The organism is Methylobacterium organophilum (assembly GCF_022179465.1).
In the GTDB taxonomy this organism is placed as follows: Bacteria; Pseudomonadota; Alphaproteobacteria; order Rhizobiales; family Beijerinckiaceae; genus Methylobacterium; species Methylobacterium organophilum.
On record NZ_BPQV01000014.1, the window covers coordinates 1 to 110,065 of the forward strand.

Annotated in this window: 106 protein-coding genes and 1 pseudogene (1 of these 107 cut by a window edge); 63 read left to right on the forward strand and 44 right to left on the reverse strand. The window is 71.0% G+C overall.

Annotated features, from left to right (window positions below):
• Positions 1-504: 504 nt before the first annotated feature.
• Together MFF21_RS20075 and MFF21_RS20080 are read right to left on the reverse strand one after the other, a co-directional pair.
• A complete protein-coding gene (locus MFF21_RS20075; protein WP_444543582.1) occupies positions 505-4,842 on the reverse strand; it encodes a translocation/assembly module TamB domain-containing protein in 4,338 nt (1,445 codons plus the stop codon).
• A gap of 44 nt (positions 4,843-4,886) precedes the next feature.
• Positions 4,887-6,800: an autotransporter assembly complex protein TamA gene (locus MFF21_RS20080; protein ID WP_238313354.1), complete on the reverse strand. Its 1,914-nt coding sequence runs from the start codon at positions 6,798-6,800 to the stop codon at positions 4,887-4,889.
• Between the two features lie 666 nt (positions 6,801-7,466).
• Between MFF21_RS20080 and MFF21_RS20085 the strand changes: the two genes are divergently transcribed.
• The 3 genes from MFF21_RS20085 to MFF21_RS20095 all read left to right on the forward strand — a co-directional run bounded on the left by MFF21_RS20085 (position 7,467) and on the right by MFF21_RS20095 (position 8,610).
• The gene (locus MFF21_RS20085; protein ID WP_238313356.1) at positions 7,467-7,676 is read left to right on the forward strand and encodes a cold-shock protein; all 210 of its coding nucleotides are present in this window, start codon (positions 7,467-7,469) and stop codon (positions 7,674-7,676) included.
• A gap of 212 nt (positions 7,677-7,888) precedes the next feature.
• Entirely contained in the window at positions 7,889-8,269 is a 381-nt protein-coding gene (locus MFF21_RS20090) for a DUF6481 family protein (RefSeq protein ID WP_238313358.1), read from the forward strand.
• A 167-nt stretch (positions 8,270-8,436) separates the two neighbouring features.
• On the forward strand, positions 8,437-8,610 hold the full coding sequence (locus tag MFF21_RS20095; RefSeq protein WP_238313360.1) for a metallothionein: 174 nt from the start codon (positions 8,437-8,439) through the stop codon (positions 8,608-8,610).
• 140 nt (positions 8,611-8,750) lie between these two features.
• Here MFF21_RS20095 and MFF21_RS20100 read toward each other — a convergent pair whose 3' ends face one another.
• Complete coding sequence (locus MFF21_RS20100; RefSeq protein WP_238313361.1) at positions 8,751-10,904, reverse strand: TonB-dependent receptor; 2,154 nt, start codon at positions 10,902-10,904, stop codon at positions 8,751-8,753.
• Positions 10,905-11,169: 265 nt separating this feature from the next.
• On the opposite strand from MFF21_RS20100, the gene MFF21_RS20110 reads away from it, so the two are divergent.
• From MFF21_RS20110 to MFF21_RS20130, 5 genes are all read left to right on the forward strand, one after another.
• Positions 11,170-11,415, forward strand: a complete 246-nt coding sequence (locus MFF21_RS20110) for a ferredoxin (RefSeq protein WP_238313362.1) — start codon at positions 11,170-11,172, stop codon at positions 11,413-11,415.
• Positions 11,402-12,673 carry an NAD(P)/FAD-dependent oxidoreductase gene (locus tag MFF21_RS20115; protein WP_238313363.1) on the forward strand — a complete coding sequence of 424 codons (1,272 nt, stop codon included), beginning with the start codon at positions 11,402-11,404 and terminating at the stop codon, positions 12,671-12,673. Before MFF21_RS20110 ends, MFF21_RS20115 begins: the two co-directional genes overlap by 14 nt.
• A gap of 133 nt (positions 12,674-12,806) precedes the next feature.
• The gene (locus MFF21_RS20120) at positions 12,807-13,187 is read left to right on the forward strand and encodes a hypothetical protein (protein ID WP_238313364.1); all 381 of its coding nucleotides are present in this window, start codon (positions 12,807-12,809) and stop codon (positions 13,185-13,187) included.
• A 202-nt stretch (positions 13,188-13,389) separates the two neighbouring features.
• On the forward strand, positions 13,390-14,787 hold the full coding sequence (locus MFF21_RS20125; protein WP_238313366.1) for a GntP family permease: 1,398 nt from the start codon (positions 13,390-13,392) through the stop codon (positions 14,785-14,787).
• A gap of 47 nt (positions 14,788-14,834) precedes the next feature.
• Positions 14,835-16,076 carry a cytochrome P450 gene (locus tag MFF21_RS20130; RefSeq protein ID WP_238313368.1) on the forward strand — a complete coding sequence of 414 codons (1,242 nt, stop codon included), beginning with the start codon at positions 14,835-14,837 and terminating at the stop codon, positions 16,074-16,076.
• Between the two features lie 129 nt (positions 16,077-16,205).
• Here the strand turns inward: MFF21_RS20130 and MFF21_RS20135 are convergent, their stop codons facing one another.
• A complete protein-coding gene (locus tag MFF21_RS20135) occupies positions 16,206-17,120 on the reverse strand; it encodes a LysR family transcriptional regulator (protein ID WP_283206546.1) in 915 nt (304 codons plus the stop codon).
• 91 nt (positions 17,121-17,211) lie between these two features.
• Between MFF21_RS20135 and MFF21_RS20140 the strand changes: the two genes are divergently transcribed.
• The gene (locus MFF21_RS20140; RefSeq protein ID WP_238313372.1) at positions 17,212-18,150 is read left to right on the forward strand and encodes an NAD(P)H-binding protein; all 939 of its coding nucleotides are present in this window, start codon (positions 17,212-17,214) and stop codon (positions 18,148-18,150) included.
• A gap of 63 nt (positions 18,151-18,213) precedes the next feature.
• Here the strand turns inward: MFF21_RS20140 and MFF21_RS20145 are convergent, their stop codons facing one another.
• Positions 18,214-19,173 carry an alpha/beta fold hydrolase gene (locus tag MFF21_RS20145; protein ID WP_238313374.1) on the reverse strand — a complete coding sequence of 320 codons (960 nt, stop codon included), beginning with the start codon at positions 19,171-19,173 and terminating at the stop codon, positions 18,214-18,216.
• 173 nt (positions 19,174-19,346) lie between these two features.
• On the opposite strand from MFF21_RS20145, the gene gatB reads away from it, so the two are divergent.
• The 3 genes from gatB (at position 19,347) to MFF21_RS20160 (ending at position 23,530) form a co-directional block, all read left to right on the forward strand.
• Positions 19,347-20,819: an Asp-tRNA(Asn)/Glu-tRNA(Gln) amidotransferase subunit GatB gene (gene gatB, locus MFF21_RS20150; protein WP_238313376.1), complete on the forward strand. Its 1,473-nt coding sequence runs from the start codon at positions 19,347-19,349 to the stop codon at positions 20,817-20,819.
• Positions 20,820-21,075: 256 nt separating this feature from the next.
• Positions 21,076-21,894, forward strand: a complete 819-nt coding sequence (locus MFF21_RS20155; RefSeq protein ID WP_238313377.1) for a creatininase family protein — start codon at positions 21,076-21,078, stop codon at positions 21,892-21,894.
• On the forward strand, positions 21,884-23,530 hold the full coding sequence (locus tag MFF21_RS20160) for a CocE/NonD family hydrolase (RefSeq protein WP_238313379.1): 1,647 nt from the start codon (positions 21,884-21,886) through the stop codon (positions 23,528-23,530). The genes MFF21_RS20155 and MFF21_RS20160 overlap by 11 nt, the downstream gene beginning before the upstream one ends.
• Before the next feature lie 103 nt (positions 23,531-23,633).
• On the opposite strand, the gene pucL is transcribed toward MFF21_RS20160, so the two are convergent.
• Complete coding sequence (pucL, locus tag MFF21_RS20165; RefSeq protein ID WP_238313381.1) at positions 23,634-24,473, reverse strand: factor-independent urate hydroxylase; 840 nt, start codon at positions 24,471-24,473, stop codon at positions 23,634-23,636.
• 176 nt (positions 24,474-24,649) lie between these two features.
• On the opposite strand from pucL, the gene uraD reads away from it, so the two are divergent.
• The 4 genes from uraD (at position 24,650) to MFF21_RS20185 (ending at position 27,554) form a co-directional block, all read left to right on the forward strand.
• Positions 24,650-25,534, forward strand: a complete 885-nt coding sequence (gene uraD / locus MFF21_RS20170; protein WP_238313383.1) for a 2-oxo-4-hydroxy-4-carboxy-5-ureidoimidazoline decarboxylase — start codon at positions 24,650-24,652, stop codon at positions 25,532-25,534.
• A 4-nt stretch (positions 25,535-25,538) separates the two neighbouring features.
• Entirely contained in the window at positions 25,539-26,762 is a 1,224-nt protein-coding gene (locus MFF21_RS20175) for an allantoate amidohydrolase (RefSeq protein WP_238313385.1), read from the forward strand.
• Positions 26,763-26,845: 83 nt separating this feature from the next.
• Positions 26,846-27,055, forward strand: coding sequence for a hypothetical protein (locus MFF21_RS20180; RefSeq protein WP_238313387.1), 210 nt, complete (start codon positions 26,846-26,848; stop codon positions 27,053-27,055).
• A gap of 244 nt (positions 27,056-27,299) precedes the next feature.
• Positions 27,300-27,554: a hypothetical protein gene (locus MFF21_RS20185; RefSeq protein WP_238313389.1), complete on the forward strand. Its 255-nt coding sequence runs from the start codon at positions 27,300-27,302 to the stop codon at positions 27,552-27,554.
• Positions 27,555-27,617: 63 nt separating this feature from the next.
• Here the strand turns inward: MFF21_RS20185 and MFF21_RS20190 are convergent, their stop codons facing one another.
• A complete protein-coding gene (locus MFF21_RS20190; protein WP_238313391.1) occupies positions 27,618-28,982 on the reverse strand; it encodes an 8-oxoguanine deaminase in 1,365 nt (454 codons plus the stop codon).
• 149 nt (positions 28,983-29,131) lie between these two features.
• A complete protein-coding gene (locus MFF21_RS20195; RefSeq protein ID WP_238313393.1) occupies positions 29,132-30,130 on the reverse strand; it encodes a hypothetical protein in 999 nt (332 codons plus the stop codon).
• A gap of 425 nt (positions 30,131-30,555) precedes the next feature.
• On the opposite strand from MFF21_RS20195, the gene MFF21_RS20200 reads away from it, so the two are divergent.
• The 5 genes from MFF21_RS20200 to hpxZ all read left to right on the forward strand — a co-directional run bounded on the left by MFF21_RS20200 (position 30,556) and on the right by hpxZ (position 34,240).
• Positions 30,556-31,305, forward strand: a complete 750-nt coding sequence (locus MFF21_RS20200) for a GntR family transcriptional regulator (protein ID WP_238313394.1) — start codon at positions 30,556-30,558, stop codon at positions 31,303-31,305.
• Between the two features lie 170 nt (positions 31,306-31,475).
• Positions 31,476-32,150 (forward strand): cysteine hydrolase family protein, encoded by a 675-nt coding sequence (locus MFF21_RS20205; RefSeq protein ID WP_238313396.1) that lies wholly within the window; start codon positions 31,476-31,478, stop codon positions 32,148-32,150.
• Between the two features lie 83 nt (positions 32,151-32,233).
• Positions 32,234-32,431 carry a DUF4089 domain-containing protein gene (locus MFF21_RS20210; protein WP_238313398.1) on the forward strand — a complete coding sequence of 66 codons (198 nt, stop codon included), beginning with the start codon at positions 32,234-32,236 and terminating at the stop codon, positions 32,429-32,431.
• Positions 32,432-32,435: 4 nt separating this feature from the next.
• Entirely contained in the window at positions 32,436-33,836 is a 1,401-nt protein-coding gene (locus tag MFF21_RS20215) for an AtzE family amidohydrolase (protein WP_238313400.1), read from the forward strand.
• A gap of 11 nt (positions 33,837-33,847) precedes the next feature.
• Entirely contained in the window at positions 33,848-34,240 is a 393-nt protein-coding gene (gene hpxZ / locus MFF21_RS20220) for an oxalurate catabolism protein HpxZ (protein ID WP_238313646.1), read from the forward strand.
• A 47-nt stretch (positions 34,241-34,287) separates the two neighbouring features.
• Here hpxZ and MFF21_RS20225 read toward each other — a convergent pair whose 3' ends face one another.
• The 5 genes from MFF21_RS20225 to MFF21_RS20245 form a co-directional block, all read right to left on the reverse strand.
• Positions 34,288-34,494 (reverse strand): hypothetical protein, encoded by a 207-nt coding sequence (locus MFF21_RS20225; RefSeq protein WP_238313402.1) that lies wholly within the window; start codon positions 34,492-34,494, stop codon positions 34,288-34,290.
• Between the two features lie 191 nt (positions 34,495-34,685).
• Positions 34,686-35,900: an extracellular catalytic domain type 1 short-chain-length polyhydroxyalkanoate depolymerase gene (locus tag MFF21_RS20230; RefSeq protein ID WP_238313404.1), complete on the reverse strand. Its 1,215-nt coding sequence runs from the start codon at positions 35,898-35,900 to the stop codon at positions 34,686-34,688.
• Between the two features lie 40 nt (positions 35,901-35,940).
• On the reverse strand, positions 35,941-36,360 hold the full coding sequence (locus tag MFF21_RS20235; protein ID WP_238313405.1) for a ribbon-helix-helix domain-containing protein: 420 nt from the start codon (positions 36,358-36,360) through the stop codon (positions 35,941-35,943).
• Positions 36,361-36,489: 129 nt separating this feature from the next.
• A complete protein-coding gene (locus MFF21_RS20240) occupies positions 36,490-36,813 on the reverse strand; it encodes a YnfA family protein (RefSeq protein WP_238313407.1) in 324 nt (107 codons plus the stop codon).
• Positions 36,810-37,322 carry a DinB family protein gene (locus MFF21_RS20245; RefSeq protein WP_238313409.1) on the reverse strand — a complete coding sequence of 171 codons (513 nt, stop codon included), beginning with the start codon at positions 37,320-37,322 and terminating at the stop codon, positions 36,810-36,812. The genes MFF21_RS20240 and MFF21_RS20245 overlap by 4 nt, the downstream gene beginning before the upstream one ends.
• A 342-nt stretch (positions 37,323-37,664) precedes the next feature.
• Between MFF21_RS20245 and MFF21_RS20250 the strand changes: the two genes are divergently transcribed.
• From MFF21_RS20250 to MFF21_RS20270, 5 genes are all read left to right on the forward strand, one after another.
• On the forward strand, positions 37,665-38,015 hold the full coding sequence (locus MFF21_RS20250) for a hypothetical protein (RefSeq protein ID WP_238313411.1): 351 nt from the start codon (positions 37,665-37,667) through the stop codon (positions 38,013-38,015).
• Positions 38,012-39,478 carry a methyl-accepting chemotaxis protein gene (locus MFF21_RS20255; RefSeq protein WP_238313413.1) on the forward strand — a complete coding sequence of 489 codons (1,467 nt, stop codon included), beginning with the start codon at positions 38,012-38,014 and terminating at the stop codon, positions 39,476-39,478. The genes MFF21_RS20250 and MFF21_RS20255 overlap by 4 nt, the downstream gene beginning before the upstream one ends.
• A gap of 145 nt (positions 39,479-39,623) precedes the next feature.
• Complete coding sequence (locus MFF21_RS20260) at positions 39,624-40,229, forward strand: helix-turn-helix domain-containing protein (protein WP_238313415.1); 606 nt, start codon at positions 39,624-39,626, stop codon at positions 40,227-40,229.
• A 108-nt stretch (positions 40,230-40,337) separates the two neighbouring features.
• Positions 40,338-41,435 carry a Rieske 2Fe-2S domain-containing protein gene (locus MFF21_RS20265; protein WP_238313417.1) on the forward strand — a complete coding sequence of 366 codons (1,098 nt, stop codon included), beginning with the start codon at positions 40,338-40,340 and terminating at the stop codon, positions 41,433-41,435.
• Positions 41,436-41,487: 52 nt separating this feature from the next.
• The gene (locus MFF21_RS20270) at positions 41,488-42,549 is read left to right on the forward strand and encodes an MBL fold metallo-hydrolase (RefSeq protein WP_238313418.1); all 1,062 of its coding nucleotides are present in this window, start codon (positions 41,488-41,490) and stop codon (positions 42,547-42,549) included.
• 31 nt (positions 42,550-42,580) lie between these two features.
• Here MFF21_RS20270 and MFF21_RS20275 read toward each other — a convergent pair whose 3' ends face one another.
• The 7 genes from MFF21_RS20275 to MFF21_RS20305 all read right to left on the reverse strand — a co-directional run bounded on the left by MFF21_RS20275 (position 42,581) and on the right by MFF21_RS20305 (position 48,939).
• Positions 42,581-42,931: a HepT-like ribonuclease domain-containing protein gene (locus MFF21_RS20275; RefSeq protein WP_238313420.1), complete on the reverse strand. Its 351-nt coding sequence runs from the start codon at positions 42,929-42,931 to the stop codon at positions 42,581-42,583.
• On the reverse strand, positions 42,931-43,227 hold the full coding sequence (locus MFF21_RS20280) for a nucleotidyltransferase family protein (protein ID WP_238313422.1): 297 nt from the start codon (positions 43,225-43,227) through the stop codon (positions 42,931-42,933). The genes MFF21_RS20275 and MFF21_RS20280 overlap by 1 nt, the downstream gene beginning before the upstream one ends.
• A gap of 31 nt (positions 43,228-43,258) precedes the next feature.
• Positions 43,259-44,071 (reverse strand): EamA family transporter, encoded by an 813-nt coding sequence (locus MFF21_RS20285; protein ID WP_238313648.1) that lies wholly within the window; start codon positions 44,069-44,071, stop codon positions 43,259-43,261.
• A gap of 66 nt (positions 44,072-44,137) precedes the next feature.
• Positions 44,138-45,451: an ATP-dependent protease ATPase subunit HslU gene (gene hslU / locus MFF21_RS20290; RefSeq protein WP_238313424.1), complete on the reverse strand. Its 1,314-nt coding sequence runs from the start codon at positions 45,449-45,451 to the stop codon at positions 44,138-44,140.
• Positions 45,452-45,562: 111 nt separating this feature from the next.
• Positions 45,563-46,489 (reverse strand): DUF6925 family protein, encoded by a 927-nt coding sequence (locus tag MFF21_RS20295; protein WP_238313426.1) that lies wholly within the window; start codon positions 46,487-46,489, stop codon positions 45,563-45,565.
• 30 nt (positions 46,490-46,519) lie between these two features.
• Entirely contained in the window at positions 46,520-48,010 is a 1,491-nt protein-coding gene (locus MFF21_RS20300) for an aspartate ammonia-lyase (RefSeq protein ID WP_238313428.1), read from the reverse strand.
• A gap of 98 nt (positions 48,011-48,108) precedes the next feature.
• Positions 48,109-48,939 carry a hypothetical protein gene (locus MFF21_RS20305; protein WP_238313430.1) on the reverse strand — a complete coding sequence of 277 codons (831 nt, stop codon included), beginning with the start codon at positions 48,937-48,939 and terminating at the stop codon, positions 48,109-48,111.
• A gap of 160 nt (positions 48,940-49,099) precedes the next feature.
• On the opposite strand from MFF21_RS20305, the gene cysC reads away from it, so the two are divergent.
• From cysC to MFF21_RS20340, 7 genes are all read left to right on the forward strand, one after another.
• Positions 49,100-49,729: an adenylyl-sulfate kinase gene (gene cysC / locus MFF21_RS20310; protein WP_238313432.1), complete on the forward strand. Its 630-nt coding sequence runs from the start codon at positions 49,100-49,102 to the stop codon at positions 49,727-49,729.
• 129 nt (positions 49,730-49,858) lie between these two features.
• Positions 49,859-50,776, forward strand: a complete 918-nt coding sequence (locus MFF21_RS20315; RefSeq protein WP_238313433.1) for a branched-chain amino acid ABC transporter permease — start codon at positions 49,859-49,861, stop codon at positions 50,774-50,776.
• A 4-nt stretch (positions 50,777-50,780) separates the two neighbouring features.
• Positions 50,781-52,166 (forward strand): high-affinity branched-chain amino acid ABC transporter permease LivM, encoded by a 1,386-nt coding sequence (livM, locus tag MFF21_RS20320; protein WP_238313435.1) that lies wholly within the window; start codon positions 50,781-50,783, stop codon positions 52,164-52,166.
• A complete protein-coding gene (locus tag MFF21_RS20325; protein ID WP_238313438.1) occupies positions 52,166-53,035 on the forward strand; it encodes an ABC transporter ATP-binding protein in 870 nt (289 codons plus the stop codon). The genes livM and MFF21_RS20325 overlap by 1 nt, the downstream gene beginning before the upstream one ends.
• Positions 53,032-53,829 carry an ABC transporter ATP-binding protein gene (locus tag MFF21_RS20330; RefSeq protein ID WP_238313440.1) on the forward strand — a complete coding sequence of 266 codons (798 nt, stop codon included), beginning with the start codon at positions 53,032-53,034 and terminating at the stop codon, positions 53,827-53,829. Before MFF21_RS20325 ends, MFF21_RS20330 begins: the two co-directional genes overlap by 4 nt.
• A 4-nt stretch (positions 53,830-53,833) precedes the next feature.
• Positions 53,834-54,196 (forward strand): DUF6867 family protein, encoded by a 363-nt coding sequence (locus MFF21_RS20335; RefSeq protein ID WP_238313442.1) that lies wholly within the window; start codon positions 53,834-53,836, stop codon positions 54,194-54,196.
• Between the two features lie 56 nt (positions 54,197-54,252).
• Positions 54,253-55,374 carry a branched-chain amino acid ABC transporter substrate-binding protein gene (locus MFF21_RS20340; RefSeq protein WP_238313444.1) on the forward strand — a complete coding sequence of 374 codons (1,122 nt, stop codon included), beginning with the start codon at positions 54,253-54,255 and terminating at the stop codon, positions 55,372-55,374.
• Between the two features lie 21 nt (positions 55,375-55,395).
• Here the strand turns inward: MFF21_RS20340 and MFF21_RS20345 are convergent, their stop codons facing one another.
• Positions 55,396-56,922, reverse strand: a complete 1,527-nt coding sequence (locus MFF21_RS20345) for an alginate export family protein (RefSeq protein ID WP_238313446.1) — start codon at positions 56,920-56,922, stop codon at positions 55,396-55,398.
• 422 nt (positions 56,923-57,344) lie between these two features.
• On the opposite strand from MFF21_RS20345, the gene MFF21_RS20350 reads away from it, so the two are divergent.
• From MFF21_RS20350 to MFF21_RS20365, 4 genes are all read left to right on the forward strand, one after another.
• Entirely contained in the window at positions 57,345-58,250 is a 906-nt protein-coding gene (locus MFF21_RS20350; protein ID WP_238313448.1) for an amino acid ABC transporter substrate-binding protein, read from the forward strand.
• A 10-nt stretch (positions 58,251-58,260) separates the two neighbouring features.
• Positions 58,261-58,983 carry an amino acid ABC transporter permease gene (locus tag MFF21_RS20355; RefSeq protein WP_238313450.1) on the forward strand — a complete coding sequence of 241 codons (723 nt, stop codon included), beginning with the start codon at positions 58,261-58,263 and terminating at the stop codon, positions 58,981-58,983.
• Positions 58,983-59,675, forward strand: a complete 693-nt coding sequence (locus MFF21_RS20360) for an amino acid ABC transporter permease (RefSeq protein ID WP_238313451.1) — start codon at positions 58,983-58,985, stop codon at positions 59,673-59,675. The genes MFF21_RS20355 and MFF21_RS20360 overlap by 1 nt, the downstream gene beginning before the upstream one ends.
• Positions 59,676-59,809: 134 nt before the next feature.
• Entirely contained in the window at positions 59,810-60,538 is a 729-nt protein-coding gene (locus MFF21_RS20365) for an amino acid ABC transporter ATP-binding protein (protein ID WP_238313650.1), read from the forward strand.
• A 219-nt stretch (positions 60,539-60,757) separates the two neighbouring features.
• On the opposite strand, the gene MFF21_RS20370 is transcribed toward MFF21_RS20365, so the two are convergent.
• Positions 60,758-61,198, reverse strand: coding sequence for a DUF3828 domain-containing protein (locus tag MFF21_RS20370; protein ID WP_238313452.1), 441 nt, complete (start codon positions 61,196-61,198; stop codon positions 60,758-60,760).
• A gap of 8 nt (positions 61,199-61,206) precedes the next feature.
• On the reverse strand, positions 61,207-62,148 hold the full coding sequence (locus MFF21_RS20375) for a glycine--tRNA ligase subunit alpha (RefSeq protein WP_238313453.1): 942 nt from the start codon (positions 62,146-62,148) through the stop codon (positions 61,207-61,209).
• Between the two features lie 251 nt (positions 62,149-62,399).
• On the opposite strand from MFF21_RS20375, the gene MFF21_RS20380 reads away from it, so the two are divergent.
• Positions 62,400-62,669: a hypothetical protein gene (locus MFF21_RS20380; RefSeq protein ID WP_238313454.1), complete on the forward strand. Its 270-nt coding sequence runs from the start codon at positions 62,400-62,402 to the stop codon at positions 62,667-62,669.
• Between the two features lie 13 nt (positions 62,670-62,682).
• On the opposite strand, the gene MFF21_RS20385 is transcribed toward MFF21_RS20380, so the two are convergent.
• Together MFF21_RS20385 and MFF21_RS20390 are read right to left on the reverse strand one after the other, a co-directional pair.
• Positions 62,683-63,039, reverse strand: a complete 357-nt coding sequence (locus tag MFF21_RS20385) for a hypothetical protein (protein WP_238313455.1) — start codon at positions 63,037-63,039, stop codon at positions 62,683-62,685.
• A gap of 46 nt (positions 63,040-63,085) precedes the next feature.
• Positions 63,086-63,304, reverse strand: a complete 219-nt coding sequence (locus MFF21_RS20390; protein WP_238313457.1) for a hypothetical protein — start codon at positions 63,302-63,304, stop codon at positions 63,086-63,088.
• Between the two features lie 269 nt (positions 63,305-63,573).
• Between MFF21_RS20390 and MFF21_RS20395 the strand changes: the two are divergent.
• From MFF21_RS20395 to MFF21_RS20415, 5 genes and pseudogenes are all read left to right on the forward strand, one after another.
• Positions 63,574-64,449 (forward strand): annotated as a pseudogene (locus MFF21_RS20395) (MBL fold metallo-hydrolase).
• A 234-nt stretch (positions 64,450-64,683) separates the two neighbouring features.
• Positions 64,684-64,911 (forward strand): DUF4170 domain-containing protein, encoded by a 228-nt coding sequence (locus tag MFF21_RS20400; protein WP_238313459.1) that lies wholly within the window; start codon positions 64,684-64,686, stop codon positions 64,909-64,911.
• Positions 64,912-65,083: 172 nt separating this feature from the next.
• Positions 65,084-66,028: a ribose-phosphate pyrophosphokinase gene (locus tag MFF21_RS20405; RefSeq protein WP_238313461.1), complete on the forward strand. Its 945-nt coding sequence runs from the start codon at positions 65,084-65,086 to the stop codon at positions 66,026-66,028.
• A gap of 749 nt (positions 66,029-66,777) precedes the next feature.
• On the forward strand, positions 66,778-66,933 hold the full coding sequence (locus MFF21_RS20410) for a hypothetical protein (RefSeq protein ID WP_238313463.1): 156 nt from the start codon (positions 66,778-66,780) through the stop codon (positions 66,931-66,933).
• Positions 66,934-67,011: 78 nt separating this feature from the next.
• Positions 67,012-67,974: a LysR family transcriptional regulator gene (locus MFF21_RS20415; RefSeq protein WP_238313464.1), complete on the forward strand. Its 963-nt coding sequence runs from the start codon at positions 67,012-67,014 to the stop codon at positions 67,972-67,974.
• Here MFF21_RS20415 and MFF21_RS20420 read toward each other — a convergent pair.
• On the reverse strand, positions 67,958-68,473 hold the full coding sequence (locus MFF21_RS20420) for an ureidoglycolate lyase (RefSeq protein ID WP_238313466.1): 516 nt from the start codon (positions 68,471-68,473) through the stop codon (positions 67,958-67,960). The two genes, MFF21_RS20415 and MFF21_RS20420, sit on opposite strands and share 17 nt — an antisense overlap.
• A complete protein-coding gene (locus tag MFF21_RS20425; protein ID WP_238313468.1) occupies positions 68,460-70,001 on the reverse strand; it encodes an NAD(P)-binding domain-containing protein in 1,542 nt (513 codons plus the stop codon). The genes MFF21_RS20420 and MFF21_RS20425 overlap by 14 nt, the downstream gene beginning before the upstream one ends.
• Before the next feature lie 323 nt (positions 70,002-70,324).
• On the opposite strand from MFF21_RS20425, the gene MFF21_RS20430 reads away from it, so the two are divergent.
• Positions 70,325-70,747 (forward strand): cupin domain-containing protein, encoded by a 423-nt coding sequence (locus tag MFF21_RS20430; protein WP_238313470.1) that lies wholly within the window; start codon positions 70,325-70,327, stop codon positions 70,745-70,747.
• Positions 70,744-71,535, forward strand: a complete 792-nt coding sequence (locus tag MFF21_RS20435) for a cysteine hydrolase family protein (protein WP_238313472.1) — start codon at positions 70,744-70,746, stop codon at positions 71,533-71,535. The genes MFF21_RS20430 and MFF21_RS20435 overlap by 4 nt, the downstream gene beginning before the upstream one ends.
• A 3-nt stretch (positions 71,536-71,538) precedes the next feature.
• On the opposite strand, the gene MFF21_RS20440 is transcribed toward MFF21_RS20435, so the two are convergent.
• Complete coding sequence (locus MFF21_RS20440) at positions 71,539-72,405, reverse strand: S49 family peptidase (RefSeq protein WP_238313652.1); 867 nt, start codon at positions 72,403-72,405, stop codon at positions 71,539-71,541.
• Between the two features lie 246 nt (positions 72,406-72,651).
• Here MFF21_RS20440 and MFF21_RS20445 point away from each other — a divergent pair, with 246 nt between their 5' ends.
• On the forward strand, positions 72,652-73,050 hold the full coding sequence (locus MFF21_RS20445) for a hypothetical protein (RefSeq protein ID WP_238313474.1): 399 nt from the start codon (positions 72,652-72,654) through the stop codon (positions 73,048-73,050).
• Between the two features lie 259 nt (positions 73,051-73,309).
• On the opposite strand, the gene MFF21_RS20450 is transcribed toward MFF21_RS20445, so the two are convergent.
• The 3 genes from MFF21_RS20450 to MFF21_RS20460 all read right to left on the reverse strand — a co-directional run bounded on the left by MFF21_RS20450 (position 73,310) and on the right by MFF21_RS20460 (position 74,922).
• Positions 73,310-73,825, reverse strand: a complete 516-nt coding sequence (locus MFF21_RS20450; RefSeq protein WP_238313476.1) for a DUF1697 domain-containing protein — start codon at positions 73,823-73,825, stop codon at positions 73,310-73,312.
• Between the two features lie 67 nt (positions 73,826-73,892).
• On the reverse strand, positions 73,893-74,687 hold the full coding sequence (locus tag MFF21_RS20455) for a tRNA1(Val) (adenine(37)-N6)-methyltransferase (RefSeq protein WP_238313654.1): 795 nt from the start codon (positions 74,685-74,687) through the stop codon (positions 73,893-73,895).
• Positions 74,677-74,922, reverse strand: a complete 246-nt coding sequence (locus tag MFF21_RS20460; RefSeq protein ID WP_238313478.1) for a putative signal transducing protein — start codon at positions 74,920-74,922, stop codon at positions 74,677-74,679. The genes MFF21_RS20455 and MFF21_RS20460 overlap by 11 nt, the downstream gene beginning before the upstream one ends.
• A gap of 219 nt (positions 74,923-75,141) precedes the next feature.
• On the opposite strand from MFF21_RS20460, the gene MFF21_RS20465 reads away from it, so the two are divergent.
• Complete coding sequence (locus MFF21_RS20465) at positions 75,142-76,164, forward strand: polyprenyl synthetase family protein (protein WP_238313480.1); 1,023 nt, start codon at positions 75,142-75,144, stop codon at positions 76,162-76,164.
• Between the two features lie 75 nt (positions 76,165-76,239).
• Here MFF21_RS20465 and MFF21_RS20470 read toward each other — a convergent pair whose 3' ends face one another.
• A complete protein-coding gene (locus MFF21_RS20470; protein WP_238313482.1) occupies positions 76,240-77,115 on the reverse strand; it encodes a 4-(cytidine 5'-diphospho)-2-C-methyl-D-erythritol kinase in 876 nt (291 codons plus the stop codon).
• Positions 77,116-77,267: 152 nt separating this feature from the next.
• On the opposite strand from MFF21_RS20470, the gene rlmB reads away from it, so the two are divergent.
• On the forward strand, positions 77,268-78,077 hold the full coding sequence (gene rlmB, locus MFF21_RS20475) for a 23S rRNA (guanosine(2251)-2'-O)-methyltransferase RlmB (RefSeq protein ID WP_238313484.1): 810 nt from the start codon (positions 77,268-77,270) through the stop codon (positions 78,075-78,077).
• Between the two features lie 15 nt (positions 78,078-78,092).
• Here rlmB and MFF21_RS20480 read toward each other — a convergent pair whose 3' ends face one another.
• Complete coding sequence (locus MFF21_RS20480) at positions 78,093-79,571, reverse strand: MFS transporter (protein ID WP_238313486.1); 1,479 nt, start codon at positions 79,569-79,571, stop codon at positions 78,093-78,095.
• A 131-nt stretch (positions 79,572-79,702) separates the two neighbouring features.
• Between MFF21_RS20480 and MFF21_RS20485 the strand changes: the two genes are divergently transcribed.
• Positions 79,703-79,999, forward strand: a complete 297-nt coding sequence (locus tag MFF21_RS20485; protein ID WP_238313488.1) for a hypothetical protein — start codon at positions 79,703-79,705, stop codon at positions 79,997-79,999.
• A gap of 4 nt (positions 80,000-80,003) precedes the next feature.
• Here the strand turns inward: MFF21_RS20485 and MFF21_RS20490 are convergent, their stop codons facing one another.
• The 5 genes from MFF21_RS20490 to MFF21_RS20510 form a co-directional block, all read right to left on the reverse strand.
• Positions 80,004-80,603 carry an ABC-type transport auxiliary lipoprotein family protein gene (locus MFF21_RS20490; protein ID WP_238313655.1) on the reverse strand — a complete coding sequence of 200 codons (600 nt, stop codon included), beginning with the start codon at positions 80,601-80,603 and terminating at the stop codon, positions 80,004-80,006.
• A 156-nt stretch (positions 80,604-80,759) separates the two neighbouring features.
• Complete coding sequence (locus MFF21_RS20495) at positions 80,760-81,842, reverse strand: MlaD family protein (RefSeq protein WP_238313490.1); 1,083 nt, start codon at positions 81,840-81,842, stop codon at positions 80,760-80,762.
• Between the two features lie 80 nt (positions 81,843-81,922).
• Positions 81,923-82,678 carry an ABC transporter ATP-binding protein gene (locus MFF21_RS20500; protein WP_308445695.1) on the reverse strand — a complete coding sequence of 252 codons (756 nt, stop codon included), beginning with the start codon at positions 82,676-82,678 and terminating at the stop codon, positions 81,923-81,925.
• A gap of 112 nt (positions 82,679-82,790) precedes the next feature.
• A complete protein-coding gene (locus MFF21_RS20505) occupies positions 82,791-83,945 on the reverse strand; it encodes an ABC transporter permease (RefSeq protein WP_238313494.1) in 1,155 nt (384 codons plus the stop codon).
• Positions 83,946-84,035: 90 nt separating this feature from the next.
• Positions 84,036-85,223, reverse strand: a complete 1,188-nt coding sequence (locus tag MFF21_RS20510; protein ID WP_238313495.1) for an MFS transporter — start codon at positions 85,221-85,223, stop codon at positions 84,036-84,038.
• Between the two features lie 149 nt (positions 85,224-85,372).
• On the opposite strand from MFF21_RS20510, the gene MFF21_RS20515 reads away from it, so the two are divergent.
• Both MFF21_RS20515 and MFF21_RS20520 read left to right on the forward strand, forming a co-directional pair.
• Positions 85,373-86,545 (forward strand): hypothetical protein, encoded by a 1,173-nt coding sequence (locus tag MFF21_RS20515; protein ID WP_238313498.1) that lies wholly within the window; start codon positions 85,373-85,375, stop codon positions 86,543-86,545.
• A gap of 61 nt (positions 86,546-86,606) precedes the next feature.
• A complete protein-coding gene (locus tag MFF21_RS20520) occupies positions 86,607-87,047 on the forward strand; it encodes a DUF1489 family protein (protein ID WP_238313500.1) in 441 nt (146 codons plus the stop codon).
• Between the two features lie 13 nt (positions 87,048-87,060).
• On the opposite strand, the gene MFF21_RS20525 is transcribed toward MFF21_RS20520, so the two are convergent.
• Complete coding sequence (locus MFF21_RS20525; RefSeq protein ID WP_238313502.1) at positions 87,061-87,939, reverse strand: class I SAM-dependent methyltransferase; 879 nt, start codon at positions 87,937-87,939, stop codon at positions 87,061-87,063.
• A 74-nt stretch (positions 87,940-88,013) separates the two neighbouring features.
• Here MFF21_RS20525 and MFF21_RS20530 point away from each other — a divergent pair, with 74 nt between their 5' ends.
• Positions 88,014-88,451 (forward strand): helix-turn-helix domain-containing protein, encoded by a 438-nt coding sequence (locus tag MFF21_RS20530; RefSeq protein WP_238313504.1) that lies wholly within the window; start codon positions 88,014-88,016, stop codon positions 88,449-88,451.
• Positions 88,452-88,559: 108 nt separating this feature from the next.
• On the opposite strand, the gene MFF21_RS20535 is transcribed toward MFF21_RS20530, so the two are convergent.
• Positions 88,560-95,357 carry an apolipoprotein A-IV repeat region-like domain-containing protein gene (locus MFF21_RS20535; protein WP_238313506.1) on the reverse strand — a complete coding sequence of 2,266 codons (6,798 nt, stop codon included), beginning with the start codon at positions 95,355-95,357 and terminating at the stop codon, positions 88,560-88,562.
• 312 nt (positions 95,358-95,669) lie between these two features.
• On the opposite strand from MFF21_RS20535, the gene MFF21_RS20540 reads away from it, so the two are divergent.
• Together MFF21_RS20540 and MFF21_RS20545 are read left to right on the forward strand one after the other, a co-directional pair.
• Positions 95,670-96,008 carry an Hpt domain-containing protein gene (locus MFF21_RS20540; protein ID WP_238313508.1) on the forward strand — a complete coding sequence of 113 codons (339 nt, stop codon included), beginning with the start codon at positions 95,670-95,672 and terminating at the stop codon, positions 96,006-96,008.
• Positions 96,009-96,205: 197 nt separating this feature from the next.
• Entirely contained in the window at positions 96,206-96,526 is a 321-nt protein-coding gene (locus MFF21_RS20545) for a 2Fe-2S iron-sulfur cluster-binding protein (protein WP_238313510.1), read from the forward strand.
• A 9-nt stretch (positions 96,527-96,535) separates the two neighbouring features.
• On the opposite strand, the gene MFF21_RS20550 is transcribed toward MFF21_RS20545, so the two are convergent.
• On the reverse strand, positions 96,536-97,711 hold the full coding sequence (locus MFF21_RS20550) for a vWA domain-containing protein (protein WP_238313512.1): 1,176 nt from the start codon (positions 97,709-97,711) through the stop codon (positions 96,536-96,538).
• 264 nt (positions 97,712-97,975) lie between these two features.
• On the opposite strand from MFF21_RS20550, the gene MFF21_RS20555 reads away from it, so the two are divergent.
• A complete protein-coding gene (locus MFF21_RS20555; protein ID WP_238313514.1) occupies positions 97,976-98,479 on the forward strand; it encodes a hypothetical protein in 504 nt (167 codons plus the stop codon).
• 7 nt (positions 98,480-98,486) lie between these two features.
• Here the strand turns inward: MFF21_RS20555 and MFF21_RS20560 are convergent, their stop codons facing one another.
• On the reverse strand, positions 98,487-100,355 hold the full coding sequence (locus MFF21_RS20560; RefSeq protein ID WP_238313516.1) for a cation:proton antiporter domain-containing protein: 1,869 nt from the start codon (positions 100,353-100,355) through the stop codon (positions 98,487-98,489).
• 333 nt (positions 100,356-100,688) lie between these two features.
• Between MFF21_RS20560 and MFF21_RS20565 the strand changes: the two genes are divergently transcribed.
• The 3 genes from MFF21_RS20565 (at position 100,689) to MFF21_RS20575 (ending at position 103,584) form a co-directional block, all read left to right on the forward strand.
• Positions 100,689-101,906, forward strand: coding sequence for an ATPase (locus MFF21_RS20565; RefSeq protein WP_238313518.1), 1,218 nt, complete (start codon positions 100,689-100,691; stop codon positions 101,904-101,906).
• A 34-nt stretch (positions 101,907-101,940) separates the two neighbouring features.
• Positions 101,941-102,591: a hypothetical protein gene (locus MFF21_RS20570; RefSeq protein ID WP_238313520.1), complete on the forward strand. Its 651-nt coding sequence runs from the start codon at positions 101,941-101,943 to the stop codon at positions 102,589-102,591.
• Positions 102,592-102,732: 141 nt separating this feature from the next.
• Entirely contained in the window at positions 102,733-103,584 is an 852-nt protein-coding gene (locus tag MFF21_RS20575; RefSeq protein WP_238313522.1) for an AAA family ATPase, read from the forward strand.
• A gap of 4 nt (positions 103,585-103,588) precedes the next feature.
• Here the strand turns inward: MFF21_RS20575 and MFF21_RS20580 are convergent, their stop codons facing one another.
• Positions 103,589-104,239 (reverse strand): CatB-related O-acetyltransferase, encoded by a 651-nt coding sequence (locus MFF21_RS20580; protein ID WP_373325070.1) that lies wholly within the window; start codon positions 104,237-104,239, stop codon positions 103,589-103,591.
• A 190-nt stretch (positions 104,240-104,429) separates the two neighbouring features.
• On the opposite strand from MFF21_RS20580, the gene MFF21_RS20585 reads away from it, so the two are divergent.
• The 5 genes from MFF21_RS20585 (at position 104,430) to MFF21_RS20605 (ending at position 109,769) form a co-directional block, all read left to right on the forward strand.
• Positions 104,430-105,410 carry an aldo/keto reductase gene (locus tag MFF21_RS20585; RefSeq protein ID WP_238313524.1) on the forward strand — a complete coding sequence of 327 codons (981 nt, stop codon included), beginning with the start codon at positions 104,430-104,432 and terminating at the stop codon, positions 105,408-105,410.
• A gap of 4 nt (positions 105,411-105,414) precedes the next feature.
• Positions 105,415-105,939: a SixA phosphatase family protein gene (locus tag MFF21_RS20590; RefSeq protein ID WP_238313526.1), complete on the forward strand. Its 525-nt coding sequence runs from the start codon at positions 105,415-105,417 to the stop codon at positions 105,937-105,939.
• 49 nt (positions 105,940-105,988) lie between these two features.
• Positions 105,989-107,185: a hypothetical protein gene (locus tag MFF21_RS20595; protein WP_238313527.1), complete on the forward strand. Its 1,197-nt coding sequence runs from the start codon at positions 105,989-105,991 to the stop codon at positions 107,183-107,185.
• An 86-nt stretch (positions 107,186-107,271) separates the two neighbouring features.
• The gene (locus MFF21_RS20600) at positions 107,272-108,720 is read left to right on the forward strand and encodes a YcjX family GTP-binding protein (RefSeq protein ID WP_238313528.1); all 1,449 of its coding nucleotides are present in this window, start codon (positions 107,272-107,274) and stop codon (positions 108,718-108,720) included.
• 23 nt (positions 108,721-108,743) lie between these two features.
• Complete coding sequence (locus MFF21_RS20605; RefSeq protein ID WP_238313529.1) at positions 108,744-109,769, forward strand: YcjF family protein; 1,026 nt, start codon at positions 108,744-108,746, stop codon at positions 109,767-109,769.
• 4 nt (positions 109,770-109,773) lie between these two features.
• Here MFF21_RS20605 and MFF21_RS20610 read toward each other — a convergent pair whose 3' ends face one another.
• A protein-coding gene (locus MFF21_RS20610) for an RBBP9/YdeN family alpha/beta hydrolase (RefSeq protein WP_238313530.1) crosses the window boundary here: on the reverse strand, positions 109,774-110,065 show its 3' portion. It continues 260 nt past the right edge of the window; 292 of the gene's 552 nt are visible here — the last part of the coding sequence; its start codon lies off the right edge, out of view — the gene reads right to left on this strand; its stop codon occupies positions 109,774-109,776.

Consider the following 110,065-nt stretch of genomic DNA (forward strand, 5'->3'; position numbering starts at 1 on the left):
GAGCGCCTCTCGGCCGAGGTCGCCCACTTCCTGGACACCGTGCGCGCCGCCTGAGGTAGGATATCCTTCCGATGGGTCTCGGGCTCGCCCGAGATCCGAAAGCCGCACAGGGTTTCGATCCGCACACGCCGCCGCCCCCGCGCGGAGCACCGGGAGCATGGCTCGAGAGCGCTCACGAAGGGGGGCGCCGTGGAGCCACGCGACAAGCTTGTGGGAAGCCAGCGGCTCCCCGGCGTCCCGTGGCCCGAGCCTTCCAGCCCAGACCGTCTTTGCGTCCCGCTGTCTCCGGCTTCTCCGACAGGACGCCCGGACATCGTGGGACGACACCCTCGGCTGCCGCCTCGCCGCGCCGACGACCATCCCGGCAAGCGAAGCCGCCCTGGGGCACCGCCCTTTCCGGAATGGGCGCAAGACGGTGACGATGCCGCAGTCGTGCGCTGCATCGCTTCGGCTTCGCCGCGCGAGGACGGAGAAGGATCGGCGGGACACTCGGCGCCTCGACGCCTACCACTCCCACTCGGCGCCGACGCCGACGCTGGTGCGGCCGTCGCTGCCGGCTTCGCCCTTGAGCTTGATCCGGCGGGTCACGTCGAAATCGACGCCGACCGCCGTGTCCGCAGGCTTGGCGCCCGCCTTCACGCCGATGCTGACCCGGTCGTTGATGTAGCGGGAGGCACCGACCGCCGGGCCGCCGCTGGCGCCGGTGGAAACGTCGAGGCTGTCGAGACCGAGGCCCTTGCGGGCGGATTCGAACACGTCCGGTCCGCCGGCCCCGCCGGAGAGCTGCGCCACGGCCTGGGCGAGTTGGAGCGCCTGGAAGGGGGAGAGGCCGCCCGCCGCCTTCTTGAACAGGAGGCGGGAGAGCACTTCGTCTTGCGGCAAGCTCGGATCCGACGTCAGCGCGAAGGCCGGCGCATCCGCCGGGCCGGTCACGGCGACGCGGGCGGTGACGTCGCCCGCCTTGGTCTCGGCGGCGAAATCGAGATCCGGCGTGGTCAGGGCGCCGCCGAAGGTGAGGCGGCCGCGGGTGAAGTCGAGGCGCTGGCCGACGAGGCTCAGGCGCCCGCGCCGCATCTCGAAATCGCCCAGCGCCCGGGGATCGCGGGACGAGCCGGTGAGGTGCAATTCGCCGCCCAACTCCGCATCGATGCCGCGGCCGCGCACGAAGATGCGGTTGGGCGCGCTCACCACGATGTCGAGGGTCGCATCGAAGGGCGCTGCGGCCTTGCCCCGGCGCTTGCCTGCCTCGGTCTGCGCCTTGCGCTCGGCGCGCTGGGCGAGGCGGGCCTTCACCTCCGGGGTCACGTTGACCCGGCGGATGCCGGGCAGGGGCTGCACCGTGGCGGGCAGGCGGTCGGGCACGGAGACGTCGACCGAGACCACGTCGACCCGGCCGGAGATGCGCGGCGTGCGCGCGAGCGGACCGGACAGGGAGAGGTTGAGGCTCGACACCGCGGTCATCAGCGGGCTCGAGACCAGCTCGGCCCGCTCGCCGGCGATGCGCAGGGTACCCGGGAAGCCCGAGGCGGGATCAACGGCGACGCGCCCGTCGACCGCGAGGCGGCCGCCGTTGCGGGTGGCGGCGGTGATCCGCTCGATGGCGAGGGTGTCGCCCCGGCCGGTCACCCGGCCCTGGATCTCGGTGAGGCGGATACCGTTGAGGGGATCGCTGAAGCTGCCGCCCGAGAGCGTGGCGCTGCCCTCCACCCGCGGTGCCGCGATGGTACCGGTGACGCCCCCGTCGAGGGCGAGCCGACCGGTGACCCGCTGGCCGCCGGTGCTGAGCAGGGAATTGGCGAGCGCCGCCTCCAAGCTGCCGCGGGCGCGCAGGGACAGGGGGCCGCCGGGCTCGATCGGCACCGTGCCGGCGATGGTCACGTCGGCCCCGCGGCCGGCGGAGACGCGCCCGTCGAGGCTGGCGGCCCCGTCGCTCAGGGTGCCAGAGGCTTTGGCATCGATCGGCGGCAGCCCGGCCTTGCGGGTTTCCGGAGCCACGAGCCGAGTGATCGAGAGCGCGTAGCGCCCTTCCGGCCGGGTGGCCGACCCGCGCAGGTCGGCCTCGCCGTCGAGGGTGCCGGACAGGGCGAGGCTCGGGCTGGCGATGCGGGCCAGCGAGAGGGGCAGGGCGCGGATGCCGACCTTGAGGTCGAGCTCCCGGCCGGCCCCTCCCTGCAGGCTGACCCGGCCCGAGCCGGCGGCAATGGTGAGCCCGTCGATCCAAGCGGCCCCGTCCTCCAGGGTCACACTGGCCGGGCCGGCGAGCGCCAGCCGGTCGCCGTTGCGGGCGGCGGCGAAGCGCTGCAGCTCGATGCGGATTCGCTCGCCCGGCACGAGGCGAGCGGCACCGTCGAGGGCGAAGCCCCTCGCCTTGGCAGAAAGCGTCACGTCGCTGGCGCTCGGCGTCCCGACCGCGGCGAGGCGAACCGTGTCGAGACTCTGGCCCGCGGCGATCAGGCGGTCGGCCTCCAGCCTTCCGTCGAGGACGGGCCTTCCGCGCAGGTCGTGCCCGGCGAGATCGGCCTCGAGCCGAGTCAGCCCGTAAGCATCGTAGCGCAGCGACGCGCCGGTGGCGCGCAGGGCCGCATCTTGCCGACCGCCCGCCCGGGCGAGGCTGAGGGCGGCGTCGAGGCGGCCGCCCATCGGCGCCAGCGCCAGGGGGCTGAGATCGTCGAGATTGCCGGCCTTCACCGCGAGACGCCCCTCGCTCAGGAGGCTGTCGGCCTCGACCGTGGCCGCGCCGTCCACCGTGACGGAGCCGAGCGCGAAGGCGAGGCGGTCGAGGGACCAATCGCGAGGGGAACGCTTGGCGAGATGGGCCTCGCCGGTCAGGGGCTTGCCGGCCACGTCGCCGGAGAGGCGCAGGCTGCCGTCGAGGGCGCCGGTGAGGTCCGTCAGGACGGTTTCGAGCCTCAGGCCCCGGATCGGGCGGCCATTGGCGCTCACCTCGGGGGCGGTCAGAGTCGCGGTCAGGTCGGGTTTCTCGAGGCTGCCGGTGAGGCGGCCCTCCAGGGCGGCCCGGCCGGCGAGCCGCCCGTCGAGAGCGGCGAGGCTTTTCAGGTCGATCCGGCCGCTCACATCGGCCTGCGTCGTGGTGGCCTGGCCCTGGAGGCTCGCGAGCAGGCCGGCGCCCTCGAAGCGCAGGCGCTCGAAACCGTAGCCGTCATAGACTTGGAAGACGCGACCGGTGAGGCCGGGATTGCGCCCGAGCAGGCGGTCGGCGGCTTCAAGGCCGGTGACGAGGCCGCTCGTGGTCACGGTGAGATCGGCCGCGAGCGCCTTGCGGGCCGGATCGCCGCTGAGGGCGGCCCTAGCATCAAGGCTGCCCGCCAGTGTGAGGCCGGCGAGCCCCGAGAAAGCGGCGAGATCGGGCAGGGACGCGTCGAGCCGACCGGTGAGGAGGTTCTGGCCGACACGCCCGGTATAGGCGGCGCGGGCGGTCTCCGCGTCGAGCTTCAGGGTGGTGACGTCGAGGGTGCCGTCGCTCTGCGTCTCCGCCCGGAAGGCGAAGAGGGCGTGGCGGCCGAGGGCCCGGCGCAGGGCCGGATCGGCCGGGCGCAGGCCGTCGAGATGGCCGTCCGCGGCCAGGGCGAAACGGGGCGCGGCCTTGGGGTCGGTCGCCGGGATCGGCTCGGCGCTCACCGTGGCGTCGATCCGGTCGAGGGCGGAATTCTTCGTGCGCAGGCCGGCGGCCTGGAGAGCGCCGCGCACCCGGGGCGCGGCGAGGGGACCCTTCACGCTGCCGTCGAACAGGAGGCTGCGCAATTCGGCCTCGGCGGCCTTGGTCACCTCGCCCTCGGTGGGCACGGCCCGGGCATGGAGGCTCAGATCGGCGACGCGGTCGGCGGTGATGCCGCCGCCGGCGCTGAGCCTGGCCGTGCGGGAGGTGAGGTCGAGGCGGTCGATCCGAAAGGCGCCGCTATCGGCGAAGCCCATGCCGCCTTCGAGTTTGGTCTCGCCGGAGAACACCGCCGCGGCGGGGCCGGGCATCAGGCCCTCGATGCGCGCGCCGAGATCGAGGGCGAGGCGGCGCTCCTCCCCGATCCGCGAGATCCGGGCGGTGCCCCGCGCCCCGATCTCGGGGCCGGCATCGAAGTCGAGCTTGGCGTTCCAGGCATCCAGGGTGCCGTGGCCGTCGAGATCGAACCGGATCGGCGGCTCGCCGGGGAGGTTGGCCGCCTTCGAGAGCAGGCCGTGCTCGGGCTCGATCAGATTCGCCTTCACCTCCAGCGTCGCGCCCTTGGGCACGAACAGGAGCCTGGCGACGAAGCGCCCCGCCGCGTCGAGGCGCCGGGCATCGACGCTGAGATCGAGGCCCTCGGCCGGGTTGCCGAGCTTGGCCATGCCCTCCGCCGCGAGCCGGGCCGGCTGGCCGGCGATGCTCTCGCCGAGCACCAGCTCGGCGAGCTTGAAGCCCTTGATCTCGACCTTGACCGGCAGCTCCGGCAGCAGGGACCCGTCGGGCTTGGCCTCGGGCGGCGTCGGGCCGGGGATGGGTTTGCGCAGGACCTCCAGTCGGCCGATCTCCAGGCTGTCCACCTGCAGACGGCCGGAGAGCAGGGCGAGGCGGCTCCAGACCAGCCGGGCGCGGTCGAGCTTCAGCCAGACGCCGTCGCGGTCGCTGATGGCGACGTCGCGGATCGTGGCGTCGGAGGAGAGCGCGCCGTCCACGGCGCCGATCGCGACCCGGGAGGAGGGGGTCGAGAGCGCCTTCGACAGCAGGCCGCCGAGCACCGACTTCTCCCCCTCTCCGGCCGCGCGGGGGAGGGCGGGGGCGAACAGCACCACGGCGAGGAGGACGAGGAGCGTCGCGACGACCCGCCCCCCGCGGAGGCGGGAGGGGATGCGCTCCGGCGGCGCGGCGTGGTCCTTCGAAGCCCGGTCGACGATCAAAAGGCCTGGCCCAAGCTGATGTAGAGCACGACGGGGCGCTCGTGGTTCCCCTTCACGTGGTCGAGGGGGAAAGCGAGGTCGACGCGGACGGGGCCGATGCCGGTGTAGTAGCGCAGCCCGATGCCCGCCGCCTTGCGGATTCGTTCCGAGAAATCGGGCACGGGCGAGGCGAAGGCGGTGCCGGCGTCGAAGAAGGGCACCACGCCGATCGTGTCCGTGACCTTGATGCGGGCCTCCAGCGAAGCCTCGAACAGGCTGCGGCCGCCGATCGGCAGGTTGAACGGCCCGCGCGGGCCGAGGGTGCGGAAGGGAAAACCGCGCACCGAACCGCCGCCACCGGCGAAGAAGCGGAAATTGTCCGGGATCTCCGCGAGACCCGCCCCCGAGACCGAGCCGAGGCCGATGCGGCCCGCCAGGATGTAGCGGGATTCGTCGTCCAGCGAGTAGTAGGTCGAGCCCTGGGCCTTGGCGACGACGATGCCCGGATCCGAGCCCATGAAGCCCGGATAGGGCGCGACGGAGGCCATGAGCCGCACGCCCTCGGTGGGATCGAGCAGGCTGTCGGTGGAATCGTAGGTTACGGAGATCGGCACGCCGATCAGCCGGTAATCGACCGTGCCGAGGGCGTCCTTCGAGCGGCCGAACTGGCCGTCGATGCCGATCTGGGCGGAGAAGCTGTCCAAAAAGCGGTGGCGGATCGCCGCCGAGGCCCCGGCCGCATCCACGAAGTAGCTCTGCTGCACCTCGCGCGCGGCGAAGACATTGGCCAGGAAGTCGTTGCGGGTGCCCCAGAGCGCCGGCTTCACGAAGGTCGCCGAGACGCGGCCGCCCAGCCCGTTGGTGCCGATGCCCGCCACCTTGCGCTGCTGCGCGTAGGGGTCGAAGCCGAGGCCCAGATAGTAGAGGTCGGCGTCGATGCGGAAGGTCTCGCCGCCGCCGAACAGATTGCGGTTGGCGTAGTAGGCGCGCACCCCCGGCCCGTCGACGGTGGAGTAGCGGGCCGAGAGGCCGATCAGGTTGCGCTCGCGCTCGCCGAGCTCGACGAAGAGCGGCAGGTTGCCTTGCGCGTCGAGCGCCTCGCCCTCGCGCACCCGGATCGAGCCGAGCCCCTCGACCTTGGCCAGCGTCCGGCGCAGCTCTGCCACCGCCTTGGGCGCGTAGGGATCCCCCGGCTCGGTGTAGATGAAGGAGCGGATGACGGCGGGGTCGATGCCCTCGGCGCCGTGCACGGCCACCTCGCCGATCCCCGCGACGGGGCCCGGCTCGATGGTGAAGCCGACATCCATGACATGGCCGGCATCGTCCACCACGGGATCGCGGGCGATCGCCTTGGCGAACGGATGCCCGAGCGCCCGGAAGCGGTCGACGATCCGCGCCTCGCGGGCGAGCACGGTGGCCGAGCGGGCGGGCACGTCGTCGTCGACCCGGGTGAAGCGCTCGGGCAGCACCTCTTCGGGGAAGGGCCGGCCGCGGGCGTCCCGGGCCTTCACCGAGCGCAGCGTGTAGAGGGGGCCGGGATCGACGGCGATCTTCACCGGCACCAGGGCGCGGTTGCGGGACGCCTCCGCGGCCCGCGCGACCGCGGCGACGGAGGACTCGCCGGTCACGGCCACGCCGTCGATGCGGATCGAGACCGTGCCCTGATAATAGCCGTAGCCGGACAGCGCATCGACGAGGCGGCGCAGATCCGCCTCGGCCCGGCGCACCAGCCCCTCGCCGTCCGGCGGCGCCTCCTGGCGCAGGCGATAGAGGGTCGAAGTGTCCTGGAGCGCCGTGAGGACGTCGGAATCGTCCACCCCGGTGATGCGCACCGTGTAGGGCAGGGCGGTCGCGCTCGGGGTCGGGGGCTCCTCCTCGCCACCGAACAGACCGAACAGGTCGAAGGCTCGGGCCGGGGCCGGCAGAGCCACGGCCAGAGCCGCGGCGAATGCGCAGGCCCAAAGGCCGGCCGAGCGGCCGCGCCTCCCGGAGAACAGCCGACGCACGATCACCCGCGGGCCGCGCCGGTGGGGAACCGGCGCCCGAAGCGGACCATCCGCAGGCCGAATGACGATGTCTGGAAACGCGCCATCGCATGCCCCCGTCAGCGACGATCGACCGAACCGACGCGACGCTCGGGCAAAAGTTCGGTGCACCGGACCAGCCGGCACGCCTCGCAAGCACCACGCGTATGGAGCGCAACGGTAGCCTTAAGCGGGACCGGAGAGCAACCTTTGATAACCTGTCGGCCGGCCGTTCCCCTGTGGGCCGCTGTGGTCATCGGGGATTCGCTCCGTCGGCGATCCCCACAGGGAAAACATCCTCAGATTGCAATTGGTGCGACGCTTCGCCTCTAGGGGATCCAGAATCGCCCTCCGCGGGTTGTCCCGCGGGGACGACCAACCTACCTGTCGAGCAACCGATCTGCCTCTGCCTCCCACCCAGAACGATTGCCGGGAGGTCTTGAGCAGCTGCCGCGCGTGCGGCGGGAACAGGATCGGTCGACCACTCCGCATGGCGAACTGCACGGCTCTGCCGACGTCGGGTTTCGTCGTCAGCGGAGATTGCGTGGCACGGACGATAAGGACACGAGCGCCATGAACCAGGGCACCGTCAAGTGGTTCGACGAGATCAAGGGCTACGGCTTCATCCAGCCCGACAGCGGCGGCAAGGACGTCTTCGTTCACATCTCCGCCGTCCAGCAGGCCGGCCTGCGGGGCCTGGCCGAGGGCCAGAAGGTGTCGTTCGACGTCGAGAACGACCGCCGCAGCGGCAAGCCCTCGGCGGTGAATCTTCGCGCGTCCTGAGCGTTCGCCGTAACTGAAAATTCGACCTTTTCGCGCAACAGGTCGAAAATTATCCCACTTATCGACGCGGATCGGCCGAACCTCTGTTGCTTGTTGCAGCGCAAAGGTGCATCCGGTCCGCCGTTTCAAAGAATCGGGTCCGTCGGACCCTGCGTCGCCGATGCCCGGTCCGAGCCCGGCGATGAACCGACTCACGACATGAGAAAGGTCATATGAGCGCATTCGACTTCAGGAACTTCGAAGACCGCCGGCAGAATTCGCAGAGCGCCAAGGCGGCCCTCCTGGAAAAGTTCAAGGCCCGCCCGGCCCTCGACGACCCCGAAATGATGGCCAAGGCCAAGGCCCGCGCCGAAGTGGCGAAGGCCCGCGAGGAGCGCGCCCGTGAGCGCGAGCGCCTCCGGCTCGAGGCCGAGCGGAAGGCCGCCGAGGAGAAGCGTCTCCGCGAGGAGGCCGAACTCGCCGCCCAGATCGCCCGTGAGGAGGCCGAGGCCGCCGCTCTGGCCGCTCGCAAGGCCGCCGAGGCAGCCGAGCGCAAGGCACAGCGCGATGCCCGCTACGCGGCCCGCAAGGCGAAGGTGAAGGTCAAGCGCTGAGCCGCGCGACCTTCTCCGAACTTCGAACACCCTCGCAAGCCCGCCACACGTGGCGGGCTTTCGTCGTTGGAGGGCATCTGCGCCCTGGCGCGGGGCCCCGATCGTTCTACTCTGGCGGCAGCGGAGGGAAGATTCTCTTCCCAGACCCGCTGTCAGGGAGAACGGACATGGCGAGCGTCGATGTCGATATGGTGAAGTGCGCCTGCCCGGATTGCGTCTGCGTGATCCCGGTGGCCAAGGCGGTGGAGAAGGACGGCAAGGCCTTCTGCTGCGACGAATGCGCGGAGGGGCATCCCGATCACGCCGGCTGCGAGCACGCGGGCTGCGCCTGCCACGGCTGAACGGCATCCCGGCCGGGTGTTGCGGCGCCCGGATGTCGGTGCCTCGTGCCGATCCCGGCTACGTTCCGGGTTCGTCAGGAGCGGGCCGGGCTGCATCGCGTCATGCAGCCCGGACGATGTGATGCGCGCGGCGAGCCCGCTCAGAACCGTGCCGTCAAGAACAACCTCAGGTTTCGTCCCGGCAGCAGGATCTCGTCCTTCTTGAACGAGGCCGAGTTGCGGATCTGGTCGTCCAGGAGGTTGCGGCCCTGCAGGCCCAGGGTGATCTCGCTTGCGCCGTAGACGGCCGGGTCGAGGGGCTTGGTGTAGCTGACCTCGGCCCGCAGATCGTCGAAGCCGGGCGTCGTCGTCTCGAGCGACGCGATCTCGGTATGGGCGAAGGCGTGCAGCAGGAAGACCCGGGCGAACCACCCGTCCGCCCGAAGGAACACGCCGCCGCCGACGCGGTGGGGCGGGATGCGCGGCACGAAGGTGTTGTCGTCGAATTGCGCCCGGACGAAGTCGTATTGCGCATCGATGCCGAAGAAACCGTCGCCCACCGGGATCAGGTCGAGCTGCGCGGCGATCTCGGCGCCGTAGAAGGCGGCGTTGCGCTGGGAATAGACGATCTGCTGCAGCTCGTCGTCGCTGCCGCACGAAGCGAAATCGTCGCCGCAGCGGATGCCCGTGTCCCGCTTGTAGATGAAGCCCGTGTAGCGGGTGTAGTAGCCGGTGGCGTCGAGCCGGAACGGGCCCTCCGCCCGGCGGATGCTCGCCTCGACGGTACGGGCGCGCTCCTTCTTCAGGTCGGCATTGCCGATCTCGAAGGTCTCGGTCGCGTCGTGCGGCCCCCGCGAATAGAGCTCGAAGGCCGTGGGTGCGCGCTCGACATAGGAGCCGTTCAGGCTCGCCACGAAGCCATAGGGCAGGTCCTGCAGCGCGCCGAAGGACAGGCTCTTCGGCGCGAAATGCCGGCGGCGGCCGTAGGAGAGGGGATCCTGCCCGTCGACCGGCAGGAAGTCGCTCGGGAACTGCGTCGCCGTGCCGGTGGAGCGGTCGCCCTCGATGCGCCCGGCGCCCTGCAGGCGCAGCCCCCCGCCGAGATTCAGCTCCTCGAACAGATAGGCCGCGTTGGAGCGGGAATCCGTGGGCGCGAGCAGGGAGCCGGCCTCGCCCGAGGTGCCGATCAGGCGTCGCCCGGTCTGCAGGCCGAGGGCGCCGGTGAGGGTGCCGAAGGGCAGGGTCACCGGCACGTGCTGCAGCTCGACGCGGCCCTCCGCCTCGCGGTTCTTGAAGGTCGCCTGGATGCCGTCGATCCCGTCCTCGCCGATGCCGGTCTCGTTGTGCTTGTAGACCGAGCCGCCGGCCCAGAAGCGGATGACCTCGAACGGGCCTTCCAGCGGTCGGTACTCGCCGCGGGCGAGCACCCGGTCCTGGTTGGGATCGAGCCGGGTGCGGCTCTGGGCGGCTTCGGCGCCGGGGATCTGATAGAGCGCGTCGTAGTGGCTGTAGGAGATGCCGACGAAGCCGCGGTCGCCCACGATGGAGAGGCCGACCGCGCCGCCCTGCGAGCGGTTGGCCGAGTTGGCCTGGATGCCGAGCGGCGTGTCGTAGCTGTCCGCCCCGGTCTTGAAGCCGTCGGCATGGACCGCGACGTTCTCCGCGCCGGCATCGACCGTGCCCGCCACGAGGCGGCCATTGTCCACGCTCGAATAGCCGGTGGTCACTTGGCCGGCATAGCCCTTGGCGGGGATGAAGGTCGGGACCCGGTTGTTCTCCGCCGAGACCACGCCGCCGATCGCCTGGCTGCCGTAGCGCAGGGAGGCGGGGCCGCGGATCACCTCGATGCGGTTGGCCACGAGGGGATTGATCGGGACGCCGTGATCCTCGCCGAGCTCGGACACGTCCTGGATGCCGACGCCGTTCTCCTGGATGCGCACGCGGTTGTTGTCGAGGCCGCGGATGATCGGCCGCGAGGCGGCGCCCGGCGCGTAGGTCGAGGCCGAGATGCCGGGCCGGTCGATCAGGGCGTCGCCCAGGGTGCGCGGCTGGTCGCGGGCGATCTGCTCCTGCGTCACCACCGTGACCGGCGAGAAGGTGTTGGTGACGACGGGCAGCACGCCGGTCGGGACCGAGGCGGGCCGGCCTTCCGTCGTGCCGGCGCCACGGGCCTGGACCGGGCTCGCCGAGGTCACGCTCAGCTCTTCCAGCGTGGTCTCCGTCTGCGGCGCAGCCAGCGCCTGGCCCTGCAGGCCGATGAGCCCGAGGGCCGTCCCCGCCAGAAGCCGCCCCAATTCGGATCGCCCGCGCCGCATCATACCCCGCCAAAAATGTTATAATGTTTCATTGCGGAAGCGTGACACTGTTACAAGGGGGCGGGGCCGCCCCAGCCCTCGGAAACCCGGGGCGTGGCACGGCTGCATCACCCGCGCAGGGGCGCTCTGGCAGCGCTTGGGCTTAGCGGAAATCGGCCGCATCCCGGAAGCCTTCCGCCATCCGCGTCTCGGCCTCGTCGACGCCCTGGTGATGCACCGCTCGCTCTGACGGGAACCGGAGCGGTTGCCCGGGCTTTTGGCCCGCATGTCCGCGATCTCCGCAAAACCCGGCGGCCTGCGCGTCAGCGTCGACCTGAACCGCTGCCAGGGCTACGCCCAATGCTGCTACGCCGCACCCGAGCAATTCGCCCTGCACGGCCACGAGGCCCTGTTCTACGATCCGGCCCCCTCGGCGGAAGCCTGGGGCGCGGTGGAACGGGCCCGCGTCGCCTGCCCGGTCCAGGCGATCCGCCTCGAATGCCCGACGGCGGATCGCGATGCCGAAAGCTGATCGCGCCGTCATCGTCGGCGCCTCGCTCGCGGGCCTGCGCGGGGCCGAGGCCCTGCGCCGGGCCGGCTTCGACGGCGCTTTGACCCTCGTCGGAGCCGAGCGCCACGCCCCCTACGACCGGCCGCCCCTGTCGAAGCAGGTGCTCACCGGGGAACTGCGCCCGGATTCCTCCGCGCTGCCGCAGCCCGCCGGCCTCGACGCGGAATGGCGCCTGGGAACCGCAGCGACTCGGCTCGACCGGTCGGCGCGCACGATCCATCTCGCCGATGGCAGCCGGCTTCCCTACGACCGGCTGCTGATCGCCACCGGCGCCGCGGCCCGGCCTTGGCCGAACCCGGCAGAGGCGCGACTGACCGGCCTCCACACCCTGCGGGACCGGGACGACGCGACGCGCCTGCGCGCCGCCCTCGTCGCCGAGACGGGCCGCGTCGTGGTGATCGGCGGCGGCTTCATCGGCTGCGAGGTCGCCCATGCGGCCCGGGCCCTCGGCCTCGCCGTCACCCTGGTCGAGCCCTCGGAGACGCCCCTGAAACGGGTGCTCGGCGCCCATCTGGGGGCCGTGGTCGCCGCGCGGCTGAAGGCCGTGGGGGTCGATCTGCGCACCGGCACCAGGGTCGAGCGGCTGGAGGGCGACGGGGAGGGCCGCGTCGCCCGGGTCCATCTCTCCGACGGCACCAGCCTCGAGACGGGCACGGTGGTGGCCGCGCTCGGCGCCCTGCGCAACACCGCCTGGCTCGGGGGCTCAGGCCTCGCCTTCGACGAGAAGGGCCTCGATTGCGACGCGGAAGCCCGCGCCCTCGACGAGGCGGGCCGGCCAGATCCGGCGATCTTCGTCGCCGGGGACGTCGCCCGCTTCCCCCATCCCCTCTACGGTCGCCGCGTCGCCCTGGAGCATTGGGAGCATGCGATGGCGCAGGGCGCGTATGCCGGCGCCCGGATGGCCGGCGCCGAAGCGGCGGGTCCCTACGGCACCGTGCCGGCCTTCTGGTCGGCGCAGGGTGACCTCAACATCAAGTCGATCGGCCTCACCGACGGGGCGGATGCACTGGTGATCGCGCAAGGCGACCCGAAGACCGGGCGCTTCCTGGCCCTCTACGGGCGGCAGGGGATCTGCATCGCCGCCGTCTCCTTCGACAGGGCCCGCTGGCTGCCCGCCTACACGGAAGCGATCGCCCGCAAGGCGCCGTTCCCGCCGATCCGCGGGGCGGTAGAGCAGGGCGATCTCGCCCTGCTCGATCCGGGCTTCGACCGGGGCTGATCGCGCGATCGCGGCGGCGGCAAGCATCGCCAGAAACATCGCGCAGAGCGCGCTGCGACATCCGCGCATAGGGCAGGAACATCCGCCAGCAGATCCTGTTCTCCCAGCACTTCCTACGATCAAGGGTAACCCAATGCGCAAGCTTGTACTTGCTTCGACGGCGCTTGTCGGTCTCGGGATGTTCACGGCGGCGCCTTCCGCGGAAGCGCGCCCGTTCGGCTGGCACGGCGGCTATGGCGGATACCATGGTGGTTTCCGCGGCGGCTATCGCGGAGTGGGCTTCAACCGCGGCTGGGGCTATGGCGGATACCGCCGCTACGGCTACGGCTATGGCCGGCGCGGGATCGGCCTCGGCGTGGGCGCCGGCCTCGCGGGCCTGGCGGTCGGCACCGCCATCGGCGCCGGCTATGGCGGCGGCTATTACGGCGACCCCTACGGCTATGGCGGCCCGGTGACGGTCGGCTACGGTGGCTACGGCCCCTATGGCGGCGGCTATTACGGGTACGGCTGGTAAGGCCCTTCGCGCCCCATCGCCCCCCTCTCCCCTCTGCGGGAGAGGGGTTTTTCATGCGCCTCGTCCTGCGAAAAACGACGTCTTGGCCTGCTGCGTCAGCGCATTCGGGCGCCCTCGATTGACTTACCCCCGTGGCAACGCTTGATCCCTTGAGCAAAGCCGGACCGGGACGGACGGATTCGGCAGCGGGGGATGCGCGCCGATGAGCTTCCTGGTCTGCCTCGCGGCGCTCTTCTTTCTGATGGCCATCGCCTATCGGGGCTTCTCGGTCATCCTGTTCGCGCCGGTGGCCGCCATGGGGGCGGTGCTGCTCACCGACCCCGCCGCGGTGCCGGTGGTCTTCTCCGGCCTGTTCATGGAGAAGCTGGTCGGCTTCCTGAAGCTGTACTTCCCGGTCTTCCTGCTCGGGGCCGTGTTCGGCAAGGCCGTCGAGATCTCCGGCTTCGCCCGCTCCATCGTCGGGGCGGTGGTGGGGCTGCTCGGCCAGGGCCGCGCGGTGGTGGCGATCGTGCTGGTGGGCGCCATCCTCACCTATGGCGGCGTCTCGCTCTTCGTGGCGGTGTTCGCGGTCTATCCCTTCGCCGCCGAGCTGTTCCGGCGCAGCGACATCCCGAAGCGCCTCGTGCCCGGCACCATCGCCCTCGGCAGCTTCACCTTCACCATGGACACCCTGCCGGGCACCCCGCAGATCCAGAACATCATCCCGACCACCTTCTTCAGGACCGACGCCTACGCGGCGCCCTGGCTCGGGGTGATCGGCGCGCTCTTCGTGTTCGGGGTCGGGGTGAGCTATCTCGAATGGCGCCGCCGCCAAGCCGCCGCCGCGGGGGAGGGCTACGGCGAAGGCCACGGCAACGAGCCGGCGGCGACCACCGATGCGGTGACGATCCATCCCGCCGTGGCCCTGCTGCCGCTGCTCATCGTCGGCATCGGCAACAAGCTGCTGCTCGGGCTGATCACGAGCGCCTACGGGACGGAGGCGAGCGCTGCGCTCAGCCCCGACATGGCCGCCCATCCGATCACCGTGCCGGTGAAGACGGTGGCGGCGATCTGGGCCGTGGAGGGCGCGCTGCTGCTCGGCATCCTCGCCACGGTGATCCTCGGCTGGCGCAACCTCGCCCCGCGCTTCGCCGAGGGCTCGAAGGCGGCGGTGGCGGGCTCGCTGCTCGCCGGCATGAACACCGCCACCGAATACGGCTTCGGCGGCGTCATCGCGGCCCTGCCGGGCTTCAAGGTGATCTCGGACGCGCTCTCGGCGATCCCCAACCCCCTGGTGAACGAAGCCGTGACGGTGAACGTGCTCGCCGGCGTCACCGGCTCGGCCTCGGGCGGCCTCTCCATCGCGCTCGCCGCCCTGTCCGAACGCTTCGTGCAGGCGGCCCAGGCCAACGGCATCCCGCTCGAGGTGATGCATCGCGTCGCCGCCATGGCGAGCGGCGGCATGGACACACTGCCCCACAACGGCGCCGTCATCACCCTGCTCGCCGTGACGGGGCTGACGCACCGCCAATCCTACGGCGACATCTTCGCCATCACCCTGATCAAGACGGCGGCGGTGTTCGTCGTGATCGGGGTCTACTACCTCACCGGGATCGTCTGAGGAGGCGAAGCGTTGCCGGGAGGATCCCCGGACACGCCCGAGCCTCGATGACCGACCCCACCCTCTTCGCCCAGGTGAAGGACCAGAAGAACCGGGCGAATCCGTACCCGCTCTTCGCCAGGCTCCGGGAGACGCCCGTGGCCGAGCAGGAGGACGGCACCTTCGTCGCCTCCACCCGCGCCGCCATCGCGAGTCTGCTCGGCGATCCGCGGGTGAGCTCCGAAACGCTTCCCCCCGCCGACCGGCCGAGGACGGGCAATCCCTTCACCGACTGGATCGTGAAGCCGATCCGCGACCGCATCACCGACGCGCACCGCCCCTTCATCTTCCGCGACCCGCCGGATCACGACAGCCTGCGGGCCAACGTGATGCACCAGTTCTCGATCCCGCGGGTGCGCGCCATGCGCGCGCGCTCCGATGCCCTGGTGGCCGAGCTGCTCGAAAAGAAGCGGGATGCCCGCGCGATCGACCTCGTCGACGACCTCTCCTATCCGCTGCCCGTCACCATCATCTGCGAGCTGTTCGGCGTGCCCCGGGAGGACGAGCCGAAATTCCACGGCTGGGCGACCCAGCTCGCCACCGCCCTCGAGCCGGACAGCTTCGAGGACGACGAAACCCGCGCGAAGAACCAGACCACCTTCGACGCGATCGCCGGCTACATGGCCGACCTGATCAAGGCGAAGCGCCGGCACCCGCAGGACGACATGCTCTCGGGGCTCGCCACCGAGGCCGCGCCGGAAGCCGAGCGGATGGGCGATTACGACCTGATCGCCACCGCGATCCTGATGCTCGTGGCCGGCCACGAGACCACGGTGAACCTGATCACCAACGGCATGCTGACGCTGCTGCGCCACCCGCAGGAATGGCGGCGCCTCGCCGAGGATCCGAGCCGGGCGCCGCGGCTGATCGAGGAGTTGCTGCGCTACGAGCCGCCGGTCCAGTTCCGCACCCGCACGGCGCTCGCCGACATCGCAATCGCCGGCACCACGATCCCGAAGGGGGCGCCGCTGGTGCTGCTCCTCGCCTCCGGCAACCGCGACCCGGCCTTCTTCCGCGACCCCGAGCGCTTCGATCCCGACCGCAGCGACAACCGCCATCTCGGCTTCGGCGGCAGCCTGCATTACTGCGTCGGCGCCCCGCTCGCCCGGTTCGAGGCGGAAAGCGCCCTGGTCGCCCTGGCGCAGCGCCTGAAGAACCCGCGCCTCATCGAGGACCCGCCGCCCTACCGGCCAGGCGCCGCGCTGCGCGGGCCGAAGCATCTGCGGATCGCGATCGAGGGGGTGGGGTAGGGTCGAAGTTGACCGGCTCGGCGGTTCGAGGCGCTGCCGAGGATGGTTCCGCGGCCATCCGTTCCGGGGCGCCGAACCAGACGAAGCCGATCTCGATCCCTTGCCCGTTCGCAGCCCTGTCCGCTCGCTTCAAGCTGCGCGGTGACCGGCCGGGCGATCCGAGCAGTAAGCCTGGAAGGTCGCGACGAGATGCCTGAAGAGCGCATCGATCCGGGCGCTGCGACGCACGTCCTCGTGCGCCACGATCCAGGTGTCGAGGACATGCACGACACGGTCAGGCAACACGCGCACGAGGTCTCGCGCACCGACCGGCACCTGCACGACGCCGATGCCGAGGCCGGCGCGCACCGCGGCGAGCTGGGCCGGATGGCTGTCGCTGCGCAGGGCGATGCGCAACGGCCCGCCTGCCTCCCGGCTGAGCCTGTCGACGACGGCGAGATAAGCCTGGGCGCGGTCGGGCGCGATCAGGGCATGCCGGGGCAGGTCAGCGATCGTTTCCGGGAGGCCGTTCCGGTCCACGTAAGCCGGTGCGGCGAAGAAGCCGAGCGGGATACTCCCCACATGACGCGCCACGAGCGAGGCTTGGCTCGGCCTCGCCATGCGCACCGCCACATCGGCCTCCTGACCGGGAAGGTCGGTGTTGGCGTTGGTGAGAAGCAGCTCGACCGTCAAGCGCGGATGGCGTTCCCGTAGGGTCGCCAACATCGGCGGCACGACCTCGATGCCGACGAAGTCCGAGACGCTGAGCCGAACCGGACCTGCGATCTCGGAGGCCGCCCCGGCGGCCTCGCGCCGGAACGCTTCGGAGGCATAGGCCATGCGTCGCGCATGCGCAGCCAGCCCACGCGCCTCTGGCGTCGGCGCGAGCCCGTTCACGCTCCGGACGAAGAGCGACTGGCCGATGGCGCGCTCCAGCGCTTCGATCCGATGCCGCACGGTGGGCTGGGTGAGGCCGAGCGCCCGCGCAGCAGCCGAGAAGCTGCCCGTGTCGAGCACGCTCAGAAAGGCACGCTGATCGTCCCAGCTCAGATGATCATTGCTCATCGAATTTCGATAGGCGGATCATCGATGCCGATAAATTTCCTCTGGGCACCCTCCGCGGCATCAAGGCGGTGACAGCGGAAGGGACAGAGCGATGAAGACGATTCTGGTGCTCGGGGCGACGGGCGGCATCGGCGGAGCGGTAACGAGGACGATGCTGGCCCGTGGCTGGCGCGTCACCGCCCTCGTGCGGGACCCGGTGCGGGCGGCGAAAGCGTGGGGCGCATCGGGCGCGCCGGATTGGCGGACCGGAGACGCCATGAACCGGGCGGATGTCGTTCGCGCGGCGGAGGGCGCCTGCGTGATCGTCCATGCGGTGAACCCCGCCGGATATCGTGGCTGGGATCGGCTGGTCCTTCCGATGCTCGACAACACGATCGCGGCAGCGCGGAGCGCCGGTGCCCGGGTGGTGTTGCCGGGGACGATTTACAATTACGATCCGGCCAACACCCCGATCATCCATGAGACCACCCCGCAACGCCCGCGGGGCCGCAAGGGCGCGATCCGCGTCGCGATGGAGACGCGCTTGGCGGAGGCGGCTCCAGAGGTGCGGAGCCTCATCGTTCGGGCGGGCGACTTCTTCGGCCCGGGCGCCGGCCAAAGCTGGTTCGCACAGGCCCTGGCCAAGCGCCCCCTAACACGGATCGTGAACCCCGGTACGCCCGGAATCGGCCACGCCTTCGCGTTCCTGCCCGACCTCGCCGAGGTCATCGCGCGCCTGATCGCATTGCCCTCGGATCACCTGCTGCCATGCGAACGCCTCCAGTTTCCGGGTCACGATCTGTCCGAGACCGGCGAGATGGTCGCCGCGATCCGCCGGGCCTCGGGACGCCCGGACCTGCCCGAGCGCCGCTTTCCCTGGGGCCTGATGCGGGTGCTCGCGCCCTTCGGCGGGTTTCCGCGCGAGGTCATGGAGGTTCGCCCGTTCTGGAAGCACTCCGTGCGCCTCGACGGACGACGATTGACCGAACTCGTCAGCGATCTGCCGTCTACGTCTCTCGATGCGGCCGTCACAGAGGCGCTGAGCTTGTGACCGCTTGCGGGTCGCTGGCTTCTCCGCTGGAACGGCGACATCGGGTCGAGCGCAGCCCCCTCCCTAAGGCGCCCCCACCCGCTGCCGATCCAGGAAATCCCGCGTCAACGCCGCGACCTCGTCGGCCGCCTCGTCGAGGGCGAAGTGGCTCGCGTCCAGCAGATGCAGCTCCGCGCCGGGCACGTCGCGCCGATAGGCCTCGGCGCCTGCCGTCTCGAAGGAGGCGTCGTGGCGGCCCCAGAGCACGAGGAGCGGCGGCTGCCGGTCGCGCAGCCAGGCCTGCCAAGCGGGATAGGAGGCCACGTTGGTGCGGTAATCGTAGAACAGGTCGCTCTGGATCTGCCGCTGCCCGGGCCGGCTCAGGAAGGCGAATTCGTCCGTCCACAGGTCGGGATCGTAGCGCTCGGGATGCGGGCTTTTCCCCACGTGGCGCAGGCGCGCCGCCTCGCGCGACAGCAGGTTCTCCTGCAGCCGCGCCTCGTTGGCCACCCGGTCGGCCCAGTAGGCGCGCCGCGCCGCCCAGAGCGGGCCGAGCCCCTCCTCGTGCGAGACCGCGTTCTGGATCACCAGGGCGCCGACCCGCTCGGGATGGGCCAGCGCTATCCGGAAGCCAACCGGGCCGCCGTAATCCTGCAGGAACAGGGCGTAGCGCGACAGGCCCAGCGCCCGGGTGAAGCCCTCCATCAGCGCGGCCAGGTGATCGAAGGTGTAGGCGAAATCCTTCGGATCCGGCGCGTCGCTGTGGCCGAAGCCGGGATAATCCGGGGCGATCAGGCGATAGCGGTCGGACAGGCGGGACAGGAGCGGCGCGTACATCCGCGAGGAGGAGGGGAAGCCGTGCAGCAGCAGGAGCACCGGCGCCTCCTTCGGCCCCGCCTCCCGGTAGAAGATCGAGACGCCCTCGACGCTCACCCGCGCATAGGTCGTCGGCGGGACCTGCGAGGCCGGCGCCCCCCCGGAGCCCTCCGCCGGTGCGAGCAGGAAGGCCGCCGTCGCGACGGCGAGGGGAGCGAGGATGCGCATGGCCGTCTCCACGGACAGGATGCCGATGCAACTAGGTCGGCGCGCGGCGCCGCCATCCTCCCGGCGAAGCCCTTCGGGCAGTCGCCTCGCTTCTTGACCCCACCGGCACGCCCTCCCTACACACGGGCTCGACGGCGGGTCCTCCGGCCCGCGCCCGAGATCCGCTGACGCTCATGAACGCCCCGGTCACTCCGAAGAAACTCATCAAGGGCGGCCTGCACGACTGGGAGGTCGTGGTGGGCATGGAGATCCACGCCCAAGTCACGAGCCGCTCGAAGCTGTTCTCCGGCGCCTCGACCGCCTTCGGCGGCGAGCCGAACGACCATGTCTCCCTGGTGGACGCGGCCATGCCTGGCATGCTGCCCGTCATCAACGAGGAATGCGTGGCCCAGGCCGTGCGCACCGGCCTCGGGCTGAAGGCCAAGATCAATCTGCGCTCGGTGTTCGACCGCAAGAACTACTTCTACCCGGATCTGCCGCAGGGCTACCAGATCTCGCAGTACAAGGACCCGATCGTCGGCGAGGGCGAGGTGCTGGTCGATCTGCCCGAGGGCGAGTCGATCACGGTGGGCATCGAGCGGCTGCATCTGGAGCAGGATGCCGGCAAGTCCCTGCACGACCAGGACCCGACCAGGAGCTTCGTCGATCTCAACCGCTCGGGCGTGGCGCTGATGGAAATCGTCTCGCGGCCCGACCTGCGCTCCTCCGAGGAGGCCAAGGCCTACGTCACCAAGCTGCGCACGATCCTGCGCTATCTCGGCACCTGCGACGGCGACATGGAGAAGGGCAATCTCCGCGCCGACGTGAACGTCTCCGTGCGCAAGCCCGGCGAGCCCTTCGGCACCCGCTGCGAGATCAAGAACGTCAACTCGATCCGCTTCATCGGCCAGGCGATCGAGGTCGAGGCCCGGCGCCAGATCGCGATCCTGGAGGATGGCGGCACGATCGATCAGGAGACGCGGCTGTTCGACCCGAACAAGGGCGAGACCCGCTCCATGCGCTCCAAGGAAGAGGCGCACGATTACCGCTACTTCCCCGATCCGGACCTGCTGCCGCTCGAATTCGACCAGGCCTTCGTCGATGCTCTGGCCGCCGAACTGCCGGAGCTGCCGGACGCCAAGAAGGCGCGCTTCATCGCCGATTTCGGGCTGTCCGCCTACGATGCGGGCGTGCTCGTGGCCGAGCGCGCCTCCGCCGATTACTTCGAGGCGGTGGCCAAGGGCCGCGACGGCAAGGCCGCGGCCAACTGGGTGATCAACGAGCTGTTCGGCCGTCTCAACAAGGAAGGCCGCACCATCGAGGACACCCCGGTCTCCGCCGAGCAGCTCGGCGCCATCGTCGACCTGATCGGCGAGGGCGTGATCTCGGGCAAGATCGCCAAGGACCTGTTCGAGATCGTCTGGTCCGAGGGCGGCGACCCGCGGGCGATCGTCGAGGCCCGCGGCATGAAGCAGGTCACCGACACGGGCGCGATCGAGAAGGCCATCGACGAGATCATCGCCAAGAACCCGGACAAGGTCGAGCAGGCCAAGGCCAAGCCGACCCTGCTCGGCTGGTTCGTCGGCCAGACCATGAAAGCCACCGGCGGCAAGGCCAACCCGGCCGCGGTCAACGCCCTGCTCAAGGACAAGCTCGGCATCGAGTGAGGCGGCCGAACGCCCCTCATCACGACGAAATCCTCGAAGCCCCGCTCCGGCGGGGCTTTTTGCAAAGGTCCTGCTGCAAGCGTCTTGTTGCAAGCGTCTTGCATACACGCCCCCGCCCAAGCGGCGCGGGACAGGACGACCGGGCGGAAGGCCCGGCGGGAATGGACCGCCCACAACGCGAAAAGGTCCGCATGTTTCCCTCACCGTTTCCGCCCTTCGCCCTCCCGACCGGCCGCCTGCGGGGAGGAGCCTGAGCATGCGCACCTCCTCGCGCTGGTGGTGGGACCTCTCGACGGCGGAGTTCGCCGCCCTCGACTGGTCGGACATGGTGGCGATCCTACCGATCGCGGCGGTGGAGCAGCACGGGCCGCACCTGCCGGTTCGGGTCGATGCGGCGATCAATGCCGGCATCGTCGCCCGCGCCGTCGAGACCATGCCCGACGACCTGCCGGCCCTGGTCCTGCCCATGCTGCCCATCGGCAAGTCCAACGAGCACCTGAACTATCCCGGCACCCTCACGCTGAGCCACGAAACCCTGGCCCGGGTCTGGTACGAGGTCGGCGAGAGCGTGTTCCGCGCCGGCTGCCGCCGGCTGATCCTGCTCAACAGCCATGGCGGCCAGCCGCAGGTGATGGAGATCGTGCTGCGCGAATTGCGCGTGCGCCTCGGCATGCTCGCGGTCGGCTGCGGCTGGAGCGGCATCACGCCCAAGGACGACCTGTTCTCCGCCCATGAGCGGACCCACGGCATCCATGGCGGCGAGATCGAGACGAGCGTGATGCGCCACCTCCACCCGGACCTCGTCGCCATGGAGAAGGCGGACAACTTCGTGCCGCTCTCGGTGCCCCTGGAACGGGCGGGCGGGCTGCTCACCCCGGAGGGTGCCGTCGGCTTCGGCTGGATGGCGCAGGATCTGCACCCGTCCGGGGCCAGCGGCAACGCCGCCGCCGCCGATGCGGAACGCGGCCAAGCTCTGGTCGAGCGCGCCGCCGCCGCCCTGAACCGCCTGGTGCGCGAGGTCTCGGCGTTTCCCCTCGCCAACCTGACCCGGGAGACCGCCTTCGATGGCCGCTGAGACCCCGCTCGCCGTGGCCGGGCCGGAGAGCGTCGAGCTCCGGCTCGCGGACGGCGTCAGCCTCGTCGCCGACATCTACCGCCCCGCCGGCCCGGGCCGGCACCCGGTGATGCTGATGCGCCAGCCCTATGGGCGGGCCATCGCCTCGACCCTGACGCTCGCCCACCCCGCCTGGTACGCCGCCCAGGGCTACGTCGTCGTCGTGCAGGACGTGCGCGGGCGCGGCGGCAGCGGCGGCGATTTCCGCCTGTTCGAGCACGAGGCCGAGGACGGGGCGCAGACACTCGCCTGGGCCGCGGAGCTACCCGGCGCCAACGGGCAGGTCGCCACCTACGGCTTCAGCTACCAGGCGGTGACGCAGTTCCTGGCGCTCGCGGGCGCGCTCAAGGCCGGCACCAAACGGCCCGACGCGATCGTGCCCAGCATGGGCGGCTGGGATATCCGGGACGACTGGGCCTATACGGGGGGCGCCTTCGGGCTCTCCGGCGGCCTCGGCTGGGCCTGCCAGATGGGCGCCGAGGTGGCGCGGCTGAAGGGCGACGCGGAAGCCTACGAGGCGCTCGCCGCCGCCGGCCGAGGCACGCCCTGGATGGGCGCCGTGGCGGCCCGCCCGCCGGTGCTGGAGCGCTTCTCCGCCTATCAGCACCATCAGGACTGGATCGGGGACGATCCCGGCTACTGGGATAGGATTTCTCCGCGCCGGCTCCTCGACGGCCAGGTGCCGGCGGTGCCGGGCCTGTATGTCGGCGGCTGGCAGGATTTCTTCCTCGACGGGACCCTCTCCGCCCATGCCGCCTTCGGCCGGGCCGGCGCGCCGCAGCGCCTCATTGTCGGTCCCTGGACGCACGCCCCCTGGGGCCGGCGGGTCGGCGCCCTCGATCTCGGCCCGGAGGCGGTCACCGACATCGACGTCCGGACGGTCGCCTTCCTCGACCATGTCCTGAAGGGGCGCGACCTCGCCGGGCCGGCGGTGCGGCTGTTCGACGTCGGCACGAAAAGCTGGACGGGCTTCGACGCCTTCCCCGATCCGGAGCCGACCGCCCTCCACCTCGCCTCGGACGGCCGGGCCGCCACCGCCTCGACCGGGCGGCTCGTCGCGGAGCCCGAGGCCTCGGGCGACGACCGCCTCGTGCACGACCCCTGGCGGCCCGCGCCCGCCCAGGGCGGCGCCTGGGGGCCCGTGCTCGGCTTCCAGGATCGGGCCGCCCTCGACGACCGCAGCGACGTGGCGGTCTACGACACGGCGCCGCTGGCCGCGCCCCTGCGCCTCGCCGGCCGGGTCGCGCTGGAGGTCCATGTCGCCACCGCGGCTCCCTCGCACGACCTGCATGCGGTGCTCTCCCGGCTCGAGCCGGACGGGCGGGCGATCACCCTGACGGCGGGCTATCTCCGGGTGACGGACGCGGCCGCGCCGGGGCCGCGGCGGGTGGCGATGCGGGCCCTGTGCTGCACGCTCCAGCCCGGCCAGCGCCTGCGCCTCTCGATCCAGGCCGCCGCCTGGCCGGCCTTCGCGGTCAATCCGGGCACCGGCGCCCGGGCGGAGGAGGCCCGCGGCGACGCGGCCGTGGTCACCACCCTCGCCCTACGCCACGGCGCGGACCACCTGTCCCGGCTGCTGCTGCCGGTGACCGGTTAGCACCGCCGCCGGAGGCGCGGCGCAAGCGATCCGGGACACGCCCTCTCGGAGGAGGGGTGCCCCGGGTTGCTGCGCCTGCGAGGAAAACCGGGCGCGGCCTTCCTCAGCCCCGGCCGATGGTCGCCTCGATCTGCCCGTGCGGCTCGTCGGTGGGCAGGAACACCGTGCCCGGGTTCTCCAGGCCGAAGGGGGAGAGATCGATCGGGATGTAGTGCTTGTTGGGCATGGCGAAGCCGATCTCGGCGATCTCGGGGATCGCCGCGAGCACCGCCTCGCCCATGCGGTACATGCTGTCCTGCACGCCGAGCGAATAGGTCGTCCCGAACACCTCGATCAGGATGGCGAGAACCTGCGCGTTCGCCGCGGTGTAATCGGCCGGCGCGGCCGACCAGGTCCAGGTCGCGTCCATGCTGGTGGCGGCGATGCGGTCGCTGGTGTCGGGCAGGGTCCGGTAGGCGTCGTCCACGAAGTCGGACCAGCCCGATTGCGTGGTCTTCATGAAGGTGAAGCCCCGCAGGCCCGACTGCATCACCGACCCGTCGCGGCTCGCCACGAGCTTCACGTAGCCGAAACCGTTGGCGTCGAGCACGAAGGTGTGGCCGTGCGGCGCGCCCCCGAAGGACTGGCGCAGCCAGCGCGTCTCCTTGGCCTCGACCTCCAGGGTCTCGATCTGCGGATAGGTGTCGAGGAAGACCTTGGCGAGGGCGCCCGCGAAGTCCTCCTTGTCGAGGGAGAGGTTCTTGGCCGCGGTGATGTTGCAGATGTTCTTCACGCTGTCGGTGGCGATGCAGGCGCGGTTGTCGCCCGCGGTCCAGGCGGCGTCGAAGGCGCCCTTCATGAGCACGGTGAGGTTCAGCTCGCGCGGGGTGTGATGGTCGCCGTCGCGGGTGAGGCGCATCACCCGCACCCGGCCCTTGCCGTATTTCGAGGCGGTCAGCGGCATCGTGGAACTCCTGGTGACACGGTCAGCGGGCCGCGGCGGCGAGACCCTCACCGGCAAAGCTTCGCACCGATCATCGGCAAGCGACATGCCAGATGCGGGGACGGGGCGGTGGTGTCGCCCTGGCCCGTTGCCTGCTAGGCCGGAGCGCTTTCCATCCCCTTCGTCCCGTCGTGCCCATGCCCATCAGCCTCGCCGAATTGAACGATGCCGCGCCCGCTGCCTTCGTGGCAGCGCTGGGGGGCGTGTTCGAGCACGCTCCCTGGGTGGCAGAGGCGGCGGCCCGGACCCGGCCCTTCGCGACGGTGCAGGCGCTCGAGGCGGCGATGCGGGCGGCGGTGGAGGCGGTGCCGGACGCGCAGCGCCTCGCCCTGCTCGCCGGCCATCCGGAGCTCGCCGGCCGCGCCGCCCGGGCCGGGGCGATCGCCCCGGATTCCATCGCCGAGCAGGCCGCGGCCGGGCTCGACCGCCTCTCCGAGGCGGAATACGCGCGCTTCGCGGCGCTGAACGCCGCCTATCGTGAAAAATTCGGGCTGCCCTTCATCCTCTGCGTGAAGCGGCACGGACGCGCCTCCCTGCTCAAGCAGTTCGAGGCCCGGCTCGGCTCGACGCCGGAGCAGGAGCGGCGGACCGCCGAGGCGGAGGTCTTCCGCATCGCCGCGATCCGTCTGAACGCCCTGGTCGAGGGGGAGGGCCCCCTGAAGACCACGGGGCGGATCTCCACCCATGTCCTCGACACCTGCCGCGGTCGCCCGGCCGAGGGCGTGGCGCTGGAGCTCTACGAGATCGTGCCCGGCGCCGAGCCGGCCCTGGTCGCCCGCGCGCTCACCAATGCGGACGGGCGCACCGACGCGCCCCTGATCGGCGGCCGGCCGGTGCCGATCGGGACCTACGAGCTGCGCTTCGCCCTGGGCGACCATTACCGCCGCCTCGGCCTCGACCTGCCCGATCCGCCCTTCCTCGACGTGGTGCCCCTGCGCTTCGGCGTGGCGGAGCCGGAAGGGCATTACCACGTGCCCCTGGTCGCCACGCCCTGGAGCTTCCAGACCTATCGCGGGAGCTGATGCCGTGACCGCTCTCGCGACCGCCATCCAGGCCCGGCTCGACGCGCTCGCCGCCATCAGCGCGGAGGAGGGGGCCATCACCCGGGTCTATCTCAGCCCCGAACAGGCCCGGGCCAACGCCCTCGTCATGGGCTGGATGCGCGAAGCGGGCCTGAGCGCCCGCCTCGACGCCGCTGGCAACGTGATCGGGCGCCTGGAAGGGCCCGAGCCCGGCGGGCCGGCCCTGGTGATCGGCTCGCATCTCGACACCGTGCGCGATGCCGGCCGCTACGACGGACCCCTCGGCGTCGTCACCGGCATCGCCTGCCTCGCCGCCCTCGCGGAGGAGGGGATCCGCCTGCCCTTCGCCGTCGAGGTGGTGGGCTTCGCCGACGAGGAGGGCACCCGCTTCAACGCGACGCTGCTCGGCAGCCGCGCCTTCGCCGGCCGCCTCGACCCGACGGTGCTCGCCACGCAGGATGCGGAGGGGATCAGCATCGCCCAGGCCCTGCGGGCCTTCGGGCTCGACCCCGACCGGATCGGGGAGGCGGCGCGGCCCCCGGGCGACCTCCTCGGCTATATCGAATGGCATATCGAGCAGGGGCCGATGCTGGAGCGGGCCGGCCTGCCGGTCGGCGTCGTCACCGGCATCAGCGGCGCGACCCGCCTCGCGGTGACGCTGGAGGGGGAGGCCGGCCATGCCGGCACCGTGGCCATGGAGGGCCGCCGCGACGCCCTCGCCGGCGCGGCCGAATGCGTGCTCGCGGTCGAGGCCCGCTGCCGGGGCGAGGCGGGGCTCGTCGGCACGGTCGGCCGGATCGCCGCCTTCCCGGATGCGGTGAACGTGATCCCTGGCCGCGTGGCCTTCAGCCTCGACCTGCGCGCGCCCGAGGACGGGCAGCGCCGGGCGGCGCTCGCGGAGATCGAGACCCTCTGGCGCGACATCGCCGCCCGGCGGGGTCTCACCCTGTCGATGACGCGCACCCACGAGGCGCCGGCCGTGCCCTGTGACCCGGCCCTGACCGGGCGGATCGCCGAGGCCGTCGCGGCGCGCGGCTGGCCGGTGCTGCGCCTACCGAGCGGGGCGGGGCATGACGGCATGGCGATCGCGCCGATCGCCCCCATCGCGATGCTGTTCGTGCGCTGCCGCGGCGGCATCAGCCACAATCCGGCGGAATACGCCGCGCTCCCCGACATCGAGGCGGGCGCGCAGGTGCTGCTCGACGTGCTGCGCGGCTTCTCCGGCTGAGCGGATTGGCCGCATCGGCGCCGGTACACGCCTTGCGGCCTTCGCCCCGGCCGGCACGTCGCCGGCCTGAGGAGAGCAGGTCGATGGTCAGGTTCGGGATCGTTCTGAAGGCGGGCGCCCTGGCGGCCGTTCTGGTCGCGGGCGGCCTGGCGGCCGGCAGGGCGTCGGCGGCGGCGCCGACCGGATGGATGCAGGGCAGCGTGACCCCGCCCGCGGGCCAGAAGCGCATCACCGCGCCCGGCGGCCGTCGGGGCAAGGCGGCCCGGCACCGTCACCGCATGAAGCATCGCTGAGGCTTTTCGAGAAAGTCGTTCAGACCCCACGAAGAGCATACAACGAAATAAAACATCGCCGCATCTTCCATGGCGCGTCGCTCATGGAAGATGCACGAAGTCTTTCCCTCGTAAAAAACATGGCCGGAATCCGCCTTCCGACGCGCGGGTGCTGGAACTTCTGCGCGGCCCATCAATTTCTCCTGGCGAAACAGGGCCTTGCCCAAATTTCCTCAAGCCAGGAGAGACAATGATGCGATTTCGCATGACGGGTGCGCTCGCCCTTTGCACGCTGATGGGCCTCGGCGGCGCAGCCCTGGCCCAGTCCACGGGTGCCCCGGCCGGGCGCGAGCCGGCAACCGCCGCGGGCGGAACGGAGGGCCTCGCCGGGCCGCGCAACGAGATTCAGGCGATCGAGGACGGCAAGGCGGTTCCCGCACCCCCGGGCGTCGGCGAACCGGTGACCGCAGCCCCCGCCGCCAAGACGGATGTGCGTCCGCCCGCCCCGCCGCAGCCCTGATCGCGGCATGGGCTTCGACGAAACACCCCGCCGGATCGCTCCGGCGGGGTGTTTTGTCTCGCGTCAGACGTCGCTGAAGAGCTGTTTGGCCAGGCGGCTGTGCTCCTCGCGCAGGCGCCCGGTCTCGATGCCGAGGGGCACGCCGTCCAGCACCCGCCAATGGCCCGCCACCATCACCCGGTCGGCCTTGTAGGCGCCGCAGAGCACAAGGGCGGCCAGCGGATCGTGGCTGCCGGAGAAGCGCAGCTCGTCCAGGGTGAAGAGGGCGAGATCCGCCTCGCGCCCCTCCTCGATCCGGCCGATATCGGAGCGGCCGAGGCAGCGGGCCGAGCCCTCCGTCGCCCAGCGCAGGGCGTCGAGATGGGTCACGGCCTCGGCCCCGTAGGTGAGGCGGTTGAGCATGAGGGCGTGACGCACGCCCTCGATCAGGTTCGAGTTGTCGTTGGAGGCGGAGCCGTCGACGCCGAGGCCCACGGGGGAGCCCGCCGCCTCGAGCTCACAGGTGCGGCAGCGGCCGGAAGCCAACGTCATGTTCGAGGTCGGGCAGTGGCAGACGCCGACACCGGCCTTGCCGAGGCGCTTCACCTCGTCGTCGTTGAAGTGGATGCCGTGGGCGAGCCAAGCTCGGTTCGTCATCCAGCCGACCTCCTCCAGGTAATCGACCGGGCGCTGGCCGAAGACGGAGAGGCAATAGGCGTCCTCGTCGAGGGTCTCGCCGAGATGGGTGTGCAGGCGGCAATCGTAGCGGTCGGCCAGGACCGCGCTCTCGCGCATCAGGCGCTTCGTGACGTTGAAGGGCGAGCAGGGGGCGAGCCCGATCTGCACCATCGCGCCCGGCTTCGGGTCGTGGAACAGGCGCAGCACGCGCTCGCTGTCGTCGAGGATGGTGTCGTCGTCTTGGACGAGGGCATCGGGCGGCAGGCCGCCGTCGCGCTCCGACAGGCTCATGGAGCCGCGGGTGACGAAGGCACGGATGCCCAGCGCCCTGGCTTCCTCGACCTGGATGTCGACGGAGGATTCGAGCCCCCTCGGGAACAGGTAATGGTGGTCGCCCGCAGTGGTGCAGCCGGAGAGCAGCAATTCCGTGTAGGCGAGCCGGCTCGCGAGCCGGAAAGCCTCCGGGGTCAACTTGTCCCAGACCGTGTAGAGCGCCTTCAGCCAGGGGAAGAGCGGCTTGTTGATCGCCACCGGGTGGGCGCGGGTCAGCGTCTGGAAGAAGTGATGGTGGGTGTTGACGAGGCCCGGGATGACGACGTGGTTCTTCGCGTCGAAGGTCTCGTCCACCGGCGCCGTGGGCGTCCCGCCCGAGGGCACCCGCTCGACGATGCGGCTTCCCTCGACGACGATGCCGCCCCCGGCATTCTCGGCCAGGATCGCCAGGGGATCGCGGATCCAGAGACGCCGGGAGGGCACTGCGCCGTCGGTCATGCAAGCTTTCCGTCAGAAACGTGGATGCTGGCCCGTCGCCGGGCCGGCCTTAGACGCTTCCGGAGGGCGGGGCCGCCTTCCAGACGTGTCACGCGCTCACAACAAGAGGCATGCCACCGCCCCGTGGGACGGCGGCCGGCCTCGCGCGATCAGAAGATGTGCACCGAGACGCCGGCGAGGAAGCTCTTCTCCTCGGTGCCCTTGAAGGTCGCCGTCTCGACGTTGCCGAACTTGTTCAGCCAGTACTGGAAGCCGATGAAGGCATCGAGACGGTTCGGCTGATCCCACACGAGCTTGCCCACGTCGAGCACCAGGTTGGTACGCGACAGGAATTCCACCCCGCGGGGCGCGTTGAAGGCGAAGGCGGCCGGGTTGATGACGCCGCGGCCCTTGGGCAGCACGATGTTGTTGAAGCCGGCCAGGCTGAGCGGCAGGCCGGTGAAGGTCAGCGGGAAGTTATAGACGATCTCGAACTCCGGCACGACGTCGAAGCTCTGGTCGCGATCCGGCTGGAGATTGAAGCCGTTTCGGTTCCACTCCTTGTAGGCGTGGACCGACAGGTTCAGGAAGCCCGCCGGCACGTCGAAGGAGAAGTTCAGGCCGCCGACGACGCTGCGCTTCTTCGAGCCGAACGGATCGTTCTGCGAATTGGCGTCGACGCCGTAGGACAGGGACACGTCCTTGACGATGCCCGAAAACGTGAAGGCCTTGGTGCCGGTGAGCGCGTTCAGGCTCAGCGTGCCGCGATAGAGGCCGTAGGCTTCGGTGTTGCCGTAATCGTAGGTGAAGGGCGCGCCGATCGAGCCCGGCGGGTTGGTGGTGCCGGCCGGGTACTGCGAGCCCGATTGCAGGATGTCGAGGGACACGAAGTTCGTGCCGTACGCCCAGGCATCCGCGTGCGAGATGTTGAGGATGTTCTTGGGGGCGTCGCGGTTGCGGAACGTGCCGTCCGCCTGAAGGATCTGGCTGCCCGGATTGGCGGCCGGGAACTGGTAGCGATAGCTGATCTGCGTATCGGCAAAGAGGAAGAAGGGAACTTCCTTCTGCTCCTGCGGTTGCGCCTTCTCTTTCGTCGTCAGGTCTGCGGCCCCGGCAAGGCCGATCATCGACACGGAGAGCAGCGCGGCTGCGAACCCCCTTGCGAACATTCTTATTCTCCTCATTCGCAATGAACCCGGGGCGCAGGGCAGCAACCGATATGCCAGCGTGTGTCATACCGATGATACTCTGATAAGTTGTATCAAATATACAACAAGCGGTGGTGCCCGCCGGAGATGCGCGCAGGTGGTGCCGTGGCCGAGGCCCGGCCGAGCCGAGACGGGGAGTGTCTCGCGACACGGATACGGGACCTTGCCTGCCGCGGTCGGCGCCGGCCTGCCCGGGTTCGCGCGGCAGATGCTTCCTGCGTCGCCCCGTTGCCAGCTTGCGCACGGGCCGTTGATGATATGCGCGCATTCGCCTCGCGACGCGTTGCGGAGGACCGTCAAGTCGGCTTACCAGTAGGGCAGACCGCGGCGCACGACCTTCCGCCGCGGGCTTCATCCCGCCGGGCTCTCCAACACGAGCGAGCGCAATGCCCGCAGTCCAGACCCGCGCCGAGAGCCTCTCCGACGCGATCGCCAACGCGATTCTCTCCGGCGAGCTCGCCCCCGGCCTGCATCTCGACGAGCAGGTTCTGGCACGCCGCTTCGGGGTCTCGCGCACGCCGGTGCGCGATGCCCTGCGCCTGCTCAATGGCACGGGTCTCGTCGACATCCGCCCGCGCTTCGGCGCCACGGTGCGCAGCATCACCCCGGACGAGCTCGACATGCTCTTCATCGCCATGGGGGAGATCGAGGCGACCTGTGCCCGGCTCGCCACCCTGAGCATGACCCCGGCCGAGCGCGGCCAGCTCCAGAGGCTGCACGAGCGGATGGGCCGCCTCGCCGAGGCCGACGACCGCGCCGCCTACACCGAGGCCAATCAGGAATTCCACGGCTTGCTCTACGAGGGGGCGCACAACGTCGTCGTCGAGGAGATCGCGCACAACCTGCGCCGCCGCCTCACCCCCTATCGCAAGGCGCAGTTCCGGGCCCCGGGGCGGCTCCTGCGCTCCCATGCGGAGCACGGCCTCGTCGTCCGCGCGGTGCTCTCCCGCGATGCCGCCGCGGCCAATGCGGCCATGCTCGTGCATATGAGCGTGGTCGAGGACGTATTCGAGCGGGTCGACGCGACGGACGCGGTCCAGCGCCAGGCGGCGGCGGAAGGGGCCCAGGCGACACGGCGGGGCAGGCCGCCCGCGCGCCGAACCGCCGGCGAGACCCAGCTCCGCCCGCGCCGCTGAGGCAGGCGCCCCCGGCCGGGCGCAGGCTGCTCAGCCGCTAGCCAGCGCCTGCAACATCTTCGTGCAGCGCGATGCATGGTTTGGGCAGGCAATTTCCGAGTCTTGCATACACGATGACGGCGACGGCGAGTCGGCCTCACTCCGCCTTCGCGTTCCATGGGATTGTGCGCATGGCCCTCGTTCTCGATGCGGATCCCACTCCGCTGACCTTCGATCCTGCGAAGACGGCCCTCGTCGTGATCGACATGCAGCGGGATTTCCTGGAGCCGGGGGGCTTCGGCGAGACGCTGGGCAACGACGTCTCCCTGCTGGCCGCGGCGGTGCCCCCGGCCCAGCGCCTGCTCGCGGCGGCGCGGGCCGCGGGGCTGTTCGTCGTGCATACACGGGAGGGGCACAAGCCCGACCTGTCCGACGCGCCCAGGAACAAGATCGAGCGGGGCGCGCCCAAGCTCCGGATCGGCGACCCGGGCCCGATGGGCCGCATCCTGATCCGGGGCGAGCCGGGCCACGACATCGTCCCGGCGCTCGCGCCCCTGCCCGGCGAGCCGGTGATCGACAAGCCCGGCAAGGGCGCCTTCTACGCCACCGATTTCGCGCAGGTCTTGGAATCGCGCGCCATCGAGACGCTGATCGTCTGCGGCGTGACCACGGAGGTCTGCGTGAACACCACGGTGCGCGAGGCCAACGATCGGGGCTATCGCTGCGTCGTGATCGGCGATGCCTGCGCCTCCTACGTCCCCGCCCTGCACGAGGCCGGCCTGGAGATGATCCGATCCCAGGGCGGCATCTTCGGCTGGGTCTCGGATTCCGAGAAAGCCGTCGCCGCCCTGGCTGGGCGGGACTGACGCTGGCATGCCCGGTGCACCCGCACCGGCGCCAGAGCCTCCGGGGCCGCCGGTGATCGCCCGCGGCCCGCCTCGAGAGTAGCATGACAGACAGAGCCGAACCGTCCTTCGACCCCGAAGCCTTCGCCACCGCCGCGGCCGATGCCCTCGGCATCCCCCTGACCGTCGAACGCATCCCCGCGGTGGTCGCCAATCTGCGGGTCCTGAAGGCGGCCGCCGACCTCGTCTCCGCCTTCGCGCTCCCCGACGAGGCCGAGACGGCCCCGGTCTTCGAGGCCTGAGACGATGACGGATCTCTCCACCGCCACCGCCGCGGAGATCGCCGCCGCGATCCGGGCCGGCTCGGCGAGCGCGCAGGGCGTCGTCTCCGCCGCGCTGGCGCGGATCGCGCGCATCGACCCGCAGGTGAACAGCTTCACGGACGTCCGGGCCGAGCGGGCCCTCGCCCGGGCGCAGGCGATCGACGCGGCCCTGGCCCGGGGCGAGACGCCCGGGCCGCTCGCCGGGGTGCCCTTCGCGGTCAAGAACCTGTTCGACATCGCCGGCCTGCCGACCCGGGCCGGGTCGAAGATCAATCGCGAGCGCGCCCCCGCCGCCCGCGACGCCGCCCTGATCGAGCGGCTGGAAGCCGCCGGGGCCATCCTCGTCGGCGGCCTCAACATGGGCGAGTACGCCTACGACTTCACCGGCGAGAACGTGCATGACGGGAACACCCGCAACCCGCACGCCCTCGGGCACATGGCGGGCGGCTCGTCCGGCGGCTCGGGGGGCGCCGTCGGCGCAGGCCTGGTTCCGCTGGCCCTGGGCTCCGACACCAACGGCTCGATCCGCGTGCCCTCCGCCTTCTGCGGCTGCTTCGGCCTGAAGCCGACCTATGGCCGGCTCACCCGGGCGGGCAGCTTCCCCTTCGTGGGCAGCCTCGACCATCTCGGGCCGATGGCCCGCAGCGTCACCGACCTGGCGCTGGCCTACGACGCGATGCAGGGGCCGGACCCGGCCGATCCGGTCGCCACCAAGCGCCCCGCGGAGGCCGTCGCGCCGCGGATCGAGGCGGGCCTCGGCGATCTGCGCATCGCCACCGCCGGGGGCTATTTCGCCCGCAGCGGCGAGCCCGAGGCCTTCGCCGCCGTGGCGAAGGTCGCGCAGGCCCTCGCGGTCACCCGCGTGGTCGAGATTCCGGAAGCTGCCCGCGCCCGGGCCGCGGCCTATCTCATCACCGCCGCCGAGGGCGCGGCCCTGCATCTCGACCGCCTGCGGGCGCGGCCCGACGATTTCGACCCGGCCGTGCGCGACCGGCTCGCCGCCGGCGCGATGATCCCGGCCCCCTGGGTCGAGCGGGCGCAGCGCTTCCGGCGCTGGTACCGCGACGCCGTGCTTCGCCTCTTCGAGGAGGTCGACGTGATCCTGGCCCCCTCCGTGCCCTGCCGGGCACCCAGGAGCGGGCAGGCCACCTTCGTGCTCGACGGGGTGGAATTGCCGGTGCGGGCCAATATCGGCCTCTACACGCAGCCGATCTCCTTCATCGGCCTGCCGGTCGCCGCCGTGCCGGTCCGGCTCGACGACGGTCTGCCGCTCGGCGTGCAGGTCATCGCCGCGCCCTGGCGCGAGGACTTGGCCCTGCGGGTCGCGCGGCACCTGGAACGCCTGGGCACCTGCACGGCGCCGGTCGCCTCCCTCGAAGCGTGACGCATCCCATGATCGAGATCGACGACCCGGCGGTGAAGGCCGAGGTGGAGGCGGTGTTCGCCGCCTACGAGACGGCCCTGGTGACCAACGACGTGGCCACCCTCGAGAACCTGTTCCACGACGACCTCCGCACCATCCGCTACGGGGCGGGGGAGAACCTCTACGGCATGGAGGCGATCCGCGCCTTCCGCCGGGCGCGGGCGCCGCAGGGGCTGGCGCGCAGCCTGGAGCACACGGTCATCACCACCTACGGTCGCGATATGGCCGTGGCGATGACCCTGTTCCGGCGGGAGGGGGCGGCGGGCCGCATCGGCCGCCAGAGCCAGACCTGGGTACGATTCCCCGAGGGCTGGAAGGTGGTCGCCGCCCATGTCAGCGTCATCGAGGATCCCGGCCCCGCCTGAGCGGCCGCAGCCGGGACCGTTTCCTCTCCGATTGCGCGGAAACGGCCTCAGATCCGCTCGGCCAGGGCGTTCAGCGCCCGCGGCACCGCGATGTTGGAGCTGGCGGCCTGCGGGTCGCCGGCCGCCGTCGTGAGCAGACGGGCGATCTTGGCCGGGTCCACGGCGTTCCGATCCCCGAGGCAGTCGATCAGGACCTGAAGCGCGTACTCGATCGCCACGATGCGCGCCTCGAGATCCCCCTGCTTGCCGTTCACGAGCTGTCTCCCTCGGTGATGCCTGCACGCCCCAGTTGTATCTTGAGGGACGCGACGCCCGCCTCGGCAGGTGCACCGGCATTATCGTGCCTGAGCTCGGCCCCTGCCATCGCGGCTGGCGCGTGGCTGACCATTGCCGTCCGCACAGCTCGCGGCCGGATGGGCGGCAGGCTTGTCTCCCGCGCAGGCGTTCAGGACCGCCGAAGCGGCTTCGGATGCTCCAGGAAGAAGCGCAGCATCTCGCGGCTCGCATCCGGGCCGGCTGGATCGGTGAAGGAGCCGTCCGGGCTGCCGCCGGACCAGGCATGGCCGGCCCCGTGCAGGCTCCATTGCTCGAGCATCACGCGGCCCGATGCGTCGGCATGCCGGGTCAGGGTGTAGCGGCTGCCATCCGCGCCGACGCCCGTGCGGGTTGTGGCTTCGAGGGGAGCCGCCGCGGCGAACTGGGCGATGACCCGGTCGCCGTTGACGACGTTGACGGTCTTGTCGCGGTCGCCGTGGAAGACGATCGCCGGCAGGGCGGTGCCGTTGGGCCGCACAGTGCCCCCGCCGCCGTTCATGGCCTGGAAGGCGGACGCCGCATCCCGCGCCGCGCCGCAGGCGAGGCCGGAATGCACGCCCACCGCCGCGTAGAGATCGGGATAGGCGCTGCCCATGATCGCCGCGGCCGCCCCGCCCGCCGAGAGGCCGGCGACGTAGACCCGGGCCGGATCGACCGCGTACTCCGCCATGATCTCCTGGGTGATGCCGGCGATGAGGGCGGGCTCGCCGCGCCCGCGGGCCTGCTCGGCGGCGTTGAACCAGTTCCAGCAGCGGGAGACATTGGCGGAGGCACTCTGGGCCGGATAGGCCACGAGGAAGACCTCCGCCTCGGCGAGGACGTTCATGCGGGTGCCGGCAGCAAAGTCATCCGGGTTCTGGTTGCAGCCGTGCAGCATCACCACCAGGGGCACCGGCTCGCCCCGGTAGCCCTCGGGCACGTAGAGCTTGTAGCCGCGCTTCCCGGCGGCGCCGGAGAAGCTGCGCTCCGTGAAGCGGGCATCGTCCGGGGCCGGCGCCGGGCGCCCCCAGCCCTCGAAGCCGTGCAGCCCCTCCGAGAAGGCGCCGGCGCCGGGAAGGCGATCCAGCAGCGCGCGCATCGGCTCGGGCATGGACCAGGAGGCTACGGGATCGGGCGCCTCCGTCCGAGCGGAGGACAGCTCTCCGTTGGCCGGCGGCTCGGGCGCGGCGGTCCAGGCGCCGCCGGGCCGGGTGGGCGCCACGAGATCGATCGTGTCGTTCCTCCGGGACTCCGGTGGCGGCGTGTCCGCCGGCCTGCCCCGCAGCAGGGCCAGGGCCTCGCCGAGCTGGCCCGCCCGGGTGAGGCGCGTGACCTCGCGCATATCGACCTTGAAGAGCGGCTTCATCGCGTTGCCTTCGGAGAGAGGAGCGGGGTGACAGGCACGGTCAGGCGATACGGTCGCTCAGCGCCGCCTTGACGGCGGGGCTCGCCTGGAAGGCGCCGAGAACCTGCACGGAGGCGATCGCCGCACGGGCGAGCTCCGGCGTCACATCCCCGGCGATGCTGGCGAGGCCGACGACATGGATGTGGAGCGGCGTGCCGGCGTCCCGCGCCGCCTCCAGCTCAGCCCGGCCGATCTGGCGCAGGCCGAGATCGAGCCGGTTGCGCGACACCGACTGGCGCACCGCCTCGTCGTGGCGCTCCAGCTGGTTGCGGATCGCCGTGCGGATGAAGTCGGCGCGGTTCCCGTAGAACCCGTCGCGCACCATCAGGTCGATGCGCCCGAGATCGACGAAGCCGAGATTGACCGTGATCTTCTCGCTGTCCGCCACCCGGAGACGATGCGGCTGCACCTCGGCATTCATTGCCAGAACCTTCCGTTCGCCATCCGCGGACCATCCCGCCGGATGGTTTTCGAGATGGTGCGGCGCACAATCCTTTTCAAGACGCGCCGGGCCGAAAGGGGTTCCGCCTTAGCCCCCGATCCGACGACCTCATCCCCGCGGGCCGAGCAGGATGATCGCCGTGCCGGCGAGGCAGGTGGCGGCGCCGAGGGCATCCCAGCGGTCCGGCACGCGCCCCTCGACCCACCAGAGCCAGAGGATCGAGGCGGCGACGTAGACGCCGCCATAGGCGGCATAGGCACGGCCCGCCGCCTCGCTCTCCACCAGAGTCAGCAGCCAGGCGAACAGGGCGAGACTCGCGAGCCCCGGGAGCAGCCACAAAGGCGAGCGATCGAGCCGGAGCCAGGCCCAGAACGCGAAGCAGCCGGCGATCTCGGCCAGGGCCGCGGCGGCATAGGCGCCCAGGCTGGTCATGCCCGCGCCGTCTCCCGCTGCATGGCGAGCAGGTCGAGGGAGGGCGGCTCCGCCATGCCCAGGCGGGTCAGGATGGCATGGGCCTGCCCGCGATGATGGGTCTGGTGGTTGAACAGATGGGCGAGCACGTCCCGGACCGGCTGTCGCCGCGGCGTACCGGCGGTGGTGGCGTAGTCGAGGATGGCGGAGAGCGCGTCGAGCGACAGAGCGTCGAGAAAGGCCGCGAGCCGCGCATCCTCCGCCTCGCGGGCCGCCCGCAGCGGTTCCAGCGCCTCGAACAGGATAGCGTCGAGCCGCGAGGGCGCCTCGCCCGTGCCGGTGAGCCGCCTCAGCCAGATCCGATCGGTGACGAGGAGGTGGTTCAGGGTGCCGTGCAGGCTCCCGAAAAAGGTCCCCGCCTCCTGCCGGTAGGCCGCGTCCGGCAGCATGGCCGCCGCCGCGTAGAGACGGCGGTTCGCCCAGGAATTGTAGGCGGCGAGGCCGCGGAAATGGGTGAGCAGCGCGAACATCCGCGGATGGGCTCCGGCGAGCCCGAAGGCCCGACACGTCACCGTAAGGCGCGAAGACCCGCTTGTCAGACCCGCTCGCGTCGACGCGCGGGAGGGCGGTTCGCGCCGATATCCTGGCGCGGGGGCGCCAGCCCCGCGATGCGAAGGCGATCGGTTCCCGGATCTCCCTCCAAGCTTAATAAACTTCAGATTGCATAATCATCGCAGGCAATTCGAAGTTAACACAGATGAATCAGCCCTTAACCGACAACACACGACACGAAATTATACGTTTATTAAATCCGGCCCTGAATTGTCGGAAGACATCCCACCCTCTTCCGGCAGAAGGCCTACTCCGAGGCCATGCGATCCGATCTTGTGCCAGGCGTGATGGCGAGCGGCGTACTTCTGGTGATTCCGTTTGTCTTGCTCGGCCTGCCCCGCTCGGACGATGTCGCGGTGATCGGGGGCCCCGCCGACGGGCTCGCGGGAGCGGCCCGCGCCGTAGCGCAGGCCGGCGGCCAGATCGTGAATGCCGTCGCTGGAGGCCCGATCCTGCTCGCCCGCTCGGAGCGGCCGGGCTTCGCCGCGCGCCTCTACGCGGCCGGCGCCTGGCTCGTGCTGCCCGCCTTCGGGGGCGGCTGCGCCGGGCGCGGCCCCTCCGCACGCGCTTCCGCAGAGATCCGCATCGCCCCCGGCAAGGCCTCCCCATGACCGACCTGAACCAGTTCCGGCACGCCTTCGCGCGCCTCCTCGTCGCCCTGCTCTGGCTGCACGTGCCCCTCGCCGCCGGGGTCGCGCTCGCGACGGGGCACGACTTCGCCGCGGGGCCGCCCCTGGCGGCGGCGGTCCTCGCAAGCGTCGCGACCCTGTTCTGGAGGCGCGATCCGATCGGGCTCTCGACTCGCCTCGTCAGCGGAGCCGCCCTGGTCGGCATGGCCAGCATCCTGCTCTACGGCATGGTCGGCCATCCCTGGCAGATCGACCTGCACATGTATTTCTTCGCCTGCCTCGCGGTGCTGGTCGGCTGGTGCGACTGGCGGGTGATCCTGCTGGCGGCGGGGGCGACGGCCCTGCATCACCTCGCGCTCAGCTTCGCCCTGCCGACGCTGGTCTTCCCCGAGGCCGCGACTGCAAATCTCGGCCGCGTGGTTCTGCATGCCCTGATCGTGGCGATGGAGACCGGCGTGCTGATGTGGGTCTGTCACACCGTCTCCCACGCCTTCCGGGCGCTCAGCGCCTCGGAACAGGACGCGCAGGCCCAGGTCGCCCGCACTCAGGCCCTGGAACAGGAGGCGGCCCTGGCGCGGGCGGGCGTCGAGGCGCAGCGCAAGGCGGCCATGGTCGAGATCGCGCAGAGCTTCGAGCGGACGGTCGGCGGCATCGTCGCGGGCGTCGACGCCTCCGCCGCCGAGCTGCAGGCGACGGCCGAGACCATGACGGCGACCGCCAGCGAGACGGCCGGCCGCTCCGGCGGCGTGGCCGACGCCGCCCGGGAAGCCGCCGCCAATGTCGGCACCGTGGCCGCCGCGGCCGAGCAACTCGGTGCCTCGGTGCAGGAGATCGGCCGCCAGGTCACGGGCTCCGCCGATCTCGCACAGCGGGCCGTCACCGAAGCCGATCAGAGCGCGGGCCTGGTGCAGGCGCTCAGCGCCGCCGTCACCCGGATCGGCGACGTGGTCGGGCTGATCTCGACCATCGCCGGCCAGACGAACCTCCTCGCCCTCAACGCCACGATCGAGGCGGCCCGGGCCGGGGAGGCCGGCCGCGGCTTCGCGGTGGTGGCCGCCGAGGTCAAGGAACTCGCCAGCCAGACCGCGAAGGCGACGGAGGAGATCTCGGCCCAGATCGCGCAGATTCAGGGCGCGACCGGCGAGGCGGTGACCGCCATCGGCGGGATCACCGAGCGGATCCGCGAGATCAACGCGGTGACCGCCGCCATCGCCGCGGCGGTGGAGGAGCAGGGCGCGGCCACGCAGGAGATCGTGCGCAACGCCGCCCAGGCCTCGACGGGAACCGCTTCGGTGACCGGCAGCATCACCGGCATGGCGGAGGCGTCCGAGAAGACCGGCACGGCCGCCCATCAGCTGCTCGCCGCCGCCGCCCTGCTCTCGGGCCGATCCGGGCAACTCAGCGCCGAGGTCTCGCGCTTCCTCGACACGGTGCGGGCCGCCTGACCGGAGCCGCGCTCCCCGCAACACGTGACGGGATCCCCGGCATCCGGGCATCCCGTCTTCGCGTGCAACCACGCTTTGGGAGAACGATCTTTACCCCCCGTCATGCGGCACCTATGGTGACCGTCTGCCGTCCATTGTGGGATCCATGCTGAACACCGCCTCCGGCGCTCCCGTCGAGAGCCCCCGCACGCTGGAAAAGGCGCTCGGGCATCAGGTGCGCCAGTTCCGACGCGAACGCGACCTCTCGGTCTCGGATCTCGCCGCCGCCGCCGGCCTCTCCCTCGGCATGATCTCCAAGATCGAGAACGGGCAGATCTCGCCCTCGCTCTCGACCATCAACGCCCTGGCCAATGCCCTCAACGTGCCGATCACGGCCCTGTTCTCGGCCTTCGAGGAGAAGCGCGACTGCTCCTATGTGCGGGCGGGGCAGGGGGTCGCGATCGAGCGGCGCGGCACCAAGGTCGGCCATGTCTACGAGCTGCTCGGCGCGGCGCTCGGCGGCGACATCGTGGTCGAGCCCTATCTCATCACCCTCAAGGAGGATGCGGAGGCCTATACCGGCTTCCGGCATGCAGGCCTCGAATTCATCTACATGCTGAGCGGCGAGGTGGTGTACCGCCATGCCGGCCACGATTACCGCCTTCAGCCCGGCGACGCGCTGCTGTTCGACCCCGCCGCCCTGCACGGCCCGGCCGAGCTGGTGAAGACGCCGATGACCTATCTCTCGATCATCATCTATCCGCGCACCTGATCGCCCGGCGCTGGCGAGGCGCCGCGGCCTTGCGATAGGACAAAGACACGGCGCGCCGCCGATGCTCCGACGCGCCCTCGACCACGCCCCTGAGGCCGGACCCCGCCGATGCTCACCGCCGCCCCGCCGCGCGCCGCCCCGCCCGAGACGGGCCCCGACGCCCTCGACCCGCAGGCGATGCGCGAGCCGCTGCCCAACGCCTGGTACTGCGTCGGCCCCGCCGACGGCATCGCCACGAACCGGATGCGGGCGGTCGCCCTCCAGGGGGAGCAGATCGTGCTCGGGCGCGCCAAGGACGGCACCGCCTTCGCCCTGCGCGACCGCTGCCCGCACCGGGGCATGGCCCTGTCCAAGGGCAAATGCGACGGCGAGACCCTGATGTGCCCGTTCCACGGCTGGCGCTTCGGCACGGACGGGCGCTGCCGCGACGTACCGACCCTCTCGACCCACGATTCCGCCGATTTCTCCCGCATCGCCGTGCAGCGCTTCCCCGTGATCGAGAGCGCGGGCTTCCTCTGGGTGAACCCCTATCTCGGGCCGGCCCGGGTCGAGGACGTGCCGGCGGTGCCCGAGCTCGGCTTCGAGGCGGCGGGCTGCCTCGTGCTGGAACTCGAGGTCGAGGCTTCCTTCGACCTGACCACGCTGAGCCTGGTCGATCCCGGCCACGTCGCCTTCGTGCACGACAATTGGTGGTTCCGGGCAAGCAAGGAGCTGCGGGAGAAGGTGAAGACCTTCCAGCCGGTGCCGCACGGCTTCGTCATGACGAGCCACGCCACCACCACCTCCTCGCCGCTCTACCGGTTGCTCGGCGGGGCGCCCGAGGTCGAGATCGAGTTCCGGCTGCCGGGGGTGCGGCTGGAGCGGATCGTGGCCGGCACGAAACGGGTGGCGAACTACACCTTCGCCACGCCGCTCGGCCCGAACCGGACCATGCTCACCAACGCCCTCTACTGGAGCATGCCGGCGCTCAACCTGCTCAAGCCGATCGCCAAGCCGCTGATGCGCCAGTTCCTGACCCAGGACCAGCAGGTGCTCCAGCACGCCCAGAAGGGCCTCGACCGCAAGCCCACCATGGTGCTGCTCGGCCAGGGCGACCTGCCCTCGCAATGGTATTTCCGCCTGAAGCGGGAGGCGCTGGAAGCGGCCCGCGCCGGGCGCCCCTTCGAGAACCCGCTGGAGCGGCAGGAGCTGCGCTGGCGCTCGTGAGGGCGAACCGTCGCGCTTGAACCGCGGCCGCGGCCCGCCATCTGGAACCCTCATGAAACGGCGACGCCTGATCACGGTCGCGAGCGCGGCCACGGTGATGACCCTCGGCGGCGTCGGCTATGCCGCGCACCGGCGCGGCAACAATCCCTATTACCGGGGGCCCGAGAGCGACCATTTCGACGGGGTGCGCTTCCACGCCCCCGGCCAGGCCCCCGACAAGGACCTCTCGGACATCGCCCGCTGGCGCATGACCGCCAAGCGGGAGGCCTGGCCCGAGGCCGCCCCGAGCCCGTTCCCGCCGGACAAGCCGCCGGAACGCTTCGACGGGCTGCGCGTCGTGCTGATCGGGCATGCGAGCTACCTGTTCCAGGTCGCCGGCCGCAACATCCTGGTCGATCCGGTCTTCGCCAAGCGCGCGAGCCCGTTCCGCTTCGCCGGGCCGAAGCGGGCCAACCCGCCGGGCATCGCCTATGCGGACCTGCCGCCGATCGACGCGGTGCTGATCACCCACAACCACTACGACCATCTCGACGGGCCGGGCATGGCCCGGCTCTGGACCGACCATCAGCCGCTGATCGTGGCGCCGCTGGGCAACGACACGATCCTGCGCGGCTACGACGACAGCATGCATGTCGAGGCCCGGGACTGGGGCCAGTCGGTCGATCTCGGCGGCGGCGTCACCGCCCATCTCACCCCCGCCAACCACTGGTCGGCGCGGGGCCTCAACGACCGGCGCATGGCGCTCTGGTGCGCCTATCTGCTCACCACCCCCCGCGGGGTGCATTACCATGTCGGCGATACCGGCCTCGGGGACGGCGCGATCTTCCGCGACCTGCGCGCCACCTTCGGCGCACCCCGCCTCGCCACCCTGCCGATCGGGGCCTACGAGCCGCGCTGGTTCATGCAATCCCACCACATGAACCCGGCCGACGCGGTGGAGGCCCTGCAGCTCCTCGGCGCCGATCAGGCGCTGGGCCACCACTGGGGCACGTTCAAGCTCACCGACGAGGGCATCGAGCGCCCGGCCGAGGCCCTGGGCGAGGCCCTGTCCGCGGCCGGGCTGCCGGCGGAGCGGTTCCTGGCGCTGCGGCCGGGGCAGGTCTGGGTGGGGTAGGGACGGGTTGGGTCAGGGCGGCGCCCCGGCCTCAGCCAGACTCGCTTGCCGCGATCAACGCTGCGACGGCCGCCTTGAGCTTCGGGAGCTCGTCCTCCACCACGCCCCAGATCACCCGATCGGACAGGCCATGGTACTCGTGCCGGAGCACGTTGCCGATGGCCCGCACCTTCGGCCAGGGAATCCCGGGCTGGAGGGCCTGGATCTCCTCAGGAAGCGCGCGGCTGGCCTCGGAGATGATCTCGATCCCGCGCTGCACGCCGTGCCGCAGAAGCCAGTCGCCAGTGTAAGCGTCGAAATCCTTCCCGGCCGTCGCCTGCTCGATCCCCTCGATCGCAACGCGCATGTCCTCGAGGGCATGCCGGAAATCCCGCCGCGCCATCAGAACACGCGCAAGGCCGACCGCTCGATCCTATCGCGCAGGAGGGGATGGAGGCCGTCCCGCGTGGCGAGATCGACATCGACGCCCAGCCGCTCCTCCAAGAGGAGCTTGATGCCGATCAGGTCGAACGCGTTGAAGCGGGATTCCGGGTCGTACTCGATGAACAGATCGAGATCGCTCCCAGGCCTCGCCTCGTCGCACAGGGTCGAACCGAACAGGTAGAGTGAGGTCGCGCCGAGGGCGCGCACCGAGTCCGCATTCGCCTGCAGATTCGCGATGGCCTCGGCCCGTCTCATACGCCGATCATAGCCGAAACCCCCGGGGCGATCACGCCGATTCCGCGGGCGAAGGCCGGCCGCTCACCGCCACCCCCACCGAGGCCGCGATCACGCAGCCCACCGCCAGCCATTGCACCGGCGTCAGTCGCTCGCCGAGGAGCGCCAGGGCGGCCAGGGCGGCGACGGCCGGCTCCAGGCTCATCAGGATGCCGAAGGCCTCCCGGCGCAGGCGCTGCAGGGCGAACATCTCGAGGGAATAGGGCAGGGCGCTCGACAGCACGGCGATGGCGAGCCCGGTCAGCAGGGTGTCCGGGGTGAACAGGGCGCCGCCGCCCTGGGCGAGGCCGACCGGCGCGGCGAGCAGCGCGGCCACGCTCATCCCGAGGGAGACCGCCGGCCCACCCCCGGCCCGGCCGGCCCATTGCCCGAACACGATGTAGAGGCCCCAGGCCACGCCCGCGCCGAGCGCCAGCGCAGCCCCCAGCGGATCGAGGGAGGCCGCCCCGTGTAGCGGCAGCAGCAGGCCGAGCCCCAGCACGGCGAGGCCGATCCAGGCGAGGTCGCGCAGGCGGCGCGAGCCGAACAGGGCCACCGCGAGGGGCCCGGTGAACTCGATCGCCACGGCGATGCCGAGGGGGATCGTGCGCAGGGCGAGGTAGAACAGCAGGTTCATCAGGCCGAGGGCCGCGCCGTAGAGCAGGATCGCCCCCGCCTCCCGCCGCTCCAGGGGCCGCCGCCAGGGCCGCCACAGGGCGAGCAGGATCAGCGCCGAGAAGCCGACGCGCAGGGCGGTGACGCCGGTGGCGCCGATCACCGGGAACAGCCCCTTGGCGAGGGCTGCCCCGCTCTGGATCGAGACCATGCCCGCCACCAGCGCGGCGATGGGCAGGAGCGGCGCAGCGCCCTCCGGACCGGGCGCGCGCACGGCCTAGAGGATGAAGCGGCTGAGATCCGCGTTGGCGGCGAGCCCCTCGACCTGGGCGCGGACATAGGCCGCGTCCACCGTCACGGTCTCGCCGGAGCGGTCGGTGGCGGTGAAGGAGATCTCGTCGATCACCCGCTCCAGCACGGTCTGGAGCCGGCGGGCGCCGATATTCTCCACCGAGCCGTTCACCTCCACCGCCACCCGGGCCAGGGCGTCGACGGCATCCTCGGTGACGACCAGGGTCACGCCCTCGGTCTCCATCAGGGCGACGGTCTGCTTGATCAGGCTCGCCTCCGTCGCGGTGAGGATCTGCTTGAAATCCTCCACGGTGAGCGGCTGCAACTCCACGCGGATCGGCAGGCGGCCCTGCAATTCCGGCAGCAGGTCCGAGGGCTTGGCGACGTGGAAGGCGCCGCTCGCGATGAACAGCACGTGGTCGGTCTTCACCGGCCCGTGCTTGGTCGCGACCGTGGTGCCCTCGATCAGGGGCAGCAGGTCGCGCTGCACGCCCTCGCGGGAGACGTCGGCGCCGGAGCGGCCCTCGCGGGCGGTGATCTTGTCGATCTCGTCGAGGAAGACGATGCCGTTGTCCTCGACCTCGCGGATCGCCTCCTGGATCAGGGAATCGTCGTCGACGAGCTTGTCGGATTCCTCCGCCAGGAGCGGCGCGTAGGCGTCGCGCACGGTGATGCGGCGGGGCTTGCCGCGCTGGCCGCCCAGCGCCTTGCCGAGCATGTCGGAGAGGTTGATGGCCCCCATCGAGGCGCCGGGCATGCCGGGGATCTCGAACATCGGCAGGCCCTGGGGCGAGGCGGAGGCGAGCTCCAGCTCGACCTCCTTGTCGTCGAGCTCGTTGTTGCGCAGCTTCTTGCGGAAGGCGTCGCGGGTAGCCGGGCTCGCCGTCGGCCCGACCAGGGCGTCGAGGATGCGCGCCTCGGCGGCGGCCTCGGCCTTGGCCTTCACCGCCTTGCGCTTCTCCTCGCGCTTGAGGCCGATGCCGACCTCCACGAGGTCGCGCACGATCTGCTCCACGTCGCGGCCGACATAGCCGACCTCGGTGAACTTCGTCGCCTCGACCTTGAGGAAGGGGGCGCCGGCGAGCCGGGCGAGGCGGCGGGCGATCTCGGTCTTGCCGCAGCCGGTCGGCCCGATCATCAGGATGTTCTTGGGCGCCACCTCCTCGCGCAGCGGCCCCTTGAGCTGCTGCCGGCGCCAGCGGTTGCGCAGGGCGATGGCGACGGCGCGCTTGGCATCGTGCTGGCCGACGATGAAGCGGTCGAGCTCGGAAACGATCTCGCGGGGGGAAAAGGTGGTCATCGGGCTCCTTGGCATCCCGCGAAGGCGTTGGGACGATGCGGGGGCGCGCCGCCCGGCTCGGGCCGGCACCGCGGCCGTGTCGAGCCCGATCTAGGCGCCGCGCCGCAAGCTTTAAAGACGTTGCGACCCGCCGGCCACCGCTTCGCCCAGGGCCTGCGCCTGCACGGCGACGGTGCGGGCGACCTGGCGGTGGCGGCGCGTCTGCTCGTCGGGGCCGAGGGTGCCGCCCGCCCGCAGCCGGGCCTTGAGGGCGACGAGCTCCGGGTCGCCCCAGCGGGCGAGCAGCTTCTGGAAGGCGGCGTGCCGCTCCGGCCGGAAGGGGATGGGGGCGCCGCGCCCGTCCCGGGCGGGATGGGGCGGGAACAATGTGCCGCAGGGCACGAGCCCCGGCGGGATCGGCGCGGTGGCCGCGTGGGTCTGCCCCTTCCGTAGCCGCTGCGGCATCAGATAGGCGAGGGGGCCGGGCGCCGCCGCGACCTCCGGGTGCCAGCAGGGCCGGTCGATCTCGATCCGGCCGATCCGGGTCACGAAAACCTGCGGCCGGACGCCCCCTTCGAGCAGAGCGGCGACGGGATGGCCGGGGGCGAAGAGCGGCTGCCCGCATCCGGCCCGGAGGATTGCAAGCGTGTCGGGGTCGGAGGCCCGCAGGCAGACATCGACCGCCCGCTGGCCGAGGCCGAGATCGAACAGGATGCCGTCCCGGTCCCGCGCATGCAGGGCGCCCGCATCGGGGCCGAGCTCGGTCACGGCGCGGCGCTGCCCCATGGCGCAGACCGCCTCCGGCAGGCAGAGGGCGATTGCCTGGCTCCAGCCGGAGGCGAAGGCGGTCTCGTAGGCGAAGGGCCGGAGCCCGGCTTCAGGCTCGAGGCGGAGGCCGGCCCGCGCCGTCGCGAGCCCGATCCCGGGAAGCGCCGCCGCGGCCTCGTCGGGATCGCGCGCGAAGAAGGCGAGCGCCCCGAAGCTGCCGAGCGCCCAGGTCGTCTCGGGATCGGCGAGGCAGGCGCGCAGCAGGGCGTCGACATCCGGATCGGGGGCCATGCGCGCCTCGTCTGGGGTTCGGACGCCCGCCTACACCGTCCCGCCGGCCTTCTGCCGCCGGGTCGGGTGGGTCATCGCCTCGAGTTCCAGAAGCGCGTTGAGCTGCGCCTCGGTGAGCAGGCCCTCCTCCAGCACCAGCTCGGCCACGGCGCGGTTCTCGGCCAGGGCCCGGCGGGCGATGCGGGAGCTCGCTTCGTAGCCGAGCGTCGGGGCCAGGGCGGTGACGAGGCCGACCGAGCCCTGGACGAGGCTGCGGCAGCGCTCCCGGTCGGCCTCGATGCCTTCGACGCAGCGCTTCGTCAGGGTGTCCACCGCCGCGCCGAGCATGCGGATCGAAGAGAGCACGCAATAGCCGATGGTCGGCTCGAAGGCGTTGAGCTGGAGCTGGCCGCCCTCGGCGCAGAGCGTCACCGTGAGGTCGTGGCCGATCACCAGGAAGGCGACCTGGTTGACCACCTCCGGGATCACCGGATTGACCTTGCCGGGCATGATCGAGGAACCCGCCTGCACCGCCGGCAGCCGGATCTCGCCGAACCCCGCCCGCGGCCCCGAGGAGAGCAAACGCAGATCGTTGCAGATCTTCGAGAGCTTGACCGCGACCCGCTTCAGCACGCCGGAGAACAGCACGAAGGCGCCGAGATCCGAGGTCGCCTCGATCAGGTTCGAGGCGAGCACCATCGGCTGGCCGGAGAGGCGCGACAGCTCCTCCACCGCGAGCGCGGCATAGCGCGGATCGGCGTTGATGCCGGTGCCGATGGCGGTGGCGCCGAGATTGACCTCGCGGAACAGGCCGGAAATCTCGTTGAGCCGGGCCACGTCCTCCTTGAGGGTGGCGTGGAAGCCGTCGAATTCCTGGCCGAGCGTCATCGGCACGGCGTCCTGGAGCTGGGTGCGGCCCATCTTCAGCACGTCGGCGAATTCCACCGCCTTGCCCTTGAAGGCGTAGGCGAGGTCGTCGAGGGCCCGCACCAGGCCCTGCGTCGCGAAGATCACCGCGAGGCGGAGCGCCGTCGGATAGGCGTCGTTGGTCGACTGCGCCATGTTGACGTCGTCGTTGGGGTGCAGCGCCTCGTACTGGCCCGGCGCCTTGCCGAGGAGGCCGAGGGCGACGTTGGCGATCACCTCGTTGGCGTTCATGTTGGTCGAGGTGCCCGCGCCGCCCTGGATCGCGTCGACCACGAAGGATTCGGCGAAAGTCTTGTCGGTCGCCACCATCGTGCAGGCGCGCTCGATCGCGTCGGCCTTGACCGGGTCGAGATAGCCGAGGCGCCGGTTGGCCCGGGCCGCGGCCTGCTTCACCAGGGCGAGGGCCCGCACCAGTTCGGGGAAATGCCCCACCGGCACGCCGGTGATCGGGAAGTTCGTCACCGCCCGCTTGGTGTGGATGCCCCAGAGCGCCGCGGCCGGCACGTCGGCATAGCCGAGGAGATCGTGCTCGGAGCGGATCTCCGCCCCCGTCATCTCGACATTGCGGACCGTCGCCACCGCAAGCGGCTCGGACGGAGGTGCTTCGCTGTCCATGCCGTCCTCCCGCGCGGTCGGGCGACCGCCGGAATCGGCCGCCGGGCCCGGCCCGGGCCTAGCGCATCGGACACCACCCCGTCGAGGCGGGTCGGGGCTCAGGCGATCGCCTGCCGCATCCGCCGCCGCAGGCGTTCCGCCAGCTTGAGAGGCCGATCGATCCAGGCGTAGCGGTCGAGGCGATCCTGCAGGGCCACGACCTGCCGCTTGAGGGCGATGCGCTCGATCTCCTCCGGCGTCGGCAGGGCGTCGGCCGGCTTGCGGCCGATCTCCCGCCCGACCCGGATGCGGGCCGGATCGACCACCGGCGCCACCGCCGCACGGAAGTCGCCCGCCTCCATGCCCGCGGGCAGGAAGGGGCGCAGATGGGCGTAGAGGTAGTCGAGATCCTCGGCGAAGCGCGGGAACTTCATCATCACGATCGGCACGTCGTGTTCGAGCAGCCGTTCGAGGAGAAGGTGGAGGCCGTGGGCGAGGATGCGCGCCTGGTCGAGCGGCTCCAGGGAATGGGCCGCCCCGCCGGGCACGGTGCCGAATTCGCGCCAGGGCGCGTCGAGCCGGGCGGTGCCGGGCAGGCCGTAGATGTGGCCGAGCTCCAGGGCGAGCCGGCTCGCCACCGCTTCCTTCAGGTCGCGGATCGGCAGGATCGCCCCGTCGAGGCGCAGGCCGGGATCGGCCAGGAACTGGTCCACGAACTGATAGGCCCAGGGCGACTTGACCACGTAGGGGTGGTCCTTGGGCACCAGCGGGTCGCTCTCCAGGCCCGCCTGCGCGGCCCGGTCATAGCCGGCATGCGGATTGCGTGACAGTTCCGTGTCGAGTCCGCAGGCGGTGAGCACCTCCACCAGGAAGGTCGTCCCGGCCCGGCCGGTGCCGGCGATCAGCAGGTGGTGCCGGGCGCCCGCCACGGGAGGTTGCTGCGATCCCATCCTGATCTCCTCGAAAGCGCGTCGGAGCCGCTGTTGACGTGGGTATTTTTCCCACATAACGAAAGCGTGAGCGAGACGCAAACGCATCGTTCGGTTGTATTTGCGTCTCGCGAACCGTCAAGCATGGCGTGGGGCGGTGATCGGCAGGAGGGAGCCCGGCATGGCAGGATGCGGCTTGGGAACGGATCTGCGACACAACCTGACCTGGCAGAGCCTCCAGCCGCGCGAGGCCCGCTGGGCGCAGCTCGGCCAGAGGCCGGCCATCGCCTGGCTCACCGGCCTGTCGGGCGCGGGCAAGTCGAGCATCGCCGATGCCGTCGACCGGGCGCTCAACCAGGCCGGGCTGCACGGTATGGTGCTCGACGGGGACAACGTCCGATACGGGCTGAACCGCGATCTCGGCTTCTCGGACGCCGACCGGCGCGAGAACATCCGCCGGGTCGCCGAGACCGCCCGGCTGATGGCGGAGGCCGGTCTCTACGTGATCGTGTCCCTGATCTCCCCATTCCGGACCGAGCGGGAGGCCGCGCGGGCCAGCGCCGGCGACATCCCCTTCCTGGAGGTCTTCATCGATACGCCGCTCGGCCTCTGCGAGGCGCGCGACCCGAAGGGGCTCTATGTCCGGGCCCGGGCCGGAGAGATCGCCGGCTTCACCGGCATCTCGGCGCCCTACGAGGCGCCGCTCGCCCCGGACCTGACGATCGCGACGGAGGGCCGGTCGATCCGGGATTCGGCGGCGCCGGTCATCGCCCGCCTCGCCGCCCTATGCCGGCCGGAGCGGGAACGCTGACGGCGAACCGGCCGGTACGGCAATGGCTCTTCCCGTCCCGCGCCCGTGCGGCTACGCTCGGGCCGCAGCGGCGGGGCAGACTCCGCCGCGGGTGCCGAAGAACCGCGACAAGGGCCGAGACGGCACCACATGGACGTCTTCGTACAGCAGCTCATCAACGGGCTCACGCTCGGCTCGATCTACGGGCTGATCGCCATCGGCTACACGATGGTGTTCGGCATCATCGGCATGGTGAACTTCGCCCATGGCGACGTCTTCATGGTGTCGAGCTTCATCGCGCTGATCGCCTTCCTGATCGTCACCGCCTGGCTCGGCATCGCCTCCGTGGCCCTGGCTCTGCTGATCGTGCTCGTCGTGGCGATGGCGCTGACCGCGCTCTGGGGCTGGGCGATCGAACGGGTGGCCTACCGGCCCCTGCGCGGCTCCTTCCGCCTCGCCCCGCTCATCTCGGCCATCGGCGTCTCGATCTTCCTGTCGAACTTCGTGCAGGTGGCCCAGGGCGCCCGCAACAAGCCGACGCCGCCCCTGCTCAACGGCGGCCTGACCCTGTTCGAGCGGGAGGGCTACGCCGTGACCCTCTCCTACAAGCAGATGGCGATCATGACGGTGACCGCGCTCCTGCTCGCCGGCTTCTGGTATCTCGTGCAGCGCACGCCCTTCGGCCGGGCGCAGCGGGCCTGCGAGCAGGACCGCAAGATGGCGGCTCTGCTCGGCATCGACGTGGACCGCACCATCTCCCTCACCTTCGTGCTGGGCGCGGTGCTCGCGGCGGTGGCGGGGGTGCTCTACCTCGTCTATTACGGCGTGGTCTCCTTCTCGGACGGGTTCGTGCCCGGGGTGAAGGCCTTCACCGCGGCGGTGCTCGGCGGCATCGGCTCCCTGCCCGGCGCGGTGCTCGGCGGCCTCATCATCGGCCTCGTCGAGACCTTCTGGTCGGCCTATTTCTCCATCGAGTACAAGGACGTGGCCGCCTTCTCGATCCTCGCCATCGTCCTGATCTTCATGCCCTCGGGCCTGCTCGGCCGGGCCGAGGTCGAGAAGGTCTGAGCCGGTGGCCGCCGCCGCGTCGGAGAACGGCCTGCCGGGCATCCTGAAGGATTGCGCGCTCACGGCGCTGGTCGCCTTCGGGCTCTGCGTGCCGATCGTCAGCTACCGCGCCGATCTCGGGGAGGGCGGCGCCCTCGGCCTGACCCCGCGCTGGGGGCTGGTGGCCGGCCTCTGCGCCGCCCTGTTCGGCCTGCGGCTGCTCCAGCGCCTGGTGCTCCTGCGGCGCGACGCGCGCCGGACGCTCACCCCGAGCCCTTCCCAGGCGACGGAGCCCGTCGACGCCACGCCCCAGGCCGGGCAGCGCCTGCCGCGCCTCGGTCTGCCGCTGTTCCTGGCCGCCGCGCTGCTGATGCCGCCGGCGGTGGTGTTCCTCACCGGCGGCCTCGGCCCCTCCCGCTACTGGATCGACCTCGGCATCCTGATCCTGACCTACGTCATGCTCGGCTGGGGGCTGAACATCGTGGTCGGGCTCGCGGGACTCCTCGACCTCGGCTACGTCGCCTTCTACGCCGTCGGCGCCTATACCTACGCCCTGCTCTCGACGAGCCTCGGCCTGTCCTTCTGGGTCTGCCTGCCGCTGGCCGGCCTGTTCGCGGGGCTCTGGGGCATGATGCTCGGCTTTCCCGTGCTGCGCCTGAGGGGCGACTACCTCGCCATCGTCACCCTGGCCTTCGGCGAGATCATCCGCCTCGTGCTCATCAACTGGGTCGACCTCACCGGCGGGGCGGCGGGAGTGTCCTCGATCCCCCGGGCGACCTTCTTCGGCCTGCCCTTCACCCCGGGGCCGAACGGCTTCGCCGGCACCTTCGGGCTCAAGTTCGACGCGATGCACCGCGTCGTCTTCCTCTACTACCTGATCCTGGCGCTCGCCCTCCTGACTGCCTTCGCGACCCTGCGCCTGCGGCGCCTGCCCATCGGCCGGGCCTGGGAGGCCCTGCGCGAGGACGAGATCGCCTGCCGCTCGCTCGGCATCGACACCACCGCGACCAAGCTCACCGCCTTCGCGCTGGGCGCCATGTTCGGGGGCTTCGCCGGCTCCTTCTTCGCCGTGCGCCAGGGCTTCGTCAGCCCGGAGAGCTTCAACTTCCTGGAGAGCGCCATCATCCTGGCGATCGTGGTGCTCGGCGGCATGGGCAGCCAGATCGGCGTGGCCCTCGCCGCCATCGTCATGGTCGGCGGGCCGGAGCTCCTGCGCAATCTCGGCTTCCTCAAGGCCGTGTTCGGCGAGGGCTTCGACCCCAACGAGTACCGCCTCGTCGTGTTCGGCCTGGCCATGGTCGCCATGATGGTCTGGCGCCCCCGCGGCCTCATCGCCGAGCGGGTGCCGACCGTGGCCCTCAAGGAGCGCAAGGCCATCGCCGGCAGCCTCGTGCGCGAGGGCCACGGCTGATGGCGCCCCCCGACGACGCCGTCCTCGCGGTCGAGCATCTGCGCATGCGCTTCGGCGGGCTGACCGCCGTGGACGACCTCTCCTTCCGCGTCCGGCGGGGGGACATCACCGCGCTGATCGGCCCGAACGGTGCGGGCAAGACCACGGTGTTCAACTGCATCACCGGCTTCTACCGGCCGAGCGAGGGGCGGCTGACCCTGCGCCATCCGGACGGCGCGGCGCATCTGCTGGAGCGGCTGCCGAACCATCAGGTGAACCGGCGGGCCCGGGTGGCGCGCACCTTCCAGAACATCCGCCTGTTTCCCGGCATGACCGTCCTGGAGAACCTGCTCGTCGCCCAGCACGCCCCCCTGATGCGCGCTTCGGGCTTCACCCTGCTCGGCCTCCTCGGCCTCGGCGGCTACCGGGCGGCGGAGGCCGCCGCGATCGCCAAGGCCAGGGACTGGCTCGACCGGATCGGCCTGACCGCCCGGGCCGACGATCCGGCCGGCGACCTGCCCTATGGCGACCAGCGCCGGCTGGAGATCGCCCGGGCCATGTGCACGGACCCGGTCCTGCTCTGCCTCGACGAGCCAGCGGCGGGGCTGAACCCGCGGGAATCCCAGGAGCTGAACGGCCTGCTGCGCCACATCCGCGACGCGCATGCCACCTCCGTGCTCCTGATCGAGCACGACATGGCCGTGGTGATGGCGATCTCCGACCACGTGGTCGTGCTCGATTACGGCCGGAAGATCGCCGACGGCACGCCGGAGGCGATCCGCAACGACCCGCGGGTGATCGCGGCCTATCTCGGGGTCGAGGACGAGGAGGTCGAGCAGGTCGATGCCGAGCTCGGCCTCACCCTGCCCGTCGCGGAGAGGCGGCCATGAGCGTCGCCGGCATCAACGTCCTCGTGGAGGAGACCCGGGCCCGGCAGGCCGCCGCCGCCGAGCCCCTGCTCGCCCTGCGCGGCGTCTCGGCCTCCTATGGCAGCGTCGCCGCCCTGCGCGGGGTCGATCTCGAGGTGCGCGAGGGCGAGATCGTCACCCTGATCGGGGCGAACGGGGCCGGCAAGTCGACCCTGATGATGACGGTGTTCGGCGCCCCGCGCGCCCGCTCCGGCACGATCCGCTTCGCCGGGCAGGACGTGACGCGCCTGCCGACCCACCGCATCGCCCGACTCGGCCTCGCCCAGTCGCCGGAGGGGCGGCGCATCTTCCCGCGCATGAGCGTCTACGAGAACCTGCAGATGGGCGCCGCCCTGCACGAGGGGCGCTTCTTCGCGCAGGATCTGGAGCGGGTCTGCACCCTGTTTCCCCGGCTGAAGGAGCGGCTGCACCAGCGCGGCGGCACCATGTCGGGCGGCGAGCAGCAGATGCTCGCCATCGCCCGCGCCCTGATGAGCCGGCCGCGCCTGCTCATGCTCGACGAGCCCTCCCTCGGCCTCGCCCCCCTCGTGGTGAAGCAGATCTTCTCCGCCATCCGCACCCTCAACCGGCAGGACGGCCTCACCGTCTTCCTGGTGGAGCAGAACGCCTATCACGCCCTCCGCCTCGCCCATCGCGGCTACGTGCTGGTCAACGGGCGCATCACCCTCTCGGGGGAGGGCCGGGCGCTCTTGGAGGATCCGGCGATCAAGGCCGCCTATCTCGAAGGCGGCCACGCCCTGCCGGAGGAGAGCTGAGGCGATGCTCCAGGGAATCCTCTACGAGGAGGACTCGGTCTTCCTGTTCCTGCTCGTCACCGTGGCCATGGGCGGCTGGGCGGCCTGGATGACGGCACGGGCGGTGGCGCTCGGCTGGCGTCCGGCCTGGCAGATCGTGCCGCCGCTGCTCCTGCTCGCCGGAGCCGTGCGCTTCATCCATTTCGCCCTGTTCCAGGGCACGCTGCTCTCCGCCCGCTACTACGCGGCGGATGCCCTGGTGGTGCTCCTCGTCGGGGCATTGGCCTTCCGCGTCACGCGGGTGCAGCAGATGACGGGGCAATATCCCTGGCTCTACGAGCGCCGCGGGCCGCTGGCCTGGCGGGCGAAGGGGCCGGAGGCAACGTGATCGCGCGGGCATCGGCCCCGCGCTTGCTTGGAACGGGGGCATTGAGGGGGATGGGCATGAAGACGTCGCTGCTGGCCGGGCTCGCCCTCGGGCTTCTCCTCGCGGGCTCGGCCCAGGCGCAGGTGAAGATCGGGCTCGCCGCCCCGCTCACCGGCAACAGCGCCGCCTTCGGGGCGCAGTTCCGCAACGGCGCCACCCAGGCGGTCGAGGACATCAACGCCGCCGGCGGCGTGAAGGGCAAGAAGATCGAGCTCTCCATCGGCGACGACGCCTCCGACCCCAAGCAGGGCGTCTCGGTCGCCAACAAGTTCGCCTCGGACGGGGTGACCATGGTGGTCGGCGATTTCAATTCCGGCGTCTCGATCCCCGCCTCCGAGGCCTATGCGGATGCGGGCATCCTCCAGATCACCCCCGGCTCGACCGCGGTGAAGTTCACCGAGCGGGGCCTGTGGAACGTCTTCCGCACCTGCGGCCGCGACGACCAGCAGGGGGCCATCGCCGGCGACTACCTCGCCAGGGCCTTCGCGGGGAAGAAGGTCGCCTTCGTCCACGACAAGACGCCCTACGGCAAGGGCCTCGTCGACGAGACCCTGAAGGCGTTCAAGGCCAAGGGCGGCAAGGAGACGCTGATCGAGGGCATCAACCCGGGCGAGAAGGACTATTCCGCCCTCGTGTCGAAGCTGAAGCAGAACGGCGTCGATGTGGTCTATTTCGGCGGCTACTACACGGAGGCCGGCCTCATCATCCGCCAGATGCGCGACCAGAAGCTCGAAGCGCCCCTGATGGGCGGCGACGGCATGGTCGACAAGGAGCTCGTCGCCATCGCCGGGCCGGCCGCCGAGGGCACCCTCGTCACCTTCACCCCCGACCGAACCCGCAGCGCCGAGGCCAAGGACATCGTCGCCCGCTTCAAGGCCAAGGGCATCAACCCGGAAGCCTATACCCTCTACGCCTATGCCGCGGTCCAGATCCTCAAGGCCGCGGTCGAGGCGACGGGCTCCACCGAGGCCGAGGCGCTGGCCGCCTATCTGCATCAGGGCAAGCCGACCCCGACGGTGATCGGCGAGATCGCCTACGACAAGAAGGGCGACATCACCCGGCCGGACTACGTGATGTATGTCTGGAAGAAGAATGCCAACGGCGTCGTCGACTATGTCGGCAACGAGATCACCCCGTGATCCCGCTGCCGACCCGAGGGCTCAGAAGAAGAGCGTCGTGTTGAGATAGCCGTAGAAGGTGTCTCCGGTATCGGGCGCGTTGGGGGCGTTGCGCAGGAAGTCGCCCTTGATGAGGTAGGCGAGCCCGGTATCGAGGATCATCGTGTCGGGGATGATCCAGTAGCGCACGCGGCCCTCGATCTGCTGGCCGGCGAAGGTGCCGGAGCGGCCCGAGCGGTCACGGATCAGCGTCGCCGCGAAGGTGTCGGTGGCGCTTTCCAGCCAGAGCGGCCGATAGGCGACGAAGAAGTCCCAGACCTTGCTCGGGGTGATCTCGAAGCGCAGGGCGGGCGAGATCATGTTCGCCCGCTGCACCGGGCCGTAGAGGCCGGTCGGGCCGTATTCCCAGCGCCGGGCGCCGTAGAGCGTGTCGAAGCGGTTGTAGCTGTTCGGGTTGGAGCCGTCGCCGCTGGCATGGTCGTAATGCAGGGAGACCCGCGGCTTCCAATCGGCATCGAAGGTGTAGCCGATTTCGGCGTGGACGAAATAGGCCGAGACGTCGAGATCCTTCACGTCGGTCACCGCCGCCGTCTCGCGGGTGAGGCCGGTCTGGTAGATCCCCTCGAGGTCCCAGTCGAATTCGCCCACCCGCGGCAGGCGCGCCAGCCGCATCCCGGGGGTGAACAGGCGCCGGTTGCGGGTCTGCACCGAGCCCGGGCCCGTACCGGAATCCTGCTCGTAGAGGCCGTAGCCGTAGAGTTCGAGGGAGCCGCCGAAGATGCCCGCGAAGGTGTAGGAAGCGCCGAAGAGCTGCAGGTCCGGGCTCTCGCGGTCGAACTCGATCCCGTTGTCGAGGATGCCGGGCACGTCGTCGGGCAGCCGCGTATGCGGCATCGACCAGAGCACGGTGAGCTTGTCCTTGTTCGCGCCCTGCCAATCGAACAGCATGCCGGTATAGGCATTGATGGTGTTGCGGAACTGCTGCCGGGAGACGAGGCGGCGCGAGCCGATGTTCTTGGTGAAGCGGCCGAGCGTCAGGCTGCTCTTCGAGCCTTCGCCGCCGAGATCGCCCAGATCGAAGTTGAGATAGGCCTGGCCCGGTTCGAGGGCGTTGATCTCCGTGGTGGAGGCAGAGGAATTGCGGCGCTGGAAGTAGCCGCGGCTGTCGAACAGCTCCACGCCGATGCGCACCGGATCCTTGACGCCGTATTCCACGTGCAGGGTTGTGAGATACGAGTTCAGGATGTCGTTGCTGGCGAAGGTCGAGGGGCGGAACTGGTTGGCGATGCCTTCCGCCCTCGGGCGGAACGAGCCGCTGATGCGCCAGTTCTCGGGCTCGCCCAGGGCCTTGTAGAGGAAGTTCGGCGGGTTGACCGGGACCGCCGCGAAATAGGGCCCGTCCTGCGCCTTCCTGGCTTTCGCCGTCGCCACCTGCGCCTTGGCGGTCGCCACGTCGGTGGCCGTGGGCGCCGGGCCGCCCTGGGCGAGGGCGGAGCCGATGGGAGCGCCCACGAGGGGAGGGACGAAAGCGCCGGCCAGCAACGACGCGCACACAACCGACCGCTTCACGGCACCGCCTCCTGTTCTTGCACAAACTTCGATCAAGGATGGCTAGAGTTCACTCACCCTGGCCTATCAGCGCAAGGACTGCTGATCTGAATCATGCATTTTGTTGGTATCTTCGAACGTCTTCGCGCCCGCCGCGGCGGTTTTCCACACAGCCAGCAATGCTCATATCAAAATGAAATCAGGGGTTTATATGAGATGCCTCGCCCCTGATCTGCGCATGACCTTTGTCCCCCGGCCGCAACGCCCGGGCGGAATTGTGCAGAGACTTGTCTTTCTCGGGATTAATTTCGAACGTGCCGCCCAGGACGAGCGACGGCTCCCCCGTCGCGTTCGGCGCCGGGGCGGATGACAAGCCGGGGCGCCGGCCTCACTATGGCGCCGCCGCCGCCCGCCGGGCGGCCCAGGGTCGGGAAGCTTCGCCGATGCGCCTCAAGGCCGTGTTCCTGCTCACCGCCCTCGCGGCCGCCTGCGGGCCCACCGGGGCGCAGGAGTTCACCGGCACCCTGAAGAAGGTGAAGGACAGCGGCGCCATCACCCTCGGCTACCGCGATTCCTCGGTGCCGTTCTCCTATCTCGACGGCAACCAGAAGCCGGTCGGCTACACCCTGGAGATCTGCCAGAAGGTGGCGGAGGCGGTGAAGGCGCATCTGAAGCTCGATTCGCTGGCGGTGAAGCTCAATCCCGTCACCTCGGCGACGCGTATGCCGCTCATCGCCAACGGCACCATCGACCTCGAATGCGGCTCGACCACCAACAATGCCGACCGCCAGAAGCAGGCCGCCTTCACCAACACCCACTTCCTCACCGCGACGCGCTTCGTGGCGAAGAAGGACAAGGCGCTGGACAGCTTCGACGGCCTGAAGGGCCGCACCGTGGTCTCGACCTCGGGCACCACCAGCATCCGCCAGATCAACGAGGCCAACACCGCCCGCGGCCTCGGCCTCCGGATCCTGCCGGCCAAGGACCATGCCGAGGCCTTCCTGATGGTCGAGACCGGCCGGGCCGACGCCTTCGTGATGGACGATGTGCTGCTCGCCGCCCTGGTCGCCGGTTCCAAGGCGCCGGAGGCCTACGCGATCTCCTCGGAGGCGCTCTCGAAGCCCGAGCCCTACGGCATCATGCTGCGCAGGGACGACGCGCCCTTCAAGGCGGTGGTCGACGCCGCCACCGCCGCGCTCTACCGGAGCCCGGAGGGGAAGGCGCTCTACGCGAAATGGTTCGAGCAGCCGATCCCGCCCCGGGGCATCAACCTCAAGCTGCCGATGAGCGAGGCCATGCGGAAGGCCTTCGAGACCCCGAGCGACAGCGCCGACCCCGTCGCCTACTGAGCGACGGCCGATGAACTACAGCTGGAACTGGAACGTCTTCTTCGAGCCGAGCCCGGAAGGGGTCGGCTCCTATGCCGACATGCTGCTCTCCGGCCTCGCCTGGACGGTCGCGACCGCGCTCGCCTCCTGGGCGATCGCCTTCACCCTCGGCTCGGTGATCGGGGTGATGCGCACGCTGCCCTCGAAGGCGGCGCGGGCCCTCGGCACGGCCTATGTCGAGCTGTTCCGCAACATCCCCCTGCTGGTGCAGATGTTCCTCTGGTACTTCGTGCTGCCCGAATTGCTGCCGGAGGCGCTCGGCAGCGCGGTGAAGCAAGTGCCGGACGCGCCCTTCTACACGGCGGTGCTCTGCCTCGGCTTCTTCACCGCGGCGCGGGTGGCCGAGCAGGTGCGGGCCGGCATCGAGGCGCTGCCCCGGGGCCAGCGCCTCGCCGGCACGGCCCTGGGGCTCGGCACCGCGCAGACCTACCGCCACGTGCTGCTGCCCAACGCCTACCGCATCATCCTGCCGCCGCTCACCTCCGAGTTCCTGAACAACCTCAAGAACACGTCGGTGGCGCTCACCATCGGCCTGCTCGAACTCACCGCCCGGGCCCGCGCGATGCAGGAATTCTCCTTCCACGTCTTCGAGGCCTTCACCGCGGCGACCCTTCTCTACGTGACGGTCAACCTCGTGGTGATCCTGTGCGCGAGCCGGCTCGAGCGGGCGGTCGCGATCCCCGGGCAGCGCTGATGTTTTCGCAGTTCGATCTCGGCGTGGTCGGGGCCTCGCTGCCCTATCTGTTCGGGCAGGGCATGGTCTTCACCCTGACGCTGACCGCCTTGGCGGCGGGCCTGGGCCTGGTGCTCGGCACGTGGCTCGCGATGCTGCGGCTCTCCGGGCTGCCCGGGCTGCGGCACGTGGCCAAGCTCTATGTCGAGCTGATGCGCTCCCTGCCGCTCGTGCTGGTGATCTTCTGGTTCTACTTCCTGGTGCCCTACCTCGGAGCCTGGGCGACCGGCGCCTCGGAGCCGATCCAGGTCGGCGCCTTCACCAGCGCCCTGATCACGTTCACCCTCTTCGAGGCGGCCTACTTCTCCGAGATCATGCGAGCCGGCCTCCAATCCATCCCGAAGGGCCAGACGGCCGCCGCCCAGGCGCTCGGGCTCGGCTACTGGCAGGTGATGGGCAGCGTGGTCCTGCCCCAGGCCTTCCGCAACATGCTGCCGCTGCTGCTGACCCAGACCATCGTGCTCTTCCAGGACACCTCGCTCGTCTACGTGCTCTCGCTCACCGACTTCCTGGGGGCCGCCGTGAAGGTCGCCCAGCGGGATGGGCGCCTCGTCGAAATGTATCTGTTCGCGGCGCTTACCTATCTCGTGATCTGTCTGGCCGCCTCGCTCCTGGTGCGCCGCCTGCAATCCCACGTCGCGATCATCCGCTGAGGGACGTCATGACCTCCACGCCGATCCCGGCGCCCGGCACGCCGCAGACGCCCGTCCGGGCGACCGACGCCCCCGAGGATGCCGGGCTGCAGGAGGGGCCGCTCGTCGCGCCCCGCCCTGCCAGCGCGGCGCAGATGATCGCCATTGAGGCCGTGTCCAAGTGGTACGGCGACTTCAAGGTGCTCTCCAACTGCACGACGGAGATCGCCCGCGGCGAGGTGGTGGTGGTCTGCGGCCCCTCGGGCTCGGGCAAGTCGACCCTGATCAAGTGCGTGAACGCGCTGGAGCCGTTCCAGGAGGGCCAGATCACCGTCGACGGCACGCGGGTAAAGGACCGGGCCACGAACCTGCCCAAGCTGCGCGCCCGGGTCGGCATGGTGTTCCAGCATTTCGAGCTGTTCCCGCATCTGTCGATCCTCGACAACCTGACGCTCGCCCCGCGCAAGGTGCTGAAGCGCTCGGCCGCGGACGCCGAGAAGCGGGGGCTCGACCTGCTCTCCCGGGTCGGCCTCTCGGCGCATGCGCGGAAATTTCCGGGCCAGCTCTCCGGCGGCCAGCAGCAGCGGGTGGCGATCGCCCGGGCGCTCGCCATGGACCCGGTGGTGATGCTGTTCGACGAGCCGACCTCGGCCCTCGACCCGGAGATGGTCGGCGAGGTGCTCGACGTGATGGTCGAGCTCGCCCGGGACGGCATGACCATGATGGTGGTGACCCACGAGATGGGCTTCGCCCGCAAGGTCGCCGACCGGGTGATCTTCATGGACCAGGGTGAGATCGTGGAGGACACGAGCAAGGACGCCTTCTTCGACGAGCCCCGCAGCCTCCGCGCCCAGGCCTTCCTATCGAAGATCCTGTCGCATTGAGGGGGCAGGGGCCGATGAGGCCGCTGACCGGCCTCTCCGCCTTTCCGTCCACCCCGGCCGATCCGCAAAGCACGGATGCCGCGGAGGCGCATCGCCTCGACGCCAGACTGCAGCCGCGATCACGGGGTTGTGCCGGGCGGCCCCGCCACGGCCGATCCTGTCGCCCATCCCCACCCGCCGCTTTGCTGACGGGGCTTCGGCTGGCCTGAGCGGCCTGCCTCAGCGCAGCGGCGCGGACAGGATCTCCATCAGGTCCCAGCGGTCCTTCCGCAGGGAGCGGACATCGGCAATCTTCCAGAGGCCGCCCTCGCGCAGGAGGCTGTAACGCAACTCCTGCGGGCTGCCGTTGCGGAAGGTGGCCTGCACCTCGGCCCGGTCGGCCTCCACCGCGAGCGGCGTGAGCGTCAGGCTCTTGGAAAAGCCCGGCTCCGTGTCCTGGCCGTTGACGTGGAAGGCGAAGCCGAGGCGCCCGACCTCGCCTTTCGCCTCGCGCTGGTCGCGCTCGAACAGGCGGCGCAGACCCTTGGCGTAGAAGCGGACGGCATTGATATCGTCCTTGGCGTAGAAGGCGCGCACCGTCTCGACGGGATCGGTCGCCGATTGCGCCCGCGCGCTCCCGGCGGAGAGCGCCAGGACAAGGGCGATGAGAGCGGTGCGCATGGCCTCGCTCAGGCGGCCTCGGCCGGGGCGCCGCCGGCCTCCGTCTTGAGCCAGGCGGCACCGCAGGCCTTGGCGAGCTCGCGCACCCGCAGGATGTAGCTCTGCCGTTCGGTCACCGAGATCACGCCGCGCGCATCGAGCAGGTTGAAGACGTGGCTCGCCTTAATGCACTGGTCGTAAGCCGGCTGCACCATGCGGTGGCGCCCGCCTTCCGTGGCCGGAGCACCGGCATCCAGATAGGAGCGGCAGGCCTTTTCCGCGTCGGCGAAGTGCCGAAACAGCATCGCCGTGTCGGCGGCCTCGAAGTTGTGGCGCGAATATTCCTGCTCGGCCTGCAGGAAGACGTCGCCGTAAGTGACCTTCGCGTCGCCTTCGCCGCCGTTGAAATTGAGGTCGTAGACGTTCTCGACGCCCTGCACGTACATGGCGAGCCGTTCGAGGCCGTAGGTCAGCTCGCCGGCGACCGGCGCGCATTCGAAGCCGGCCACCTGCTGGAAATAGGTGAACTGGCTCACCTCCATCCCGTCGCACCAGCATTCCCAACCGAGGCCCCAGGCGCCCAGCGTTGGGCTCTCCCAGTCGTCCTCGACGAAGCGGATGTCGTGGAGCTTGAGGTCGACGCCGATCGCGGCGAGCGATTCGAGGTAGAGCCCCTGAAGGTTCGGCGGGTTCGGCTTCAGAATGACCTGGAACTGGTAATAATGCTGCAGCCGGTTCGGGTTCTCGCCGTAGCGGCCGTCCTTCGGGCGCCGCGACGGCTGAACATAGGCCGCGTTCCAGGGCTTCGGCCCGAGCGCCCGCAGCGTCGTGGCCGGATGGAAGGTGCCGGCGCCGACCTCCATATCGTAGGGCTGCAGGATCACGCAGCCCTTGCCCGCCCAGAAGCGCTGCAGGGTCAGGATCAGGCCCTGGAACGAGCGTGTGGGCGAGAGATCGACGTCGCTCGACATGGAGATTCCGACAGCGGGAAGAAGGGTCGCGCGACCGTTTAGAGCCCCCGCCGTCGAAGGGGAAGCCGCTTGAATGACGGAGGCCGCGGGGCGTCGCACGGGGGATGGAAACCGCCCCGGTGCGCGCCCGCACACATTTCTGCCACGATTCCTTTAAGCCGGGGAACCGTGAAGCTTACGGCCAAGTTGTTTCGACAATTCAGGGTCGTGGGCCGCCCCATCGGGCGGATCAGAACAGCGGCAGCCAAGTCATGCGCAAGGGATTTACCGTTTTCGCCGCGGCCATCGCCGCCTCTCTCGTCGCCACGCCAATGGTGATCTCGGCGTCCAACGCCCTCGCCACCGCGGACACGACCGGCACGGTCGCCGCCACCGTGGCGGTCACCCCGGTCGAGGTCGCGCCGGTCCAGGCCGCCCCCGCCGCCTCACTTCCCGGCGCGCAGGATTGCCGCCGCAAGGTGCGCGTCGTCTATACCGGCTATGGCAGCGTGCCCGCGGCCTGCGTGGCGAGCGCACAGTAAGCGGCGCGCCGCCTCAGGGCAGGGGCGCGCGCAGGGCCGGGGCCAGCACGTAGCCGTGCGGGATGCGGCGCTTGCCGATGAAGCCACCCGCCGAGGCGTCGTGGTAATAGTCGAAGCCCGTCATGCCGAAGGCGCCGCCATTCATGACCTGCGGCACGGGGATGGCGCCAAGCGCATGCACGTCTTCGCCGTTGCGGCCGACGGAGCCGCGACGGAACTGGCTTGGATAGGGATCGAGCTCGATCACCTGCGGGCCGCGCCCGCCCGCCTCGAAGATGCGCTGCTTAGTGCCCTCGGTCTCCGCCACGGCCGCGGTGACCGACAGGGCGGCGAGGGCACCCGCGAGGGCGGCGAGACGGCGTGAGGTCACCACGGGCGGACTCCGGCTGGGCGAGGGAACGGCCGAGGCTGGCCGCTCAACCCTTGGACTGTAGCACGGTGCGGCGCTCGCGCAGCCGCTCCTCGCAATTCGTGTCGAACATCTTCGCAACGATCGGCGAAGGTCGTGAATCGCAGACAAACGCCTCGTCCGGGGACGGGGCGGGAATCGGATCGCGGGCGACGATCGGATGGGGCGCGCAGGCCCCGGCGCTCCCGGCAAGGCCGAGGAGAACGATCAGCTTCGGGAGGCGCATCGGTCTTCGGCCACGTCTCTACGGGGGCGGCGGCGAGGGTCGCACCGCTCCATGGCCGGCGAAACTGCGGACCCGTGGCCACGCTGGCAAGCGGTCCGCGGCTGCAACGGCCGGTTTAGGCGTCCCCTGTCGCCCGCCCGCAACAACGGCCGCCTTCGCCGCAGGCGAGCGACCGAACCCGGGCCCGCACACGTGGTTGGCCCATCGAGGCATCGTCCGGAGAGACGCGCAGCGTCCCGATGGAGCCCAAGACACCGAGGGAGCCGCCCATGGCCCAGCAGATCCCCGTCGCCCCGGATGCCCGCGCCGATGCCGTTGAGGCGGGCAGCGACGCAGCCCATGCGATCACCGAGGACCTCGCCTATCGCCGGCTCGGCATTGTCAATGTCGTCTTCGTCGGGCCGCCCGGCGCGGGCGACCGCGGCTGGGTGCTGGTCGATGCGGGCCCGCCCGGCACCGCCACGGCGATCCGCGACACGGCCGGCGCCCGATTCGGCACGGGCGCGCGCCCCGCGGCGATCCTGCTCACCCATGGCCATTTCAACCATGTCGGCGTGCTGGAGGATCTGGCCCGCGAGGGGACGCCCCGGTCTACGCCCGCGGGCTGGAAACACCCTATCTCGACGGCAGCGCGGCCTATCCGCCGGCGGATCCGAGCGTCGGCGGCGGCCTGATGGCGCGGATCTCTCCACTCTATCCCACGCGCCCCGTTGACGTGTCCGAGCACCTCCAGTTGCTGCCGGAAGGCAAAGCCGTCCCGCCCCTGCCGGGCTGACGCTGGATCCCCCCCGGCCACGCCCCGGCCCATGTCTCCCTGTGGCGGGAGAGAGACCGCACGCGGATCGTCGGGAACGCCTTCGTCACCACGGCCCAGGAATCGGCCTATGCCGTCGCCACGCGGGCACTGGAACTGCACGGCCCGCCCACGTATCTTGACGCTCGACTGGGATGCGGCCGGCGCTTCCGTGCGCTTCCTCGCCAGCCTGAAACCCGAGCGCGCGATCACCGGGCACGGCCGACCCCTACACGGACCGGACCTGCAGCGTGCCCTCGATGCCCTGGCCCAGGACTTCGAGCGCGTCGCCGCTCCCGAACGGGGCCGCTATGTCGAGCGACCCGCCCGGGCGGCGGACGGCTCGGCCTAACGGGAGGCCTGAGCGGAGCCACCCGCAACACGCAGCGAGCCCCGAGCGAGCTTCGTGCAGCGAACCCATGCGCGACGGCGAGTTGACGCTGGCGATGGGGTCTGCGACCCGCAGGTCACGGCCTCTGCCTTGCTTCGGCGGGCAGGCTTGGCCTGAGCCCGGGGCCGGAATGCGGCCTCGCGAGGATGGTCGCTGCCACGGCGCGTCAACCCGAGGCAGCGCTGGGAGGTGTGGATGACGACGACGATCGACAGCGGCCAGAAGCTTCACCTCGTGTTCGGCGGCGAACTCGAGGATCTGGACAGCGTGCGCTTCCGCGACGTGAAGGGCCTCGACATCGTCGGGATCTTCCCCGATTACGCCTCCGCCCAGACCGCGTGGCGGGCCAAGGCTCAGGCCACCGTCGACAGCGCGCAGACCCGCTACTTCATCGTGCACCTGCACCGCCTGCTGGAGCCCTGAGCGCCGGCGCCCGCCAGCTGGGTGGGGAGGGCGGGCCGTGAAGGCATTGTGACACCCTGCCGCCACTGATAAGAGCGCCCCCGTCGGGACGAGAGTCGTGTGCCCTCCGACGGTTTTCGCGCGGGATACCCGTCGTTTGCGAGAGTTTGCGAGCCTTATAGAGAGCCCGGCAATGAAGTCGTCGATCAAGATCATCGCCGGCAACGCGAGCCGTCCGCTCGCCGAGGCGATCGCCGCCTATCTGGAACTGCCGCTGGCGAGCTGCATGGTCCGGCGCTTCGCCGACATGGAGATCTTCGTCGAGCTGCAGGAGAACGTGCGCGGCGAGGACGTGTTCATCGTCCAGTCGACCTCGTTCCCCGCCAACGATCACCTGATGGAACTGCTCATCATGATCGACGCGGCCCGGCGCTCCTCCGCCCGCCGCATCACGGCAGTAATCCCCTATTTCGGCTATGCGCGGCAGGACCGGCGCACCTCGGGCCGCACGCCGATCTCGGCCAAGCTCGTGGCCAATCTCATCACCGAGGCCGGCGCCGACCGCGTGATGACGCTGGATCTCCATGCCGGCCAGATCCAGGGCTTCTTCGACATCCCGACTGACAACCTCTTCGCCGCCCCGGTGATGGTGCGCGACATCAAGGAGCGGCTGCCCCCGGGCGAGCGCATGGTGGTCTCCCCCGACGTCGGCGGCGTGGTGCGCGCCCGGGCGCTCGCCAAGCGCATCGACGCGCCGCTCGCCATCGTCGACAAGCGCCGCGAACGTCCCGGCGAGTCGGAAGTGATGAACATTATCGGCGACGTAAGCGGGCGGTCCTGCATCCTCGTCGACGACATCGTCGATTCCGGCGGTACCCTGGTGAACGCCGCCGAGGCCCTACTGAATGCCGGCGCCAAGGACGTCTCCGCCTACATCACGCATGGGGTGCTCTCGGGCGGCGCGGTCTCGCGCATCGCCGCCTCGAAGATGAAGGAGCTCGTCATCACAGACTCGATCCAGCCGACCCAGGCGGTGAAGCTCGCCCGCAACATCCGCGTGATCGGCATCGCCCCGCTGCTCGGCGAGGCGATCGGGCGTACGGCCACGGAATCGAGCGTGTCGAGCCTCTTCGTCTGAACCGGCAGCTCCCGCTCGCGACCGACCCCGCTCTTCTCAAGGGAGCGGGGTATTTCGTGTTTTGCAATAGGTATTTATTCCTTATATGGGAGGTGAGCCTACCATCGCGCCTCCTACCGAGCCTTTTGATCATTGTGCAAATTTACATTTAGACACCGCGCAAACTCATAGGAGCCTCCTGCCTGCAAACCAGGTTCGCCAACCGGGAGACAGGCCATACTCAAGCTGTCGACGTCCTCCTGCGCGGGCGGGCCGCCCGGGTGCGTAAGGAGATCTTCGACCGCAACGCGCTGCTCGTCCTGGAGCAGCAGATCGGTAAGACCCGCGCCGGGCTGGAGTGCAGCCGTCAGCCCTGGCCCTCGCGTGGCCGGCGACAGAGCGGAAGCACGTCGCCAGGACGAGGTCGAAGCGCGCACCCGCGCGCTGGAGACCCAGGCGATCGCCGCGCTCAGGGGCAACCGGGAGGATCTGGCGGAGGAGGAGGCGTCGGCCATGGCCGAGCTGGAGGCAGAGCGCGACGCCCTGCGCACGGCCCGGGCCCGCTTCGCGGCGGAAATCGCCCGGGTCCGCGCCCACGTGGCCAATGCCTCGAAGCGCCAGGGCGAGTTGGAGCGCGGCCGGCGGGTCACGGGCGTGAACGAAGCCGTACGGCGCCTCGGCGCGGGCGCGTCCCGGCAAGATGCCGCGACCCTACGCGAGGTAGAGACTAACCCTGGCGCACATTCAGGCGCTTCAAGCAGAGGCGGCCGATGTCGAGGCCGCCCTGGCCGAGGCCGGGCCAGGACATCGCCGCGCGCATGGAGCGCGAGGGCTTCGGTTCGACCCGCCGCCCGGACGGCGACAGCATCCTCACGCGCCTGCGCCGCGTGGCCGAGGCACCGTCGCCCGATGCCGCCCACGCCTGATCCCGACACCCCCATCCTCAGGAGGACGAGTTGGCGCGCGGGTTGCCTGGGCGAGGGTATCACCTCTCGAGTCCTCCCATGCATTTCCAGTGGATCGCCCTTCGCTACTTCCGTGAAACGGTTCAGGCCCGCTCCATCCGGAAGGCTTCGGAGACGCTCAACGTCGCGCCCTCGGCGGTGAACCGGCAGATCATCAAGATCGAGGAGCAACTGGGCGCGCCACTGTTCGAGCGCAGTTCCCGCGGCCTCAAGCTGACCGCAGCGGGCGAGCTCTTCTATCGCTGGGTGCTCACCAGCCAAGGCGGCCTCGACCAGACCATCACGGAGATCAACGACCTGCGCGGCGCGCGCACCGGGCACGTCACCGTGGCCTGCGAGGAGGGCATCGCGAAGGATTTCCTGCCCGCCATCGTCCGCGCCTTCCGCGCCAAGCACCGGCAGGTCGGCTTCACGCTGCAGGTTCACGACATGCAGGACGTGGTGGCGCGGGTCGCGGAGGGGCAGGCCGATCTCGGCCTCGCCTTCAGCCCCATGCCCGATGCGAGGGTGCGGCGGCGCAGCCAGGCCTCGATGGCGATCGGCGCGGTTCTGCACCCGGCCCATCCCCTCGCGGTGCGCCCCGAGATGAAGCTCTCGGACCTGATCGGCGAGACGCTGGTCCTGCCCGACAACGGCTTCTCGACCCGCCAGATCTTCAATGCGCAGCTCGGCGGCGATGCCGAGCTGCTCTTCGCACGCCGGATCGAGACCAATTCCTTCGAGACCATGACCGCCCTGATCAAGGCGGGCATCGCCATCGGCGTCCGCTCGCAGATGGGCATCGCCGGCGAGATCGCCAGGGGCGACGTGGTGTTCGTGCCCTTCGAGCGGCGCTCCTTCCCGCCCGAGACCGTCACCCTGCTCGTCAAGGGAACGCGCATCCTGCCCGCGGCCGGCGCGCATTTCGTCGAGGCGGTGGATGCGGCCCTGCGGGCGCTCACGGAAGAGTCCCGCTGGGCCGCCCCGCAGGCGGACAGCTTGGCCCTCAGGCCGTCGGCATGAGGGCGCAGCCGTAACGCTTGATCAGGTTGCAGGTGTCGTGGTCGACGACGTTGGTGTCGGCGAGCTCGAGATTGAAGAAGCTCTGCTCCTCTCCCTCGAAGAGGGGGCCGGCATGCCACGTGCCCTTGTAGAGGGCCACCGCCGCATCGCCCGGGATGCGAAACACCTTGATACTTTCGAGCGTCGGCGCCTCCGCCTCGCCCGGCGCCGCGACACCGAGATACCAGGTCTTGCCGCCGACGGAGGCAAGAGTCTGGGTGACTGCCTTGTGCCGGGTGATGCGATGGATCGTCAGGCCCCGGGCGGGCAGGCGCATGGCGTAGAAGCGGGGCGTGCCGGCGGAGAAATCGAGCTGGGCATCCTGCGGCCCGAAGGGCACACCGTCCTCCATGGGCACCACCACCGTGCCGAAGGGCGCGAAGGCCTCCGGCGTGAGAGCGTGGATCGGGACGGCGCGGGTCTCGGCAACGGCCTCGGGCGCGGTCTCAGGCGTGCTCATGAGAAACCTCTTCGGAAACGGGGGCAGGGAACACCGCGCGGTGGCGGATCTCGAAATCCTCGGGCAGGTCGAGCTCGGCCTCGGCATAGGCCTGGAGGGCGGGCAGGAAAGCCCCGGCCTGGAGCACGAACAGGCGCTGCGTGATGCCGCGGACCACCCGTGGCAGGGCATGGCGATGCCCGCTGATCGACGCCGTATGCGGGCCGTGGCTCACAGCGCTCGCACCGTTGAAGCAGAAGACGCGGGTAACCCAGGCATCGGCCGCCTCCCGCGGGGTGAAGCTGAAATCGGTGGCCAGGAACGGATAGGCGGCGAAACGCTCGTCCTCCTCCCCCGGCTCCGGACGGTAGCGGTCGGCCCACCGGGCGATCACCGGGGCGATGGACCGCAACTCGGGCCGGGCGGCGAGATCGACCGCGACGCCGGTGGCGCAGAGCAGGTGGTCGCAGGCAAGCGTCCCCCGCGGGGTCTCGACCGCGATTGCGTCGCCGGCCAGGCGCACGGAGAGCCACGGGCTGCCGGGATGCAGATGGAAATCCGGATTGGCCATGGCCATGGCGAAGCCCCGGGGTGCCGGCGGCTGATCGACCCGCCGGACATGGCGCGCCACCCGCCAGCGCGTCGCGCAGTCGAGATCCGGGAAATGCGCGAGCATGCCTGCATTCTCCAGGTGGCGATGGGGATTGGCCCGCGGCAGGCGCTCCCGGCGGAAGCACAGGTCGACCCGGGCCGCGCCAGCGGCGAGCGCCGCGTTGGCGTTGTCGAAGGCCGAGGCGCCGTGGCCGAGGATGGCGATGCGCTTACCGCGCAACCGGGCGAAGTCGATGAAGCCGTTGGTGTGGTCGTAGCGGTCCCGGGGCAGGGCGGCGCTCACGAATTCGGGCACGTCCCAGCCCCCGGCCCCGTCGAAGCCGGTGGCGATCACCACGTTGCGGGCATAGCGCAGGACCTCGCACCCGCCCTGAATGGCCGCGACTACCACGACATCGGCATCCTCCGGCGCGGGGCGGATATCGATCACAGCGGTTCCGCTCTCGACCGCGAGGCCCAGGGTGTCCCGATACCAGCGTAGATAGGCCGCCCAGTCCCGGCGGGGGATGCGCTGCAGGGCGTCCCAGGCCCCGGCGCCATAGCGGGCCGCGTACCAGGCGGCGACCGACAGGCTCGGGCAGCCGAACTCAATGCCGTTCAGGCCCTTGGGGGTGCGCAGTTCCTCCATGCGGGCGAAGCTGTCCCACACGCCCTCCTGGCCGGCTGGAGCCCGGTCGAGGAGCACGACGTCGTCGACCCCGTCCCGGCGGAGGGCGGCCGCCGTCATCAGGCCGGACTGGCCGCCGCCAACGATGAGGGCCGCGTGGATCGGCGCGCCGTCCGGCCGCCGCGCCGGCGTGACCCAGCGCGCCGACGGATAGGACAGGGCCTCGAGATCGGCTCGTGCCCGGGCGGCGAGTGCGTCGAGCGCTGCATCACCAGTCGTCGCGGCCGTCTCGGCGCGGCAGGCATGGCTTCGCCCGGACAGCGCGCCCATTGGTCTCTCCTGATGCTCCCCGCTCCTTTGCGGTGACGAGATCTGGCGCGGGCGCCGGCATCTTGGGAAGCCTCATGTTCCGTACGAGGCGTGCGCGTTTCGGCAACGAGCGACCCCGCGATTGTTGCCGCCGTAGAGCGGGCGCGCTCGGTCCGGCACCGCGACATCCGGCCCGGTGTCGCCGAAACGCGTCGCGTTGCCCTTCCGGCAACGGAGGGCGCGAAACTTGCTTCTTCGTGCCGCGGGCAGGCCCGTGCACAAGATCGGCCAGGCGCGAACAGGGCGGCCACGAGGCCGCCGCAGAGAGGGAGTCGACCCGTTCCATGCTGCCCTACAGCTTCGAGACCCCCGATTCGGTGAAGGCGTTCCGGATCGGCCCGAACGACACGAACTACTTCGCGATGCTGTTCGACGAGACGAAGGACGCGATCGACAACATCTTCGTCATCGAGATCTTCAACGTGGGCGGCGCCACGCCGCCCAACGAGCATGCCGCCGCGCACGAGTTCTTCTACGTGCTCGAAGGGGAGGGGATCGCCCGCTGCGAGGACAAGACCATGCCGATCAAGAAGGGCGACGCGCTGCTGCTGCGCCCGGGCAGCGAGCACGTCATCCAGAACACCGGCAAGGGCAAGCTCTACACGCTCACGGTGATGACCCCGAACGAGGGCTTCGCCGAGCTGATCCGCCGCGGCGAGCCGGTCGCGCTCGACGCCGAGGACATGCGGGTTCTGCGCGGCCAATGAGCGAGGACGCGCTGTTCGCGGGCACGGCCCTGCGCCCCCTCGGCGCGAGCCCGCGCAACCAGTGGCAGGTCGATGCGCAGCGGGTCAGCCTGCTGCGCGGTCCCGGGCCGCAGCGGCCGGTGACGGTGGAGGACAAGGGCCGGGCGATCACCTTCGACCTCGCCCGAACCGCCTGCCTCGTCGTCGACATGCAGAACGACTTCTGCCACCCGGACGGCTGGCTCGCCCATATCGGCGTCGACGTGAGCCCGGCCCGCCGGCCGATCGAGCCCCTGCAACGGCTGCTGCCCGCCCTGCGCGGGGCGGACGTGCCGGTGATCTGGGTGAACTGGGGCAACCGGCCGGACCGGCTCAACCTCAGCCCGGCTCTGCTCCACGTCTACAACCCCACTGGCGCCGGCATCGGCCTCGGCGACCCCCTGCCGAAATCCGGCGCGCCGGTGCTGCAGCTCGGCAGCTGGGCGGCGGAGGTGGTGGAGGAACTGGCGCCCGATCCGCGGGATATCCAGGTGGCGAAGTACCGGATGTCGGGCTTCCCCGACACGCCCCTCGCCAGCATCCTGCGCAATCTCGACGTGACGACGCTGCTTTTCGCCGGTGTCAACCTCGACCAATGCGTGATGTGCACCCTGCAGGACGCCAATTTCCTCGGCTATGACTGCCTGCTGCTGGAGGATTGCGCCGCCACCACCTCGCCGGACTTCTGCACCCAGGCGACCCTGTACAACATCCGCCAGTGCTTCGGCTTCGTCACGGACGGGCCGGCCCTGCTAGGCCAGCTCGGATAAGGCTCAGAGCCCATAGCGCGCCCAGGCGGCCCGCTCCTCGAGGGCAGCCAGCGCCGCCTCGGGCAGGGCAGCGGCGGCGCTGCCCGGCGTGCCGCGGCGGAGCAGGCGGCCGAGGAGCGAGCCCTTGGCATCGGCCACGAGCCGCAGGTCAACCTTGTCGCCGTAGCGCGCCCGCAGGGTGCCGCGCAGGTCGCCGAGGGCGTCGACCAGGCCGAGGGGTAGCGCCTGCCGCCCGCTCCAGACCGCTCCGGTGAACAGGTTCTCCCCCGGCGGCAGCTTCGGCCGGCGCTCGCTGACGAGCGCGGTGAACAGCGCCTGCACGTCGGCCTGAATCCGCTTCAGCCGCTCCACGTCGGCCGGATCCTCCGGCCGGAACGGGTCGAGCATGGCCTTGGCCTCGCCCTGGGTGTGCACCCGGCGCTCGACGCCGATGCGCTCGATCAGCCGGTCGAAGCCGAATCCCGCCGAGACCACGCCGATCGAGCCGACCAGCGAGGTCGGGTCGGCGACGATCTCGTCGGCCGCGCAGGCGATCATGTAGCCGCCCGAGGCCGCGACATCCTCCACGAAGGCGAAGACCGGGACGTCCTTCTCCGCGGCCAGTTGCCGGATGCGGCGGTAGATCAGGTGCGACTGGGCGGGCGAGCCGCCGGGGGAATTCACGATCAGCGCCACCGCCTCGATCCGCGGCATGGCGAAGGCGCGCTCCAGGGCCGGGCCGAGGGTGGCGATCGACAGGCCCGGCCGCAGGGGGGACAGGGCGCCGATCGTGCCGCTGAGGCGCAGAACCGCCACCCGCGGGCGGGGATCGCGCCAGCGCTTCGGCAGCAGCCGGCGGAAAACGTTCGGACGCGCGCTCTTGCCCGGCATGCTGCCCCTGAGGATCTCGATCTCGACCATAAGCCGGGCGGCTTCGCCACCTCGGCCGTCTCCTGCGTAATCCGCCGCGGCCCGGCGCGCCATCCGCAGCCGCCGACAGAAGCCTCCCGCGGCGCCGGATCGGGCTGCCTGCGCGAACCGTTTCGCCCCGCCGATCGTTCCTCGGCCGCCCGCAAGCCGTCCTGCGGGATCGCGGCAAGCGTCAACGGACGGATCCACGAGGAGGAGTACGCGAGGATGCGTGTGTTGAGATGGATGATCCTGGCGATCGGCATGCTGGGGGGCGCCGTCGGCCTCTCGGCGAGCGCCGGGGCGGCGCCGCTGCCGGCCAGCGCCGCGGTCGCGGGGATGGAGGGCGCCCTCGTCGCCAAGGCGCATTGGCATGGGCGGAGACGATACTGGCATCGCCGGCACTGGGGCTATCGCCCGTACTGGCACCGGCGCCACGCCTGGCATCGCCGACACTATTACCGCCGCCCGGTCTATTATCGCCCGGTCTATGGCTGGCGGCGCCATCACTACTACCGGCCCTATGGCTGGCGCCGCCATTACGGCTGGGGGCATCGCCACTGGGGCCACCATTATGGTTGGCGCCACCGTCACTGGGGCCACCATCACGGCTGGCGGCGCTTCTGAGGCCCCCGCCTCACGCTCGCGACAGGAAGACCGAAGGGTGCCCAGACGGGCGCCCTTTTTCGGGGGGGGGCGAGGATGACGGCCCTGAGTCCGCGCCCGCTTCGGAAGCGGCTCGACGGTTCTCGCCCCCACCCGACCGTTCCGAACCGTCGGCGAGCGTTCCGGAACCAGTCGTTCGGTTGCGGATGGCTTGCCCGTTGCCCATAAGCTCAGGTCGATCTTGGAAGAACGGCGCCGTTCACACGACATCCTTGCGGGATCAGACAACCGCTTGAGCCATCTCAGCGAGCTTGGCGACCGTGTTCATGTTCCGAGCCGTCCCCTGCTTTTCACTGGGTATGCGAAGTCGGGTGGTCCCTATTCCATCCGGATAGAAAATGAATAGCTCGCGCTTGCCCAAGCGCACCTGCTCATTTTTGAGTCCTGTCACGCCGTCGATCGGATCGGCCGGAAGCGTCCCATCCACGAACAGGGCCATGACCCGATTGCCAGGCGAAGCTACAAACGGGTTGCGGGCGAGCGTGTCAGCGATCTCAGAGGCGGTCCGCACGATCACACCGACATTCCTGCCTGCATAGGTATAGAGCTCACTCTCAAGCGCGGATCGCACCTCGGCCTCCGAATCCCCGCTTCGGAAAACAGCGTTCCCGCTGGCGATATAGGTTCTCACCTTCTCGAACCCGACCGCCTCACACATCTGGGCCAGCGTCGTCATCGGCAGCTTGCCGGTACCGCCGACATTCACGGCGCGAAGCAAGGCCACATATCCGGTCACCGTCTCACTCCGCCATTTCGCTGACGCCGCCAAGCCATATCACGACGGCATCACCGTCTTCCCCCGCTCACCCCTCAAGCCATCGCTCTCCACGGTGAAGCGCCTCCGCCTGCGGGGTGAAGCGGCCCTCCGCATCCTGCAGGACGAGGGCCGGCAGCAAGCGGAAGGGGGCGCGGCTGCCCTTTCGGCCCGTGAGCAGGATACGGATCGCCGGATCGCCGGCCCGGGCGTGGACCGGGCGGAGCGCGAGATCGCCGAAGCGGTTGCGCAGGGCGTCGAGGCAGGCGGGCAGGGCATCGGCGCGGTGGATGAGGCCGAGGCGTCCGCCGGGCTTGGCCTGATCGGCGCAGGCGCGCATCCAGGCTTCGAGGCCGCCCGGCGCGAAGCCATGGGCCGAGGCCTTGCCGGCGATGGGGGAGGGGCGGTGGCGCCCCCCCTCGAAGAAGGGCGGGTTGGTGAGCACCACCTCCGCGCTCTCCCCCGCGAGCCCGGCCGCCCGGCGGGCCGCGCCCGGCGCCAGCAGATCGGCGCAGAGCACCGCGACGCGCTCCGACAGGCCGTTCTCCGCGGCGTTGCGGCGGGCGAGGTCGGCCAGCGCCGGCTCGCGCTCCACCAGCACCACCCGGCAATCCGGCGCGCGCCGGGCGACGGCCAGGCCGACCGCCCCCGTGCTCGCCCCGGCATCGAGAACTGTGCCCGCCGCGTCGGGACCCAGCAGGCTTGCGAGCAGCACCGCATCCGTGCCGGCGCGATGAGCGCCCCGCGGCGGCTGGCGCAGCCGCAGACGGCCTCCGAGCCAGTCCTCCGGCTCCGGCGGATCGCCGGGCGCAGGATCGGGCAGGGCGGCGGGCTCAAGCGCCATCGCCGTGCCCTTGGTCATCGCGCAGCTCGTTGGCGAGCCCGGCATCGGTGAGCAGGCGCCGAGCCTGGCGGGCATGGTCGTCCGGCACCAGCAGCCGCCTCGGGAAGGCGCCGATGGAGCCCTCGATCACGCTGACATGTTCGTCGGCCACCAGCACGGGAATCGCCGCCCCTTCGAGCAGGGAGCGAGCGAAGCCGACGAGGACGATGTCGTTGGTGCGGATCAGCTCGGTCACGGCAGGCTCCGGGCAGGGTCGCCCGGCTTAGCACCGGGAGCCGACGCTGTCGCTGAGGCCCGATCCGCCGATCCTTGGCGATCAGCTGGATTTGGGGCGGGACACGCACGGCATAGGGCGACCCGCGGCTAAGGGGCGTGTTGCGACACCGCACGCCCCGTGCGAAGGGGTCGGCCTACGGTTGCGGTCCGGCCGCGCCATCGCAAGGAGGCATCGCGCTTGGGCGTCGTCGTATCCCTGGATGAGAGCCGTCCCGATCCGGAGGCGAGCCTCACCGATCTGGTCGCCCTGGTGCGCGAGGGCATGGAGAAGGTCAACGCGACGATCCTATCGCGCACCGGCTCCGACGTCGCCATGATCCCGGAAGTCGCCAACCACCTGATCGCCTCCGGCGGAAAGCGCCTGCGCCCGATCCTCACTCTCGCCGCCGCCGATCTCTGCGGCTATGCCGGGCATGACGGGGCGGTAAAGCTCGCGGCCTCCGTCGAGTTCATGCACACCGCCACGCTCCTCCACGACGACGTGGTCGACGAGAGCGACATGCGCCGCGGGCGCGTCGCCGCCCGCATCAAGTGGGGCAACGAGGCGAGCGTGCTGGTGGGCGATTTCCTGCTCGGCCAAGCCTTCCGCATGATGGTGGAGGTGGGCTCGCTGCGCGCCCTCGACATCCTCTCCGCCGCCGCGACGGTGATCGCGGAGGGCGAGGTGATGCAGCTCACCGCCGCCAAGAACACCGAGACCAGCGAGGACGAGTACCTCGCGGTGATCCGCGCCAAAACGGCCGAGCTCTTCGCCGCCGCCTGCGAGGTCGGGCCGGTGCTCGCCGAGCGGACCCGGACGGAGCAGGCGGCCTGCCGCTCCTACGGCATGAATCTCGGCATCGCCTTCCAGCTCATCGACGACGTGCTTGATTACGGCGGCACCAGCGCGGCTCTGGGCAAGAATGTCGGCGACGATTTCCGAGAGGGCAAGATCACCTTGCCGATCGTGCTCGCTTTCCGCCGGGGCAGCGACGCGGAGCGCGCCTTCTGGCGGCGGACCCTGGAGCAGGGCGAGCTCGGCGAGGGCGACCTGGAGGAAGCCCTCGCGATCCTGCGCCGCCATCGGGCGCTGGAGGACACGATCGAGCGGGCCCGCCATTACGGCGCCATGGCCCGGGACGCCCTGGCGCTATTCCCCAAGAGCCCGATGAAGTCGGCCCTGCTGCAGGTCGTGGATTTCTGCATCGCCCGGGCGCACTGACGGCGGCCGGCAGGCGCTGTCAACCACAAGACGTTCAGCGCCGACAGGCGCTGTCGGCCGGGAATCGCGCTGCCGTCAGCGCAGCCAGGTCGGCGCCACCCACCAGAGCGGGTTCTGCGCCCGGATCGCCCGGGCCGCCCGCACCGCGTCCCGGCGGTCAGTGAACAGGCCGAACACCGTCGCGCCGGAGCCCGACATGCGGGCGAGGCGGCAGCCGGGCTGTCCGCGCAGGGCCGCCAGCGCCATCCCGATGACCGGGGCCACGCTCAGCGCCGGGGCTTCGAGATCGTTGCGGGCCGGCGTCACCGCCGCGAGCAAGGCGGCAGCGTCGAGGCCAGGGGCGATCTCGGGATGGGCGGCGCCGGGCAGCGTCTGGCCCACGGCGAGCCCGAGGGCCTTGAAGACCGGAGCCGTGGCCACCGGCACGCCAGGATTGATCAACACCGCCGGCACCGGCGCGAGGCCGAGCCCCGGTCCCACCGCCTCGCCGGCGCCACGCATCATCCGGGCACGGGGGTCGAGGCAGACGGGCACGTCAGCGCCAGTGGCGCGGGCGGCTGCGACGACGGCCGGATGATCGAGGGGCAGGTCATTGAGCCGGGCGAGCAGCCGCAGGGCAGAAGCCGCATCCGAGGACCCGCCGCCGATCCCCGCCGCCACGGGCAGGCGCTTCACCAGATGAAAAGCACCGAGGCGCAGACCGGGAACATGCTCGGCAAGACGGCGCACCACGCGCAGGACGAGGTTGTCGTCGGTCGGCCCCGCGGGACCGGCAGTCGGGCCGCTCACGGCGAGGGACAATGCCTCGCCAGGGATCAGGCTCAGGATGTCGGCGGTGCCCGCGAAGGCGACGAGGCTTTCGAGGACGTGATAGCCGTCACCCTCGCGCCGCCCGAGCACGTGCAGGGTCAGGTTGATCTTGGCCGGAGCGCGGGCGATGAGGGCGGACACGGGCTCTTCCGGCAGGGTGACGGGCGTTCGGCGAAGCTTCGCGCGGCGTTTACGCGGGCGCGGCGGGATCGGCAACCGCGCGGCCTCCGCGCTTGACGCGGAGGCGCCAGCCCGGTTGATCGACGTCTTCCCCGTTTCCCGAAAGCCCTCCCATGACGCCGCCCGACGGCCCACCCCGTTTCCGCAAGCCCTACCGGCCCCGCCCGCAGGGGCCGCGCCCCCCGATGCCAAAGGCGCGGGAGGGGCTCGACCACGTGGTGCTCTACGGCTGGCACCCGGTCTCGCAGGCGCTGTCGAACAGCGGCCGGCGCCTGCACCGGCTGCTCGCGACCGAAAACGCCGCGGCCCGGCTCGCGGAGGAGATCGGGACCATGCCGATCACGCCGGAGATCGTGCGCCCGGCGGCGATCGGCAGCCTGCTCGGGCCGGATGCGGTGCATCAGGGCCTCTACCTCGAGGCCGACCCGCTCTCCGCACCGGCCCTCGACGCGATGCCGGACGACGCCCTGCTCATTGCCCTCGACCAGATCACCGACCCGCACAATGTCGGCGCGATCGTGCGCACGGCGGCTGCTTTCGGCGTCACGGCCATCGTGACCACGGCGCGCCACTCGCCCAACGCGACCGGGGTAATGGCGAAGTCCGCTTCGGGGGGGCTGGAGCACGTCCCGATGGTGGTCGTGCGCAATCTCGGCGACGCGCTGACCACCCTGCGGGAGCGAGGCTTTTCCTGCATCGGCCTCGACTCGGACGCGGAGACGGATCTCGAGGCGCTGACACCCCGGCGCCCGGCGGTGATCGTGCTCGGCGCCGAGGGCAAGGGCCTGCGCCACCGCACCCGCGAATGCTGCGATGTGCTCGCGCGGATCGACTTCACCGGTGCGATCCGGAGCCTCAACGTCTCCAACGCGGCAGCGATCACCCTCTACGCGCTGACGCGGAAGGGGAACGGGGCGGCCTGAACCGCCCCCTCCCGATCAGGCGGAGGCAAGGGGCTTCGACACGTCCTCCAGGGAACGGCCCTCCGCCTTGGTCCCCCAGACCCCGCCGACGATCGCCGCCACCGCCATCAGCGCGGCGCCGAGCAGATAGCCGCCGAGCACCCAGTCCCGCGAGCCTGTCTCGACCAGGCTGCCGAACAGGAGCGGGCCGGAGACCCCGCCGATGCCGGTGCCCAGGGCGTAGAAGGCCGCGATGGCAAGGGCGCGGATTTCCAGGGGGAAGGTTTCGGCGACCGTGAGATAGGCGGAGCTCGCCGCGGCGGAGGCGAAGAAAAACACCACCATCCAGGCTACCGTCTGACCAACGGCTCCGAAGCTGTCTCCGAGGAACAGGAAGCCCACCCCGGCGAGAAGAACCGCCGAGATGCCGTAGGTGAAGGCGATCATCGGCCGCCGCCCGATCGTGTCGAAGAAGCGCCCGAGCAGCAGCGGCCCCAGGAAGGAGCCCAGGGCGAAGGGCAGCAGGTACCAGCCGACATGCTCGCCGGGCACCTGATAGAAGCGCTCGAGCACCAGGGCATAGGTGAAGAACAGGGCGTTGTAGAAGAAGGCCTGCGCGATCATCAGCGACAGGCCGACCAGGGTCTGGCGCCGGCTCGTCACGAACATGGCGTGGGCCACCTCCGAGAGCGGGGTGTGGTGGCGCGTCCTGAGCTTCAGGCGCCGGCTCTCGTCGGGCGGGGGCAGGGTGACGCCGTCGTCGGTGAAGCGCTTCTCGATGCCGGTCACGACCCGGTCGGCCTCGGCGGCGTAGCCGTGGGTGACGAGCCAGCGCGGGCTCTCGGGGATCCAGGTCCGCAGGAGCAGGATCACGAGGCCGATGCCCCCGCCGACGAAGAAGGCGATGCGCCAGCCCCAGGCCGGATCGATCATGCCCGGCCGCAGCACGACGATGGACAGGAAGGAGCCGAGCGCCGCCCCGATCCAGAACGAGCCGTTGATGACGAGGTCCGTCCAGCCGCGGACGCGCGCCGGGATCAGCTCCTGGATGGTCGAGTTGATCGCCGTGTACTCGCCGCCGATGCCCGCCCCGGTGAGGAAGCGGAAGAGGCAGAAGCTCCAGATGTTCCAGGACAGGCCCGTCGCCGCGGTGGCGGTCAGGTAGAGGGCCAGCGTGATGAAGAACAGCTTCTTGCGCCCGATCCGGTCGGTGAGCCAGCCGAAGCCGACCGCGCCCGTGACCGCGCCGACGAGGTAGGAGCTCGCTGCGAGCCCGACATCGAACTCGGTGAAGGACATCGGCGCCTGACGGAGCGCCCCGACCAGGGAGCCGGCCAGCGTCACCTCCAGGCCGTCGAGCACCCAGGTGATGCCCAGGGCGACGATCACGAGCAGGTGGAAGCGCCCGAAGGGCAGCCGGTCGAGCCTGGCGGAAATGTCGGTGTCGACGACGGTGCCCATCGCCACGCGTTCGGGCGCCGTGCCCCCGGTCGCTCCTTCCGCCTTGCTCGCCATCGACGCCTCGTTAACCGTGGTTGCAGACAGGTGTTGGCAACGCCCGGCGGAATCCGAGGACCGCTTCCGCGCACCAGCAAGCGGAAACGCTTCAAGCGGCGCAATGGACCCATTCACCGGGCCAAGCCGCCATGATCAATCTTTCGAGGATCGCACTTCTCACCCTCACCGTCGCGGGAGGGTTCTTCGCCGCGCAGTTGCTCGCCACCGGGTCGGGCCAGGCCGCCGATGCGACGGGGGGCTCGGACGCCACGGGCATCTGGTCGCTCCGGCCGCAGCGCTCGGCGCCTGAATCGGAACCGTCCAGGGAGCTGCGGCTGCCGCGCTCGGTCCCGCTCTCCGCCCTGCCGGGCGAACGCCGCTCGGTCCGCGTGGTCTACCAGGGCTACGGACCGACGGGCAGCACGGCACGGCCGGCCGGCGACTGAGCGATCAGCGCGCCATATTCACCCAGCGCACGAGGTCGGCGAGCACCTGGCCCAGGGCGGCATCGAGGCCGACCGCAGCACTCCGCGCATCGACCTTGCCGACGGGCACGCGGGCCGTGAAGATGCGGGCATTGACGACCCGGCCGGTTCCCTCGGCCACGAGCTTGGCGGAGAGGTCCACCACCGCCTCGCCCGAGCCGGCCTGGATGTCGAATTCCCGGATCTCGCTCACGAGCTGATAATCCGAGACCACCTTGTCGCCGGGCCGCGTCACCGAGCGCAGGCGGCCCGAATTCTCCAGACTCTGGATCAGCCGCGTCTGGATCAGACGTGGCAACCGGTCGGCCCACTGGCCACCGCCCAGGAAGGAGAGGGAGCCGCCCGGCTCGCGCACGATGATGCGGTCGGCCTCGAGGGGCTGCAGCCCCACCGGCTCCGAGACCATGATCGCGCGCGCCGCGCCACCGGTACGGCTCGAGGGCGGTAGCGCCGCGAGATCGAAGGTCAGCGGTGCGCTACCGCCCCCGCAGCCGCCGAGGGCCACGAGCAGACAGGCGAACACCGCCGCTCTTGCCGGGGATCCCGCCTCCCGCCGCAACCGCATCGGGCTCGGCATGGAGAAGCCAGGGGTGATAGGCGCGATCTGCAACTGGTCCGTCCCTTCGCCGCGAAGCGGCTCGGCCAACGTCTTCATCCTTAAACTAAAGCAAAGCACAAGCGTTGCCGTGCGCCCCGGCACAACGGGTGCGGTCGGGTACGGTTAGCGGCCGCCGTTGTATTCCGGCAACGACGGCCTCCCGCCGAAAATCACCTGCGAGGGGTCGCGCTCCAGGCTCTTGGCGGCGCGGTTCAGGGTGTTGAGCGTACGCTGCCCGTCGCTGGAGAGTGCCTCGACCTCGCGGCGGCTCGAACCGGACAGACGGTTGAAGCTCGTCGAGATGTTGGCGGTGCGCTTGTCGAGATTCTCCGACAGGGTCCGGAAAGCCCGGCCCGCGTCGCGCACCGAAATCGCCGCCTCGCGCACCTCGGCGAAGGTCGAGGATCCCTGCTGGCCGGAAGCCGAGCCGAGGAAGCTCTCGGCGCCCTTCAGCACGGCATCGACGCGGTCGGCGGACGCGTTGAGCTTGGCGGCGAGGGAACGGGCATCGTGCAGGCCGGCCTCGATATCCGGGCTTGCCGTGGCGAGCGCGCCGGAGAAGCGGTCGGCATTCTCGATCACCCGGTTGAGGCGCTGGCCGTCCACCGCCTTGACGAGGCCGGCGATCGAGGGGCCGGCCTCGGCGAGCGTCTTCGAGAAGGCCTCGACGTTGGCCAGCGTGCGGTTGATCGCGCCCTCGTTGCCGGCCACGACCTTGTCGAGCCGCTGCAGCACGTCGTCGGCACGCTGGGCGATCTGCTTGGCGGCGGCCATCATGTCCTGGATGTCGCTCGAATCCGCGAAGATCGTCGGCATCTTGTCGCCCGAGCCGGGCTGGAGCGGGGGCGCGTCGGCGCTGCCGCCGGACAGGGCGATCTGCGAGACGCCGGTGAGCATCGCGGAATCGAGCCGGGCCCGGGTGTCGGCGCGCAGGGGCGTCGAGGGATCGACCTGGACGACCGCCTCGACCCGGCGCGGATCCTGCGGCAGCAGGCGCACTTCCGTCGCCTCGCCGACCTTGATGCCGTTGAACGACACCGTGGAGCCCTTGGCGAGGCCCCCGACCGAGCCGGAGAAGATCACCCGGACGAACTGGGTGGCCTGACCGCGGGAGCCGCCCTGCAGCCAGAACACGAAGCCGAAGGCGGCGATGACCACACCGACGGTGAAGGCGCCGATGAGGGCGTAATTGGCACGCGTCTCCATGAGCTCAGCCGTTTCCCTGATCCATCGAGGGCGCGCGGTGCGGGCCCGCACCGACGCCGCGGCCGCCCGCGCGGCGGGCCTCAGGCGCGAAGCTGCGCATGACCGTCTCCCTGATCCCTTGCCGCGTGTTCGCCCCCGCCGGTGGCGATGGCCCGCGCGCGCTTGCCGTGGAAGTAGGAGCGCAGCCAGGGATGATCGCTCGCGAGCATCGCCTCGATCGGCCCCTCGGCGATGATCTGTCCGTCGCCCAGAGCCGCGATGCGGTCGCAGGCGGTGTAGAGGCTGTCGAGGTCGTGGGTGACCATGAACACGGTCAGGCCCAGCGTCTCCTTCAGCGTGGAGACGAGATCGTCGAACTCGCCGGCGCCGATCGGGTCGAGGCCCGAGGTCGGCTCGTCGAGGAACAGGATCTCGGGATCGAGGGCCAGCGAGCGGGCGAGCGCGGCCCGCTTGATCATGCCGCCCGACAGCTCGGAGGGATACTTGTCGGCGGCGTCGGGCTTGAGGCCGACCATCTCGATCTTGAGGCGGGCGAACTCGTCGAGCAGGCGTTCGGACAGGTCCAGATGCTCCCGCATCGGCATCTGGATGTTCTGCTTGACCGTGAGTCCGGAGAACAGCGCGCCCTGCTGGAACAGCACGCCCCAGCGCTGCTCCAGCTGGCGGCGGCGGGCGAGGGTGAGCCCGTCCACGTCCTCGCCGAAGATCTCGATGGTGCCGGAGCGCTTCGGCACGAGGCCGAGGATGGTCCGCGTCAGCACCGACTTGCCCTGGCCGGAGGGGCCGACGAAGCCGAGGATCTCGCCGCGATAGATGTCGAGGTTCAGCCCCTTCATCACCGTGCGGTGGCCGAAGCCGACCACGAGGTCGCGCACGCGGATGATCGCGTCGCGGGCCTGCGGGGGACGAGGGCGTGCGTTCTCGCTCAAAGCTCGGGTCCCGGGCTTCTCAGAAGTCGATGGCCGCGAAGAAGACAGCGAAGAGCCCATCGAGCACGATCACCATGAAGATGGACTTCACAACTGAGGCGGTCACGTGGCGGCCCAGCGACTCGGCCGAGCCTTCCACCGCGAACCCCTCGATCGTGGCGATGATCCCGATGATCAGCGCCATGAAGGGCGCCTTGATCAGCCCCACGGCGAAGTGGTGGAACGAGACCGCCACCTGCAGCCGCGAGACGAAGGCGTCGACCGTCATGCCGCCATAGATCGCCGAGGTCAGGCCGCCCCCGGCGATGGCCGCCAGCGAGGCGAGGAAGGCGAGGAGCGGCAGCCCGATCACCAGGGCGAGGATGCGCGGCACGATCAGGATCTCGATCGGGTCGAGGCCCATGACGCGGAGCGCATCGACCTCCTCGCGCATGCGCATCGAGCCGATTTCGGCGGTGAAGGCCGAGCCGGAGCGGCCCGCCACCATGATCGAGGTGAGCAGCACGCCGAGCTCGCGCAGGATCAGGATGCCGATCAGGTTCACGACGAAGCTCTGGGCGCCGAAGCGCTGAAGCTGGAAGATGCCCTGCTGCGCCACGATCCCGCCCACGAGGAACGAGATCAGCGCGATGATCGGCACGCCGCGATAGGCGACCTGCTCGATCTGGTTGACCAGGGCCGCGCCGCGGAAGGTGCCCGGGCGCAGGGCCACGCGGCCGCAGGCGCTGATCACCTCGCCGAGGAAGGCGAGGCCGGCCACGCATTCGTGGCCGATGGTCACGGTGCGCCGGCCGATGGTCTCGAACAGGCCGACGATGCCGCCCCGACCGCGGGGCGGCGGCGGCTCGGCGGCGCGCAGATGCATCTCGCCGAGAAGAATGCGGTGCTCGGGCCGCGCCCCGGCATAGGCGAGCCGGCCGCCGCGCTGCTCGATCTCGCTGCGGGTCCGCTCCAGCACCCAGGCGCCGAGCGTGTCGAGGCGGATGACGTGGGAGAGGTCGATCAGGACCGCCTGGCGCGCGTCCTGCTCGGCGATGCCGGCGCAGGCCCGCTCCACCGCGGCGCCCTGATCGGCGGTCCAGCGGCCGCGCAGCAGGAAGCGGCCGCTCGCCGGATCGAGATCGGCCGTCGCGGCATCGGGGGCGAGCGCGCTGTCGTCTCTGCGCAGGACCATCATTCCGTTTCCGCGTCGAGGCGGCGCAGGTTTATGGAAACATCCTCAACGGACCGTTTCCGAAAGGCATGATGCAGCATCCGCGCCGCTTCATGGCGCGATCAAGGCAGCGCGCCGGGCGAGGACGCCGCCGCGTGCGGCAAGGCACAAGCCCGTGAGCGCCAGCGGCGCCATCGACAGGAACGTCGCCGCACCTCCGGCCTGGGCGTAGACGAGGCCGCAGAGCAGGGTCGAACCGGAGGCGACGAGGGCGGTGGCGGCGCTCACCGTCCCCTGCGCCCGGCCGCGGGCCCCCTCCGGCGCGAGCTGCGAGACGGCGGCCATGGCGCCGAGCTGCGTCGCGCCGAAGGTGAAGCCGTGCAGGAGCTGGAGGGCGAGGGCCGCCGGAAGCTCGGTGCCGTAGGCGGCCATGCCCACCGCCCGGACGAGGGCCGCGCCGGCCCCGAGCCCGATCATGCGGAAGGGCGAGCGCCAACGCGCAGGCACCTTCCGCACGATGGCGAAGAGGACGATCTCCGAAGCGACGCCGATCGCCCAGAGGGCGCCGATCCAGCGCGGCGCGATGCCGTGCGCGGCCCAGTGGATCGCTCCGAAGGCGTTCACCGCGGCATGGGTCGCCTGGATCGTCGCCGCCGCGGCGATGGCGAGGCGCAGCTGGTTCGGCAGGCGCGGCCCGGGCGCCTCCCCGCCGGGGGAGGCCGGCCGGGCGGGGCTGCCGGTCTCGCCCACCGCCAGCGCGACCGCGCCCGCGACGAGCGAGAGAAGCGTGAGAAGGAGCGGCACGGCGAAACGCTCGCCGAGCAGGCCGAGCAAGGCGCCGCCGGCGAGGTTCGCCACCAGGAAGCCGACCGAGCCGCCCATGCGGATGCGGGCATAGTCGAGCCGCGCGGAGCGGCGCACCGCGGCGAGCGTCAGGTAGTCGATGCAGGGCACGAGCGAGGCGCCGCAGAGCGCGTTCAGCGCCACCAGCCCGGCGAGGGGCGCCCCGCCGAACCCGGCCGCAAGCGGCATGGCCGCATAGGTGAGGCCGCCACCGAGGCTCCCCGCGATCAGGAGGGCGCGGGCGGGCACGCCCCGGTCGATCAGGGACATCAGCGGCGCGGTCGCCACGATGCGGATCACGATCGGCAGGGCGATCAGGGCGCCGATCACCCGCGGATCGAGCCCCAGGGCGTTCAGCCAGACCGGCATGAACGGCATGGCGATGCCGATCTCGACGAACACGAAGGTGTAGAGCAGCGTGAGCCGGACGGGATCGGGCTCGGGCGTCGGCGACATCGGAAAGGGGAATTCCGCGGAAATGGCTCGGCGATGCCGGTCGTAAGCCTGCGTTAAAGGCCCCGTGTCAAACTGCGCGGAACTTCGAAACGTGCCGGCCGGTGCGGGCGCTGCGCCCCGTGCCGACGGGCCCGAAGCGTGTGGTGTTCATGTCGAGTTCCCGTTCGCTGACGCCGCTGGACGCGTCCGAGTACGACCTGATCGAGGCCGCGGTGCGCGAGACCGCCCGGGGCCGCTGGTTCCTGTCGGAATTCGCCCGGCGCAACCGCAACGCCGACACCGATCTGCTGCTGAACGCGATCGGCCGACTGGAGAACGCCGTCACCAGCGATCGGACCGGGGAGGGCGTCGGCCGCCTGCGCGGCGACCTGATGGACATGGCCGACGCCATCGCCCGGACCAAGGTCGAGATCACCGCCCTCAACGCCCCGGAGCGGGACCAGAGCCGGCTGACCATGGCCTCCGAGGCCCTCGACGCCATCGTGCGCGACACCGAGCGGGCGACCTCCGACATCCTGGGCGCCGCCGAGAACGTGCAGGAGGCCGCCTGGACCCTGCGCGAGACCGGCGCCGATGCCGGCGTCTGCGACGAGCTCGACCGCCGGGCCACCCAGATCTACACGGCCTGCTCCTTCCAGGACCTCACCGCCCAGCGCACCGGCCGCATCGTCCATACGCTGCGCTACTTGGAAGAGCGCATCGCCTCGATGATCGCGATCTGGGGGGAGCCGATCGAGCCGGCCCCGTCCGCGCACGAGAGCCGGACGACGCCGACGACCTTCGACCTCAGCCAGAGCGACGTCGACCGCTTCATCGACATGGAGCCGAATGCCGAGGCGCCCACGCCCAAGGCGCCGCTTCCGGCAACCTCCGCGCTCGCCGACGATCTCGTCTTCCTGCCGGAGGTCCCGGAAGCGGCCGAGATCGCGCCGGTGGCCCCGGTCGCGGCCCTGGCGCTGGTGACCGAGGACTTCGTCCCGGAGGAGGACCTCGCCGAGGAGGGCAGGGTCGAACAGGCCGCCGTCGAAACGGCCGAGATGCCGGAGAGCCCGGAAGCGGCGTTGGCGGACGCGGCGAGCGACCCCGAGCTCGAGGACGAGCCGGTCCTCCTCGCGATCGAGCCCGAAACGCCTCCGCCGGCCACCGAGCCTGAACTCGTCGTCCCCTCCGACGACGTCGAGGCCTTCGACGCGGAGGTCGAGGCCGCCCCCGCGGAAGCCGAGACCAAAGCCGAAGCCGAGCTGGGCGAAGTCGATCTCTCCGCGGTGTTCGGCGATCTCGACAGCCTGACGATCGAGGAGAAGATCGCGCTGTTCTCGTGAGCACGTCCCCTCGCCGGCGGGACGGCTCGTGCGCGGCCCCCGCCTGATGTAGAGGGGCGGGATGGCGCTCCATCTGCTCAAGCTCTGCGTCGGCCCCGGCTCGATCGAGGAGCTGGAGGCGCGCATCGTCCGCCATCGCGAGGAGGCCCTGCGCAGCGGGCAGGATCCGGCCCCCTTCCACACCACCCGGATGATCCCCAAGCGGGCGGGCGCGATTGCCGGCAAGGGCTCGATCTACTGGGTGATCAAGGGCACCCTGCTGTGCCGGCAGGCCATCACCCGGATCGACCCCTTCACCGGAACCGACGGGATCGGCCGCTGCCGGCTGGTGCTCGACCCCCATGTGGTGCCGGTCTCGCCACGGCCCTGCCGGCCCTTTCAGGGCTGGCGCTATCTGGAACCGCGCGACGCCCCCACCGACCTCGATGCCCGCACCTCGGGCGACCTCGCCGAGATGCCGGAATCGCTGCGTCGGGAACTCGCCGCGATGGGGTTGATCTGAGCCGGCCGCACGTTCAACCGATCGGGGCCATCGAGCCGGCGGCGTGCGTGGCCCGCGCTTCCAGCAGCCAGCAGGCCGCATCGAAGCGCACCGCCTCCCCGTGCAGGTACGGATCGAAGGCAGCCCGGACCCGCCGCACGATCTCCGCGCGGCGCGGCGCATCCACATCCGGCAGGATCCGGCCGAGCGGGCCCAGGCGCGTGACGTACTCGGCGAGATCCCGTTCGGGCATCGTGCAGGGAACGTCGATGGGTCGGATCACGACATCGCCCCATCCGCTCGCCCCCAGGATGTACCGCACCCTGTCCGCGTCCGCGAAGGCGAACTGGCCCGGCCCATCCGGCCGGCGCGGCGGAAGCTCGGGAAGGAGCGGGGCGGCCGCCCGCTCGGCCGTCGTCATGAAGGGATTCTGCTCCGCGCTCCGCCAGAAGACGGCGCGCAGCCGCGCATCCTCCTGCGCGGCGGCCCTGAGATTGGTGAAGGCGCGGACGGGATCGGCGAAGAACATGATTCCGAAGCGCGAGATGACGGTCCCGAAGCTCTTCGGCACGAAGACGTAGCGCTCGGCATCGGCGCAGACGAACCGCACCCTCTCGCCCAGCGAAGCGGACAGGGCACGGGCGGCCTCGATCATCGGCACGGACAGATCGATGCCGGTGACCGGGATCATCGGGCTCGTGGCGCCCGCGGCAGCGCGCGTGGTGCTCCCGGTCCCGCAGCCGACATCCAGCACCGGGCGGTCGGGCGAGGCCGCGACGGCCTCGCAGAGCAGATCCTCGAAGGGCCTGAACAGGTCGTCGAGCAGGGTCTGCGCCTGGACCCAGGCATGGCCGGCGCGGCCGTTCCAGACGCCGGCCTGGTCCTCTTCCACAGCGTGTTGCGTGGTCGTCATCGCTACCTTCCGTTTGCGCGTGAAACGAAGAAGCGTCACCGTGCCACTTCAAGTCGACTTGAGGTCAAGGGAGTATGCTGCTCGACATTTCGGAGGTCGCCCGCCGCTCCGGCGTGCCCGCCTCGACGCTGCGCTACTACGAAGAGAGGGGGCTCATCGTCTCGGTCGGCCGACGCGGACTTCGGCGCCTGTTCGAGGCCCAGGTCCTGCAGAGCGTGGCCCTGATCGCCCTTGGCCGATCCGCCGGCTTCTCCCTCGACGAGATCGCCCGGATGTTCGCGCCGGACGGAAGCCCTCGGATCGACCGGGCGCTTCTCGCCGCCAAGGCGAGCGAACTGGACGACACCATCCGAAAACTCACGGCCCTGCGCGACGGGCTGATCCACGCGGCCGCCTGCGGCGCGCCGAGCCATATGGAATGCCCGACCTTCCGCCGGATCCTGGGCGCCGCCGCAGCCCGCAGGGCGGGACGGCCCGGGCGAAGGAAGGCGCTCTCCTGCGTCCCGGCATAGCCCTTCTTCGACGCCTCGCTTGCCCGAGGCGGGAGGGGCCGCATCGACCCAAAAAAGGCCGGGACCCGTTCGGGGTCCCGGCCTTCCGATCTCCAGGATCTTAAGGGATCAGATCCCCTCGAACCGGCCGCTGGCATGGGCCAGCAGGGTGTAGACCTTGCCTGTCTCGGAGGTGAGATAGGCGTCGGCCCGGCGGGTGTCGGTGTCGTTGCGGGTCACCTCGCCGAGCAGGCGCTCGAACTCGCCCACGTAGCGGTCGACGGTGCGGGCGAACTCCGCATCGGTCCGGTAGCGTCGCTCCACCTCGACGAAGGTCTGCCGGCCGGGGCCCGTATAGAGCTTCACGTCGAGCAGGTTCGGATCGTTCCGGCGGTAGCGCTGCCAGAACTCGACCGCGGCCTGATGGTCGATCATCCGGGCGATGTCCGTGGAGATCGCGTCGAGGGTGATGCGGTTGGCCGGCGCGGGGGCCGCCTGAGCCGGAGCCGCCTCCTCGCCGTCCTCGTCGATCGAGGCGCGGGTCAGCAGGTCGGAGAGCCAGCCGCGATTGTCGCGACCGGACTTCGCCCCCTGGGCGGGGCGCGCCGCCGCCTGGGCTGCGGCGGCCGGGCGGGCGGACGCGGCCGGGGGCGCCGACGGGGCCGAAGCAGGACGGCTCTGCGCCGGAGCGGGCGTAGCCGCAGCGAGCGCCGCCGGGGCAGGGGCGGGCGCCGCGGCCCGCCCCCCCTCGGCGACCCGGCGCTGCTCGACCGGCTGGGCGACGTCGACGGCCCGGTTCGAGCGCGAGACCAGCGCCGAGAGCTGGTTGAGCGCCTCGATCTGTTCGGAGACGACGCGACGCATCTCGCCGGCCGCATCCTGCGTCTCGCGGGGGATCTCCAGCACGCCGCGCTGCAGCTCGCCGCGGGTCGCCTCCAGCTCCTGACGGATCTGGGCGGCCATGGCGCCGACCTGGGCGATGGTGGCGCCGAGATTCTGCGAGGCGGTGCCGAACACGTCGCGCATCTGCGCCGCGGCGGCTTCGATCGCCGTGCGCACCGACGCGACGGCACGCTCGCTCTCCGCGTCGGCACCGCTGCGCAGGCGGTCGAACTCGGCGGTGACGCTCGATCCGGCCGCCTGGGCGGTCCGGGTCATGCTCTCGCCGACCTCCTTCGCCCGCGCTTCGGCGGCACGCAGCGTCTGCTCGATGCGCTCGCCGAAGCGGGCGGCCTCCGCCTCCAGGCTGCGGGAGCGCTGCTCCAGCCCGGCCAGCACGGCCTCGACCTCCTGGCGGCGACCGTCGAGGGACGCGGCGAGGCGGCTCTCGATGCTCTCCAGCGAGCCCGCGGCGCCCGTGAGGGTGGCGGCATGCGCCTTGGCCTGCTCGCCGAGGCTGCGCCCGCTCCGGCCGAGGGAGGCCGAGAGGGCATTGGCTTCCTTGAGGGCCCCCTCGGCCGCCTGGCGCAGAGCCTCGACCTCGCTCCGCACCCCGGCGCTGGCGCGCTCGGTCTCGGCCGCGACGGTGCCGAGGGCCGACTGGATCTGCTCGATGCGGGCAGCCAATCCGTTCTCGATCGCACCGAGATTGCCGGCGGTCCCGGCGACGAGGTCGGTGAGCGCGGCATTGGCCGCCTCGACCCGCGCCAGCACCGCGCCGAGATCGTCGCGCAGGCCGTCATTCGCCCGGGCGAGGGCGGCGAGCGTCCGCGCGGCCCCGTCGTCGATGGCCGTGCGCAGGGCGTTGGCGGAGGCCTCGGTCCGGGCCACCAGCTCCTCGGTGCGCTGGCGCAGGGTCTCGACCAGGGGCGTGCCCTGATCGGCGAAGGCCCGCTCGATCGCCTCGCCCCGCTCGGCCAGCGCCGCGACCAGCGCCGCGGCAGGCCCGTCGACGGTCTCGCGCAGGCGCTCGGTCTGTCGGCCGAAGGCCGCCACGAGGGCCGTCCCGCGACCGTCGATCATCTCGGCCAGAGATCCGGTGCCCCCCTCGATCGCGTGAGCGATCCGCTCGGCGCTCTGGGTGAGGCGCTGGGCGAGCTGGGTGCCGCGGGCATCGATCATGCCGGCGAGGCTGTCGGTGCGGCCCGCGAGCTCGGTGGTGAGGGCAGTGCTGCGGCTCTCCAGCAGACCGGCGACATCCGAGCGATGCGTGTCGAGAAGCCGGGTGAGCGACTCCGTGCCCGAGGCGAGGGCCTCGGAGAGCGTGCCGCCGCGGCTTTCCAGCAGCGCGCCGATGGCGGCGTTGCGCTCGTCCAGCAGCTTCTGCAGCACCTCGGAATGCGCCTCCGTCAGAGCCGCCTGCCGGTTCACGCGCTCGTCCATCGCCGCGATCAGGGCGGCGGTGCGCTGATCCACCAGGGCGGTATAGGCCTCCTGGCGATCGTCGAAAGCCTCCGCCAGGGCGTCGGCCCGCGAGGCGACGATGGAGGCGAAGCTGCGCAGGCGGCTGTCGATGCGGGTGGTGAAGGCCTCGCTGCGGGAATCCACGGCCTGGGTCAGGTTGGTGCCCTGCGCCTCGATCAGCTTGGCGAAGGCGGCGCCGCGCTCCGTGACGAGGCCGTCGAGGCTCGCCATCCGCTCGTCGAACAGCTGGGCGAGGGCCCGAGCCTGTGCGTCGAGGCGGTGAGTGAGGGCCTCGGAGCGGTCCTCGACGAGGCCGTTCATCGTGGCCAGGATCTCGTCGAACAACCCGCGCAGCTCCTGCGCCCGGTCCGCGACAGCCCGGCTGACCTCGGTGCCGCGTCCCTCGACCACGCTGCCCAGGGCCGTCAGGCGCTCGTCGAACAGTTCCTCGAGGCGGCGCGTGCGGGCATCCACCGCCCCGGCCGCGAGGCCGAGCCCGGCCTCGATGCTGGCGACGAGGTCGCGGGTGCGGTCCTCGAAGGCGGCGCGGAACGGCTCGATCCGGCCGGCGAGGCTCTCGTCGAAGGCGCCGGCATGGCTCTCGAGCAGGGCGCGGATCTCGTTCGCGCGGCCCTCCACGATCTCATGCAGGCGTCCGCTCCCGTCGCCGAGGGCGCGGTCGATCTCCGCGGAGAGCGTGCGCAGGGCCGACAGCAGGCCCTCGCCACGCCGGTCGAACTCGCTGCCGAGGGACTGGCCGCCGCGCTCGAACACCTGCGCCAGCTCGGTGATGCGGCCGGACAGATCCAGGGAGACGGCACGGCCGCGCTCCTCGATCAGGCCGGACAGGGCCCCCGTGCGCTCGTCGAACACCTTGACGAGGCTGTCCGTCTGGGCGGCCAGCACCTCCTGGGCGCTTCCGCCGCGGGCCTCGATCAGGGCCACCAGCGCCTGAACCTGGCGGGAGAGCTCGGCATCGAGGGCGCGGGTCCGCGTCTCGATCAGATGCACCGTCTCGCCGGCCCGCGCCGCGAACGTCTCGTCGAGGGCGCGGCTGCGCTCGTCGAGGGCGGCACTGGCCGCCTCAAGGCGGGCGAGGACGCCGTTGTCGAAGCGCTGCGCGCCCGCATCCAGGCGACCGGCGAGATCGTGGCTGCGCGCCTCGATCTGCGCCCCGATCTCGGCGGCACGGGCGGCGATGGCCTCGCCGAGCAGGCGGCCGCGCTCGGCGATCGTCTCGGCCAGGGTCTTGGCCCGCTCGTCGAAGCCGGCGGAGAGCGTACGACTGCCGTCGTCGAGCACCCGGCCGATCTCGCCGGAGCGCGCGGCCAGCATCTCGTTCAGGGCGGCGGCGCGGGCCTCGATCTGCGCCTCGATCTCGGAGGCATGCCGGTGGAAGATCTCGCCGATCTCGGCAGACCGGTTCTTCGAACGCTCCTCGAGGGTGCCGAGATGGGTTTCGACCACCGCGCGGGCCTCGCGGGCCCGCTCGGCGATGGTCTCGGCGAGGGTCTTGCCGCGCTCGGAAATGACGCGGTCCATCTCCTCCAGGCGACCGGTCACGGATTCGCCGAAGGCCTGAGTGCCCACGGCGATCCGGTCGGCGAGGATGTCGCCGCGGGCGATGGTTTCCTGCAGGGCGGCGAGGCGGTTGGTGAGCACGTCGTCGATCGCCTTGGCCCGGTGCTCGGTCGTCTCGGCGAAGGCCGCGCCCGTCTGGCCGAGGGCATCGCTGACGCGGGACGCGTGGCTCGCCATGGCGAGCACGATCTCGCGGCCGGTGCCGGCGAGCTTCGTCTGGGCCTCGTCGGCCTGAGAGGCGATCATGGCCGTCAGCGTCAGGCCATGGGTGCCGAAGGCGCTCTCGACCTCGCCGATGCGCGCGGTGAGGTCGCCACTGGCCCCCTGGGCCGCACGGGCGACCGCGCCGCTCGCCTCCTCGGCACGGGCGGCGAGCTCCTCCGCCATCTGGCGGATCGTGCCGCGCAGGTTCTCCAGGGCCGCCTCGGTGCGCTGGCCGACATCGCCGGTCAGGCCCTCGGTGCTGCCGCGGAACTGGGCCAGGATCTCGCCGGTGCGCGCCTGCAGGGTGCCGAGGGCCTCCTCGGCGGCCATCCCCAGCGCCTGGGACAGTTCGGTGAAGCGGGTGCCGATCTCGGCGCCGCGGGCGGCGGCGGCGGCCTCGGAGGCCTGGGCGGCCTCGCGATACTGCTCGATCAGGGCACGGGTGCGGGCCTCGACGCCGCCCCCGGCCTGATCCGCCGCGCGGGCAACCGCCTCGGAGAGGCCGGTGAAGGTGGCGACGATCTCGGCCGTGCGCCGCTGCGCCGCCTCGCCCATGCCGGCGGAGGCCTGCTGCAGGCGGTCAGCCGCCTCGGCGGTGCGCGCGGCCAAAGCCTCGGCGGTCTCCGTCAGGCGACGCTCGAAGGCCTCCACGGCCTCCAGGCTGCGCGCCTCCAATTCGCCCGTGGCGCTCGCCGCCGAGCGGCGCAGGGCCTGAGCGGCCTCCGCCGTGCTGGCGCCCACGGCAATGGTGGTCTCCTCGACCTCGCGCCGGAGGACGGCGCTGGCCTCGGCGCTGCGGGCGCCGAGCTCGCCGGCCAGGGTCTGCACGGCGCTGCGCACCGCCTCGACCGCGCTCGCGGTGTTGCGCTCGAAGGTGGAGCCGAGCAGGTCCAGCGCCTGCTCGATGCCGGAGGCGGCGGCATCCGCGCGGGTGGTGACGAGCCGCGCCACGCGCTCGCCCGCCGCTTCCAGGTTGGTGCCGAGCTCGGCCCCCTGGACGGTGATGGTGTCGTGCAGGCGGTTCGCCGCCGCCTCGATCCGGCCGGTCAGCTCGGCGCCGCGCCCGTCCACCGTCTGGGTGACGCGGTCAGCGGACGCGAGGATATCGTCGCGCAGGGCGTTCGCCCGCTGCACGAAGGCCTCGGCCGCGCCCGTGGCTGCGGCGCTGAGGGCGGCCTCGGTCGCGCGGCCGCGGGCCTGGATCAGCTCGGACAGGTCGCTGCCGGCGGTCTCGATCTCCGCGCGGAGGGCCGCGCTGCGGGCGGCGATGCCCTCGGAGATGGCGAAGCCCGTGCCCTCGAACTGAATGCGCAGGGCGTCGCCCGTCTCGGCGAAGCGCGCCGTGATCTCCGCCCCGGTGGCGGAGAAGCGCTCGGCCAGGGCATGGCCGGTGGCGGAGAAGCGGTCGGTCAGCTCGCCGCCGCGGGACAGGAACAGGGCCTCGAGATCCCGGGCCGAGGTCTCGAAGGTGCCGCGCACACTCTCGCTCTGGCGGCTGAGAGCCTCGACCACGCCCTCGCCGGTCTCGGTGAGGGTGCGGGCCAGGGTCCCGGCGCTGTCGGACAGACGCGCGCCGACGCTGCCGCTCGACAGTTCGAAGGAGCGGGCGACCTCGGAGGCGCGCTCCTGCAGGGTGCGGGTCAGGCCGTCGCCGACCTCGACGAGGCTCTGGCGCACGCCGTCGCTGGTGACGGTGAGGCGCTGGACGAGGTCGTCGCCCCGCTCGGAGACGAGCCCGACCACCCGCTCGCCGGCCTCGCCCAGCGCAGCAGTGATCTGCTCGCCGCGCGCGCCCAGGGTGGCGGTGATGGCATCGCCCCGCTCGGACAGGGCCGCGGTGATCTCGGCGCCGCGGGCGTCGAGGCTGCCGGTGACCCGCTCGCCCGCGCTGGTGATGGCGGCGACGATCCGCTCGGCCGCCCCGTCGAGCTCCTGGCTCAGGTTCTCGTGCGAGCCGGCGATGGCGCCGCGCACCCGGTCGGCATTGGCGACGATGGATTCGCGCTGCGCGATCAGCTCGTCGACCAGGGAGCGGATGCGGATCTCGTTGTCGGAATAGGCGCGCTCCAGCGTGGCGATCTCGCCGCGCACGAGCGTCTCCAGCTCGCCGGCCCGGGCCAGCGCCCGCTCCACGCCGTCGCCGACCGCGGCCACCTCGCGGCGCACGGTCTGCGACATGGTGAGGACGGCATCCGTCGAGAAGCTCTCCGGCTCCGCGAGCCGGATCGCAACCTCGCCCACGGCGCGGGCGACGAGTCGCATCTCCTGGGCGCGCACGGCCAGCATCGCGGTGATGAGGAAGAGCACGATCGGCCCGGCGAGGGCCGCGGCGGCCACCGCCGCCTGCAGGGCGGTCAGGCCCAGCACAAAGCCCTTGAGGTCGCCCCCGGACTGCACCCAGGCCAGCGCGATCAGGCCGTTCAGCCAGAGGAACGAGGCGATGCCGGCGAAGACGTAGGGCTTGCGCGAGGGACGCACCCGCAGGGTCTGCTGCAGCAGACCGATATTCTGGCGGTCGTCGTTGGCCACGAGGGAGCGGTCGGGCGGCAACAGGCCGCCCTCGCGGCGGTTGCGGCCGCGCTCGGGCCGCGCCTCGGCCGGGGCGGCGTCGAGATCGAGGGCGGGGGGCGCCTTGCGGCCCGCCGGCTCGGTGAGGGGATCGCCGTCGCCGACATCGGGGAGCCGGGGCTCGACCCGGGCCTGCGTCTCGCCCGGAGTCGGAAGGTCCAGATTCAAAGCCTGTTCGATCGCGGAGAGGGCGGCCTCGGCCGGATCTTTCAGCTTCTTTTCCGTGGCCATGCACCGCCTCGTTACGCAAGGTTACGCAAGCCGCCTCACCGGGGGCGCGGCACCCCCGCAGAAGAGACGGATTTACCCGTTTACCAAGGAACTCTAGCCCTCCGGGCGAACTGCGGATACCCGAGCCGGCCGAAGCGCCCAAAAAACCTTAACGGAATGGTTACCAAGATGGCCGCCGGGGGAGGCGGACCGCGCTATCGTATGGTGCCGCAAGGCTTAAACGCTTGCCAACGGCGCTCGCGAGAGCTGTGGATTGCGGGCGGGGCCCCCCGCTCCGGAGCCCCCGGCCGCTTTGAGGGAACCCAGACCGCCGTGACCGACGCGCTGATCGACCGCGCCCATCTCGACGCCCAGACCTTCGGGGATACTGCTCTCGCTGCGGAGCTGCTCGGGCTCTTCTCGGACCAATGCACCAGCCTGATGCCGGCGCTGCGCGACGCGGACAGGCCGGGGCCGGAGCGGGCCGACCTCGCCCATACCCTCAAGGGCTCGGCCCTCGGGGTCGGCGCCACGCGGGTCGCGGCGCTCGCCAGCGCCCTCGAAGCCCGCCTGCGGACGGGCGGGGAGGCGGCGCCGGAAACGATCGCGCGCCTGACCGAGGCGGTGGACGCCACCCTCGCCGAAATCGGTGACCCGTCGCCGCGGCGTTGATCAGGAGCGGGCGCCGAAGGCCGTGGCGAAATCCCTGGCGCCCTCCGGGCTGAGGGGCCGACGCCTGCGGCCGATCCGACCATCCGCGGCGGAACCGCGCTGCGGCGCGCAATCGCGCTTGCAATCCGCGCCCCGCCCCGCCAAGGCAAGGTCCGTGCGGCGCGTGTGGCACGCACGAACAGGAGCCGGAGCAGGGCATGCCCAAGATCACCTTCGTCGACAGCGCCGGAACGGCCCGGACGGTCGACGGCGCGGTCGGTTCGACCGTGATGGAGACAGCCTTGCGCAACAACGTCCCCGGCATCGACGCCGAATGCGGCGGCGCCTGCGCCTGCGCCACCTGCCACGTCTATGTCGACGAGGCCTGGACCGAGGCGGTCGGGCCGGCCGAGCCGATGGAGCAAGACATGCTCGACTTCGCCACGGACGTGCGCGCCAATTCTCGCCTGTCCTGCCAGATCCGGGTGACCGACGCCCTCGACGGCCTCACGGTGACGACGCCCGCCCGCCAGGGCTGATCCGGCCGATCAGCGCACCAGGGCGCGCATCGCCCGGTCGAGTCCCTCCAGGGTCAGGGGAAACATCCGGCCGCCGAGGATGCGCTGCACCATGCCGATGGACTGGGTGTAGCCCCAGTGCGCCTCAGGCACCGGGTTCAGCCAGGCGGCCTTCGGGAAATGATCGAGGAGGCGGGCGAGCCAGACCTCGCCCGCCTCCTCATTCCAATGCTCGACCGAGCCGCCCGGCATCATGATCTCGTAGGGGCTCATCGAAGCGTCCCCCACGAACACCACCCGGTAATCCGGCGGATAGGTGCGGATCACGTCGAGGAGCGGCGTCGCCTCATCGTGTCGGCGCCGGTTCTGCGTCCACACGGCCTCGTAGGGGCAGTTGTGGAAGTAGAAATGGGCGAAATGCTTGAACTCGCTGCGGGCGGCGGAGAACAGCTCCTCGGCCTGCTCGATATGCCAGTCCATCGAGCCGCCGACATCGAGGAAGAGCAGCACCTTCACGGCGTTGCGCCGCTCCGGCCGCAGCTTCACGTCGAGATAGCCCTGCCGCGCGGTCTCGCGGATGGTGCCGTCGAGGTCGAGTTCCTCGGCCGCGCCCGTGCGGGCGAAGCGGCGCAGGCGGCGGAGCGCGACGCGCATGTTGCGCGTCCCGAGTTCCACCGTGTCGTCGAGGTCCTTGAATTCGCGCCGGTCCCAGACCTTCACCGCCCGGAAGTTGCGGTTGCCGTCCTGGCCGATGCGGATGCCCTCGGGGTTGTAGCCGTAGGCGCCGAAGGGGGAGGTGCCACCGGTGCCGATCCATTTCGAGCCGCCCTGATGGCGCTCCTTCTGCTCGGCGAGGCGCTGCTTCAGGGTCTCGAACAGCTTGTCCCAGCCCAGCGCCTTCAGCTCCGCCTTCTCCGCCTCGGTGAGGTATTTCTCCGCGAGCCGGCGCAGCCATTCCTCGGGGATCGCCGCCGGCTCCATCGCCTCGCCGACGGTCTCGAGTCCCTTGAAGACGCTGCCGAAGACCCGGTCGAACCGGTCGAGATTGCGCTCGTCCTTCACCAGCACGGCCCGGGCGAGGAAATAGAACTCCTCGACGCGCTTGGCCGGCAGGTCGCGCTCAAGGCCCTCCAGCAGCGCCAGGTATTCGCGCAGGGTGACGGGCACCCGGGCCTCGCGCAGGGCCGTGAAGAACTGCAGCAGCATGGCCGGACAACGCCCGAGCGGGGCGTCCGGGTCAAGGCTGAGATGGTGAGACGATTCGGAACAAAACGTGAGCGGTTGCGTGAACTTCGTTCACGATTCCTCAACCGCCTGCCGCAATGCGGTAACGCCCTGTGGAAAGCTCACGAATCCGGTGGATATCCCAGGCCTGAGTCTTTGCACAGTAAGAGGGGGCGTCATCAAGTTTTCAAACGGGCGGTTTCACAAGGATAGCGCCTGCCGAGATTTATCGATCGGAATCGGCCGATGGACGTCAACTTGCGCTCGCTCAGCGACTTCAAACGGTTTCTCCGGACGCCGGGCGCGACGATTCAGATCGTGCATAACACGCTGATCGAGCGGCAATCCGAGGAGATGCAGGCGGCCTACCGCCGCAAGGGCATGTACGAGCCGCGGACCGTGCACGCCCTCTCAAAGAAGGCGGCCGTCTTCGCCGTACGCGGCCACGACACCAATGTCTGGCTCTACTGGGACAAGGGCACCCGTAAGTGGCGCTTCTCCGGCGACACCGTGGCCGTGCCGCTCCACGCCGCCCTCGGGCCCGCCGACGAGGTGGTCTATCGCTGCAGCCTGAACGAGGCGCTGCCCGAGCCGGCGACCGTGCCGTCGAGCGTCGCGTCCCGCGGCAAGCCGGGGGCGGCCGCCGCCAAGCGCCTGCGCGAGGCCCGCCGCACCGGCGCCCCGGATTCCGAGCCGCCGAGCTTCGAGCAGCTGGAGCCGTCCTTCGGTCCCTCCTACCGGCGGGACTGAGACCGCCTCAAGCCGCCTCGGTCGGCGTCTCCGCCTTCGCCTCCCGCGGCTCCAGCGTCTTGCCGACGGTGCGCCGTGCCCGGAACACCGGCCGCGACTCGGATTCCTTGCGCTTGAGCATCGAGCGGAACTCGTCGCGCCGCTCGTGGATCGAGGCGATGACGAGACCCATCGGCACGCCGACATCGACCAGCACCGCCTCCGAGAGCTGGAGCGAAGCCTCGATCGTCTCCGGCACCGCGTCGTCGACCCCCATCTCGTAGAGCTGGGTCGCGTGCTTGGCGTCGCGGGCCCGGGCGACGATGGTGAGGTCCGGCCGCTCGGCGCGGGCCGCCTGCACCACGGCCTCGACGGCATAGGCGTTGTCGAGGGTCACCACGAGGGCGCGGGCGGTGGCGATGTCGCAGCGGCGCAGCATCTCCGGATTGGCGGAATCCCCGAAATAGACCGGATTGCCGAGGCGCCGGTGCTCCGAGACCCGGGCCGGGTCGGCATCGACGGCGATGTAGGGGATGTCGTGGCGCTTCAGCATGTCGCCGACGAGGCGGCCGACGCGGCCATAGCCCGCCACGATCACCCGGTTCTGCTGCTTGTCCGGCGGCGGCTCGGCCCGGGCGCGGCCGAGCTGCTCCTTCGAGACGCGCTTGCCGATCCGCCGGCCCGCCGCGGCGAGCGCGGGGATCGCGATCATGCTGACCGTCGTGACGATCAGGGCGGCCTGGCCGACATTCTCCGGCACGAGGCCCCCGACCATGGCGCCGCCGATGAGCACGAAGGCGAATTCGCCTCCCGGCCCGAGCAGGAGCGCGGCCTCCAGAGCCACCGGCCGGGCAATGCCCATCAGCGGGGCGGCGAGCACGATCACCCCGCCCTTGATGACGAGGAGCGCGAGCGACAGCCCGAGAATGGCACCCGGGGCGGCGAGGAGTTGGGCGGGATCGAGATTCATGCCCACCGACACGAAGAACACACCCAGCAGCAAGCCCTTGAACGGGTCGATCGTCGCCTCGATCGCCCGGCGATACTCGGTCTCGGCGAGCAGCAGGCCGGCGACGAAGGCGCCGAGCGTCATCGACATGCCGCTCGCGGCCGCGGTCAGCGCCGTGCCGACGATGACGAGCAGGCAGGCCGCCATGAACAATTCGGGGCTCTTGGTGCGCGCCACGAGCTGGAACAGCGGGCGCAGCGCCAGGCGCCCCCCCACCACGATCACGCCGAGGGCGACGATCGCCTGGAGCAGGGCGAGCGCCATGGCCGCCCCGACATTGCCGCCCCCATTGTTGCCGAGCACCGCGATGGCGAACAGCACGGGGGCGACCGCGAGGTCTTGGAACAGCAGCACCGCGAAGCTGGTGCGGCCGGCGGGAGTGTTGAGCCGGCGCTGCTCGGCCAGCACCGGCAGCACCACCGCCGTCGAGGAGAGCGCGAGGGCGATGCCGACGATGATCGCCCCGGCGAGCGGGCTGCCGAGCAGGGCGAGCAGGAGGCCAAGCAGGACCGCCGAGACGCCGACCTGGATCGCGCCGAAGCCGAAGACGAGCCGGCGCATCATGCGCAGGCGCTCCCAGGACAGCTCGATCCCGATCATGAACATCAGGAAGATCACGCCGAACTCAGCGAGATGCGAAATCTCCGCCCGGTTGCCGATGGTGAAGTGCGACAGCCAGGGATGGCCGAGGGCGAGCTTGCCGAGGCCGAAGGGCCCGAGCAGGGCGCCCGCCCCGATGAAGCCGAGGACGGGGCTGATCCGCAGGCGGTGGAACAGCGGCACGATCACGCCCGCGGTCACCAGGAAGATGATCGCTTCCCTGTAGGAGCCGAGATGGGCGCCGGCTTCGGCTGCGACCTGCGCGCCGGCCACGGGTGTTTCGGTCATCGCCTGCGGGTGTCGCCTTCCGGATGGTCGGGGCCGGGCACGCCAAGGCCCGCCCCATCATGGCGAGCCAACCCGCGGCACGGCAACCGAATTTCCGCGTCTTCCGCCAGCCATGGGGAAATTTCCATCGCTAAGGCCGCGCTTCATCCGAGGCCGGCGCCGCGATGTGTCCTGCCGCACGAGGTGGACGCATCCTGTGCGGGAAATGTCGCCGTCCACCGCCTCGTGTCCGCGAAGCGCTCGACGGCACAACTTCGGCACAATACCCGCATAAGGGCAGACCTTACGGAAGTGTTAAGACGCGCCGCCCGCGGCCGAAGCCCCGAGTGATCCATGCGGAAAGTGCCCCCCAACCGGGACGTCCAGCGCGAGGCGCGCGAATGGGCGCTCGACCAGCATCGCTGGAAACACCAGCGCGACGTCGAGCGCGGCTACCGCATCAAGTGGGGCTATGTTGCGATCGCCTATCTCGTCGAGTTCATGGTGATCGGGGCCTCGCTCGCCGGCGCCTGGCTGTTCGCGGGCTATTACAGCGACGGGGACGACCGCAGCTTCTACTTCATGCTGCTGGCGCCCCTGGTCTACGCGGCGGTGGAGCTCTGCCGCGTGCCCCTCGGCATCCTGGCGCGCACCCAGCGCTCCTGGTTCGTGAAGGGGCTCGCCATCATCGGCATCGTGTTCGCCGCGGGCGTGACCACCAAGTCCGTTTCCCAGCTCGGCGAAATGATGTTCCATCCCCGCCTGATGGAAGCGGCCAAGGCCAAGACCGCCCTGAAGGACGCCCAGGCCGACCGCGACAGCCTCGACACCCGCATCGCCGCCGCCAATGCCCGCGTCGAGCAATACACCGCCGAGCTGGAGCAGATCGAGAAGCGGGCCGGCGAGAACGCCGCCCAGCTCGCCGGCCTGCCGGCCCAGCGCTGCGAGCGCGTCTACGGCACCAACAGCCGGGGCATGCGCTACTCGAACCTGAAATGCGTCACCGATCCGCGCACCGCGACCCTCAACGCGGCGGTGGCCAAGGCCGGCAGCGACCGGGCCGGCGTGACCAAGGATCTGGAAGAGGCCCGCAAGGCCCGCGCCCAGCTCGACCGCGGCGCCGCCGACCGCAAGGTAGCCGATGCCGAGCAGGCCTACCGCAACGCGGTCAACCGCTCGCAGCTCCACTCCTTCACCGCCATGGTCTACGGCGTCGATCCGATCGACGTGACCGACAGCCAGGTCCACGCCTTCCTGCGCATCTTCGTGTTCGTGCCCGCGCTCTGCGCCGCCTTCGCCTCCACCATCCTGGCGCTTTCGGCGGTCTCGGTGCGCAAGACGTTCATGGACGAAGACGACCTCGGCGCGGTGGTCGACCCGGAGGCCGCGCCGCACCTGATCGCCTCCCTGACCGAATCCCTGCGGCAGGATCTGGGCCTCGCTCCGGCGAGACCGCGGGAGGACAGCCACCGAGAGGCCGCCTCCGGCGCCGTGATCCCCCTCGACCGGCGGCAGGGGCCACCGGCCCAGTCGAACATTCCCGGCGCCGCCCCGGCGAGCGCCGGGGCATGAGACCGTGAGACGCTGAGACCGTGAGCGCGCCCCAATGAGCCTCCACACGCCCGGCACGCACGAGAACATCGTGCTCGCACAGAACGTCAACGGCCGCCTTCGGGCGGAGGCGCGCATCATCGCCGCCCGCGCCTTCCTGTTCCGGGCCCTGGGCGCGGGCGCCTTCGCGGCGCTCGCCGGCATCGGCCTCGGCGCCGCCTCCTACGGCTACGCCTACATGAACCAGTTCGATTCCGCGGCGGAGAAGATCGCCGCGGCGATGCAGGCCGCCCTCTCCGACGTGACGCTGAAGACCAAGGGCGAGGTGACGCTCACCGACAACACCCTGAAGCTCGAGGGGCTGCCCAAGCCGTCGAGCAGCGTGCCGACCCCGACCAAGGCCCAGCTGAACGAGGAGGCGACCGCCGCCTCGAAGGCGCCGGTGAACACCACCTTCACCGTGTTCAAGCAGGTGCCCTATCTCGACGGGCAGATCGTCTCCGGCTGGAACTTCAAGGCCAACGAGGACAAGCCCTTCCAGCAATATTGCTACTTCTCCCGTCGCTCGAACGAGCCGAAGGGGCAGGTCGAGATCAAGATCGACCTCGCCATGGACGGCAAGACCCTGCCGCAACCGCAGAAATCGGACGTGAACCTGGAGATCCTGGCGCGCAACTGCGTCTGGCACGACGGGAAGACGCTGTAGAACGGCACGCGGCCAGGTCAGGCTCGCACCCGCGCCAGATTGACGAGCGCGGATCGGAAAGCCCCGCCGGACGAGCCGCGCGTTGCCGCGGGGGAGGGGGCGGGCTAGTTCAGGACCTCTCCCTCTCCGATGCGAGCCCCCATGCGCTTTTCCGGAACCGAGACCTACGTCGCCACGCCCGATCTGACCGCGGCGGTCAACGCGGCGATCGTGCTGCAGCGCCCGCTTCTGGTGAAGGGCGAGCCCGGCACCGGCAAGACGGTGCTGGCGGAAGAGATCGCCAAGGGACTCGGCGCGCCCCTGCTCACCTGGAACGTCAAGTCGACCACCAAGGCGCAGCAGGGACTCTACGAGTACGACGCGGTCTCGCGCCTGCGCGATTCCCAGCTCGGCGATCCGCGCGTCTCGGAGATCGCGCACTACATCCGGCGCGGCAAACTCTGGGAGGCCTTCGCGGCACCGGTGCGCCCGGTCCTGCTCATCGACGAGATCGACAAGGCCGATATCGAGTTCCCCAACGACCTCCTGACCGAGCTCGACCGGATGGAGTTCCACGTCTACGAGACCGGGCAGACCGTGCGGGCGGAGAACCGCCCGGTGGTGATCATCACCTCGAACAACGAGAAGGAACTGCCGGACGCCTTCCTGCGCCGCTGCTTCTTCCACTACATCGCCTTCCCGGACGGGGAGACGCTGAAGCGCATCGTCGAGGTGCATTACCCGGGCATCAAGCAACGCTTGGTGGAGGAGGCCCTGCGCGTCTTCCTCGCCACCCGCGAAGTGCCCGGCCTCAAGAAGAAGCCCTCGACCTCGGAGCTTCTCGACTGGCTCAAGCTCCTCGTCTCCGAGGACGTGGCGCCGGAGACCCTGCGCGAGACCAACGAGCGCAAGCTCATCCCGCCGCTGCACGGCGCGCTCCTCAAGAACGAGCAGGACGTGAGCCTGTTCGAGAAGCTGGCCTTCATGATGCGGCGGGAGGGGCGCGGCGGCTGAGGCGTCAGGCTGTCACCGCCTCCAGCCCGTCGACGTCACCCCCGCTGATCAGCGGCAGGTGGCGCGTGATCCGTTCCGCATCCCAATCCCACCAGGCGATCCGCTGCATGCGGGCGGCGTCCGCTTCGCTCAGGCGCCGGCGCAGGATCCGGGCCGGGTTGCCGGCGACGACCGCGTAGGGCGGCACCGGGCGCGTCACCACCGAGAGGGCGCCGACCACGGCCCCGTCGCCGATCGTCACGCCGGGCAGGATCGTGCTGTCCAGCCCGAACCAGACGTCGTTGCCGATCACCGTGTCGCCCCGTTTCGGGAAATCGAGCTCCTCGGGAAAGCGCCCGCGCCAGCCGCCGCCGAAGATCGCAAAGGGATAGGTGGAGGGACCCGCCATCCGGTGGTTGCCGCCGTTCATGGCGAAGCGCGTGCCTGCAGCGATGGCGCAGAACCGCCCGATGCGCAGGCGGTCGCCGATGAAGGGAAAGTGATAGAGGATGCTGTCGAGGAAGGCGCCTGGGCCTTCGGGATCGTCGTAGTAGGTGTAGGCGCCGACCGAGACGTTCTCCGGCAGGAGCAGGTTCTTGACGAAGGTCACCCTCGGATGGCCCGGCATCGGATGCAGGGCGTCGGGATCGGGGCCGAAGCGGGGATCATGCGGCACGGCTCTCGCCTCCTTGCATCTGCGGAATGGCCGGGCCGCGCAGACAGCGGAGGCGCACGCCCCGTGCAAGTGATCTTGCGCACATGACAGGCCACCCGCCGAGGGACATCAGGATGTCGGACTGGCCGCTCAAGGAGCGCACCATGGGTCGCTTCGGCAGAGGAGCCGGCATGGACAGGAACCGCATGTCATGAAGACGAAAAAGCTCGGCCGCACCGGCCTCGACGTCTCGCCCCTCTGCCTCGGCTGCATGACCTACGGCGTGCCCGAGCGCGGGCCCCATCCCTGGACGCTGGACGAGGCGCAGAGCCGGCCCTTCATCAAGAAGGCCCTCGAGCTGGGCATCAACTTCTTCGACACGGCCAATTACTACTCGGACGGGACCTCCGAGGAGATCGTCGGCCGGGCTCTGAAGGACTATGCCGACCGCGACGCCATCGTGCTCGCGACCAAGGTCTATTTCCCGCTCAAGAGCCAGCCGAATGCCGGCGGTCTCTCGCGCAAGGCGATCTTCTCTTCGATCGACGCCTCGTTGAAGCGACTCGGCACGGATTATGTCGACCTCTACCAGATCCACCGCTGGGACTACGACACGCCGATCGAGGTGACGCTGGAGGCGCTGCACGACGTCGTGAAGGCCGGCAAGGCGCGCTATATCGGCGCCTCCTCAATGTTCGCCTGGCAATTCGCCAAGGCCCTCTTCACCGCGGACCTGCACGGCTGGACCCGGTTCGCCACCATGCAGAATCACCTCAACCTCCTGTACCGGGAGGAGGAGCGGGAGATGATGCCGCTTTGCGCCGACCAGGGCATCGCGCTGCTGCCCTGGAGCCCGCTCGCCCGCGGCCGCCTGACCCGCGACGCGCAGGCCGTCAGCGACCGGCAGAAGACCGACGAGGTCGGTAAGGGCCTCTACGACCGGACCGCGGAAGCCGACGGCAAGGTGATCGAGGCGGTCGCCGCCATCGCTGAGGCGCGGGGCGTGAAGCGGGCGCAGGTGGCGCTCGCCTGGGTGCTGTCGCGGCCAGGCGTGGCCGCGCCGATCATCGGCGCCTCGAAGCCGGAGCATCTCGACGATGCCGTCGCCGCCCTCGATCTCGTCCTGACGCCGGAGGAGATCGCCGCGCTGGAAGCGCCCTACATGCCCCACGCGATCGTCGGATTTGCCTGAAGCCATGCGCCGCCTCATCCTCCTGCGCCACGCCAAGTCCGATCATCCCCCCGGCGTGGCCGATCTCGACAGGCCCCTGGACGCCCGGGGTCGCAGGGACGGCCCGCGCATCGGCGCGGTGCTCGCCGCCGACGGCCTCGTGCCGGCCCATGTCTTCGTTTCGCCCGCGCGGCGCACGCAGGAAACCTGGGCCCTGGTGCGGGAACACCTGGGGAGTCTCGAGGCGGAAACCGTGCCCTCGATCTACGAGGCCGCCGCGTCCCGACTGCTGGCGGCAATCCACTCCGCGCCGGACAGGGCCGGGAGCCTGATGATGATCGGCCACAATCCCGGCTTCCAGAAGCTCGGCCTGTCGCTCGCCGGCACCGGCGAGCCGGAGGCGCTTGCTACCCTGCGGGACAACCTGCCCACCGCCGCCGTGGCGGTGATCGACTTCCCCGAGGCGGAAAGCTGGGAAGCGGTGGCGCCGGGCACCGGCCGGCTCGTGCGGCTGATCCTTCCGCGGACCCTCGCGGAGGAGGAGGCCTGAACCGAATCCGCCCCGGCGCCGTTCCTCACCGAACAACCGGGGCCGGACCTTGCTCCTCGAAGCGCTGCTCGCCGTCACGACCCTGCTGCCCCGGGCCGAGGCCGGGCTCGCGGCCGCGCGGGTGCAGATCGCCGCCCTGCCGGCACCCCAGCTGGAACGGTCCGCCCCCGCGCCCGAGCCGCCGGCTTTCAGCGCCGTGGCCCGGGCAGTCTCCAACTGGCGGTCGGAGGCGGGGGAGTCGCTCCTGCCGGCGAGCCTCGCCTTCGTGGTGCGCCACGCGGCCGAGGATCCGGGCTTCGTCGCCCGCTGCGTGAAGCTCAACAATTACTGGTGCATCAAGCGGGCCGGCTGGACCGGCGAGATCGGGGGCGATTCGGAAAACCACACCGCCTTCGCAGGTGCCGCCGAGGGGGCCGATGCCGCCGCCCAGCTCCTGCGCCGCTACTATCGCGCCTTCGGACGGCGCAGCGCGCTCGCCATCGTGCGGCGCTGGGCCCCTGCCGAATGCGCCGCATCCCCGGCGGCCGTGACGGCCGCGAGCCTCCCCGCGCAGCCGGTCTCCGGCGCCCTCGCGCCGAAGGGGATCGGTCGGACACTCCGCGCCCGCTATCTCGCCCGGCACCTGCGCGGCGGCGCGCCGCGGCGTGTCGCGGCCGTGCGGCCATCTGTTGGCGGGGGATTGCGGGTCCAGCCGTGGTCGGCCCGGGCGCAGCTCGCGGGCCATCCCGGCGGCAGGCCCGGGCGGGTCGCCGCGGCCCTGCCGCCGCTCAAGCCCGTCGCCGACATCGCCACCGGGATCGCCGCCGCGCCGAAGGCCAAGCCGGCCGACAAGCCGGTCGCCGCGCCCGCCCCGAAGCCGCTTGCCGCCGCCCGGCCGAGCGGCGCAGCCGACCCCGCCGCCCTGCTCGCCCCCGACCGCCTCGTCGCGGAGGCCGCCGTGCTCCCCTCCATCGCCGCGGGCCTGCCGAGCGGCAGCCTGCTCGACTTGCGCCTGCCCACCCCGTTCTGCGCCAATGACGAGACCCGCATCCGCAACTACGCCGCCCGCATCGCGTCGAGCGTGGGGCTGAAGCCCGAGGACGACCTGCGCCTGTTCGAGGCGGACGGCACGCCGACGGAGCGGCTCGCCCCGGTGATGCTGGCCATGTCCGCGGTCGAGCTCGGCACCCTGCGCGCGGCGCCCGCCCTCGTCGCCGCGGCGATCGCCCGGCTCACCGCGCGCTCGACCTCGGCCGAGGCGCGGTGAGCCTAGCTGCGAGCGAGGCCTTGCGGCAGCCCCCCGCCTGCGCCACCTGATGCCCAGCCTCCCGACGAGAAGCGCGATACCGATCCTTGCCGCCCCTGTCCGACTACGCCGCGCAAGCGGGTTCCGCGCTCAAGGCCTTCGCCGAAGCCTCCAGCGATCTCCTGGTCCAGCCGACCCTGCGGCTCGGCGTGACCGGGCTCGCCCGCTCCGGCAAGACGGTCTTCACCACCGCGCTGATCCACCACCTCGTCGAGACCCATGCCCTGCCGGCCTTCGCCCCGGCGCAGGAGGGGCGGCTGCGCCGCGCCCGGCTGGTGCCCCAGCCCGACGACGACGTGCCGCGCTTCCCCTTCGAGGAGCATTTCGCCGCCCTCACCGAGGCCCGGCACTGGCCGCGCTCCACCGACCGGATCAGCCAGTTCCGTCTCGCCATCGAGTACGAGCGCAAGGGCGGCTGGTTCTCCGGGCCGGGCACGCTGATGCTCGACGTGGTGGATTATCCCGGCGAATGGCTGCTCGACCTCGCCCTGATCGAGCAGAGCTATGTCGGCTGGTCGCGGGCCACCATCGCCGGCACCCGCCGGGTGGGGCGGGCGGGGATGGCCGCCCCCTGGCTCGCCGTGCTGAAGGGCCTCGAAGCGAATGCGCCGCTGGACGAGCTTGTGGCCGAGCGGGCGGCGGACAGCTTCAAGGGCTACCTCGCGGCCCTGCGCAACGGCCCCGAGGCGGTGGCGACGACGCCGCCGGGCCGCTTCCTGATGCCGGGCGACCTCGCCGGCTCGCCGATGCTGACCTTCGCCCCCCTCGACCACCTGCCGGAGACCCTGAAGCCCGACAGCCTGGCCGGGCTGATGGAGCGGCGCTTCGAGGCCTACAAGGCCAAGGTGGTGGTGCCCTTCTTCCGCGACCATTTCCAGCGGGTCGACCGCCAGATCGTGCTGGTTGACGTGCTCTCCGCGGTCGATGCCGGGCCGGCGGCGCTGGCCGAGCTGGAGGAGGCCCTCGACGCGGTGCTGCTGTCCTTCCGGATCGGGCGGAACACGATCCTGTCGCGGCTATTCGCGCCGCGGGCGGAGAAGATCCTGTTCGCGGCGACCAAGGCCGACCACCTGCACCAGACCAGCCACGACCGCCTCGACGCCCTGCTGCGCCTGCTCGTCGCCCGGGCCATGCGCCGCACCGAGGCCGCCGGCGCCCGGGTCGGCACCGTGGCGCTCGCCTCCGTGCGGGCGACCCGGGAGACCACGGTGCATGACGGCGACGAGGTCCTGCGCACCGTCTCCGGCACCCCGGAGGCCGGAGAGCAGGTCGGCGACGAGGTCTTCGACGGCGAGACCGACGCGGCGATCTATCCGGGCGAATTGCCGGCGAATGTCGAATCGGTGCTGTCCGGCGCGGTGTCGCCTGGCTCGCTGCGCTTCCCCCGCTTCCGCCCGCCCCTCGTCAGGCCCGACGCCCTCGGCCGTCCCGGCCACCTGCCGCAGATCCGGCTCGACCGGGCCATGCAGTTCCTGATCGGGGACCGCCTGGCGTGAGGCTTTCGGAAAGGTCCTGATCCATGTCCTCCGGCCCGCGCCCCCGCGCCTTCCGCATGCCCTCCGGCGCGCCCTCCGCCACACCCGAGGCGGAGACGGCGGCCCCGCCGCCGAACCCGGACGTGCGCCTCGTCGAGGAGCCCTTCGAGATCGTGGATGCCGCCGACGGCACGCCGGTGCCCGTGGCGGTGAAACGCCGGGCGCCCTGGCTGTCGATCCTGTTCGCGGCGCTCGGCGGCCTCGTCTCGATCGGGATCGGCCTCTCGATCGAGCGGCTGATCGCCGACCTGTTCTCCTCCGCCCCCTGGCTCGGCTGGGTCGCCCTCGCCCTGCTGGGGGTGGCGCTGGTGGCTTTGCTCGCCATCGTGACGCGGGAGGTCGCCGGCGTCTGGCGCGAGCGCAAGATCGAGGCCCTGCGCGAGCGGGCCATCGCCGCCCTGCGGGAGCGCGACCACAGCGCGGCGCAGGGCGTGGTGCGCGAGCTGCAGGGCTTCTACGCGGACCGGGCGGCGCTCGCCGCCGGCCGGCAACGGCTGGCCGCCCTCGGCGACGCCATCCTCGACGTGGACGACCGGATCGGGCTGGCCGAGCACGAGCTCGTCGCCCCCCTCGACCGGCAGGCCAAGGCCGCCATCGCCCAGGCCGCAAGCCAGGTCTCGGCGGTGACCGCGCTCAGCCCCCGGGCCATCGTCGACGTGGCCTTCGTGGTCTTCGCCGCCGCGCGGCTGCTGCGCCGGATCGCGGCGATCTATGGCGGGCGGCCGGGGCTGCTCGGCTTCCTGCGGCTGGCCCGCGCCGCCGTCGGGCACCTCACCGTCACCGGCGGCATGGCGCTCGGCGAGGGCATGCTGCAGCAGGTGCTCGGCCTCGGCATCGCCGCCCGCGTCTCGGCCAAGCTCGGCGAGGGCGTGCTCAACGGCCTGATGACCGCCCGCTTCGGCCTCGCCGCCATGGCGGTCTGCCGCCCGCTCCCCTTCACCCGCGAGACCCCGCCGACCGTGAACGACGTGGCGGGGCAGCTTTTGAAGCTCGGGCGGGAGGAGGGTTGACCTCTCACAACGTCTTCATGAACCCCGCGAGGCGCATCAGGCCCTCCGGCCAGGGGCCGTGGCCGCTCGCGACGTTGATGTGGCCGGATTCGCCGGCATCGACGATGGCCGCCCCCCAGGCATAGGCGAAGTCCTCGGCGCGGGCGTAGTCGCAATAGGGGTCGTTGCGGCTCGCTACCACCAGGGACGGGAAGGGCAGGGGGTCGCGCGGCACCGGGGCGAAGGCGCGCACGCTCTCGGGCAGGTCGTTGCGGGATTCGATGTCGGGAAAGGCGACGAACAGGGCGCCGGCCACC

Excerpts from the sequence above, each read along its gene's own strand:
- MFF21_RS20085 (WP_238313356.1), top strand. The coding sequence starts at position 7,467 with ATGAACCAGGGCACCGTCAAGTGGTTCGACGAGATCAAGGGCTACGGC.
- MFF21_RS20090 (WP_238313358.1), top strand. The coding sequence starts at position 7,889 with ATGAGCGCATTCGACTTCAGGAACTTCGAAGACCGCCGGCAGAATTCG.
- MFF21_RS20095 (WP_238313360.1), top strand. The coding sequence starts at position 8,437 with ATGGCGAGCGTCGATGTCGATATGGTGAAGTGCGCCTGCCCGGATTGC.
- MFF21_RS20100 (WP_238313361.1), bottom strand. The coding sequence starts at position 10,904 with ATGCGGCGCGGGCGATCCGAATTGGGGCGGCTTCTGGCGGGGACGGCC.
- MFF21_RS20110 (WP_238313362.1), top strand. The coding sequence starts at position 11,170 with ATGTCCGCGATCTCCGCAAAACCCGGCGGCCTGCGCGTCAGCGTCGAC.
- MFF21_RS20115 (WP_238313363.1), top strand. The coding sequence starts at position 11,402 with ATGCCGAAAGCTGATCGCGCCGTCATCGTCGGCGCCTCGCTCGCGGGC.
- MFF21_RS20120 (WP_238313364.1), top strand. The coding sequence starts at position 12,807 with ATGCGCAAGCTTGTACTTGCTTCGACGGCGCTTGTCGGTCTCGGGATG.
- MFF21_RS20125 (WP_238313366.1), top strand. The coding sequence starts at position 13,390 with ATGAGCTTCCTGGTCTGCCTCGCGGCGCTCTTCTTTCTGATGGCCATC.
- MFF21_RS20130 (WP_238313368.1), top strand. The coding sequence starts at position 14,835 with ATGACCGACCCCACCCTCTTCGCCCAGGTGAAGGACCAGAAGAACCGG.
- MFF21_RS20135 (WP_283206546.1), bottom strand. The coding sequence starts at position 17,120 with ATGAGCAATGATCATCTGAGCTGGGACGATCAGCGTGCCTTTCTGAGC.
- MFF21_RS20140 (WP_238313372.1), top strand. The coding sequence starts at position 17,212 with ATGAAGACGATTCTGGTGCTCGGGGCGACGGGCGGCATCGGCGGAGCG.
- MFF21_RS20145 (WP_238313374.1), bottom strand. The coding sequence starts at position 19,173 with ATGCGCATCCTCGCTCCCCTCGCCGTCGCGACGGCGGCCTTCCTGCTC.
- gatB (WP_238313376.1), top strand. The coding sequence starts at position 19,347 with ATGAACGCCCCGGTCACTCCGAAGAAACTCATCAAGGGCGGCCTGCAC.
- MFF21_RS20155 (WP_238313377.1), top strand. The coding sequence starts at position 21,076 with ATGCGCACCTCCTCGCGCTGGTGGTGGGACCTCTCGACGGCGGAGTTC.
- MFF21_RS20160 (WP_238313379.1), top strand. The coding sequence starts at position 21,884 with ATGGCCGCTGAGACCCCGCTCGCCGTGGCCGGGCCGGAGAGCGTCGAG.
- pucL (WP_238313381.1), bottom strand. The coding sequence starts at position 24,473 with ATGCCGCTGACCGCCTCGAAATACGGCAAGGGCCGGGTGCGGGTGATG.
- uraD (WP_238313383.1), top strand. The coding sequence starts at position 24,650 with ATGCCCATCAGCCTCGCCGAATTGAACGATGCCGCGCCCGCTGCCTTC.
- MFF21_RS20180 (WP_238313387.1), top strand. The coding sequence starts at position 26,846 with ATGGTCAGGTTCGGGATCGTTCTGAAGGCGGGCGCCCTGGCGGCCGTT.
- MFF21_RS20185 (WP_238313389.1), top strand. The coding sequence starts at position 27,300 with ATGACGGGTGCGCTCGCCCTTTGCACGCTGATGGGCCTCGGCGGCGCA.
- MFF21_RS20190 (WP_238313391.1), bottom strand. The coding sequence starts at position 28,982 with ATGACCGACGGCGCAGTGCCCTCCCGGCGTCTCTGGATCCGCGATCCC.
- MFF21_RS20195 (WP_238313393.1), bottom strand. The coding sequence starts at position 30,130 with ATGTTCGCAAGGGGGTTCGCAGCCGCGCTGCTCTCCGTGTCGATGATC.
- MFF21_RS20200 (WP_238313394.1), top strand. The coding sequence starts at position 30,556 with ATGCCCGCAGTCCAGACCCGCGCCGAGAGCCTCTCCGACGCGATCGCC.
- MFF21_RS20205 (WP_238313396.1), top strand. The coding sequence starts at position 31,476 with ATGGCCCTCGTTCTCGATGCGGATCCCACTCCGCTGACCTTCGATCCT.
- MFF21_RS20210 (WP_238313398.1), top strand. The coding sequence starts at position 32,234 with ATGACAGACAGAGCCGAACCGTCCTTCGACCCCGAAGCCTTCGCCACC.
- MFF21_RS20215 (WP_238313400.1), top strand. The coding sequence starts at position 32,436 with ATGACGGATCTCTCCACCGCCACCGCCGCGGAGATCGCCGCCGCGATC.
- MFF21_RS20230 (WP_238313404.1), bottom strand. The coding sequence starts at position 35,900 with ATGAAGCCGCTCTTCAAGGTCGATATGCGCGAGGTCACGCGCCTCACC.
- MFF21_RS20235 (WP_238313405.1), bottom strand. The coding sequence starts at position 36,360 with ATGAATGCCGAGGTGCAGCCGCATCGTCTCCGGGTGGCGGACAGCGAG.
- MFF21_RS20240 (WP_238313407.1), bottom strand. The coding sequence starts at position 36,813 with ATGACCAGCCTGGGCGCCTATGCCGCCGCGGCCCTGGCCGAGATCGCC.
- MFF21_RS20245 (WP_238313409.1), bottom strand. The coding sequence starts at position 37,322 with ATGTTCGCGCTGCTCACCCATTTCCGCGGCCTCGCCGCCTACAATTCC.
- MFF21_RS20250 (WP_238313411.1), top strand. The coding sequence starts at position 37,665 with ATGCGATCCGATCTTGTGCCAGGCGTGATGGCGAGCGGCGTACTTCTG.
- MFF21_RS20255 (WP_238313413.1), top strand. The coding sequence starts at position 38,012 with ATGACCGACCTGAACCAGTTCCGGCACGCCTTCGCGCGCCTCCTCGTC.
- MFF21_RS20260 (WP_238313415.1), top strand. The coding sequence starts at position 39,624 with ATGCTGAACACCGCCTCCGGCGCTCCCGTCGAGAGCCCCCGCACGCTG.
- MFF21_RS20265 (WP_238313417.1), top strand. The coding sequence starts at position 40,338 with ATGCTCACCGCCGCCCCGCCGCGCGCCGCCCCGCCCGAGACGGGCCCC.
- MFF21_RS20270 (WP_238313418.1), top strand. The coding sequence starts at position 41,488 with ATGAAACGGCGACGCCTGATCACGGTCGCGAGCGCGGCCACGGTGATG.
- MFF21_RS20275 (WP_238313420.1), bottom strand. The coding sequence starts at position 42,931 with ATGGCGCGGCGGGATTTCCGGCATGCCCTCGAGGACATGCGCGTTGCG.
- MFF21_RS20280 (WP_238313422.1), bottom strand. The coding sequence starts at position 43,227 with ATGAGACGGGCCGAGGCCATCGCGAATCTGCAGGCGAATGCGGACTCG.
- MFF21_RS20285 (WP_238313648.1), bottom strand. The coding sequence starts at position 44,071 with ATGGTCTCGATCCAGAGCGGGGCAGCCCTCGCCAAGGGGCTGTTCCCG.
- hslU (WP_238313424.1), bottom strand. The coding sequence starts at position 45,451 with ATGACCACCTTTTCCCCCCGCGAGATCGTTTCCGAGCTCGACCGCTTC.
- MFF21_RS20295 (WP_238313426.1), bottom strand. The coding sequence starts at position 46,489 with ATGGCCCCCGATCCGGATGTCGACGCCCTGCTGCGCGCCTGCCTCGCC.
- MFF21_RS20300 (WP_238313428.1), bottom strand. The coding sequence starts at position 48,010 with ATGGACAGCGAAGCACCTCCGTCCGAGCCGCTTGCGGTGGCGACGGTC.
- MFF21_RS20305 (WP_238313430.1), bottom strand. The coding sequence starts at position 48,939 with ATGGGATCGCAGCAACCTCCCGTGGCGGGCGCCCGGCACCACCTGCTG.
- cysC (WP_238313432.1), top strand. The coding sequence starts at position 49,100 with ATGGCAGGATGCGGCTTGGGAACGGATCTGCGACACAACCTGACCTGG.
- MFF21_RS20315 (WP_238313433.1), top strand. The coding sequence starts at position 49,859 with ATGGACGTCTTCGTACAGCAGCTCATCAACGGGCTCACGCTCGGCTCG.
- MFF21_RS20325 (WP_238313438.1), top strand. The coding sequence starts at position 52,166 with ATGGCGCCCCCCGACGACGCCGTCCTCGCGGTCGAGCATCTGCGCATG.
- MFF21_RS20330 (WP_238313440.1), top strand. The coding sequence starts at position 53,032 with ATGAGCGTCGCCGGCATCAACGTCCTCGTGGAGGAGACCCGGGCCCGG.
- MFF21_RS20335 (WP_238313442.1), top strand. The coding sequence starts at position 53,834 with ATGCTCCAGGGAATCCTCTACGAGGAGGACTCGGTCTTCCTGTTCCTG.
- MFF21_RS20340 (WP_238313444.1), top strand. The coding sequence starts at position 54,253 with ATGAAGACGTCGCTGCTGGCCGGGCTCGCCCTCGGGCTTCTCCTCGCG.
- MFF21_RS20350 (WP_238313448.1), top strand. The coding sequence starts at position 57,345 with ATGCGCCTCAAGGCCGTGTTCCTGCTCACCGCCCTCGCGGCCGCCTGC.
- MFF21_RS20355 (WP_238313450.1), top strand. The coding sequence starts at position 58,261 with ATGAACTACAGCTGGAACTGGAACGTCTTCTTCGAGCCGAGCCCGGAA.
- MFF21_RS20360 (WP_238313451.1), top strand. The coding sequence starts at position 58,983 with ATGTTTTCGCAGTTCGATCTCGGCGTGGTCGGGGCCTCGCTGCCCTAT.
- MFF21_RS20365 (WP_238313650.1), top strand. The coding sequence starts at position 59,810 with ATGATCGCCATTGAGGCCGTGTCCAAGTGGTACGGCGACTTCAAGGTG.
- MFF21_RS20370 (WP_238313452.1), bottom strand. The coding sequence starts at position 61,198 with ATGCGCACCGCTCTCATCGCCCTTGTCCTGGCGCTCTCCGCCGGGAGC.
- MFF21_RS20375 (WP_238313453.1), bottom strand. The coding sequence starts at position 62,148 with ATGTCGAGCGACGTCGATCTCTCGCCCACACGCTCGTTCCAGGGCCTG.
- MFF21_RS20380 (WP_238313454.1), top strand. The coding sequence starts at position 62,400 with ATGCGCAAGGGATTTACCGTTTTCGCCGCGGCCATCGCCGCCTCTCTC.
- MFF21_RS20390 (WP_238313457.1), bottom strand. The coding sequence starts at position 63,304 with ATGCGCCTCCCGAAGCTGATCGTTCTCCTCGGCCTTGCCGGGAGCGCC.
- MFF21_RS20400 (WP_238313459.1), top strand. The coding sequence starts at position 64,684 with ATGACGACGACGATCGACAGCGGCCAGAAGCTTCACCTCGTGTTCGGC.
- MFF21_RS20405 (WP_238313461.1), top strand. The coding sequence starts at position 65,084 with ATGAAGTCGTCGATCAAGATCATCGCCGGCAACGCGAGCCGTCCGCTC.
- MFF21_RS20410 (WP_238313463.1), top strand. The coding sequence starts at position 66,778 with ATGTCGAGGCCGCCCTGGCCGAGGCCGGGCCAGGACATCGCCGCGCGC.
- MFF21_RS20415 (WP_238313464.1), top strand. The coding sequence starts at position 67,012 with ATGCATTTCCAGTGGATCGCCCTTCGCTACTTCCGTGAAACGGTTCAG.
- MFF21_RS20420 (WP_238313466.1), bottom strand. The coding sequence starts at position 68,473 with ATGAGCACGCCTGAGACCGCGCCCGAGGCCGTTGCCGAGACCCGCGCC.
- MFF21_RS20425 (WP_238313468.1), bottom strand. The coding sequence starts at position 70,001 with ATGGGCGCGCTGTCCGGGCGAAGCCATGCCTGCCGCGCCGAGACGGCC.
- MFF21_RS20430 (WP_238313470.1), top strand. The coding sequence starts at position 70,325 with ATGCTGCCCTACAGCTTCGAGACCCCCGATTCGGTGAAGGCGTTCCGG.
- MFF21_RS20435 (WP_238313472.1), top strand. The coding sequence starts at position 70,744 with ATGAGCGAGGACGCGCTGTTCGCGGGCACGGCCCTGCGCCCCCTCGGC.
- MFF21_RS20440 (WP_238313652.1), bottom strand. The coding sequence starts at position 72,405 with ATGCCGGGCAAGAGCGCGCGTCCGAACGTTTTCCGCCGGCTGCTGCCG.
- MFF21_RS20445 (WP_238313474.1), top strand. The coding sequence starts at position 72,652 with ATGCGTGTGTTGAGATGGATGATCCTGGCGATCGGCATGCTGGGGGGC.
- MFF21_RS20455 (WP_238313654.1), bottom strand. The coding sequence starts at position 74,687 with ATGGCGCTTGAGCCCGCCGCCCTGCCCGATCCTGCGCCCGGCGATCCG.
- rlmB (WP_238313484.1), top strand. The coding sequence starts at position 77,268 with ATGACGCCGCCCGACGGCCCACCCCGTTTCCGCAAGCCCTACCGGCCC.
- MFF21_RS20480 (WP_238313486.1), bottom strand. The coding sequence starts at position 79,571 with ATGGCGAGCAAGGCGGAAGGAGCGACCGGGGGCACGGCGCCCGAACGC.
- MFF21_RS20485 (WP_238313488.1), top strand. The coding sequence starts at position 79,703 with ATGATCAATCTTTCGAGGATCGCACTTCTCACCCTCACCGTCGCGGGA.
- MFF21_RS20490 (WP_238313655.1), bottom strand. The coding sequence starts at position 80,603 with ATGCGGTTGCGGCGGGAGGCGGGATCCCCGGCAAGAGCGGCGGTGTTC.
- MFF21_RS20495 (WP_238313490.1), bottom strand. The coding sequence starts at position 81,842 with ATGGAGACGCGTGCCAATTACGCCCTCATCGGCGCCTTCACCGTCGGT.
- MFF21_RS20500 (WP_308445695.1), bottom strand. The coding sequence starts at position 82,678 with ATGAAGGGGCTGAACCTCGACATCTATCGCGGCGAGATCCTCGGCTTC.
- MFF21_RS20505 (WP_238313494.1), bottom strand. The coding sequence starts at position 83,945 with ATGGTCCTGCGCAGAGACGACAGCGCGCTCGCCCCCGATGCCGCGACG.
- MFF21_RS20510 (WP_238313495.1), bottom strand. The coding sequence starts at position 85,223 with ATGTCGCCGACGCCCGAGCCCGATCCCGTCCGGCTCACGCTGCTCTAC.
- MFF21_RS20515 (WP_238313498.1), top strand. The coding sequence starts at position 85,373 with ATGTCGAGTTCCCGTTCGCTGACGCCGCTGGACGCGTCCGAGTACGAC.
- MFF21_RS20520 (WP_238313500.1), top strand. The coding sequence starts at position 86,607 with ATGGCGCTCCATCTGCTCAAGCTCTGCGTCGGCCCCGGCTCGATCGAG.
- MFF21_RS20525 (WP_238313502.1), bottom strand. The coding sequence starts at position 87,939 with ATGACGACCACGCAACACGCTGTGGAAGAGGACCAGGCCGGCGTCTGG.
- MFF21_RS20530 (WP_238313504.1), top strand. The coding sequence starts at position 88,014 with ATGCTGCTCGACATTTCGGAGGTCGCCCGCCGCTCCGGCGTGCCCGCC.
- MFF21_RS20535 (WP_238313506.1), bottom strand. The coding sequence starts at position 95,357 with ATGGCCACGGAAAAGAAGCTGAAAGATCCGGCCGAGGCCGCCCTCTCC.
- MFF21_RS20545 (WP_238313510.1), top strand. The coding sequence starts at position 96,206 with ATGCCCAAGATCACCTTCGTCGACAGCGCCGGAACGGCCCGGACGGTC.
- MFF21_RS20550 (WP_238313512.1), bottom strand. The coding sequence starts at position 97,711 with ATGCTGCTGCAGTTCTTCACGGCCCTGCGCGAGGCCCGGGTGCCCGTC.
- MFF21_RS20555 (WP_238313514.1), top strand. The coding sequence starts at position 97,976 with ATGGACGTCAACTTGCGCTCGCTCAGCGACTTCAAACGGTTTCTCCGG.
- MFF21_RS20560 (WP_238313516.1), bottom strand. The coding sequence starts at position 100,355 with ATGACCGAAACACCCGTGGCCGGCGCGCAGGTCGCAGCCGAAGCCGGC.
- MFF21_RS20565 (WP_238313518.1), top strand. The coding sequence starts at position 100,689 with ATGCGGAAAGTGCCCCCCAACCGGGACGTCCAGCGCGAGGCGCGCGAA.
- MFF21_RS20570 (WP_238313520.1), top strand. The coding sequence starts at position 101,941 with ATGAGCCTCCACACGCCCGGCACGCACGAGAACATCGTGCTCGCACAG.
- MFF21_RS20575 (WP_238313522.1), top strand. The coding sequence starts at position 102,733 with ATGCGCTTTTCCGGAACCGAGACCTACGTCGCCACGCCCGATCTGACC.
- MFF21_RS20585 (WP_238313524.1), top strand. The coding sequence starts at position 104,430 with ATGAAGACGAAAAAGCTCGGCCGCACCGGCCTCGACGTCTCGCCCCTC.
- MFF21_RS20590 (WP_238313526.1), top strand. The coding sequence starts at position 105,415 with ATGCGCCGCCTCATCCTCCTGCGCCACGCCAAGTCCGATCATCCCCCC.
- MFF21_RS20605 (WP_238313529.1), top strand. The coding sequence starts at position 108,744 with ATGTCCTCCGGCCCGCGCCCCCGCGCCTTCCGCATGCCCTCCGGCGCG.